Below are 93,022 nucleotides of genomic sequence, written 5' to 3'. Positions count from 1 at the left end.
GCCGCTGTCGAGCCAGCGACCGCCGCGCCAGCGCCGCCGGCCGACGTGGTGCAGCAGGCATTGAGAGCCGTCGGCGCCATCGACCGCCAGCTGCGCGCCGAGCACCGCCAGGCCCTGACCTCGGCGCCGCCGGCCGATTCGACCGGCGCGCGCCTGTCGAGGGGCATCGCGGCGGCGCATGAGGCGGTCGGCCCCAAATGGTTCGAGGCCGCGCGCATCGAGCTGTTCAGCGCTCCCAACGATCCCAAGCGCATCTACAAGGTCATCACGGCCTTCGGCGAGTACTGCCTGTTCTATCCCGACAAGGCCAGCATGTCGGGGAACAGCGCCGCCAAGGGCGGACGCGACAGCTTCGGCCAGCCCACCATGTCGAGCTGTCCACAGCGGTTCTAGCCAAGCTTACCTGGCGGTAACTTGACTAAAATGCAAAGGCTGCCAAGAATGCATGTTCCTGCCTCTTCCTGTGTTTGCCATGAAAATGAAATTGCTCGCCGCGTGGTGCGCTGCCATGCTGCTGTCCACGCCAGTCTTTGCCGCCGATGACGGCACCGACTCGTCGGCGACCACGCTGAAGGAAGTGCAGGCCTTCGTCGTCCAGCGCGACGGCAGCTTTGTCCTCGACCATGAAGTCCTGGTGCAGCTGAACGAACAGCGCGCCGTGGGCGCCCAGGCGCAGCGCCAGTTCCACTTCAACCGCACGCTCGAAGACATCGACGTCATCGACGCCTATACCGAAAAACCGGACGGCCGCCGCATCCAGGTGCAGCCGGACCAGATCAAGCTGCAGCAGGAACCGGCCTACAGCGGCGCGCCGATGTTCCAGGACATGCAGATCAAGTCGGTGATCTATCCCGACGTCGCGGTGGGCGACAAGCTGTATTCGAAGATCCGCCACGTGCGCCGCACCGCCATGTTCCCCGGCCAGTTCACCGACGCCACTTATCCGCTGTTCCGCCCGACCACGCAGCTGACGCTGATCTACGATCTGCCATCCGACATGCCGCTGCGCGCCGACGATCCCGGCTTCAAGGCCAGCGCGCCGCGGCAGCATGACGGCCGCACCGTCTACCGCTGGGATTATCAGCAGGCCGATAATCCGCGCATCGAGTACGACACCGTCGCCTACGCCGATTACGGCCGCCACCTGTTCGTCTCGACCTTCAACAACTTCGCCGAAGTCGGCCTGGCCTACGACCGCGCCGCCGCTGTCGCCGCCACGCCGACCGCGCGCATCACCGCCAAGGCGCGCGAGCTGACGCAGGGCCTGAGCGATCCGCGCGCACAGGCGCTGGCCATCGACAACTGGGTGCGCAAGAACATCCGCTACGTCGCCGTCTACATCGGCAACGGCGGCCTGGAGCCGCACAACGCCGAAGCGGTGCTCGACAACCGCTACGGCGACTGCAAGGACCATGCGACGCTGATGGAGGCGCTGCTGCGCGCGGTCGGCATCGACAGCACGCCGGTGCTGATCAACGCCGGCAACTCGTACCGGTTGGCGCCGGTCGCCAGCCTGGGCCAGTTCAATCACGCCATCAACTACATCCCGAGCCTGGATTTGTACCTGGACTCGACGGCGGAGAACATCAGCGCCGGCTACCTGCCGGTGTGGGATCTGGACAAGACGGTGATCCTGACCCGCAGCGGCAAGCTGGGCCACACGCCGGTGACGCAGCTGGGCAAGATCAAAAACCGCTACACCGTTCAGATTGCCGAGGACGGTTCGGCCAGGTTCGATTTCACGCGCGACCAGCTCGGCTGGTGGGAAGAGGAGGTGCGCTACGAGCATCGCAACTGGCGCAAGGAAGACCAGCAGCGCTTTGTCGAGTCGCTGCTGAAAGGTTCCGGCGTCAAGGGCAGCGGCGACGTGCTGCTGGGCGACCTGGACGACAAGGCGGCCGGCCACGGCTACAGCTACCGCCTGCGCGGGCAGGGCGAGAACTGGGTCTACCTGCCGGGCACGGTCGGCGTGCCGAGTTCGTCGAGCCTGTATGTCGGCCTGGCGCAGCAGGTGTTCGGCCTGACCAACGAGACGACGCGCACGCAGCCTTTCGTCTGTCCGGAAAACGATTACGAGGAAGAGGCGGTCTATGAATTTCCGCAGCGCGCCGCGCTGCTGGCGGTGCCGCCGGACGTGCATATCGCCAGTCCGTACTTCCAGTACCGCGCCGAGTTCAGGCAGGTGGACGGCAAGCTGCTGATCGGCCGCAGCTTCAAGAGCGGCAAGGCCGGCACCAAGGTCTGCACGCCGGAAGACTACGTGGCGATGCAGGCCGACATCAGGAAGATGGTGCGCGACCTGCGCAGCCAGTTCATCCTGCAGCTGCCGGAATCGGGCATGCCGGTGACAATCAGATAGTATTGCTGTTCAGGGAATGCACTAACATGTCGGCATCAACTATTCTGCGGATGGCGTCATGGGGAAACGGTCGGTTATTTCGGTGGTGGCGCTGGCTGCTGTGTGTCTCGGCGTCTATACCCAGATGACGATTTTCGTGGTGCCGCCGATGGCCGCCACCACCGATGGCATGATCCTGGTCTTTCCGCGCCTGAGCAAGACCGAGTTCCTCGACAGCCCGGACGGCATTTGCCAGCGCGAGGCCGGCATGGTCAACGGCCTGTGCCGCCGTGTGACGCTGGGCGTTGTCGCCAGCAAGGCGCGCATCGTCGCGCGCCTGCCTTACAGTGAAACGCTGTACCGGATGGCGGCGCCGGCGCGATGAAAAAATCACTGTGCATGGTGGCGTGGCTGTCGGCCATGGCGGCGCATGCCGCTCAAATCGACGATGCATGCAGGATCGATGCGGCGCCCGGTGTGGCGCTGGCGCATGTGCAGGTTCAATCCGTCGCCGCTGCCGCCGGGGACTTGCCGTACTACGAGGCGCGCTCCGATGTGACGGGCAGCAGCGTGCGGATATATCACGCGCCCGATCTGGCAAACGCCGCGGCGTCGAAGATTGCGTGTTTCATGGGACTGCTGGACCTGCTTCCGAAGCAGAAGATGACCTGGTCGCCGATGGTGCTCACGCATGACGAAAACTACATTCCGCCGAAACGTGATGGCGAACTGCGATGGGTGAACGTGTTCAAGTCGGATCGGTGGGATGAGAAGACCATGTACTTCCTGCTCTCCGTGATGCCGCATGAAGAGACACATCTCACGCAAAGCGATAAATTGCCGCGCTGGTTTTCGGAGGGCCATGCAGAATGGGCCGGCGTTGAGGTGACCGGGCAAGTCCGCCCCGACCTCGCGCAAGTTGTGCGTGCGCGCCATGCCGAGGAATATCGCAAGCTTGGCGCCGCGCATTTGGGCGCATGGGGCGGCATCCGAGTCAAGCCGGAGGCGATCGAACGCCAGTTGAGCGCGGAAGACCGGGAGCGCCGGAAGAAAGATCCCGCCTATACGCCGCCCGGTCCGTTCAGCTTTGGGCCGGATGATTTCGCGGAAGACAATGGTGACGAGGCAGGGCGCTATGGCGCTGCGCTTGCGCTGTTCAGCGGGCTGGAACAGCGGCACGGCCGGGTGAAAGTCCAGGCTTGGGTCAGCGCTGTTGCCGACAGCAGGGATGCCAGGCAAATCGTCCCGCTGGCGCAGCAGGTGTTTGGCGAGGACATCACGCCACTGCTGCGATAGCGGCACGGCGCCGATCATGTAGGTTTCGGTTGATTGAGTGAGGCGGTCACCCCAAAAGTTCGGGGTCGGACCCCATGCGGGGTCCGACCCCTGTGCGCCGCAGTGCGGGTTTTGTGGTTCCCGCGACCTCGGTAGAAAAACAAAACCTGAACCCGCTTTATTTGCGCAGGTCGCTGCGCACCGGGTCGGCGGGGTATTTGAGGGCGTTGAGGGCCATCTTGTCGACGGCGGCGGCGTGCAGGTCGACTTGCAGCTTGTCGGCCAGCTGGACCAGATAGAGCAGCACGTCGGCCAGTTCGTGGCGGATGGCGGTGCGCTTGGCGTCGTCCAGCTCGGCGGCGGCGCCGGTGGGCAGCCACTGGAAGTGTTCGGCCAGCTCGGCCACTTCCACCGACAGCGCCATGGCCAGGTTCTTGGGCGTGTGGAACTGCTCCCAGTCACGGGCTTGGGCGAATTGGCGCGTGCGGTCGCGCAGGTCTTGCAGGTCGGAGAGCGGGGCGGTAGTCATGGCCGCTATGGTAGCACCGCCGTTTGTGCGTTTCATCCCCCTTTTTCGACCGTTTGTCGCATCGCCCGGGCGAACGGGCAGGGCGCTGGCTATAGTGGCAACACTTTACCAACTCCAGGACACCCCATCATGCGCCGTACCATCATCGCTCTCGCCGCCCTTTCCATCCTCGCCGGCTGCGCCGTTATCGTGGTGCCGGACAGCGGCGATGGCAGTGTTCAGTACAAATCGTCGTTCAGTGGCACTGCGGTGCAGGGCGACGGCCATATCGTGGTCGAAAACCGCCAGGTCGCCCGCCTGGACGGCATCGACATCAATGGTCCGATGCAGGTGGAAGTGCGGGTCGGCGAAGCCGCCGGACTCCAGGTGGAAGGCGACAGCAACATCCTGCCGCTGGTGCGCACCGACGCCAGCGGCGGCACGCTGCGCATTTCGATCGACGGCAATATCCGCACCAGCAATCCGCTGAAGGTGGTGTTCACCACGCCAACGCTGCGCCACCTGTCGGCCAACGGTTCGGGCCAACTGACGGTCAGCGGCCTGAGCGGCGGTCCGCTGGACCTGTCGCTGAACGGTTCGCGCTCGGTGCGCGTCAGCGGCAACGTCGACCGCCTCGATGCACGCCTGAACGGCTCCGGCGGCCTCAACGCCTCCGGCCTGAACAGCGGCAACGCCATGGCCCAGCTGAACGGTTCCGGCCGGCTGGACCTGGGCCGCGTCAACGGCGAGACGCTGAACCTGGAACTGCGCGGTTCCGGCGGCGTCAACGCCAGCGGCAACGTGCGCAACATGACGGTGCGCCTGAACGGTTCCGGCAGCGCCGACCTGGCCGGCATGACCAGCGAACGCGCGGAACTGAACAGCAACGGCTCCGGCAGCATCGCCGCCGCCGTCACGCAGTCGGTGGTGGCCAACGCCAACGGCTCGGGCAGCGTCACGGTCTACGGCAATCCGATGCAGCGCAATGTGAACGGCAAGCGCGTCACCATCGTCCAGTAATCAGCGTACCTTGAAGAACGCCATCGAGCTTTGCAGCTGCTCGGCCTGACCGCTCATCTCTTCGGCGGTGGCGGCCAGCTGTTCGGAACTGGAGGCGTTCATCTGCGTGGTCTGGCTGAGCTGGCTCATGGCGGAGTTGATCTGCCCGGCGCCGGCCGACTGCTCTTCCGACGCCGCCGTAATTTCCTGCACCAGGTCCGAGGTGCGCTTGATATTCGGCAGCATGGTGTCGAGCAGCGCGCCGGCCTTCTCGGCCAGGTTGACGCTGCCCGAGGCCACCTGTTCGATCTCCTGCGCCGCCACCTGGCTGCGCTCCGCCAGCTTGCGTACTTCGGCCGCCACCACGGCAAAGCCCTTGCCGTGTTCGCCGGCGCGCGCCGCCTCGATCGCCGCGTTCAGCGCCAGCAGGTTGGTCTGGTAGGCGATATCGTCGATGATGCCGATCTTCTTGGCGATCTCGCGCATCGCCGTCACGGTGGAGCGCACCGCTTCGCCGCCTTCACCCGCTTCCTGCGCGGCCTTGCCGGCCATGCCGTCGGTGACCTTGGCGTTCTCGGTGTTCTGCGCTATCGAGGCCGACATCTGCTCGATGGCGGCGCTGGATTCCTCCGCTGCCGCCGCCTGTTCGCTGGCGCCCTGCGACAGCGACTGCGCCGTGGCGCTGACTTCCTCGGAGGCGCTGGCCAGGGCCTCGGCGCCGTCGTTGACTTCACCCACCACGCGCGACAGGTTGCCGACCATGCTGTGCATCGCCGCCAGCAGGCTGGTGGTGTCACCCTGTTTGATCTGCACCTTGACCGTCAGGTCGCCATGCGCGACGCGGTTGACGATGTCGGCCGCATAATCGGGCTCGCCGCCCAGCTGCCTGAGCAGCGCGCGCGTGATGACCGCGCTGATCAGGGCCACCACCACCAGCGTGCAGACGGCGATGATGACGGCGTTGCGCGCCGCCTTCTTCTTGGCGGCCACCGCGCGGTTGGCGCCTTGCTGGCCCAGTTCGACGTTGTAGTCGAAATGCTCGTCGAGCAGCCCCTGCATCACCTGGATTTCCGGCCGCGCCGCTTCCAGCGCGATGCGCGCCTTGTCGTTGTGGTTGCTGCGCGATTCGGCCAGCACCGCCTCGATCTGCGGCTGCACCTTGGCCCAGGAAGCCTTCTCCTTGTCGAGGATGGCCTTGTCCTTGTCGTCGGCCAGCAGCGGCTCGTATTTCTTCATGCTGTCGTCGACCAGCTTGCGCATGTCGGTGACGCTGTTGTCCAGCTCCGCGAACTTCTTCTCGTCGGTGTTGAGCACGTGCTGGTTGACGCGGATGCGCATGCGCAGGAAGCTGTCGCGCAGCTTGTCGATCACCACCAGGCTGGGCACCGTGTTGATGGTGGAGTAGTTGGCGGCATCGTAGACTTCTTCCATCTGGTACTGGCTCAGTCCCGCCAGCAGCACGATGCCCGCCAGGGCGGCGCCGGCCAGCAGCCCCATTTTTTGTGCGACGCTCAGTTTCATTGCACCTCCCGCTGTGTGTTGGTGGCTATGCGGCTGCCACTGCCGTGTTGCTGTGTAACCGTTCAATCAGTGCCGCCAGCGGCATCGGCCGCGCGTACAGGTAGCCCTGCATGCAGGCGCAGTCGTGGGCGATCAGGAAGTCGGCCTGCGCCTGCGTCTCCACGCCTTCGGCCACCACGCGCAGCCCGAGATGGCCGGCCATCGCCAGGATCGACTGCACCAGCGCCTTGCTGCTGAGGTCTTCCGGCGTGTCCATGATGAAGCTGCGGTCGATCTTCAATTCATACAGCGGCATCTTCTTAAGATACGCCATGCTGGAATAGCCGGTGCCGAAATCGTCGATGGAAAAGCGCAGGCCCATGGCGGTCAGCTGGTGCATGCGGGCGATGGTGTCGTCCATCTTGTCGATCAACAGGCCTTCGGTCACTTCCAGCACCAGCAGCGTGGCCGGCGCTCCAGTGTCGGCCAGCGCCTGCTGCACCTGCGCCACAAAGTCGGCCTGGCGGAACTGCGTCGGGCTGACGTTGACCGACAGCGGCATCGCCAGTCCGGCCGCCTGCAGTTGCAGTACGGCGTCACAGGCCTGGCGCAGCGCCCAGGCACCCAGTTCGACGATCAGGCCCGATTCCTCGGCCACCGGGATGAACACGCCCGGCGCGATCATGGAGCCGTCGGCCTGCGGCCAGCGCATCAGCAGTTCGCCGCCCACCGCGCGGCCGTTGCGGTCGACCTGCGCCTGCACGTGCATCTGCAATTCGTTGTTGGCCAGCGCGGCGGCCAGGTCGCGTTCCAGCGTCAGGCGGTGTTCGACTTCGGCCTGCATCGCCGCCTCGAAGAAGGCGATGCCGTTGCGGCCTTCCGACTTGGCGCGGTACATGGCGGTGTCGGCTTCGCGCAGCAAATCCTGCGCGGTCTGGCCGGGTTGGCCCGAGCGGGGCAGCATGGTGACGCCGATGCTGGCGGTGGAATTGTAGGTCTGGCCTTCGATCTCGAAATCCTGGCCGATGGCGCTGCGGATCTTTTCCGCCACCGTCAGCGCCGCGTGGGTGGCGCCTTGCAGCTCGTGCGACAGGTGGCCCAGCAGCACCACGAACTCGTCGCCGCCGATGCGCGCCACGGTGTCGGCCTTGCGCATCAATTTGCTCAGGCGGCCGGCGGCGTTGCACAGCAGGGCGTCGCCGATGGCGTGGCCGCGCGCGTCGTTGATGGTCTTGAAGCGATCGAGGTCGATGAACATCACCGCGCTGTAGGTGGCGCCGCGTTCGGAGCTGGCCAGCAGCTTGTCGATGCGGTCCATCAGCAGGCGGCGGTTGGGCAGGCCGGTCAGCACGTCGAAGAAGGCCAGGCGGTGGATGTCGTCCTGCGATTTGCGGCGCTCGGTGATGTCGCGTTCCACCGCCACCCAGTGGGTGTTGATGCCGCCTTCGTCGGTGAATGGCACCAGCTCCGTCTCCACCCAGTAGGGCTGGCCGGACTTGGTGTAGTTCAGCAGTTCGGCGCGCACGGTTTCGCTGTTCGCCATGGCGCGTTCGATGTCGTCCACCACGCCCGGATCGGTGTCCGGGCCGCGCAGCAGGCGCAGGTCGCGGCCCACCACCTCGTCGCGCCGGTAGCCGGTGTGGCGCTCGAAGGCTTCGTTGACGAAGATGATGTGCTGCGCGGCGTCCTGGTCCACCTGGGCGATCAGCACCATGTCGTTCAGGCGCGCGACGGCGGCGGAGGTCAGGCGCAGTTCGGCGTTGAGGTCGGACAGCTTGTCGAACGAGCGCTCCAGGTGTTGCAGCAGCACCGCGCACGACAGCGTCAGTACCGCCGTGATGAAACTGAAGTTGAGGGAGATGATGGCGGCCTTCAGGAAGCCGTAGTCGGGCAGGCCTTCCAGGTGCAGGTTGGCGTTGTCCTCGAAGCCCAGCACCATCACGCTCAGGCCGGCCACCAGCAACGTCCACAGCGCCGGACGAAGGCCCAGCAGCAGCGCCGCCAGCACCGGCACCGCCATCAGGTAGATCTGGCTGACCGGGCCCACCTTGAGCAGCAGCGCGATGCCGACCAGGAAGGCCACGCTGACGAAGTTGACCACGCGCACGGTGTAGGAGAGGCTGCGCCAGCGCCAGATGACGCCGATCCAGACCAGCGCCACGATATCGACCACGGCGATCGACCACATGCCCTCGCTGGCGGCCAGCAGGGCGCTGGGCACTGCGGTGAGTAGCCCGAGCAAGAACACCACCAGCAGCAGTTTCGCAAAGATCTGCGCGCGCCAGTGCGCAATGTCGTTGGCCACAGCCACAGGGGTGCCTCCAGGGGTGCGTTGCGGTTGTTTTGCTGCTGATGTTACCCGCATTCGCACCTTGTGTCACTGTGGCAATTAGTTAGGCAATTAGTCTCCGGCCTTGACGTTGCCGATACCGGACACCGACTTGTTCACCGTTTTCGGATGGCCGTAGTAGGTCAGCCCGCCGATGCCCTTGGCCACCGCGTTCAGCAGGTCGGTGGCGTAGACGCTGACGTTGCCGACGCCTTCGAAATTGACGTCCACGCGCTCGGCCTGCAGCTTCTGGGTGTCGACTTCGCCCACGCCCTTGGCGTTCAGGCGCAGGTACTTGACCTTGCCGTTGGCTTCCAGGTGGCCGGCGCCGAGGTAGCTGATGTCCAGGCGGTCGGTGTTGACCTTGTTGACGATGGTCTCGCCGGCGCCTTCCACCTTGACCCGGCTCAGCGACGGCATGGTGATGGTGATGCGCGGATCGCCCTTGTTCGACTTGAAGCTCTTGTCCGGCAGCGTGATCTGCAGTTCATTGTCGACCACTTCGGTCTTGAGGTTGGAGACGAACCTGTCCTCGCCGCTGATCACCACCGACTGCGTCTTGCCCACTTCCACCGTCATGGCGAAGGCTCCCTTGGCGTTGATGGCGATGAACGACGGCAGCGTGCGGGTGGACTCGGCCGCCTGTACATTCGGACTCCAGGCGCTCAGGGCAAACAGGGCGGGGATCAGGACGGCGGCAGCGGTACGGCGCATGATAATTCCTCGGTAACGTTAATAAATTCGACATCTTGATTTTACTGAACTTGCCTGCCGCTGCCGACAGTTTTGTGACGAACTGCAAAAAACGGGGGCTGTGTTGTTGAGTAGCGACTGTTTCCACTATAGTGAGCTTTTTGCACGCGAGGTAAATGTGGCCAGCCAATTCAGCACCGTGATCCGTGTCGTCAGCGGCAACTTCATGGAGATGTTCGATTTCTTCCTGTTCGGCTTTTACGCCAACGCCATCGCCGCCGCGTTTTTCCCGTCCGGCGACGAGCTGGCCTCGCTGATGCTGACCTTCATGACCTTCGGCGCCGGCTTCCTGATGCGGCCGCTGGGGGCGATCCTGCTGGGTGCCTATGTCGACCGCGTCGGCCGCCGCAAGGGCCTGATCGTGACGCTGGCGCTGATGGCCATGGGCACGCTGCTGATCGCCTGCGTGCCGGGCTACGCCACCATCGGCTACCTGGCGCCGGCGCTGGTGCTCACCGGCCGCCTGTTGCAGGGCTTCTCGGCCGGCGTGGAACTGGGCGGCGTGTCGGTCTACCTGTCGGAGATGGCGACGCCGGGCCACAAGGGCTTCTACGTCAGCTGGCAGTCGGCCAGCCAGCAGGTGGCGGTGGTGGTGGCCGCCGCGCTGGGCTTCGCGCTGAACCAGTGGCTGGCGCCGGCCGAGATCGCCGCCTGGGGCTGGCGCATTCCGTTCTTCGTCGGCTGCATGATCGTGCCGGTGCTGTTCGTGATCCGCCGTTCGCTGCAGGAGACCGCCGCATTCCAGGCGCGCAAGCACCGCCCGGAACTGCATGAAATCTTCCGCTCGATGCTGAACAACTGGGGCCTGGTCATCTGCGGCATGATGCTGGTGGCGATGACCACCGTGTCGTTCTACCTGATCACCGTCTACACGCCGACCTTCGGCAAGAGCGTGCTGCACCTGAGCAGCGCCGACGCGCTGATCGTGACGGCGCTGATCGGCATTTCCAACTTCATCTGGCTGCCGGTGATGGGCGCCGTGTCGGACCGCGTGGGCCGCCGCCCGCTGCTGCTGTGCTTTACCGTGCTGACCATCCTGACCGCGTATCCGGCGCTGCACTGGCTGGTGCAGTCGCCCAGCTTCGGCCGCATGCTGGAGGTGGAGTTATGGCTGTCCTTCCTGTACGCCAGCTACAACGGTGCGATGGTGGTGGCGCTGACCGAGGTGATGCCGGCCGATGTGCGCACGGTCGGTTTCTCGCTGGCCTACAGCCTGGCGACGGCGCTGTTCGGCGGCTTCACGCCGGCCATCGCCACGGGATTGATCGAGTACAGCGGCGACAAGAGCGCGCCGGGCTGGTGGATGACGCTGGCCGCCGTCTGCGGCCTGTTCGCCACGCTGATGCTGTACCGCCGCCAGGAGCGCCAGCAGCTGCACGCCGCCGACGCCGCCTGACGGAGGGTTATCCGCGCAGACGCGCGAACAGCCGCTCGATATCGATTTCCTCGATCAGCAGATTGCCCTGGTTGGCCTTGATCAGGCGCGGCGCCAGCGCCGATTCGCCCGTGCTCAGTGGCGAGTCGGTCATGTCGGCCGTGTCGAACTGCTGCACCGAATGCAGGTCGTCCACCAGCAGGCCGATCACGCTCTGGCCCAGGTGCACCAGCATCACCTGGCTGTTGTCGGTGACCGTGCCGGGCTTGCCGGTGGCCAGCAGCGCCAGGTCGAACACCCACACGAAATGCTTCTTGCCGCCGGCCAGCGGCACGTCCAGCATGCCCAGGCGCGCAGGATGGCCGCCGCTGGTGGTGCGCTGCACCTTGGCGAACGGCACCGCCTCCTGGATCTGCGCCGCGCGCAGCGCCATCAGCGTGCGGCCGGCGTAGAAGATGGCGAAGTCCGGGCCGGTGTCGCGCAGGCGCTCGATGCGCACGGCGGCGCGCGCCGGCAGCTCGTTGCGCACCGGGCCGAAGGCTTGCAGCAGCACGGCGATGACCGGCTGCTCGACGCCTTCCACCGCGCGGAATTCGCGGTAGCCGGCGCTGCGGGTGCAGGCCGCGATCACGTACTGGCCGTCGTGCTGCATGATGCGCGACACGCTGGCGCCGCTGCCGGCGTCGGCCGCATTGGCCAGCTCCAGCAGGCCGGTGTCCAGGTGCAGCACGTCGCCCGGCGCGCAGGCGGCGTCGGTGCTGGACAGCACCCGGCCTTCCGGCGTGACGAAGTAGGCGCGCATGCTGGCGCGGCCGGCGACGCCGCTGTTGAGCATGTTGAGCAGCTCCGGCTTGGAGTCGAACACGATGCCGATGCCGCCGACCACGCTGCCGGTCTGCTCCGGATGGCGGATGGCGGCGTGGTAGATGTAGGTGGCCTCGCCGCCGTAGAAGGCCGAGGGGCCGAAGCTTTCCGGATAGTGATCCAGCTCGCTGCGCAATGCGGCCACGCGGCTCAGCGTGTCGCCGCTGATGTACTGGCCGACGATCTCGTCGCCGCCGGTGCTGGCGATGATGCGGCCGCCGCGGTCGTAGACGAACAGCCGCGCATACACGGTGTACAGGCTGTTGATGTAGGCCAGCACGTCGGCGATGGCCTTGGTCTGGGCGTCGGACGGCTGCGCCAGGCCGCGCCGCAGCTGCGCCGACAAGGCCCACCAGCGGCAGTCGTTGGCGCGTTCGTACAGGTTACGGTCCAGCATGTCCACCAGCAGCTGCGAGGTCAGCTCGGCCTCGCTGATGCTGGAGGCCAGCACGGTCTGGTACAGGTCCTGGATCGAGTGCGAGAACAGCGCGTCGCTGCGCTCGCCCGTTTCGGTGATCTGGTCCAGCACCGTGTTGAGCTTGTTGATGCCGCCCGAGTGGCTGCCATCGGCGCCGACCTGATCGTTGGCGGCGCTGGTGACCTTGCCGTTCCAGACGATGCGCTCGATGGTGCGGGTGGTGCGCGTGACGGAGCTCATCAGCTCGTGCAGCGATGGGCTGAACGCCTGCGCATGCGACAGCAGGCCCTGCATCAGCGCCGGCTCGACGTCGGCCAGCGACTGGTCGCCGCTGGTGCGGAAGGCCAGGTCGACCGGGATCATTAGCTGCGCCTTCCAGCCGGCCGGGCCGGGATAGCCCTGGTAGCCGTCGGAGCTGAAGGTGCGCACCAGGTATTCGCGGCCGCCGAACATCAGCAACTGCGGCTCGCCGTCGGCGTTGGTCGGCACGCGCACGCCGGCCGGGATCCACAGCGGGTCGGCGCTGCTGATCACGTGGTTCTGGGCGTCGAGCAGCAGCATGTTGGCGCGGTGCGACGGATCGCGGTAGGCGGCGAAGATGGCGTCCATCTCCTGGTCGAAGTTGAAGCACAGGCATAGCACGCCGGCCGGTTCGCCGGTGTCCGGATGCAGCATGCGGTGCGAGTAGACCAGCGCCCGCGATTTACCGGGACGCAGGTCGGTGGCGCGGAAGGTTTCGACGTAGCCGGCGGCGTCCAGCGTCTGTTGCAGCAGCGGATCGCGGCTGTAGTTCACCGGCGTGGTCGGATCGGCCTGCACCAGCACGCGGCCGTCGAGGTCCAGCAGCAGGATTTCGTCGTAGACGGTGTACTTGTCGCGGTAGTCGGACAGGCGCTGGCGGGCGCTCTGTACCTCGTCCTCGTCATCGCCGCCGGCAGCGACAAAGCTGCACAGGTCGGCGTCGGTGGCGAGGAAGCCGACATCGGCGGTGCGCTCGAACAGGTTGCGCACCAGGATGTCGATCGCATAGCGCGCCTGGGTGCCCAGCTCGGCCAGCACATTGCGCACTTTTTCCTGCACCAGATTGGCCACCAGGGCCTGTTCCAGGTGCGCGAAACCGGTGCGGGTGGCCACCATGGCCGGCAGCAGCAGGCGTGCTTCGGCCGGGCAGTTCATCTTGGCGGACGACTCGATAAGCCGCCACATCTGGTTCAATTCCCGCAGCGATAGTTCGCATCGGGCAACGTCGGGCATGTGGGGTAGGAATATGCCAGCGTTGGCTACTTGGTAAGTGGTCATTACGCTCGTCAGTTAAAATTTAACGTTTAAGCAATTAATGTGCCAAGGCAATAATCAATGCCAATGAAAAACGCCATCTGCGGGAGATGGCGTGTCTGGCGGTTGCGTCGGCGGAGTCGACTTACTTGTTGCTGAGGCATTCCTTCATGAAGGTTTTGCGCTCGTCGCCTTTTTTGCCGGTGGCGTCGGCGTTACATTTTTTCATTTTTTCTTGCTGGGTCAGCTTGGGTTCCGGCGCGGCGGCCGGTTTGGCGCTCAGGCACTCCTTCATGAAAGCCTTGCGCTCGTCGCCCTTTTTGCCGGCGGCGTCCGCATTACAGGTTTTCATCTTGTTTTGCTGCGCGGTCGGTTCGGCCGCATACACTGCGTCGCTGAGCGACAGGATCAAGCCGGCTATCAACAATTTTTTCATCGGAGTCCTCGCAAGGTTGGCGGCGGAGTGCGCGCCTTGCAACGACTATAGCGGACAAGCGCGCTTTGGAAAAGGGGCTCTCTGCACAAAGCAGTGCGCACATTGATTGGGATTAGTGCAACAATGTATCACCATTCAAATTTATTTGGAGATCCATGATGCCTGTTCCTTCTGTTTTCCGTTTTGCCACCCTGGCGCTCGCGCTGGCCGCCGCCGGCCTGGCGCAAGCCGCTCCCACCACTGCCGAAGTGGAACTGAAACCGACCGTGGGCAGCACCACGACCGGTTCGGTACGCTTCAAGCAGCAGGATGGCCAGTTGCAGATCGACGCCGACCTCGCCGGCCTGACGCCGGGCGTGCACGGCTTCCACCTGCATGAGAAGGGCGATTGCAGCGCGCCGGACGGCACCAGCGCCGGCGGCCACTTCAATCCGGGCAGTCACCAGCACGGCGCGCCGGACTCGGCGGCGCATCACGGCGGCGACTTCGGCAACATCACCGCCGACGCCAGCGGCAAGGCCTCGTTGCACCTGAGCGTGCCGACCAGCCAGATTTCGCTGGATGCGGGCGCACCGGGCAACGTCATCGGCCGTGGCGTCATCGTGCACGCCGATGCGGATGATTTCGTCACCCAGCCAACCGGCAACTCCGGCAAGCGCCTCGCATGCGGCGTGGTGGTGGCCGGCAAATAAGCCGGTCTTGAACGGGCGCGTCGAACACCTGTATCTGCAGCCTGTACGAGGCCAACCCGGCGTCGCCCTGGCGCCGGACGCGGCCATGCGGTGCAAGGCCGGACTGGGCATTCATGGCGACGTGCACGCCCACCGCCTCAGTCCAAGGCAGGTGCTGGTCACCCTGGCCAGCGAGCTGCGCGACCTGCGGATCGCGCCCGGCGCGCTGCTGGAAAACATCGTGATTTCTTCCGACCGGCCGGAGCTGTTCCGGCCCGGTTCGGCATTGCTCACCGCCTCGGGCGTCGAGATCCGGCTGACCATGTTCTGCGAGCCGTGCAAGCGCATCGCGCCGGTGGCGGCGGACTTTTCCCGGCTGGTGCACCGACGCGGCGTGCTGGGCGTATTCGCAACCGGCGGCGAGATCCGGATCGGCGACGCGGTGCGCCTGATCGGCGAGCGGTACACGCCGTTGCCGGAATCCGCCTATCAAAAATTCCTGGCGTTTGTGCCGACGATTCCGCCAGGCCGCGTGGTCCGCTACGTCGATGTGACGGTGGCGATCGGCGTGGCGGGGGGCTTTGTGCGGGCGCTGCCCGGTTATATCCGGCGCAGCGCGGGATTGGGCTTGCCGCTGCATCGCATTGTCAATGCGCGCGGCGCGCTGCTGCCGTTCATTCCCGGCCAGGCCGGGAAGCTGCTGGCGGAAGGCGTGATCCAGCGCAGCGATGCCGCTACGGTGGATCTGGCCGCCTTCCTGTGGCAGGGCGCTGCTTAGAACTCCTGCACCGTCGGGCGCAGCACGATTTCGTTGATGTCGACGTCGGCCGGCTGCTCGATGGCGTAGGCGATCGCGCGGGCGACCGAGTCGGCCGGAATGGCCAGCTTGTAGAACTCGGTGACGAACTGCGCGCTTTGCTGGTGCGAGCTGCCGTGCTTCAGTTCAGTGTCGACCGCGCCTGGTTCGATGGTGGTGGTACGGATCGAACCGCCCACCTCATGACGCAGGCCTTCCGAAATCGCGCGCACCGCGAACTTGGTGCCGCTGTACACCGTACCGCCCGGGCTGAACACCTTGATGCCGGCCACCGATGCGACGTTGATGAAGTGGCCGCTGTTCTGCTTGCGGAACTGCGGCAGCGCGGCGGCGATACCGTACAGCACGCCCTTGACGTTGATGTCGATCATGCGGTCCCACTCGTCGACCTTGAGTTCGTCCATCGGCGCGATGGACATCAGGCCGGCGTTATTGATCAGCACGTCGACGCGGCCGTAGATGCGCACGGCGGTGTCGATCAGCGCCTGCACCTGCTCGCGGCTGGTGACGTCGGCGGCCTGCACTTCGGCCTTGCCGCCGGCGGCGCGGATGTCGCCGGCGATTTTTTCCAGCTGGTCGATGCGGCGTGCGCCGAGCACGACGATGGCGCCGCGTGCGGCCAGGTGGCGGGCGGTGGCTTCGCCCAGACCGCTGCTGGCGCCGGTGATGACAACGACTTTGTTTTCGATGTTGGTGCTCATGGCAGGACTCCTTGTGGTTGGTTAGTGAAGCAAGTATAGAAATCCCGGCTATGCAAATAAATGGAAATGATATGATTTGAGAATTCCATTTTCAGGAACTATCGACCATGCTGAACCGATTGGAAATGTTGCGCATCTTCGTGGCGGCGGCCGAAGCGCGCAGCTTCAAGGATGCGGCGGCCCGGCTGGGGATTTCGCCGCAGGCCGTCACGCGGGCGGTGCAGGATCTGGAGGCGGTGCAGGGCGAGCTGCTGTTTCACCGCAATACACGCGGCATCCAGATCACCACCTATGGCGAGCACCTGGCGGTGCAGGCGCGCGACAGCGTGCAGCGGGTGGACGTGCTGTTCCAGCCGGCGTCCGATGCCGAGCCGTCGCTGGTGGAAGGCGTGGTGCGTCTGACGGCGCCGGTGGCGCTGGGGCGCCTGCTGATCGTGCCGGTGCTGAAGGCCCTGGGGCGGCAGCATCCGCAGCTGCGCTTCGACGTGCAGTTCAGCGATACGCATGCCGATGTGGTGGACGACCGTATCGATATCGGCGTGCGCTTCGGTTCCATGCGCGACAGCCGCTACGTGGCGCGGCGGGTGGCGCCGCAGCCGTTCCGCACGGTGGGCACGCCCGAGCTGATCGCGCTGTATGGCAAGCCGAAGAGCATCGAGCAGCTGCACGAGCTGCCGACCACTTCCTTGCGCGATCACAGCACCGGCAAGGCGTGGCCCTGGTACTTCGCCAGCGGGCAGCATATCTCGCCGCTCAATCCGCGTTTTTTGAGCAGTGATTCGGAGGCGGAGTTCGATGCCATCCTGGCCGGTCTGGGCTTTGGCCAGTTGCCGGGATTTATGGCCGATGAGCACATCGCCGCCGGCCGGCTGGTGCCGGTGTTGCAGAAGCACCAGCCTGATCCGTGGGATATCTACATTTACCGGCCGCAGCGCGGGCCGGTGCCGGCGCGGATTCGGCTGGTGTTTGATGAGCTGGTGACTGCGCTCAGTCGCTGACCCGCACGGCCAGGTGGGGGCCCTCCCGCAGGGAGGGCGGGGCGTAGCCCCTATTCCGGACCCTGGGTCAGACCCCTAAGTGGTGACGCTTGCGTATCGCTAAACGCTTGCGGGCTTAAGCAGCTTTGGCGCCGGCGTCGGGACGGCCGCAATAGCGCTCGACATAGGCCTGGTGCGTCGGCAGTTGCACCACGGTGCGGTCGATGCGGCTCTTGATGCCGCCGAGGAAGGCTTTGAGTTCTTCGTCGCCCATCAGGTCGGCCGTTGCGTGGTGCGACTTGGGCATGATGCCCTGGCCCAGCATCACCTGGATCCACGAGTTTTCCGCGAACAGTTCGTTCGGCACGCGGAATACGCGGCCGGTTTCACGGAACAGGTCGATGCGGTGTTGCAGCGACGCCGGGATGCTCATCTCGCGCACGTCGATCCAGAACTGCGAGTCGGTGCGGTTGTTGGCGTGGTAGTGCAGGATGATGAAATCGCGGATGTGGTCGATCTCGCTGTTGCACTGGGCGTTGTATTCGTCGATGTCGGCCTGCTGGATGCCGTCCGACGGGAACATCTGCATCAGCCGGATCACGCTGCGCTGGATCAGGTGGATGCTGGTCGATTCGATCGGCTCCAGGAAGCCGCTGGCCAGGCCGATGCCGACCACATTGCCTTTCCACGTCTGGCGCCGCTGGCAGGGCTTGAACTTGATCACGCGCGGCTCGATCAGCGTCTTGCCTTCGACGTTGGCCAGCAACTGCCTGCGCGCGGTCTCTTCGTCCAGGTGGCGGCTCGAATAGACGATGCCGTTGCCGACGCGGTGCTGCAGCGGAATGCGCCACTGCCAGCCGGCCTGGTGCGCCATGGAGCGCGTCAGCGGCACGGCGTCGGCGATGGCGGTGGTCTGCACGGCGATGGCGCGGTCGCAGAACAGCCATTGCGACCAGTCTTCCACCGGCTCGTCCATCGCTTCACCGATCAGCAGCGCGCGGAAGCCGGTGCAGTCGATGAAGAAGTCGCCTTCGATTTCCTGGCCCGATTCCATCACCACCGAGCGCACGTCGCCGTTGTCATGCTTGTTGTAGCGGACGATCTTGCCTTCGATGCGCTGCACGCCGCGCGGCTCGCTCAGGCGGCGCAGGAACTTGGCGTAGCGGCTGGCGTCCAGGTGGTAGGCGTAGTTCATGCCGTTGTTCGGCAGGTGGGCGAAGCGGTTTTCCAGCGAGGCCTTCAACTCCAGGCAGTAGTCGCCGTAATCGCCGGCCAGGCCGCGCTGCACACCCTTGTGCCAGAAATGCTGGAAGCCGGCGGTCCAGTGGTCGATGCCGGTGGTGCCGAAGGAATGGATGTAGTCTTCCTTGACGTTGCGCCAGCTTTCGAAGCTGATGCCGAGCTTGAAGGTGGCCTGGGTCTCGGCCATGAATTCCTGCTCGTTAATCTCCAGCACGTTGTGGAAATTGGTCAACGTCGGAATGGTGGCTTCGCCCACGCCCACGGTACCGATTTCTTCCGACTCGATCAGCTTGATGTCGAGCTGCTTGCCCAGCACCTTGGAAATGCCGGCGGCGGCCATCCAGCCGGCGGTGCCGCCGCCGCAGATGACCACCCGGCGCACGGGTTGACGATTGTTTGGATCTCGCATGGTGTCTCCTCTAGCGATTCAGTTTTTTAAGCAAGTGCCCGCGCAGTGCGCGTGCCCCATCGGCTGTCAGTGGCGACAACACGCCGCGGGCGTGTGCCGGAATATGGGCGGCCGTTTCTGTGTCGGCTTCGAATATGTAATGACGGAAGATTTCCTGCCATGCCTTGCGCTGCGCTGGCGGCAGGTCACGCATGGTGAGGAAGGCGGCCATCAGCGCGTTGGTCGGCGTGTCCATGTAGTCGGGCGACTGCCGCCACCAGTAGTTGACCAGCACATTGAACGGCGACAGCGCCTCGATGTGATGCCACCACATGCTGGGGATGAAGATGGCGTCGCCCGGTCCCAGCTCGGCGCTTTGCGCGTGGTGGAGCGCTTCGGCGAATTTCGGGAATTTTTCAAAATCCGGCCGGTGGAAATCGACCATGCTGATGGCCTGGCCGGCCGGCGTGAAGTCGATCGGGCCGACGTACAGGTTCTGCAACTGGTCCGGCGGGAACAGCGTGAAGCGGCGGCGGCCGGCGGCCACCACCGCCACATTGTCCGGCAGGTCGTAGTGCGCGGCGATGCGGGTGCGGTTGCCGATCCAGATGCTGGCCAGCGCATCGCGTCCGCCGAGGTCGAGGTCGTTGTACTCGCGGAAGCCGGGCAGGCAGGTGTCGATGGTGGTCGAGCCGACATAGATGGTGGGCGCCGGATCGAGCGCCAGCTTGTTCTCGATCTCCTCCAGCACGCCGGTCAGCTTGGCGTGCACCGGCTGGAAGTTGAAGCCGTCCACGCTGTCGTTGTAGAAGAAGCGGCCGCCCGCGTCGGCGCCGCCCAGCATGGCGCCGACGGTGGCGTCCTGGTAGTGGCGGCGCAGGTAGTCGAGACCGGCGCGGTCGTTTTCCAGCGCCGCGCGCACCATCGGCCAGCTGCCGGCCAGGCCGCGCAGCACCAGCGGCTGGGTGGCGGTGAGGATGTCGTCCGTGAGATCGGCCGGCCCCAGGCCGGCGATCTCACGGATGGGTTCAGGCGAGGCGGGCATTCTTGCGGTCGATCAGCGTGCGGAAGTTGGACAGGGATGCGATCACCAGGTAAATCGCCTGCAGATAGCCGGCCTGGTGCAGTTTGACGATGGCCTCGCCGCTCAGTGCCTGCAGCCGGTCTTCGTTGATGGTGTAGAAGCCGATCAGGCGGTTCTGCGAACCGTCGTTCAGCTCGATGTCGAGGGCAAAGCTTTCCAGCAGTTCGTTTTCAAGCAGCGCGGCCAGGAAGCCTGGCATCGTTTGCAAGCCCTGGTGAATCGAGAACAGCAGCGAGTTCGCATGTTCCAGGAAATCGGTGTTGCCGCCGTGCGGCTTGAACACTTCCTCGCCTTCGGTGCGGCTGACGCGCGGGTGGTCGATGTCGACGTTGACCATCAGTTCGTTGCCGCTGAGGCCGATCAGGAAGGGCTGGCGCTCGACCATCATCGGCACATACATGGCTTCCCAGCGCTCGCCGTTCAGGAACAGGTTTTCGCCCTCCTGGAAGCCGAACAGCGCGACCGGCTCGAAGCCCAGGCCGTCGGTGGTCTTGCGGAACACGATGGGGTAGCAGGCCTGCACGTCGCGGAACTCGGCCGGGAAGGTGGCGGCGGACATGACCTGGTCGCCATAGGCGGCGCCACGGCGGGTGATGATGCGCAGATCTTGGTGGTCGATATTGTTCAGTAAAACCGGGTTAGGCATTTTTGTCTCTCGTTCTATATTTTTTGCAAGCCATGCAGCTTGATATGGTTGATGAGTGTACGGTTGTCTGGCAATCCGTTCATCATTTTTTTCGTTAATGTAGCAGCTTCCTGGAAATAAGCGTCGGCTCGGGCCGCTTCTTCCGGTTTCGGCGAGCGGCTGAAGTCGCTACGGAAGCCCATGCCGTACAGAATATATTGGTAGCTGGCGGCCGGAAAAACTTCCTCGATACGGTTGAAATCGCTGCGCGACGGCGCGCGGTGGCGCCACAATGTCAGCAGCTCGCCCAGGCGTTCCGGCACCTCGGCCGTGTTGTCGCGCCAGTAGGCGCTGTCGCGGCGCCGGCTCAGCACGTAGTGCAGCTTGAGGAAGTCGATTACCCGTTCCCAGCGGTAGCGGAAGGTGTCGTTGAAGCGTTTGGCGACGATGTCCATCGCTTCGCGCGTGGCCGGCAGGTCTTCGCTGACCATGGCGGCCGACATTTCGACGATGGCCAGCGCCGACGCTTCCAGCGGTTCGATGAAGCCGGCCGACAGGCCGATGGCCACGCAGTTGCGGTGCCAGAACTGTTCGCGGTAGCCGGGATTGAAGCTCAGCTTGCGCGGCTGCGGGATCTCTTCCGGGCCGCCGGTTTGCACGATGTAGGCGCGCAACTCGGCTTCGGCCTGGTCGTCGCTGATGTAGCCGCTGGCGTAGACGTGGCCGACGCCGCGCCGGGTCGGCAGGCCGATGTCCCAGATCCAGCCGGCGCTCTGCGCGGTGGAGGAGGTCTGCGAGGCGATCGGATAATTGTCGCTCGGGTAGGCAATCTGCACCGCCAGCGCCGAGTCGTTGTACAGCACGTGCTTCTGCTCGATCAGCGGCACGCCGTAGTGCTGGCCCAGCAGCAGCGATTGCATGCCGGTGCAGTCGATGAACAGGTCGCCTGCCACGGCGCCATGCTTGACCGTTTGCAGCGAGGCGATGTCGCCGTTCTCATGCGCGTTGACAGCGGTGACGTGGTCCGGCACGTAATGCACGCCGAGCTTTTCCAGGCAGTGCTTGCGCAGGAATACGCCGAACTTGCCGGCGTCCAGGTGGTAGCCGTAGTTGGCGACCGAAGCGAATTCCGGCGTCATCACCTGCTTGGGCGCGCGGCCGTTCACGCACAGGTGGGGCTGGAAGCTGACCAGGTCGGCAAACGGGATCTGCGGATGCTGGGCCTGCCACTGTTCGGGCAGGTTGACCTCGCCATAGCCCTGCGGCAGCGAAAACGGATGGAAGTAGGCGTCGTGGTCGCCGCCGTCGGTCCAGCGGTTGAAGCGCGAGCCTTGCTTGAACGAGGCGTCGCACTCGCGGAAGAAATCGGATTCGGACACGCCGATGCGGTGCAGCGTGTCGCGCATGCTGGGCCAGGTGCCTTCGCCGACGCCGATGGGCGGCACGTCCGGCGATTCGATCAGGGTGATGCGCAGGCCGTCCGGCGCGGCGCGGTGCTCCGCCGCGATCAGGCCGGCGGTCAGCCAGCCGGCGGAACCGCCGCCGACGATCACGATGCTTTTCAGCATAGCTTGCCTTTTTAATGAGTTGCCTAAAGTATAAATGAAAAGCCGCTGCCGGTTATCCGTCGGGCAGCGGCTTTTCGTGGTGCAGCTACAACAGTATTAGAACTTGTAGCGCGCGCCGACCATGTAGCGCGGACCGGCTTGCGTCACCGATTCCAGCTGGTTCTGGGTGCGGCTATGCACGCGCTGGATCGAATTGCCGACGTTGATGCCCTCGATCTGGAAGCTCAGCTTGTCGTTGTAGTTGTAGCCCAGGCTGATGTCGACCTGGCCGTAGGCTTCCACGTACTGCGGATTCGGACCGGAGCCGTCGAAGGTCGACGACAGGAACTCGCCGCGCCAGTTGTAGGCCACCCGCGCGGTGAACTTCTTGTCCTCGTAAATACCGACCACGTTCGACGAGTTCGACAAACCGACCAGTGCGAACTGCTCGCCCACCGCGTTGTTGTCGTAACGCAGGCCCGAGTGCACATAGGTGTAGTTGGTCGACACGCCGAAGCCGCTGTTGCCGAACATGTGTTGCAGGTTCAGCTCGACGCCGCTCAGGCTGGCCTTCTTCTGGTTGGAGAAGGAGGTGATGCGGAAGTTGGCGATCGGATCGCTCGGCTGGCCGACGATGGTGCCGTTGACGTTGCCGTTCACGCCAGGCGCCGTCACGCCAGGCGCGGTCGGGTGGTTGGTGAAGATGTAGTTACGAATACAGGTGGTGTCCGAAACCAAGCACTTGCCGTTGGCCAGCGCTTCGTTCCACAGCGCGCCGCCGACTGGCGTATGCAGGTTGAACGGGGTGGCGTCGATCTGCGACTGGCCGGCGTAGTTTTCCAGGTTCTTCTTGAAGTAGCCGATCGAGAAGAAGTTTTGCTGGCCATAGTACCACTCGTAGGACAGGTCCAGATTCTTGGACTTGACCGGTTTCAGCGCCGGATTGCCCTGCGAGCCGGTGCCGCCGTCGGTACGCACCAGCGAGTTCAGCGTCTGGCCGCCCTGGATCTGATCGTAGCGCGGACGGCCGATGGTTTCGCCGGCGCTGAAGCGCAGTTTCTGCGTTGGCGTCAGCTCGATGTCCGAGTCGAAGCTCGGCAGCAGGTTGTGGTAGGAACCGCCCAGCGTGGTGAAGGTCGGCGCGCCGAAGGTGATCGGGAACTCGTTCTGCGAGACCCAGCTGATGCCGGTGGCGGCCGGCACCAGCGCGGTCGAGACCACGTCGGTTTTCTCGTAACGCAGGCCGAGCGCGGTGCGGATCGGCAGCGCGGTATCCCAGTCGGTGTTGAACTGGACGTAGGCGGCCTTCGATTTCTCGCCGGTGCGGGCGTCGTTGTCGAAGGTCGACTTCGGCATGTACAGCGCCGGCTGGCCGGACGCGGTGGCGGCGATCTGGCGCACCTGGGCGAAGTTGAAGGTGTAGAACTGGTTGAACAGGTTCGGATTGGCGCTGCCGCTGATCTGGTCGAAGTACTGGCCGATCGAGTTCGGATGCCAGACGTTGCTTGGGTAGTCGGCCGGGCTGGTGGCGCCGCCCCAGGTATCGCGCTGCTGATTGGAGAAGGCCGAACGGTTGTCGACCTTGGCGTAGCTGGCGCCGAATTTCAGCTCGGACGCTTCCAGCACTTTCCAGGCACCCTTGACCTGGGTCTGGTTCACTTCACCCTTCATGTAGGAGTTGGTGAACACCGAGCCGGTGACCTGCTGGCCGGCCTTGACGAAGTCGGCGCCCTGGATGCTCAGCACCGGGAAGTCCTTGCTGAAGTCGACCGTGGTGTTGCCGCGGCTGAAGCTGGCGGTGCCCAGCGTGTTGCTGGAACCGAACGGGCTGTCGGCGCCGGATTCGGCGGTCGAGTGGTGCGTGTCCAGTTCGAAGCGCAAGGTCGGCGAGGCTTTCCACACGGCGTTGAAGCCCAGCGATTTGTTCTGCGTCTTGGTGGCGAAGTCGGCGCCGCCCATGGCGATGTCGCTGCCGCTGACGAACTCGGTCCAGCTCAACGGGCTGGTTGGCGAACCCTTGGTCCACGAGCTGGCCGACGGACCGAAGTTGAACCAGGCCGAGATGTCGTTGCGCTTGGTCTGGATCTTGTTTTCCGAGTAGGTGTAGTCCAGCGTGGTGACCAGCGAGTCGACCGGCTTGTACTGCAGGGTCAGCTGGGCGTTAGTACGCTGGCGTTTGACGCCGTTGAAGTTGTAGTTCAGATTCTGCGGCAGCGAGTACAGGTCGGTCGCGCCGGGGCCGTTGGTGACCTGGTTGCCGACGCCGGTCAGCGGGCCGGCGTTGCCGGCGTAAGGGCCTTTCCAGCCGTTGGAGACAGCGGCGGTGTTATAGCCCAGGTTGCGTTCCTGGTAGCTGCCGGTCAGCGCCACGCCGAAGGTGTTGTTGGCGAAGGTGTTCGAATAGATGCCCGACACTTCAGGCGTCAGCGAGCGGTTGGCCTGGACGTCGGCCGGCAGGTTGTCGTTCGAGGTGTCGTACACGGCCTTGGCGCCGATGCTGGCGTGCAGGCCCGGACGGTCGAACGGTTTGGCGGTCATCACGTTGACGGTGGCGCCAATGCCGCCGGTGGCGTTTTCCGCGCGGCTGGTCTTGTAGACCTGGATCTGCGAGATCGCTTCCGACGCCAGGTTGGCGAAGTCGAAGGCGCGGCCGTTCAGGTCGCCCAGGTTGGAGGTTGGCATCTGGCGGCCGTTCAGCAGCACCAGGTTGAAGTCGGGACCGACGCCGCGCACGGTGATCTTCGAGCCTTCGCCGATCGAGCGGTCGATCGACACGCCGGAGATACGCTGCAGCGACTCGGCCAGGTTGGTATCCGGGAATTTGCCGATGTCCTCGGCGACGATGCCGTCGACCACACCGTCGGAATTGCGTTTCAGATTCATCGAGGAAATCAGCGACTGGCGCAGGCCGGTCACGACCACGCTCTGGACTTCCGGTTGCGCTTCAGCGGCCTTGACCGGGGCTTCTTGCGCGTAGACCGGCGCGGCGGCTGCCGCGCAGGCGCTGGCTACTGCCAGGCTCATCAATGTTTGTCGTGCCTTTGGATAATGCATGTTATCTCCTATGTTTTTTTATAAACATCTGCTGCGTACCGTCCTGCCTTGTTTGGAAAGGTTTCCAATCAATGATGCGAATATAGCATTGAACGAATTTCAAAGTCAATTTGGCGTGCCATAAAATTGTGCACCTGTTTTCGTTGACATAGGTAATCAGGCAGTGCAACATGAGCTGGGAACGTTTCCAAAAAGAGACACTTTTGATGAAAATAACGACTTTGCAGGTGGTTTTTGCGGCGCTGGTGGCGTCAGGGCAGGGCGTCGCGGCGGCCGGCGATGGATTACCTTTCCACTGGCCGCACGGCGAACAGGCGGCGGTCAGCCTGGCCTACGACGACGCCCTCGATTCCCAGCTCGACCACGCGATTCCGACGCTGGACAAGTACGGGCTGAAGGGCAGTTTCTACCTGCAACTGTCGAATCCGGCGGTGGACAAGCGCATGGCGGACTGGCGCGCGGCGGCGCGCAACGGCCACGAGCTGGGCAACCACAGTCTGTTCCACCAGTGCTCGCTGAAGGCGCCCGGCCACGGCTGGGTGCAGCCGCACCGCGACCTCGACACCACCAGCGTGGCGCAGATGCTCGATCAGGTGACGGTCGCCAACACCATGCTGTACGCCATCGACGGCAAGCGCGAACGCACCTACACTGTGCCGTGCGGCGATACGCTGGCGGCCGGCGCCGACTACCTGGCGGCGATCGCGCCATCCTTCGTCGCCATCAAGGTGGGCGGCGAGGCGGTGACGCCGTCGATGCAGACGCTGAACCTGAAGGCGGTCGGCGTGTATGCGCCGGAAGGCCTGAGCGGGCAGCAGCTGATCGCGCTGGTGCGGCAGGCGGCGGCCCAGGGTACGATGGTCAACTTCACCTTCCACGGCGTCGGCGGCGACTACATCACCACCAGCGCCGCCGCGCACGAGGAACTGGTGCAGTACCTGGCCGCCAACAAGCAGCGCTACTGGACCGACACTTTCTTGAACATCATGACTTACGTGAAGACACAACGTGGCGACCATTAAAGACGTGGCCCGCCTGGCGGGCGTAGGGCTGGGCACGGCATCGCGCGTGGTCAGCGGCAAGGGATCGGTGTCGCCGGCCACGCTGGTCAAGGTGCGCGCGGCGATCGACCAGCTGGGCTTCCGGCCGTCGCATGCGGCGCGCTCGCTGCTGTCGGGGAACAGCCAGATGATCGGCGTCTACATCCCGGTGCTGAGCGGCACCTTCTACACGCCGATCCTGCAAATCATCGATACCGAACTGCGCGCGGCCGGGCTGCACATGGTGGTGGCGTTCGGCGCCGGCCTGGGCGGCGCGCGGCAGCAGGCGATCGAGGGCATGGCCTTCCTGGTCGAGCGCGGCTGCGACGGACTGATCCTGATGACCAATGTGCTGCTGGAGGAAGACATCGCCGCGCTGGGGCCGCGTCCCAAGCCGATGGTGGTGCTGAACCACTACTTCGACAGCATCGCCGCGCAATGCTTCACGGTCGATCACAAGCTGGGCGGCAAGATCGCCGCGCGCACCTTGCTCGATCACGGGCACCGTGACATCGCATTGGTGGCCGGTCCGGCCAGCCTGCCCGACAACGTGGTGCGGGTGGCGGCCTTCAAGGCCGAGCTGGAGGCGGCCGGTGTCGACACTTCGGCCATGTGGGCGGTGGAGAAGGACTTCTCGCCGGCCGGCGGCTGGTCGGCGGCCAAGGAACTGGTGGAATCGGGCCGGCGCTGCAGCGCCGTGTTCTGCGCCAATGACGAGATGGCGGCCGGCGCGCTGTCGTACTTCCAGGAAGCGGGTATCCGCGTGCCGCACGAGATTTCAGTGATCGGCTACGACGACACGCCGAGCGCCGAATTCTCCGCGCCGCGCCTGACCACGGTCCACATGCCGTGGCGCGAGATGACGCAAAGCGGCGTCAACGACCTGCTGAACCGCTGCTACGGCCTGCAGCGCCCCGTCACCCGCAGCCATCCCGTCACGATGACCCTGCGCGCCTCGCTGGCGCGCGCAGGGCAGGTGTGACTTCAGCCCTTACTTGATGGCGTCGGCCAGGCCCGGCGCGAACTCGGCGCCGTGCTTGACCTGGGCGGTGGAGGCTTTGAGGGCGCCGCCGATCGGCTCGGCGCGGCCGTTCAGGCATTGGGCCAGGAAGTTCTCGGTCACCGCGTTGAAGGCGATGTTGTTGACCGGCCGCGCGAAGCCGTGGCCTTCATCCGGGAACACCACGTAGGTGACCGGAATATTCTTGGCCGCCATCGCGTCGACGATCTGCTCCGACTCGCGCACGTTGACGCGCGGGTCGTTGGCGCCCTGGCCGATCAGCAGCGGCCGCTGGATGTCGCCGGCGAAGTTCAGCGGCGAGCGTTCCTTCAGCAGCGCCTTGCCTTCCTCGGTGGTCGGATCGCCCATGCGCTTGTAGAACTGCTGCTTGCCCGCTTCCCAGTACGGCGGAATGGTCTGCAACAGCGTGAACAGGTTGGACGGGCCGACGATGTCGACACCGCAGGCAAAGGTGGTCGGTGTGAAGGCCACGCCTGCCAGCGTCGCGTAGCCGCCATACGAGCCCCCCATGATGGCCACCTTGTCGGCGGTGGTGACGCCGTTCTTGACCGCCCACTGCACCGCGTCGAGCAGGTCGTCATGCATCTTGCGGCCCCACTGCAAGTCGCCGGCCGAGATGAAGTTCTTGCCGAAGCCGGTCGAGCCGCGATAGTTTACCGACAGCACCGCGTAGCCGCGATTGGCCAGCCACTGGTGATAGCTGTTGTAGCCGAAGCCGTCGCGCGCCCACGGGCCGCCGTGCACGAAGAGCACCATCGGCACCGGCTTGCTGGCCTTGCCGCTGCCGCTCGGGTCCACCGCCTTCGGCAGCGTCAGGTAGGACACCAGCGTCAGGCCGTCGCGCGCCTTGATTTCCTGCGGATGCATGGCCGCCAGCGGCGCGCCTTCCAGCTCCGGCCGGCTGACGTAGAGCTGGGTCAGCTTTTTGGCCTTGCGGTCGTACAGCCAGGTCGAGGCCGGCGCGGTGACGGGATCGACCGCCACCAGCCACTTGTCCTCGGCCTCGGTGCGCGAGGTGACGGTGAACTGGCCCTTGGTGTTTTGCTTCAGGAACGCCAGGTCGGCCTTGACGTCGTTCGACACCGGCACGTATTCCTGCTTCAGGTAATTGACGGTGTAGGCCTGCACGCGGCCGGTGCGCTCGTCGGTCAGGGTCTGGCCGATGTCGGCGCGGGCGTCCTCGGCGATGATGGTGGTCTTGCCGCTGGCGACATCCTGCGCCACCAGCGCCGCCGTGTTGCGGTTGCGCGAATCGGTCCAGTACAGCGTCTTGCCGTCGGCGGTAAAGGCCCACGGCGCGGTGGTCTGCGAATCGTCCAGGCCCACTTCCACCAGCGGCTTGCTGTCGATCTTGCCGTCGGTGATGCGGTAGTAGGTGGTGCCGCCGTCGTCGCGCGCCTTCTCGGCGATGCGCAGCTTGAGCTGGTCGTCGGCCAGGTAGCCGCCGTAGCCGTCGTTCTGCTGCACCAGCGTCAGCTTGCCGCTGGCCAGGTCGAGGCTGTAGACGTCATGCCAGCGCGGGTCGCGGTTGTTGATGCCGACCAGGATGCGGTCCTTGATCTTGCTGCTGATGTGCAGCACCTGGGCGCGGGTCTTTTCAAACGGCGTGTAGTTGGTCTGCTTGCCGCTGTCGACGTTGACGCCGTACAGCAGGAAGTTCTCGTCGCCGCCCTTGTCCTGGATAAACAGCACCGTCCTGGAATCCGGCGACCAGAAGCTGTTGCGGATCGGCCGGGTTTTCTCGTCCGTCAGCGGCTTGGCCCTAGCCAGGTCGCTGGCCGGCGCCACCCACACATTGAGCACGCCGTCGCGCGGCGCGATCCACGACAGCCACTTGCCGTCCGGGCTGATCTTGGCGGCGGTCTTGCTGGGATTGCCGAAGATCTTGGCGCGCTCGATCAGCGGCACATCGGCGGGAGACTGGGCGTGGACTGGCAGGACACTGGCCAGCAGCAGGGCAGGCAGGGCGTAGCGGATCATGGAGACCTCATCGTTGATGAATGGAAGACCAATCGTAGCAATTTAGCATGCCCGTGCGACATCATTGCGATAAACTGCAATGGGTGTCGATGAACTGCGGGATCGGCGCCACAGGCGGCCGGCAGCCTGCTACCGCCACGCGGCGCGTTCGATGCGCCTGATGTCGAGCTGCTCGCACAGTTCCGTAAATTGCGCCTCGTGCGCGGCGCTGTAGAAGACGGCGATCCAGTTGTCGCCTTCGTCGTCCAGCACGGCGGCGGCCGTGTAAAGCGCCGGCATGGTCTTGCGCTTGCCCAGCGTCTTGCGGGCGCTGTCCGGCAGACCATCGGCCGGGTCGATGACGCCGCTGCGCCAGGCGTCGCGCGTGTGGCGCATGTGCGCGCGCTAGTAGTCCACCAGGTCTTGCGGATGCCGCTCGGCGTTGTCGATGGTGATGCGCCCGGTTGTGCCGCTCAGGTTGCGTGGCTGGCCCAAGATGATGTTATTTAAAGATAACGTCGATGCTGGCAGTTTCGCGTCCGCGCAGCCGCACGCCAGTGGACTTGCCTGACGGCAATCTCATGCGGTATCTTGTGTGTTCTATTTTGATTGGAGCCTGTGATGACCGCACCGAAACTGGAGATTCCCGAAGCCATTGTTGCCGCGCTGGGCGACTGGGTGCAGCGAACGGCGGAGGAAGCGGTGGCCGGTCCGCGCGAAACGCTGGCGCGCACCGAAGAGGCGTTGCAGGCGGCGCAGACCGGGCTGGCCGAGCGCAACGAGGAAATCGAACAGCTGATGGCCGAGCTGCGCAATGCCCGCAGCATTGCCACCGACGCGCTGGTCGGCAAGGCCAAGGACCAGCTGGCGATCGAAGGCAAGGATGCGCAGCTGGCCGACCTGCGCGCACAGATCGAGCGCAATGTCGCCGCCGCCGCCGCCCTGTCCGACGCCCGGCTGGCGGCCGAGATGGAACTGGTCGGCGCCGTCACCGCGCGCGACAACTACGCCGCCGAAATCAAGGAGCTGCGCGCCAAGCTGGCCGCGCGCCATGCCTGAGCGGCGCCGCCGATTGTGCACGGGATTGCTTCTAAGTTAATATTGACCCATGGTCGACCGTAGACAATTCCTGCTGGGCGGTACGTTGGCGCTGGGGCTCACGCCGGCGCGCGCCGCCACGCTGGTGCGGTATCCGCAATCGGAGGCGGAAGGGCATGGCAACGGCGCCGAACACTACCCGGTGCGCCTGCTGCGCATGGCGCTGGCGCGCTCCGGCGGCGACCATGTGCTGGAACCGACCACCGTCATGATGCGGCAGAACCGCGCGCTGGCCGAACTGGCGGCGGGCCGCGTGGTCGATGTGCTGTGGACCATGACCTCGCAGGCGCGCGAGCGCGAACTGCTGCCGGTGCGCATTCCGCTCGACATGGGCCTGATCGGCTGGCGCCTGCTGATGATACGCCGGCGCGATGCGGCGCGCTTCGGCGCCATCCGCAAGGCCGCAGAACTGCAGGCGCTGGACGCGCTGCAAGGGCACGACTGGCCCGACACCGACATCCTGCGCGCCAACCACTACCGGGTGCAAACCGCGTCCGATTATGCCGGCATGTTCAAGATGCTGGAGTCCGGCCGGGTCGATTATTTTCCGCGCGCCGTGTTTGAGGTCTGGCACGAGGCGGCGGCCTTTGCCGAACAGGGGCTGACGGTGGCGCCGGGGCTGGCGCTGCATTACCCGAGCGCGTTCTATTTCTTCGTCAACAAATCGAATCCCGCGCTGGCCGCTGCCATCCAGCAGGGCCTGGAAGGCATGCTGGCCGACGGCAGCTATGTGCACCTGTTCCAGGAATATTTCGGCGACATGATCGCCCGTTCGAGCCTGGCCGCGCGCCGTGTGTTCGAGCTGCGTAACCCGCTGCTGTCGGCCGCCACGCCGCTGGCGCGGCGCGAACTCTGGTATCACCCGGCGGATCGCCGCCGCTAGCGTCTATCCCCTCTATCTGACGCTCTGGAGCGATCGTTCCATGATTGACGAACTGATCGTTTCAACATTACTGCGCCGTCCTTTTCCGCGCTGAGGAAGTGGTAGGCGCCGCGATGCACCTGCTGGTTCTTGGGTAATTTGCCGAGCTGGTTCCAGAACATGGCGAACTTTCCATCCATGTACCCGGTGCCTTGGGTGGCCTTCAGATAGGCGAACCGTACTTCTTTCTTCTGCAATCAATATCGGCGCGCAAATTCAAGTTTGCGCATTACGCCTCTTGATTGGCCTGCGTGTGGCCCAAGACCGTGGCAGGACTTGGGCCGCTGGATTCCAGACGGGCCTGAAATTAAACGTTAAAGTTTAACTTGCTCAGTTGCTGGGCCACCGGATCGTCTTGGTGTACGGCCACCAGATTAATTCCAAATGGGAATACCTGATAGTCAAATTTTTCCAGGAAGGCGCGAATTTCTCCCTCGTTCGACTTGATCTTTTCGATCATCAATTGCGGCCGGTATTTATCGATGGATTGTTCCGCGCCAACCAAGGCCTCCATCTCCATGCCTTCGATATCGATTTTGATGAAATCCAATCTTTTGAGATTTAACTGATCGATAGAAGTCATTTTTGTTCTTACACAATTCTCCTCGGTGTAATCGATCTCTTGGCCAATAAACTCCGTCGTACTTTTCTTTCTGATTTCCAAGCTGCCGAAGCTGGATGGTGAAAAATAATCTGGCAGAGGAACGAATATCTCTCCCTCCGACGCGCCCACTGCGGCGAAAATGGCCCGGGCGTTAAAGCAGTTATTCAGCGCGATATTTCCTGCCAAAGCGTAATAAATGCGCTCCTGCGCCTCAAAGGCGATCACTTCGCCCCAGCCGTGCATGGCTTGTGCCCATTCAATCGTATGCACCCCAAGATTTGCACCACAGTCGATCGCCACCACACCATTACCAAAGTTCTGCTTGCGGCTCATAAGCAACTGAACGGCAAAATCAATTTCCTGAGGATCAAATGCCGACGTATTCAATAATTGAAATCCAGCGCCGTAGCCACCCGCCGGCGTGAGTCGATAATCGTGCCTGTTAACCAGCATAGAACCGTGGTTTGTACTTGCCAATACAAAAGCTATGGGCCGCAAATTTTTCATATGGTGCACTCCATTCATATTTTGAGCTGATTGATCAACCGCTATTGTCGCGATGAGTTTTCTGCAGTGTCGGTCCATCATCACGGCACTCATTGCTTTGCAGTAATACTATAACGTATCACAACGCCCCCGCAAAATAAAAACACCAGGCGGCAAGGTTGGCGCGCGGTGGCAATCAGGCGCTGAATGTTGATGTCGGATACGTGATGCCGTGCCGCAGGCAGCAATGCGAGCGGCGGCATGGAAATGGATCGGGCGGCGGGTACGGGATGCCGGCGGGGCGGCGTAGATGGCAAAAACGCCACCCGAGGGTGGCGTTTTTATATTCTTGGTGGCCCGGGGCGGAATCGAACCACCGACACAAGGATTTTCAATCCTCTGCTCTACCAACTGAGCTACCAGGCCAAGGGCCGCAATTATAGCGACCACCTGCCGGGTTTGGCAAGAGCCTGCATCCATTTTGTTGACAGCCCCATGGCGGAGGGATTAATTTAGTCAATTAGACAATCTCATCAGACAAGGACGATATGAAGACGGCGGCTTGGTGGTTGGCGGGTTTGGCGGTGGCGGGCGCGGCGCAGGGCGCGGACCTGACGCCGGTGCAACAGCAGATGCGGTCGATCTACCAGGAGCTGGTGGAGACCAACACCACCAATTCGGTCGGCTCCTGCACGGTGGCGGCGCAGAAGATGGCCAGGCGCCTGAAAGCCGGCGGCTTCAAGGACAGCGAGCTGCAAATCCTGATTCCGCCCGGCGGTCCGGCCAAGGGCAACCTGATCGCGCGCCTGAAGGGCGACGGCAGCAAGAAGCCGCTGCTGCTGCTGGCCCACATCGACGTGGTCGAGGCCAGGCGCGAAGACTGGGAGCGCGATCCGTTCAAGCTGGTCGAGGAAAACGGCATGTTCTACGCGCGCGGCTCGTCCGACGACAAGGCCATGGCCGCGTCCTTTGTCAACAATATGCTGCTCTACAAAAAAGAGAAGCTGCCGCTGAAACGCGACATCATCCTGGCGCTGACCTGCGACGAGGAGCTGGTGCCGTCCCAGTTTGACGGCGCCGAATACCTGGTCAACCACCACCGCGCGCTGATCGACGCCGAGATCGCGCTGAACGAAGGCGGCGGCGGCCTGCTGGACAAGGACGGCAAGCCGGTCCGCCATGGCATCCAGGCCGGCGAAAAGATTTACCAGAGCTTCCAGCTGGAGGTGACCAATCCCGGCGGCCACAGTTCGGCGCCGTTCAAGGACAACGCGATCTATCATCTGGCCGACGGCCTGTCGCGCCTCGGACAGTTCTCGTTCCCTTTCAAGCTGTCGCCGGTGACGCGCGCCTACTACGAGCGCATGTCGGCGATTGAAAAGGGCCAGGTGGCCGCCGACATGAAGGCGATTCTGCAAGATCCGCCGGATCAGGCGGCGCTGGACCGGCTGTACGCGGTCAGCCCGGTGCACAACTCCACCGTGCGCACCACCTGCGTGGCGACCAAGGTCGATGCCGGCCATGCCGACAACGCGTTGCCGCAGCGCGCCCGCGCCACCGTCAACTGCCGCATCCTGCCGGGCGAGCCGATCGCCGAAGTGCAGGCGACCCTGCAGCGCGTGGTGGCCGACGACAAGATCAAGATCACCCGCATCGGCGATGGCGTCGATGGCCCGATGCCGCCCATGACGCCGGTGCTGATGAAGGCTGTGGAAGAGATCAGCAACGATATGTGGCCGGGCGTGCCGGTGGTGCCGACCATGTCGACGGGCGGCACCGACGGCCGCTTCCTGAACAACGCCGGTATCTGGACCTACGGCGTCAGCGGCATGTTCCATGGCCCGGAAGGCAGCGGCGCGCACGGCTTGAATGAGCACATCCGCGTCAAGTCGCTGTACGACGGCCAGGAATACCTGTACCGCCTCGGCAAGCGCCTGGCGACCGAATAGGGGCTAAGGGGTGGCTTTTGACTGTGCTGCAAGCGGCGCCTGCGCAACCCGCATACCGCTGCGGCCAGGGTCAGACCCCATGCGGGGTCTGACCCTTTCGTCCGGGGTTATTCCGGCACGATGATGCGCCAGCGCCATGGCTTCAGCACGGCCTGGCCTTCGCCGGCCAGCTTGTACTTCTGCACCTGGTTGGTCGGATTGACGATCACGCGCAGGTTGTTGGCGCCTTGCTGGCGCTTGAAGGCAAACAGCTTCTCGTTGCCGACTTCCAGCAGTTGCACCGCGCCGCCCGAGGCGCCGTTCCACAGCGCCGGGTTCTGCTTCTTCAGCGCATTCAGGCCGGTGAAGAAGCCTTCCAGTTCATAGTTCTTCCAGTCGATCGGATCTTTTTCGAAGAACTCCAGCTTCTTGTCCAGCCGCGATTCCTGGCCGTTGTAGATCAGCGGGATGCCGGGCAGGGTGTAGCTCAGCACCGTCATCGCGCCCCATGCCGGGCCATACAGATCCTTGTCCGCGCCGGCCCACGAATTGATGTCGTGGTTGTTGGTGAACTGCAGGCGGTAGGCGTCGCGCGGGAAGGTCTTCGGCGGATTGGTCACGTAGGCGCGCAGTTCGGCGGCGCCGGCTTCGCCCTTGCCGATCTTCTTCATGATGTCGTTCAGCGGCCAGTCGTAGCTGGCGTCGAAGGCCTTGTCGTGCAGCGCCGGCTCGTTCCACTCGGCCAGCATGAACACCGGCTTGATCTTGTCCAGCTGCGCGCGCGCCTGGTCCCAGAACGCGGTCGGCACCAGGCCCGCCGCGTCGCAGCGGAAGCCGTCGATGCCGGCTTCCTTGACCCAGTAGGCCATGGCTTCCGTCATGCCCTTCCACAGTTCCTTGTTGTCGTAGTCGAGGCCGACCACGTCGGTCCATTCCTCGGTGCCGCCGGCTTCGTTCTTGAAGGTGACGGAGTAGATCTCACCCTTGTCGTTCTTCTTGAACCAGTCGGGGTGCTGCGTCACCCACGGGTTGTCCCACGCCGTGTGGTTGCCCACCCAGTCGATGATGACGTGCATGCCCAGCGCGTGCGCCTGCCTGGTCAGCTTGCGCAGGTCATCGATGCTGCCGTAGTCCGGGTTGACGGCGGTGTAGTCCTGCACCGCGTAGTAGCTGCCCAGCGTGCCCTTGTGGTTCTTCTGGCCGATCGGATGAATCGGCATCAGCCAGACGATGTCCACGCCCATCTGCTTGAGGCGCGGCAGGCTGGCGGTGACCGCGTTCAGCGTGCCTTCCTGGCTGAACTGGCGCGGATTGACTTCATACACGTTGGAGCTGCGCGACCACGCCGGGTGTTTCGGCTCGGCGTGGGCGGCGGTGAATAACGTCGCCAGGATCAGCGAGGCGGCAAGCTTTTTCATAGAGTCCCTTATTTCAGCGTGCGTTCAAACAGTTGGTAGATGCGGCGGTATTCGTCGTACCACGATTCAGGATGCACGAAGCCGTGGCGTTCCAGCGGATACGGCGCCAGTTCCCAGTTGTCCTTTTTCAGTTCGATGAAGCGTTGCGCCATGCGCACCGAATCCTGGAAGAAGACGTTATCGTCGATCATGCCATGGGCGATCAGCAGATTGCCTTTCAGCTGGTCGGCGTATTCGATCGGCGACGACACCTTGTACGCTTCCGGGTCCAGCTCCGGCGTGTTCAGGATGTTGGCGGTGTACTCGTGGTTGTAGGTGGTCCAGTCGGTGACGGGACGCAGCGCCGCGCCGGACTTGAACTGGTCCGGTGCGCGCAGCAGCGCCATGAAGGTCATGAAGCCGCCGTAGCTGCCACCGTAGATGCCGACGTTCTTGACGTCCCCCTGTTGATTGGCGACCATCCAGTTCAGGCCATCGACGTAGTCTTCCAGTTCCGGGTGGCCCATCTGGCGGTAGATCGCGGTGCGCCAGTTGCGGCCATAGCCCAGCGAGGCGCGGTAGTCCATGTCCAGCACGATGTAGCCCTTCTGCACCAGCAGGTTGTGGAACATCTGCTCGCGGAAGTAGACCGGGTAGCGCTTGGTCACGTTCTGCAGGTAGCCGGCGCCGTGCACGAACATTACGACCGGATATTTTTTGCCCGCTTCCAGCGTGGCCGGACGATACAGCTTGGCCCAAACCGGATCGGCGCCGTGCGTCGACGGCACCGGCACGATCTGCGGTTCGATCCACTCGCGCGCCTTGTAGTCGGCGCTGCGGGTGTCGGTCAGCTGGGTGACCTTGCCGCCGCTGCTGGACACGGTGCCGATCTGCGCCGGCATGTAGGCGGTGGAGTAGCGCACCAGCAGCTTGTGGCCGTCCGGCGACAGCGAGAAGCTTTCAACGCCGCCCAGCGCGGTCAGTTCCTTCAGCGCGCCATCCCTGGTGCTGGTCGAGCAGACTTCATAAGTGCCCGGCAGTTTTGGATTGCACATGAAGTAGGCGGTCTGGCCGTCCGACGACCAGGTGACGTTGGATTCCTCCCATTTGCCGGAGGTCAGCGCGCGCGATTTGCCGTCGGCAGTGCGCAGGTACAGGTGGCCGTAGCCGCTTTCTTCCGACTCGTACCACAGCGTGCTGTTGTCCGGCTGCCAGCCGAAGTCGTTGCCGCGGTTGTTGACCCAGGCGGTGTCGCTCAGGCGGTGCAGCGGTTGCAGCTTGGCGGCGCTCAGATCGACCGACGCGATCCAGCGGTCCTTGTTGTCGATGGCCTGCGCCATGACGGCGACCCTGGCGCCGTTGGCGCTCCAGCGGATCGAGTCTTCGCGGCCTTCGAAGCGCACGGCGCGATTGCCTTTCAGCGCATCGAGCTTCTGCGCGGCGCGCATCGCGGCCAGCGGATCGTCCTTGATGCCCGGCAGGTCGTCGAGCGACAGGTCGGTCACTTTGCGCGTCGCCACTTCCACCAGTTTCAGATGGTGCGACAGCGGGCCGGCGTCGCTCACGCGTTTGCGCTCGTCGTCGGTTTCCTCGTAGCCGGACTCGGTCACGTATTTCGGCAGCTTGCCGACGCGGCGCTTGTCGCCGTCCTTGGCGGCGGTGACCACCAGCAGGTAGCGGCCGTCCGGCGACAGTGAACTGGTTTCGATGGTGACCTTGTCGCCCAGGTAGATCGGCTGCGGCGCGCGGGTGGCGTCGGCGGCGCGGTCGGCGTTGCGCTGGTCGCGGGTGTCGTCCTTGTCCTTCTTAAGCTGCGCCAGCGTGGAGATCAGGCGCAGTTGCATGTCGCGGCGGAAGTCGGCGTCCGGTGCGGCGTCCGGGTCTTTGGCGGTGCGCAGCAGCGCGACCGGCGACACCAGGCGCTCGCTGCGGCTCCAGCTGAACCAGTCGCTGCCGACGCGGAACTGCACGTGGTTGCCGTCGGCGGCGTATTGCGCGTCGGCGGCCGGCGTGGTGCCGCGCACGATCTGCGTCAGCGCGCCGGTTTTCAGGTCGCGCTCAAACAGGTCGCCGTTGCGGAGCAGGATGGCGCGCGTGCGTTCGCGGTTGTAGACCGGATCGGCGCTATCGAGGTTGGCCAGCTGTTTTTCTTCCACGACCTTGGCGGCGGCGCCATTGATCTGGTATGTGTCGCGCAGTGCGGAGCCATTGCGTTTCTGCTTGAAGTACACCTGGCGGCTGTCCCAGCCCCACCATGCCGATTCAACCGGATTGCCGATCCAGTCCGGATTGGCCATGGCTTGATCGAGGGTGATGGGCGTTGGTGCGGCGGTGGAGGTAGTGGCGGCAGTGGCATGGGCCGCGATGGCGGTCGCCAGGAGTGGCAGTACAAAACGCATTGATAGTTTCGCTTTGAGGTTGGGTGAACGGGAGCACCGGATTGCAGCGCGTCCCAGATTCTAGCCCATGGATTAGCTGCGGGCTATCTTGTCGGTTTCGCCATGGCCGGCATCGGGGCCGCCACGGCGCGGCGCCAGCCGCAACGCCAGCATCAGGATAGCGCCCGCCGCCAGATACAGCAGGATCAAGCCGGCCAGCATGGCGGCGCTGTCGCCCCAGGCCAGCATGCGCTCGCTGAGGGCCGGCCCCAGTGCACCGCCCATCACGCCGAGGCTGCCCACCAGCGCGATGCCGATGGCGGCGCGGCGCCGGTCCAGCAGGCCGGTGAGGATGGCCACCAGCAGCGGCGCGCCGGCCGCTACGCCCACCGTGGCCAGCGTCAGGCCGGCCAGCGACCAGCCGAGGCCATTGTCGGCGGCGATGGCCAGTCCCAGGCCGCCGGCCGCCAGCACCATGCAGGCGATGAAGTGGCCGCGCCGTTCACGCCGGCGGTCGGAGTCGTAGCCGATCAGGATCATGCCGATCACGCCGGCCAGGTTGGGGACAAAGGCCAGCAGGCCAGGCTGCGTGTTGCTGGCCATGCCCCAGCGCTGCATCAGCGTCGGCGACCAGAACATCAGCGCGTAACTGGCGGCCATCAACAGCAGGTTGGCCACGGCCAGCAAGGCGATCGACGGTTGGCGCAGCAAGGCCCAGGCGGTGGCGAAGGGCGAGGGCGGCGCGGTGTCGCCGTCCGCCTCTTCGCCGTCGCTGAGCGCCTGTTCGTCGCGCTCCAGATCCTGTTCCACCATCTGCTGTTCAAACGACGACAGCCAGGGCGCGTCCTGTGGCCCGTCGGCGAGGAAGTACCAGGCGGCGACGCCGATCAATGCCGCCGGCAGTCCTTGCGTTAGCAGCAGCCATTGCCAGCCTTGCAGGCCGCCCAGTTGATGCATGCCGCGCAGCGTGAGGTCGCACAGCGGACCGGCCGCCGCGCCGGCCAGCAGCGCGGCGGCGGCGAAGATGGCGAAGACGTGCGCGCGCCGCGCGGCCGGATACCACCATGTCAGGTAGAGAATCACGCCGGGGAAGAAGCCCGCTTCAAACACGCCAAGCAGGAAGCGGATCACATAGAATTCCGCCGGCTCGCGCACGAAGGCGCCGGCGGCGCTGGTCGCGCCCCAGCACAGCATCAGGCGCAGCAGCGTCTTGCGCGCGCCCAGCTGTTCGAGCAGCAGATTGCAGGGCGCCGCGCACAGGCAGTAAGCGAGGAAGAAGAGGGTGGTGCCCCAGGTGTAGGTCTGGCGGCTGAAATCGAGATCGGCGCCCATCTGCAGCGTGGCGTAGCCGACGTTGACGCGGTCCAGATACGCCACCGCATAGCACAGCATCAGCAGCGGCAATAGCCGCCAGTTGATCTTGCGGTAGATGGCATCCAGGCCGGCGGCGCCGCGCAGATGCAGTATCTTGGCGCCGGTGGCGCGATGGGTCTGCATACTGACGATATTATCCGCACGATATTGCTGAGGCAAGCGTTCGCGCGCGCAAAACAACAGTGGCTAAATCTGCACCAGTTTGGCGCGTAGATCAGGCCGTGGCAACGCCGCTGCGGCGCGGACGCAGTTCCGGCCGCGAGGCCGCATCGTCGTCATCCTGCGCCAGGAATTTGCTGCCGATTTCAAACCACTCTTCGCTGGAGATGACCTTCTGCGCCAGCGGCAGCAGTTCCTGTTCTTCCTTGTCGAGCCGCTTGAGCAGGTTCTGGCAATACAGGTCCACCGTGCGGCACAGGAACTTGCCCTGCGACGCGCTGCGGCGCATGGCGCGGCGCAGGCAGCGGTAGACGGCGTTGAGCATGGCGCTGCCGCGCTTGCTCAACGATTCCAGGTCGTTCATCAGCGGCGTGCAGTTGGGTTCGGCCGCGCGCACGGCCGGCATCAGGCAGGCCTCCACCTTGCGCTGGTGGCGCGACTCGGCAAAGCTGATCAGTTCTTTCAGTTGGGACTCGATGAACACAGGATCGATTTCCTGTGGCCGGCGCGCGATCGACTGCACGTACTGCAGCAGACGCGAGATGAAATGGCGTTCCTTTTTTTGCTCGATAGACAGTGTCAACAAGACATAGGTGGCAGTTAGCATAGCGTTTCCCGTATTCCATGTAACTTCGGCTGCGCGGAGGTCGTCGCAGAGGAGCCGACGCGCCCGAGGTGAAGCTGCCACCATAGCGCGTTAAACGGGCTCATACAACGCCGATTTACAATTGTTCACAACTGGTTGTGAGGCAATACAAAGCGAAGCATTACCGGCGGGGAAAACGAATTGCGCACACGTCAAGCCGGCCGCAACGCGCGCTTTTTCACCTGGCTGAGAAGATGATTATGCCCTTTTTCAGCGCCTGAAAATACGCCATTTATTGCGGCCGCCAAAAATAATTTCTATCGGTTGCGGCCGGTTGTGGCCGCAACCTCAATGCTGCACTGCGGCAGTTCAGGCGCGCGGTGCGCCCAGGTAGAAGGCGCGCGGCGCGGCAAAGCTGGCGCGCACTTGTTTCGACACTTCGTCGGTCAGCACTTCGTCCTGGTTCGCTTCCAGCGCGGTGACGATGGCCTGGGCGATGTCGGCTGGCTTGGATTTCGGCGCATCGACGTTGGCCGTCATGTCGGTGTCCATGTAGCCCATGTGGGCGCCCAGCACCTGGGTGTTTTGCGCTTGCAGTTCACCGCGCAGGCCGTTGGTCAGGGCCCAGGCGGCGGCCTTGGAGGCGCTGTAGGTGCCGGTGGTCGGGAAGCTGGCCCAGCTCAGCGCCGACAGGATGTTGATGATGGCGCCGCCGCCGTTGCGGCCCAGCACCGGGGCGAAGGCGTGGCTCAGGGCCAGCGGCGCGAAGAAATTGGTTTCGAACTCGGCGCGGGCGGCGCTCAATGCGTCCGGACCGGTGACGCCGCCCACCACGTGGATGCCGGCGTTGTTGATCAGGATGGTCAGGTCGGGAATCGCCTGCACCACGGCGGCGATGTCGGCGGCGTTGGTCACGTCCAGCTTGATCGGGGTGGCGCCGGGAATGTCGATGGTTTCCGGTTTGCGGGCGGCGGCGTAGACCTTGGCGGCGCCGGCCTTGATGGCGGCTTGCGCCAGGGCTTTGCCCAGACCACGGTTGGCGCCGGTAACCAGTACGATTGCATTGTTGAAGTTCATGATGATTCCTTTCGAGTTGAGTTGGAAAACTACAATATGACCGGTCATCTTAAAAATGGCCGAAAAAAAATTACGACAAAATCGTGCCCAGCGTCATGCGTGCAAAACGGTCCAGCGGCTCGCGGCTCTGTTCGGTCTTGGTGCGCAGCACCGCGCCTTGCCAGGCGTCGTTGACGAAGGCCGCCAGCTCGGCTGCCGGCACGCTGCTGCGGATACTGCCGTCGCGTTGGCCCGCCGCGATCACCGATGCCAGCAGTTCCGCCGAACCGGCAAACGCTTGCTGCATGGCGCTGCGCATGGCCGGAATCTGGTTGGACAATTCGGTACTGAAGTTGCCCAGCAGGCAGCCGCAGTGGAAATCATTGGCGGCGTTGCCGGCGATCATGCGTTCAAAATACTGCTGCAACCGTGCACGGGGCGCCAGCGTGCCATCGTGCAGCACGGCCGCCAGTTCGCCCACGGCGGCCAGGTAACGTTGCACGACTTCCAGCCCCAGCGCTTCCTTGCTGGTGAAGTGGTTGTAGAACGAGCCTTTCGGCACACCGGCGGCGTCGGTAATATCCTGGACGCTGGTCGCATTGAACCCTTTGCTGTGCAGCAGGTTCAAACTGGTGCTGACGATCTGCTCTTTAACGTTTGCTTTAGCCATGTGCATAATATGACCGGTCGTCTTAAAAAAGTCAAAGGCTTTTTTTCTATGACGGCGATAGCATGCGGCCGTTTTACGTAGCTTAAAGTAACAATTTCCCGCCAGACCCAGTGCTCTTGGTATGATCGCCGATGCCCGGCCACAAGCTGGTGTATTTTTCATAATATCGGAGAGAGCGAATGAAATTCCCTTTGCTGCTGCTGGGCACCGCCTTGGCGGCTTCCAGTGCGATGGCCGCGCCGCGCGGCTTTACCGTAGAAGACATGGTCAAGATGGAGCGGGTCGGCAGCCCGGTGCTGTCGCCGGATGCGACGCGCGTGGTGTACACCGTGCGTACCACCGATCTGGACAAGAACCGTGGCAATACCCAGTTGTGGCTGCTCGATCTGCGCCATCCGAACGCCGCGCCGGTACGCCTGACCCAGGCCGCCGCCAGCAGCTCCGATCCGGAATGGTCGCCGAACGGCGATGCGGTCTACTTCCTGTCGGGCCGCTCCGGCTCGTCGCAGGTATGGCGTCTGCCGCTGAGCGGCGGCGAGGCCAGCAAGGTCACCGACCTGCCGCTCGATGTCGATAACTTCCGCCTGTCGCCGCAGGGCGACCGCTTGCTGTTCAGCATGGCCGTATTCCGCGATTGCGCCGACCTGGCGTGCAGCAAGCAGCGCCTGGACGACAACGCCAAGGTCAAGGCCAGCGGCAAGGTGTACGACAAGCTGTTCGTGCGCCACTGGGATACCTGGGCCGACGGCCGCACCAATGTGCTGTACTCGGCGCCGATCGACGCCGGCGGCAAGGTCAGCGTGCAGCCGGTCAGCCTGAGCGGCAAGCTGGACGGCGACGTGCCGTCCAAGCCATTCGGCGATCACGATGAATATCACTTCAGCCCGGACGGCAAGACCGTGGCCTTCTCGGCCCGCATCGCCGGCAAGACCGAAGCCTGGTCGACCAACTTCGACGTCTACACCGTGCCGGCCACCGGCGGCGAAGCGAAGAACCTGACCGCAGACAACAAGGCCTGGGACACCAAGGCGATCTACTCGCCGGACGGCAAGACGCTGGCCTATGTGGCGATGGACAAGCCGACCTTCGAGGCCGACCGTTTCCACCTGGTGCTGATCGACGTCGCCAGCGGCAAGAAGCGCACCGTTGCCGACAGCTGGGACCGCTCGATCGCGGACTTCCGCTGGACGCCTGACAGCAAGGCCATCCTGGCCACCGCCGACGACGTCGGCCAGCACCGCCTGTTCTCGATCGACGCCGCCAGCGGCAAGGTCAGCGCGCTGACCAGCAAGGGTTATGTGAGCGGCTTCGACGTGGCCAAGGACACCATCGTCATGGCGCAGGCCAGCCTGTCGTCGGGCGCGCAGCTGTTCAAGTTCAAGCTGGGCGCATCGGGCGAGAAGGCCGACCAGCTGACTCACCTGAATGAAGCCGCGCTGGCCGACGTCAAGTTCGGCGAGTACGAACAGTTCTCCTTCACCGGCGCCAACGGCGACACCGTCTACGGCCACGTGATGAAGCCGTGGAACGCCAAGCCTGGCCAGAAATATCCGATCGCCTTCCTGGTGCACGGCGGCCCGCAGGGCAGCTTCGGCAACTCGTGGAGCTATCGCTGGAATCCGCAGGTGTACGCGGGCGCCGGCTACGCGACCGTGTTCATCGACTTCCACGGTTCGACCGGCTACGGCCAGAAGTTCACCGACTCGATCAGCGGCGACTGGGGCGGCAAGCCGCTGGAAGACCTGCAAAAAGGCCTGGCTGCGGCCGTGCAGAAATTCCCATGGCTGGACCGCGACAACAGCTGCGCGCTGGGCGCGTCGTATGGCGGCTTCATGATGAACTGGATCCAGGGTAACTGGTCGGACGGCTTCAAGTGCATCGTCAACCACGATGGCGTGTTCGATGCGCGCGGCATGGCTTACTCCACCGAAGAGATCTGGTTCACCGAGTGGGAAAACGGCGGCCCGTACTACGAGGTGCCAGAACTGCACGAGAAGTTCAATCCGGCGCTGAAGGTGAAAAACTGGAAGACGCCGATGCTGGTGGTGCAGGGCGACATGGACTTCCGCATCCCGACCGCCCAAGGCCTGGGCGCGTTCACCGCGCTGCAACGCCGCGGCATCCCGAGCAAGTTCCTGTTCTTCCCGGACGAGAACCACTGGGTGCTGAAACCGGCCAACTCGGTGCTGTGGCATCACACGGTGATCGACTGGCTCGATACCTACATCAAAAAATAAGCAAGGGACAGACATGAAAAAATATCTGATCGCCGGCGCGGTAGCGCTGGCTTTTGGCGGCGCGCATGCCGCTGACGTGGCGCCGCGCGCCGAAAACGCCTACCTGTCGCAAGCCGACGCCGCCGCCCGTTCGGCGCGCGTCAGCAATGTCGACTACACGCTGGAATTCGCGCTGACCGGCAAGGAAAGCTTCAGCGGCACCACCACCCTGAGCTTCGACCTGAAAGACGTGTCGCAGCCGCTGACCATCGACCTGGACAAGGCCACCATCGGCAGCATGACCGTCAACGGCAAGGCCGTGACGCCGCAGTACAACAAGTGGTTCATCACGCTGGCGCCGGCCGACCTGGTTGCCGGCCGCAACACCGTCACCATCGCCTACACCCGCCTGCACAGCACCAACGGCGAAGGCCTGCACCGCATGGTCGATCCGGTCGATGGCCGCGTCTACACCTACTCGCACTTCGAGCCGGCCGCCGCGCACCAGATGTTCCCGGTGTTCGACCAGCCCGACCTGAAAGGCACCTACCAGGTGACCGTGACCACGCCGGCCGACTGGGTGGTGTCGTCGACGATGCGCGAAACGGGCGTGCAGGACGTGGACGGCGGCAAGAAGTGGACCTTCCCGCGCTCGAAGAAACTGAGCCCGTACAACTTCGCCATGCACGCCGGCCCGTACAAGGTATGGGAAGACACCAGCGGCAAGTACCCGATGCGCCTGTTCGCGCGCCAGTCGGTGGCGTCGCAGGTGTCGCCGCAGGAATGGTTCAAGTACACCAAGCAGGGCCTGGCCTTCTTCGACCAGTACTTCGGCGTGCCTTACCAGTTCGAGAAGTATGACCAGCTGCTGGTGCCGGACTTCCTGTACGGCGCGATGGAAAACGCCGCCGCCATCACCTTCGGCGAAGGCAGCTTCCTGCACAAGGAAGAAATGACGGCGGCGCAGAAGCAGTCGCTGGCCGGCGTCATCCTGCACGAAATGGCGCACCAGTGGTTTGGCGATCTGGTCACCATGAAGTGGTGGAACGGCCTGTGGTTGAACGAAAGCTTCGCGTCCTTCATGGGCACGCTGGCCACCGCCGAGTCGACCGAATTCACCAATGCATGGCAGGGCTTCTACTCGGGCGGCAAGCAGGCCGCCTACGTGCAGGACCAGCGCGTGACCACCCACGCGATCGAAACGCCGGTGCCGTCGACAGCGAACGCGTTCGACAATATCGACGCCATCACCTACTCGAAAGGCGCGTCGACGCTGAAGCAGTTGCGTCACCTGCTGGGCGAGGAAGTGTTCCGCAAGGGCGTGCATAACTACCTGGTCAAGTACCAGTACCAGAACGCCACGCTGGACAACTTCATCGGCAGCCTCGGTGAAGCGGCCGGCCGCGACCTGAGCGGCTGGACCAAGGAATGGCTGTACGAAGCGGGCGTCAACACCATCGCGGCTGATTTCAGCTGCGCCGGCGGCAAGGTCAGCTCGTTCACACTGCGCCAGAGCGCGACCACAAAGGAACTGCCGACCCTGCGCGAGCAGCGTGTGCAGATCGGTCTGTTCAATCTGAACGCGAAAGGCCTGAGCCTGAGCAAGAACGTGGCCATCACCTACAAGGGCGAGGCTACCGCCGTGCCGGAATTACAGGGCGCCGCCTGCCCGGACCTGGTGTATCCAAACTACCAGGACTGGGGTTTCGCGCAGGTACAGCTGGACAAGAAGTCGTTCGCGACCGCGCAGTCCAGCCTGAGCAAGGTGGACGATCCGCTGCTGCGTTCGATGCTGTGGCAAAGTCTGTGGGATGGCGTGCGTGCGGCCAAGCTGCCGCTGAACGACTTCCTGAAAACCGCGCTGGCCAACGCGCCGGCCGAGAAGGACTACACGCTGCTGGGCGATATCGTTGACAAGCTGCGTGCTTCCAAAGTCTATCTGGAAGCGCAAGGCCCGTCGGCGTACAGCGCCAAGGTTGGCGTGCAACTGGAGCAGATGGCGTTTGCCGCCACCAAGGCGGCCACCGACAACAACTTCCAGCGCCGCTGGTTCTCGACCTACCTGGGTCTGGCGAGCAGCCCGACCGCGCTCAAGCAGCTGGCCGACATCCTGAATGGCAAGCTGGTGGTGCCGCGTTTGAACGTGTCGCAGGATGTACGGTGGGACATCATTCGCCGTCTGAACCGCTTTGCCTATCCAGGCAGCGAGGCCTTGCTGGCGGCCGAACAGGAACGCGACAAGTCGGATAGCGGCCAGCAGGCTGCGATTTCGGCGGCCGTGGTGCGTCCGGATGCGAAAGTGAAGGCCGAGTGGGCGGCGACGATTGCCGACCTGCAGACCAAGCTGCCGTTCTCCAAGGTGCGCACGGCGATGGGCAGCATGTATCCGACCGAGCAGAAGGCGCTGAACGAGCAGACGGCTGCGCAGCGTCTGGCGACGCTGGGTGCGGTGGACAAGGCTGCTGGTCCGGTCTACATGCGTGCGTATGGCGCGTCGATGATACCGGCGACGTGCACCCCAGCAAGCGTTGAGCGACTGGATGCGGCGATTGCCGGCTTGCCGGACTTGTCGGCTGGTACGCGTCGCGCGTTGCTGGTGACGCGTCAGGAAGATGAGCGTTGCGTGGCCATCAAAAAGGCGATGACCGTGCGTTAACGGGGTAACAGCCTGAAAAAAGCCAGCCCTAACCCGCTGGCTTTTTTTGTACCCCAAACGAAAGGGTCTGACCCCATGCGGGGTCAGACCCTGGCCGCAGCGGTGTGCGGGTTTCGCGGCTGCCGCACGCTTTTAAAGCGGCAAGCAAAGTCAACCCCGCCTTATTGCGCAGGTGGTTCGCTGACAGTCCTCTGGTTCAGCGCACACACGCCGGCCTGACAACTGGCGCCAGGATCACTCATCACCGAGCAGGTGGACATCATGCCCTGCTGCTTATCCTCGGCGCGGCGCGCAGCGGCATGCTGCTCGACCAGCGCCTTCAGTTTGGCGCCATCCCCGGCCTTGCTCGACCACGCAATATAGTTCTCCGGGCCACCGCAAGCCTTGGCGCCCACACCCAAACTGTGACACTGGCTGTCATTATCGCAACTGAGCCTGGTATTCGCCGCCTGCACCTGCTGCCACAGGGACACGCTGGCATTCTCCGGCGCCGGCGGTCGCGCACCGGCACAGGCGCTGAGCATCAGCAAACTGGCCATGGCCAGGCGAAGAGGGCGGGACAGTATATTCATGGCTTCATCATGATCCATTACAGGGATTCACGCAATCGCGCCTTGCGCGCCACGCCGTCAGGTCCGAACAACACCATGAACTCGGACGGCTCGCCGTCATTGCGCGCCGGCGGATAGCTGTAGCGCCACGCCTGATAGCCGCTGTCAAAACTGACCACCTGCGCCGGGCCAAGCCGCGCTCGCATCAGCGCGGTCGTGTTGTGGTCAGCAGCGACCGCACTGTCATCAGGACCAGCCGGACTGTCCATATCCTCAAAAGACAGCAACGTATCGTCCGACCAAGTGCGGTCCCAGACCGGCGCGTAATAGCTGCGATCCAGCAGCACCTGGCAATCGCAATAGGGCAGGGTGGAGCGGGTCTGTGTGCCGCCGGCGTACAAGGCCCGGAACGGCAGCACGGCGCTGCGGCCGCCGTCGCGCAGCGTGACGGCAAACACCGGGCGCTCGGCGAAGAACAGATAGTTGCCTTGCGCCGTGTTGCACACCCGTTCAGGGCTGGTGAACATCTCGCCCAGCCAGGCGAAGATCTGCGCGTTATTGGACAGCAGCCCGGCCTCCACGCCAACCAGACACTCAAGCCGCAGATCGCCCAGCCGGCGCATACCGTCCGGCACATTGGGACTGCGCACCTGCGCGCGCCAGGTCAGCGTGCTGGTCTTGCGGCTGGCGATCAGCGCGGCGTCCTCATTGACCGCCTGCGCGTTGCGCTCCAGCGTGAAGGTGTGGTCGGCGGCAACCGGCACCGGCAGCGAAACGCTGTCACCGGCCACGCGCAGGGTGATGCCGTCCAGCTGCGTGGACGGCAGGCGCGGCAGCAGTTGGAAGCGCAGCGTGGCTTGCGGCGCCAGCGCGTGCTGGCGTTCGAAGATGTCCATGCCGGCAAGCATCTTGCGGTAGGACTTGTCGACCGGATCGCGGGTGGCGGCCACGGTCACGCTGGGTGCGGTCTGGGCCACGGCGACGCCAGCCGCCAGCAACAATGCTGTGAGTAAAGTCGTCAGGATGCGCATGACGTGAAGCGTAAAGCATCGCGCCGCCCGGCGGCGCACCGCTGGCCGGTTCAGCCGGCGTGCTGGCCCTCGATCCAGCGCAACAGGTCGCGGCCGAAGACACGGGTGCGGGCGGTATCGACCTGGCGTCTTTTGTATTCTTCGTGGCTGGCTGGGCCGCTCAGGCTGCGCTGGTAGCTGGCCTCATCCATCAGCTGGATTTCGTACTCGAAGAAAAAGCCGACGTCGTAATCCTGCTCCGGCGCGGCATCCAGCTGTTGCACGTGGATCATCTTGCGCACCGTCACCTGCATGCTGTTGAAGCCGGAGCCGCTGTGCGGATTGTCGCAGCGCGTTTGCGGCTGCGCGATCTCGGCCAGTTCCGCATCCATCTGCCGCAGCAGGTCCAGCGGATAACCTTCCGCATGCTCCAGCTGCGCGCGGTATTTGCAGAAGACCTGCTTGGCCGCATCGAGGTCCAGCAGCGTGTTGCGGGTGCGCTCGGCGTCGACATTGGTCACCGACAGCAGATGCGCGCGCTGCAAGGTGCGCAGGGCCAGCAGGCATTCGCAGCGGGTGGCGAACACCAGCCGCACGCCCAGATGGTCGAAAATATCGGCCGCCAGATAAGCGGCTTTTTGCAGCAGCTTGAGCAGGATGCTGCCGCGGCCCTTGTTGTCCTTGCGGTCGTAGTGCAGCAGTGGCAGGCAGATGTCGCCATCGGTCAGATAGTGGCGTTCGCCGTCGTGGCGGATCACCTCGTCCAGCGTGCCGAACACCTGCGCGCGGATGGCGTGAAAGTGCCGCAGCTTGAGGTTGTTGTCGATATAGAAGATGCCGTGCATCACCTTCAGCACCGCGCAAGCCCACATGCGCCGCGCATCGACCTGCTGGCCGCGCAACGAGGCGTACACCAGCAGCTGCAAGACTTCTTCCGGCTCGCTAACCTCGGCCGGGATCAGGCCGGCCTGGTCCGGGTCGAGAAAGGTGCCGCGGATGAACTCGACCGCTTCGCAGTGCGCGCGCCGGATCAGCGCCGCCGCCGCCGGCTCGTCGAGGTCGAAACCATATTCGCGCACGAACTGACGCGCATCGTCCAGATTGCGCAAGGCCAGCGCGCCAAGATCGATCGCCGAGGTGCCGTTGGCGATCGCGTTCAAATAACCCCAGTTCAGCGACAATTTGCCCGCGCCCTTGAGCGAGGCTTGTAATTCAGTCATGGCGTTTCGTCTCCTGCCGAATTATTTTTATAGCAATAAATTGCTGGTTAGAACTATAATAGCGCCTTCGTCGTTCACCTTCGCATTATGACTTTACTTAGCACGGTACGCGCCGCCACCGCGGTGATTTGCGGATGAGTTTGACACGTTCGACTTACTTACCCGGCGTCGACGGCCTGCGCGCCCTGGCGGTATTGCTGGTGGTGCTGTGCCACGCCAAATTCAGCTGGATGGCCGGCGGTTATATCGGTGTCGATGTGTTCTTCGTCATCTCCGGCTATGTTGTGTGCCGGTCGATCCTGAACGATCAGGATGCGCAGCGTTTCCGGCTGCGTGATTTCTATACGCGCCGCCTGAAGCGGCTGGCGCCGTCGCTATATCTGGTCATGGCGGCCACGCTGGCGTTCGGCCTGCTGTTCAGCTTCCCGGACAACAATCTGGCGCTGATCAAGAACATCGGCTTCGTGGCGCTGTTCTATTCCAACGTCTACCTGGCCAAGCAGACCGGCTACTTCGACCTGCAGGCTGACAAGCAGCCGCTGTTGCATACCTGGTCGCTGTCGGTGGAGGAACAGTTCTATCTGATCGTGCCGCTACTGCTGATCGCCACGCGCAAATTGCGCGGCACGGCCAGGCTGGCGCTGTTTGGCGTGGTGTGGGTGATCGCGATGGCGTATTCGTGGTACAGCGTCACGCATGCGCTCAACGGCGCCTATTTCTATCTGCAAGGCCGGGTGTTCGAATTCCTGTGCGGGATTTTGCTGGCCTTGCTATTCCACCGCTTCCCGCTACGTGCGCGCGGCTATGCGTGGGATGGCTTGCTGCTGGCCGGCCTGGCCATCATCGTCTGGTGCGGCCTGCGCTACACGGCACAGACCGCGATGCCGGGACTGGCCGCGCTGTGGCCTTGCCTGGGCGCGATGCTGGTGATCGCCGGTGTGCAGGGCGCACACGTCAGCCAGCATCTGCTGGCCAATCGCGGCAGCGTGTTTCTCGGTCAGATTTCGTATGTGCTGTACCTGTGGCATTGGCCGGTGATCTATGCCTTTATCTGGCTGGGATTGAAGTCGGCGCCGTCGATGACGGTCGCCATCGGTATTTCGCTGGTGCTGTCCGTCATCACCCATTATGCGGTTGAAAATCCGCTGCGCCGCATCACCTGGTTGCCGAAGAAAACCTTGCTGCTGTTGTTTGTCGTCCCGGTACTGGCGTGCGTCGCGTTGCTGTTGACGGGCAAGCAGAGCAACGGTTTCATCGGTTTTTATCCCGATCGCTACCAGAAGGATTTCCGCGACACCGGCAATACCGTATTCCAGGAGCCGCGCGCCAAAACCTGCTGGAGCAAGGATGGCGTCACGCCGGCCGACCAGTGCACATTGGGCGACGCGGCCGCCAGCCGCAAGGCCGTCTATCTGGGCGACAGCCATGCCTACCACCTGATCGACTTCATGGACCGGTTGGGCAAGGACCATCACATTGCGATCCACGACATGGCCTTCACCATGTGCGCACCGATCGAAAACAGTCCGGAGCGCGCCGGCGATCCAGGCTTCCAGCGTCATGCGGAAGAATGCCGACGCCACAGCCAGCAGGTGATGGCCCACGTGCTGGCACAGCAGGACGTCAGCATCGTCTTCATGTCGGCGGTGTGGGATTTGTACGCCAATCCGGTCAACGACGGCAAGCCCAGCCTGCATGGCTTCCTGCCGCAACAGATTAATACCGAGCTGGCCGCCACCATCACCAAGCTCGAGGCGGCCGGCAAGCGCGTGATTTTCCTCGACGAGATTCCGGGGCTGCCGGCGGCGCTGGAGGATTGCGTGTCCAACCGCGTGTACCTGCCGGGCCATGGCAACGACCGTTGCAGCTATCCGCGCGCCGAGGCCGACGCGCGTTATCAGGGCATTGACGCCATCCTGTCCGATATGCGCACCCGCTTCCCGCGCACTGCGACCATTCGCACTTTCGACGCCGCTTGCGATGCAACGCAGTGTCACGCCGAACTCGACGGCACTGGCCTGTATGCCCACAACGACCGCGGCCATCTCGGCAAGGGCGGCGGCCTGGTCTATTACCAGGCCTATCAGCAACGCCATCCGGGAGAACTGGACGAAATTCTCCGGCAGGATTGATCTGATACTGCTCCAAATGTTGCAATAAGGACTAGAATAGCCGGGATATAACCACGTCCCGGAGTTCGCATGTCCTTTCTGATTGTCCTTGCCGCACTGGTGTTCCTGATGCTGGCCGCGTATCGCGGCTACAGCGTGATCCTGTTTGCGCCTGTGGCCGCACTGGGCGCGGTGCTGCTGACCGATCCCGGTGCGGTGGCGCCGGTGTTCAGCGGCATCTTCATGGACAAGATGGTGGGCTTCATCAAGCTGTACTTCCCGGTGTTCCTGCTGGGCGCGGTGTTCGGCAAGCTGATCGAGCTGTCGAGCTTTTCGGAAGCGATCGTGGTGGCGGCCATCAAGTACATCGGCCGCTCGCGCGCCAACGCCGTCATCGTGCTGGTGTGCGCGCTGCTGACGTATGGCGGCGTGTCGCTGTTCGTGGTGGTGTTTGCCGTGTATCCGTTCGCTGCCGAGTTGTACCGCCAGAGCAATATCCCCAAGCGGCTGATGCCGGGCGCGATTGCGCTGGGTGCGTTTTCGTTCACCATGGATACGCTGCCGGGCACGCCGCAGATCCAGAACATCATCCCGACCACCTTCTTCAAGACCACCGGCTGGGCCGCGCCGTCGCTGGGCGTGATCGGTTCCATCGTCACGCTGGCGGCGGGCCTGGCGTTCCTGGAGTGGCGCCGCCGTTCGGCGATGGCCACGGGCGAGGGCTATGGCGAGGACGCCGGCAAGTCCGGCGTCCAGGCGGCCGGCGCCGCGCGCGGCGCGCTGCCGCATCCGCTGCTGTCGGTGGCGCCGCTGGTGCTGGTGGGCGTGGCCAACTTCGCGCTGACCAAGCTGATACCCGGCTGGTACGGCGAGAATTACGCGCTGACCGCCGACGCCTTGCCCGGCCTGCACGCGCCGGTGAACCTGGCCATCAAGTCGGTCATCGGCATCTGGGCGGTGGAAGGTGCGCTGCTGCTGGGCATACTGCTGACGGTCGCCACCGCCTTCGGCCGCATCCGCGATTCGTTTGCCGAGGGCACCAAGGCCGCCGTGGGCGGCGCGTTGCTGGCGGCGATGAACACGGCGTCGGAATACGGTTTCGGCGGCGTCATCGCCGCCTTGCCGGGCTTCCTGTCGGTCAGCCAGGCGCTGCGCAGCGTGCCGGATCCGCTGGTGAACGCGGCGGTGTCGGTGACGTCGCTGGCCGGCATCACCGGCTCGGCCTCGGGCGGCATGAGCATCGCGCTGGCGGCGATGTCGGACCAGTTCATCAAGGCGGCCGAGGCCGCGCACATTCCGCTGGAAGTGATGCACCGCGTGGTGGCCATGGCCAGCGGCGGCATGGATACCCTGCCGCACAACGGCGCCGTGATCACGCTGCTGGCCGTCACCGGCCTGACGCACCGCCAGTCCTACCGCGATATCTTCGGCGTGACGGTGATCAAGACGCTGGCTGTGTTCGTGGTGATCGCGGTTTACTATCTGACCGGGCTGGTTTAAGCGCGGGCGGATACTGTTTCTGGCAGCTGGTGCAGAAGAAACTGCGGCGCCGGGTCTTGCCCAGGTGCGCCTTGTGGAACGGGATATGGCAGCGCGGGCAGATGGTCTTGGTGTGCGCCAGCCATTGCTGCTTCAGCACGAAGGCTTTCTTCCAGCGCAGGAAGTCGAAGGCGTAGGCCTGCATCTCCTTGACCAGCTCGCGCTGCTTGGCGGCCGGCAGCGCGCCGACGGTGGACAAGGGATGGACGCGGATGCGGAACAGCACCTCGTTCTTGAAGATGTTGCCGGCGCCGGAAAAGATATCCTGGTCGAGCGCGGCGTCGCACACCAGCATGTCGGGCTGCTCGCGCAGTTTTTTCAGCGCCAGTTTCGGGTCCCATTCATCGGACATGACGTCGCTGCGCCAGTCGTACTGCGCATCGAGATCCGGCGGCAGCTGCTTGACCGAGCAGGTGTAGAAATTGAACTCCTCGCCATCGTCGAAGCCGAGGCTGAGGCGCGGCTCGGCATCCTTGCGTTCGTTGATGCGGTAGCTGCCGAACATCAGCAGGTGAATGCGCAGCGCCAGGTCCGGCATCTGGATCAGGAAGTGCTTGCCCCAGCTGCGTAGCGCGACGATCTTCTGGCCGGGCAGCGCGTCGAAGTCCACCGTCTTGCTGTTGCCGCTGGCGTGCGTGATGGTGCGGCCGACAAAGCCTTCGGCCTGCTCGCGCAGGATAACAATTGATGGTCCTTCCGGCATGGCCAGCCTCCCGTGGATACTGGCCTCCAGTGTCGCCGCCCCGCGCCGGCTGAACTGTACGCTAGTTCACCGAGCCGTCCAGCATGTTGTGGATGCTGTAGCTCATCATCGCCAGGAAGGCCACCAGGCCGAGGTACATGACGCCGTAGTTGATGCGGGTGTCGCGCGGCACGTCGTAATAATTGGCGGCGGCTTTGTCGGGGTTGCCCCAGATCGCTTCCTTCAGCTGCGGGTAGGCCAGCACCGCCACCAGGATCAGCATCGGACTCGGATGGTAGAAGAACAGCGCCGCCAGCAGCGGCACGCCGGCCAGCCAGACCTTGGGCGAGATGATGGCGGTGATGCGGCCGCCGTCGAGCGGTGAAACCGGAATCAGGTTGAACAGGTTGATCATGCAGCCGGAATAGGCCAGGGCCAGCAGCAGGTTGCTGTCCTGGTCGCGCGCGATGAAGTAGCAGGCCACCGACGCCAGCGTGCCGGCCAGCGGTCCGGCAAAGCCGATATAGGCTTCGGTCTCCACATCGTGCGGCAGTTCCTTCAGCGCGATCCAGGCGCCGACGAAGGGGATGAAGGTTGGCGCCCCGACGTCCAGCCCGCGCTGGCGCGCCGCCACGTAATGGCCCATCTCGTGGACGAAGATCAGCGCCACGAAGCCAGCCGCGTAGCGCCATCCAAACACCCAGCTGTAGACCACGATGGAAATCAGCATGGTGCCGCAGGTCGTCAGCAGCTTGCCCATTTTGCCGGCCGCCAGCAGCCAGATGATCAACTTGCCCATGGTCTTACTCCGGCTTGCTCAAGTCGACGGTGGCGGCTTTCTCTTCCTTCTTGCGGCCCAGCAGCTTGTAGACCCAGCTGCCCGCTGCCGCCAGGCCGATCAGGATGATTTTCTTGAACGCCAGCAGGAGCGCGAAGATCTTGCCGAAGAAGCCCAGCTTGGCTGCGATGCCGCCGGCCACCAGCGCGGCGATGCCGTACTCCGCCACCTTGTCGGTGCCGGCGTTGAAGTCGGTGTAGCGGTTGCCCGGCGTGAATTCGGTGAAGGCGGTGACCTTCTTCATCTCCTGCTTGACCTGCGCGATCTGGTCCATGCCGGCCACCGCGTTCAGCACCAGCACGCCTTCTCGGCCCAGCACGCGGATGTTGTAGTTCAGGCCGTTTTCCTGGCTGCCGTCGGTATGCAGTTCCTTGGCCCAGTACAGCTTGTGCTGGCCCTTGTCGTAGCTCGGCTGTTCGGCCCAGCCCACCAGCGACATGGCGGCGTAGCCTTGCTCCTTGCGCGCCTTGTTGTTCTCGTCCATGCCTTCCTTCATGTCCTTCAAGAGGTCGGCGTAGTTGATCTTGTCGGCGTCGTCGTCCTTGACGTGGCCGTCCTTGTCGTAGGTGACCACCACGCCCCAGCCGGCCGCGCTCAGCGGATTGACGTCGGCCGGCACGATCATACCCAGCGTCTTGGCGCCGGGCGGATTGCCCCAGCCGTCGGTGATCAGTTTCTCGGCGTCGGCCGGGTCCAGGTAGCGGAAGCTGGACGGCAGGTCCAGCGTGGCGATGTCGCCGGGCAGCTTGATCTGGCCTTCGCGGAAGGTCAGCGCGGCGAGAAACTGCTGGGCGCTCTGCGGCGGTGCGGACGCGGCGGGATCGGCGGCCATGGCCGGCAATGCGGCGGCGGTCAGGCTCAGGCTCAGGCAGAACAGGGCGGTGAGGATGCGGCGCATGGATACTCCTTGTTATAAAGGCCATATCCTACAGGAAACATTTATGTATTTGGTAATTATTTATGACATTGTCGTCCGGTTTGATTCATGGCAGTATGACCGGTCCATGTATCGCCCTTACGGAGGCCCGATTGAAAAAAACCATGCTTGCACTATCCTTGCTCGCCGCCTTTGCCGCACATGTCGCACACGCGGCGACCGGCCCCGAGTTCGACGCCAAACGTCTGTCGCAAGACGTCAAGGTGCTGTCGTCCGACGAATTTGAAGGCCGTGGCCCGAACACCGCCGGCGAAACCAAGACCGTCGCCTACCTGATCGAACAATTCAAGGCCGCCGGCCTGAAACCGGGCGGCGACGTGGTCAAGGGCCAGCGCTCGTGGACCCAGGACGTGCCGCTGGGCCGTTTTGAAATCAAGGGCCCGGTCACGCTGAGCGTCAGCGACGGCAAGACCGTGCAGCAATTGAAGCAGGGCGACGACCTCGCCGTGCGCGCCGCCATGAACGGCTCCAGGCTGGTGGACTTCAAGAACGCGCCGCTGGTGTTCGTCGGCTACGGCGTCAACGCGCCGGAGCGCAAGTGGGACGACTTCAAGGGCCAGGACCTGAAGGGCAAGCTGGCGGTGGTGCTGATCAACGATCCGGACTTCGAAACCGGCGAGGGCGATTTCGGCGGCAAGGCCATGACCTACTACGGCCGCTGGACCTACAAGTATGAAGAGATGGCGCGCCGCGGCGCGCTGGGCACCATCATTGTGCACGAAACCGCGCCGGCCTCCTACGGCTGGAACACGGTCAAGAACTCCAACACCAACGTCATGTACGACATCGTGCGCAAGAAGCCGGCCGAGGCGCACGCGCCGATGGAAGCATGGATCCAGCGCGACCTGGCGGTCGACCTGTTCAAGCGCGGCGGCCTCGATTTCGAAGCGCTGAAGAAGCAGGCGCAAACCCGCGACTTCAAGCCGGTGGAACTGAAGAACGTCACGCTGTCGGCCAACTACGCGGTGAGCGCGCAGGTGATCGTGTCGAAGAACGTCGCCGCGCGCATCGTCGGCACGTCTGCGCCGAAGGAAACCGTGATCTACAGCGGCCACTGGGACCACCTGGGCGTCGGCCTGCCGGACGCCAGGGGCGACAAGATCTACAACGGCGCGGTCGACAACGGCACCGGCATCGCCGCGCTGCTGGAACTGGCGCGCGCCTACGGCAAAGCGCCGGCGCCGGCACGCAGCGTGGTGTTCCTGGCGGTGACCGCCGAAGAAAAAGGCCTGCTGGGTTCCGAGTACTACTCGGCCAATCCGCTGTACCCGCTGGCCACCACGGTCGGCGTGATCAATATGGACGCCCTGAGTCCACATGGCCTGACGCGCAACTTCACCATCTCCGGCAGCGCCAAGCTGGATCTGCTGGATGAGCTGATCGCCAAGGCCAAGCAGTGGAACCTGGTGTACAAGCCGGACCCGAAACCGGAGGCGGGCCACTTCTTCCGTTCGGACCACTTCCCGTTCGCCAAGCGTGGCGTGCCGGCCATATCTTATGGTTCGGGCGACGACCTGGTGGAAGGCGGCGTGGCGGCAGGCCACAAGCTGGAAGAGGACTACAACACCAACAACTACCACCAGCCGTCCGACGAGTGGAGCGCCAGCTGGACCTTCGCCAGCATGACGCACGACCTGGGCATGCTGTATTCGCTGGGCCGCGACCTGGCCGACTCCAAGGTCTGGCCGAACTGGGCGCAGGACGCAGAGTTCCGCGCCGCGCGCGACGCCACGGCGGCGCAGCGAAAATAAAACTAGCCAAACTTGCCTAAAACTTAATAGAATGGTCGGGCGCCTGCTGCGATGCAGGCGCCCTTTTTGCAGGTTCACTTCTTTGGGAGATACCGCATGACCATGTCCTTCCGCCGCACCATCCTCGCGGCATCGATCGCGCTGCTGTCGGCCGGTGCGTTGCACGCAGCAGAAACCACCAAGCCCGCCGTCAAGAACGATATCGCCATTCCCGATATCCCGTACACCCGGTTCGTGCTGAAGAACGGCCTGACGCTGCTGGTGCACGAGGACCACAAGACGCCGGTGGTGGCGATCAACACCTGGTATCACGTCGGCTCCAAAAATGAAAAACCGGGCAAGACCGGCTTTGCCCACCTGTTCGAACACCTGATGTTCAGCGGCAGCGAGAACTTCAACCAGACCTATATCAACGCGCTGGAGCGCATCGGCGCCACCGACCTGAACGGCACCACCAACGGCGACCGCACCAACTACTTCGAGAACGTGCCGACCTCGATGGTCGATTACGTGCTGTTCGCCGAGAGCGACCGCATGGGCCACCTGCTCGGCGTGCTCGATCAGAAGAAGCTGGACCTGCAGCGCGGCGTGGTGCAGAACGAGAAACGCCAGGGCGAGAATCGTCCCTACGGCGTGACGCGCCAGCTGCTGTCCGAGAACACCTGGCCGGTCGGCCATCCCTATTCGTGGACCACGATCGGTTCGATGGCCGACCTGGATGCGGCGTCGATGACCGACGTGCAGGAATGGTTCAAGACCAACTACGGCCCGAACAACGTGACGCTGGTGCTGGCCGGCGACATCACGCCGGAGCAGGCGCGTGAAAAGGTCGAGAAGTATTACGGCGATATCCCGGCCGGCCCGCCGCTGGCCAAGCAGCAGGAATGGATCGCCAAGCGCACCGGCACCCATCGCGGCACGGTGCAGGACCGTGTGCCGCAGGCGCGCATCTACCGCGTGTGGAACGTGCCGGGCGTGGGCACCGGCGCCGAGCCGCTGCTGGACCTGGCGGCGCAAGTGCTCGGCGGCGGCAAGACGTCGCGTTTCTACAAGCGGCTGGTGTACAAGGACCAGCTGGCGACCGACGCCTCGGCCTTTAACAGCACCAGCGAAATCGCCGGCCAGTTCTACGTGATGCTGACCGCCCGTCCCGGCGTCGACAGCGCGAAGATGGAGCGCGCCGGCGACGAGGAAGTGCAGGCGCTGATCAAGTCCGGCCCGACCAGCGCCGAACTGGAACTGGCCAAGACCACCATCCTGGCGCAGTACACCCGCATCGTCGAACGCATCGGCGGCTTCGGCGGCAAGAGCGACCTGCTGGCCAGCTGCATCACCTTCACCGGCAACGCCGAGTGCTACAAGGACTACCTGAAGGCGATCAAGGCCGCCACGCCGGCGCAGGTCAAACAGGCCATGCAGGCCTGGCTGTCCGACGGCGATTATGTGCTGGACGTGCAGCCTTACCCGACCAACCTGGTCACCACCGCGAAGCTGGACCGCAGCAAGCCGCCGGCGCTGGGCAAGGCCGAAGCCTTGAAGCTGCCGCCGATGCAGAAGGCCACGCTGTCGAACGGCTTGAAAGTGGTGCTGGCTGAACGCCACGCCGCAGCGCTGGTCGACTTTTCGCTGATCGTCGATGCCGGCTACGCCTCCGACACGCAGAAGACCGAGGGGCTGGCCAGCCTGACCGGGCGCATGCTGGAGGAGGGCACGGCCAGCCGCAGCTCGGCCGCCATCAGCGAAGCGTTCGAGTCGCTCGGTTCGCAGTTCTCGGTCTACACCGGCCTGGACAGCGTCACCGTCAACCTCAACGCCCTGAAGGCGACGCTGCCGAAGGCGCTGGACGTGTATGCCGACGTGGTGCAGCATCCGGCCTTCGCTTCGAACGAACTGGAACGCCTGAAGAAGGATCAGCTGGCGGCCATCGCCCGCGAGAAGGCCAATCCGCAGGCGATGGGCCTGCGCGTGCTGCCGCAACTGGTGTACGGCGCCGGCCACGCGTATGCGGTGCCGGTCAGCGGCAGCGGCACCGAGGCCGCCGTGGGCGGCTTGAAGCGCGAGGACCTGGTGCAGTATCACCAGTCCTGGTTCAAGCCGAACAACGCCACGCTGCTGGTGGTGGGCGACACCACGCTGGCCGAGATCACGCCGCTGCTTGAAAAAGCGTTCGGCGGCTGGAAGCCTGGCGCCGCGCCGAAGAAGGATATCGCCACCGTCGCGCCGCCGGCCAAGCCGCTGGTCTACCTGATGGACAAGCCTGGCGCGCCGCAGAGCGTGATCTATGGCGTGCAACTGGCGGCGCCGCGCAATGCGCCGGACGATGTGGAGCTGGGCGTGGTCAACGACGTCTTCGGCGGCACCTTCAGCTCGCGCATCAACATGAATCTGCGCGAGGACAAGCACTGGTCCTATGGCGTCAACGCGCGCCTGTGGCCGGCGGTGGGCCAGCGCATGTACCTGAGCTCCTCGCCGGTGCAGACCGACAAGACCAAGGAGGCATTGCAGGAGCTGGTGAAGGAATACGGCGCCATCGCCGGCGCCCGGCCGATCACCGCAACCGAACTGTCCGACGCCCAGACCAACGCGACACTGAGCCTGGCCGGATCGTTTGAAACCGCCGGCCAGCTGGCTGGCCGGTATGGCAATATCATCCGCTACCAGCTGCCGGAGGATTACTACAACACCTTCACCGCCAAGGTGACGGCGCTGACCCCGGAAAGCGCCAACGCCCTGGCCGCACGCACCATCACGCCGGACCGCCTGGTGTGGCTGGTGGTGGGCGATTTGAGCAAGGTGGAAGCCGGGGTGCGTTCACTGAACATCGGCGAAGTGCGCAAGATCGACGTCGACGGCAAGCCGCTGCCGTAAGCCTTGTCGCTGCATCATCCACGCCGGCCGGTGCGCGCACCGCGCCGGTTTTTTTTTATTTGCCGATATGCCTGGCGAGGAAAGTCTCGATGTGGCGCCACAGGTCGATGCGGTTGGCCTGCGTCTTCCAGTCCTCCGTGCTGGGCGTGTACTCCAGCCATTCGGCTCCGGGATTCGTGGCGGCCAGCGCCTCGTAGAACTTGCGGCCCTCACTGAATGGAACGCGCTGGTCGTGCTTGCCGTAGGCGAGCAGCACCGGCTGCGTGATGCGCTTGGCATTCTGCAGCGGCGAGGTCTCCTTGAACTGTGCGGCGTCGTACAGGGGATCACCGATGTTCGCGCGCAGATAGGGCAAGGAGCCGGCATCGGCGGTGTCTTTCCACTGATGCACGAACATGGCGCGCAGGTCGGTGATGCCGGACCAGCTGATGCCGCACTTGAACACGGCTGGGTCGCGTATCAATCCCATCATCGCGGCATAACCGCCGTAGCCGCCGCCGGCGATGCAGACGCGCTCCGGATCGGTGTAGCCTTGCGCTACCGCCCATTTGACGGCATCGGCGATATCGTCCTGGATGGCGAGTCCCCATTGTTTTTTGCCAGCCTTTTCATGGGCGCTGCCGAACCCGTGGACGCCGCGCGGCTCCGGTTGCAGCACCACATAACCGCGCGAAGCGAGGAACTGCACGGAAGCGTTCCACGCCCAGTCGGCGCCGCGCAACCATTGCTTGTCGCCGATCAGCACCACGGTGGGCAGCGGTTTTCTCGGTTCAGTATTTGGCAGCGTGACGTAGGCCGGGATCTGCATGCCATCGCGCGCCGGGTAGCGCACCATGCTCATTGGCGCCATGCGCGCAACGTCCAGGTCCGCATGGGCGGCGCCGAGGCGCAGCAACTGCCTGGTGTCGCGGTTGTACAGCACGTAGATATGGTCCTCGGTGTCGCGATACGTATCGACCAGCACATAAGGCGTTTCGCTGTGCGCGCCGTAGGACGTGGTGTTGATGGTGTTCGGCAGCAGGGCGTCGATTTCGTCCTGGATGGCTTTGCGCGCCGGATCAATCCAGATGGTGTTTTCCGAATCGGTATTCAGACGGTAACCGAGCACCCGGTGATCGTCCAGCACAAAGTAGCCGCGTGTGTCGTAGCCCGGCACCGCGATCACCGGCTTGGGCAGGATGGCTTTATGTTCCAGGTCGTAGCGGTAGACCGATGATTCGTCATGGCCATTGCGCGCCTGGACGTACAGCGTGCCGTCAACATACAGCACCGGCGTGAAATCGTCTGCCGGGCCGATTTCGCGCCATGCGCCGGCCTCCTTGTAGTGCAGGGTATCCTTGCCGTCGCGGCTGGTGACGACGATGCGGACATCGCCATTCGGCTCCAATAGCCAATTGGTGGCGTTGGATGGCGCATCCACCGGCGTGCGCTTGCCGGTGCGCGTGTCGATCAGCCCCAGGCTCCGGTGTTTTCTGGATACCTCGATGACGTACATGGACTCGGTTTTGCGATAGGGGAAGCCGTTCACCGAGTAGCGTCCCAGATAGCCGCTACCGTCGGCATTGGTATCGGCAAAGGATCGTCCCTGGTTCAGCAAGACCGTCAGGCTGGCGAAGTCCTTGCCATCGTGGTCCACCGCGTACAGCCCAGGCACGCCGATATCGCCGCCTTGCTCGACGTTGACGAGGACGTAGGCCAGGCGCCTGTCACTGATCCAGTAGAAATTTTCCACGTCGGCGTTGCTGTAATTGGCGACGGTTTTCTGTGCGTGCGTCTCCACATCGATCACCGTCAGCATGCTGCGGCCGGCCGTGGACAGCATGCGCAGCAGGGCATGGCGGCCGTCGGGCGAGATGCTGGCGCCGGTAATGGCCGGATTCTGGAAAAACTGCTGCACCGGGATGGGCGATATTTCCGCTGCGCCGACGGGAAAAGCGCAGGCAAGCAGCAATGCGACGCGGGCAAGGACGGAGTTCATGGTATTTAAGTCAATGTAAAAAATATAACATAACCCAAGTCCGGCGGCCTGCCAAGCAAAGATTTTCGTTTGATGCTAATATTTAGCATCCTAAGTATATCTGAGCGAGTCCACGATGAGCGGCTACGACAAAACCCTGATGACCCTGACCCACACGCTGATCCACTCGGCGCGCGCCTACAAGGCGGCGGCCGACGCGGTGGCCTCGACGTTCGAGCTGTCGCACGCCAGCGCCTGGCCGGTGCTGATGATTTCGCGCCTGGGCGACGGCGCCCGTCCCGGCCAGGTGGCCGACGCCGCCGGCATCGAGGCGCCGTCGCTGGTGCGCATCGTCGACCAGCTGGTGGCGGCGGGACTGGTGCTGCGCCAGGACGACCCGAGCGACCGCCGCGCCAAGACCCTGTGGCTGACGACGGAAGGCCGGCGCATCGCCGACCGCCTGGAGAAGACGCTGGCGCCGTTCCGCCGCGATCTGTTCAAGGACATACCGCAGGCCGACGTGGAAGCCTGCGTGCGCGTGCTGATCAAGCTTGACCAGGTGCTGGCCGAGCGTCACGCGGGCTAAGCGAGGCGCCGCCATGACAATGCCGACCATGCCGAAGGGAAGCGAGATGCTGTTCTCGGCCAAGTGCTTTGGCGCCTCCATGCTGGCGCTGTATATCTCGCTGGCCGCCGGTCTGCCGCGTCCGTTCTGGGCCATGATGACCGCCTACATCATCGCCAGTCCGTTTTCCGGCGCGGTGCGCTCCAAGGCGCTGTTCCGCGTCTGCGGCACACTGATCGGCAGCACCATGACCATCTTCCTGGTGCCGCGCCTGGCCAATGCGCCGGAGCTGCTGTCGCTGGCGCTGGCGTGCTGGGTGGGCGTGTGCCTGTATGTGTCGCTGCTGGACCGCACGCCGCGCTCCTACATCTTCATGCTGGCCGGGTACACGGCGGGCCTGATCGGCTTCCCCGCCGTGACCGATCCGTCGGCCATCTTCGACACCGGCCTGGCGCGGGTCGAAGAGATCACCATCGGCATCCTGTCCGCCACGGTGGTGCATTCGCTGGTGTTCCCGCAGGGCGTGGGACCGGTGCTGCTGGGCCGCCTGGACCGCGCCATCGCCGATGCGCAGCGCTGGATGCGCGACGTGCTGCAACCGGGCGCCGACAAGGCGCAGGCCGTGCACACGCGCCTGGCGCTGGCCGGCGAAATCAGCGAAATGCGCGTGATGTCGACCCACCTGCCGTTCGACACCTCGCACCTGCGCTGGACCGCCGGCATGGTGCACGGCCTGCACGACCGCCTGAGCGTGATGGTGCCGCTGCTGCTGGCGGTGGAAGACCGTCTGAACACGCTGCGCGAAGTCGATCCCGCCAGCCTGGCGCCATGGGCCAGGCTGCTGGACGACACCGCCGCCTGGGTGCAGGCCGGCCGCGACGCCGATCCCGCGCGCGCCGCCCAGCTGCGCGCCGAGCTGGCGCAGCTCAAGCCGGCGCTGGCCGTCAACGCCAGCTGGAGCGAGATCCTGCGCCTGAACCTCGCGCAGCGGCTGGACGCCCTGATCGAAGCCTGCGAAGACGGCCTGGAACTGCGCAGCAATGTCGACGCCGTGACGCGCGGCGGCGCCTCGGCCTACGCGCCGCACCTGAAACCATCGGTGCTGCACCGCGACCACGGCATGGCCCTGCGCTCGGCGCTGGCGGCGGTGATCACCATCCTGCTGTGCTGCGCGTTCTGGATCCTGACCGCCTGGCCGGCCGGCGCCGCCGCGCCGATGATGGCCGGTGTGCTGTGCTGCTTCTTCGCCACCCAGGACGATCCCGCGCCGGCCATCCTGGCGTTCCTGAAGTGGACGCTGATCTCGATGCCGGTCGGCGCGTTCTACATCCTGTGCGTGCTGCCGGCGGTGCACAGCTACGAAATGCTGGTGCTGTCGATCGCGCCGGTGTTCCTGATCGGCGGCGCCTTCATGCCTCGTCCCGCCACGGCGGGCAGCGCGCTGGCCTTCCTGATCGGCATGGCCGGCACCCTGTCCTTGCAGGATACCGGCACGCTGGACATCCCGACCTTCCTGAACAGCATGGTGGCGCAGGTATTCGGCTACATCGCCGCCGCCGTCATCACCACGCTGATCCGCACCGTGGGCGGCGACTGGATGGCGCAACGCATGCTGCGCACCGCGCGCCGCGAAGTGGCGCAGATGGCGCAGGCCACGGCGCGCGAGCCGCTGCTGAAGATTTCGGCGCGCATGGTGGACCGCATCGGCCTGCTGATGCCGCGCCTGGCCATCGCCCATCCGACGCCGGAAGCGCGCGCGGTGGCGGTGGACGGCCTGCGCGAACTGCGTGTCGGCCTGCACGTGGCGCAGCTGTGCGGCTTGCAGCAATCGCTGGAGCAGGCCGGCGTGACGCTGCAACCGCTGATGCAGAAACTGGGCCGCTATTTCGGCAGCGGCGGCCACGCCCACGGCCAGGCGCCGGCGGCGCTGCTGGAACGGCTGGACGGCACGCTGCGTGCCGTGTGCGCGGCCAGCACCGACGCCGCTGCCGAGGCGCGTCCGCAAGCCGCCGCCGCGCTGGCCAGCATGCGCCGCGACCTGTTCCCGCGCGCCGCCGCCTATCAACCGGAGATTGCATCGTGATCGCTGAACTGAGTCTGTACGGACTATACGTACCCACCTTGCTGCTGCTGTCCATCCTCGCGCTGATCTGCACGCGCGTGCTGGGCAAGCTGCTGATGCGCGTCGGCTTTTACCGCCTGGTATGGCATCCCGCGCTGTTCGAATTTGCGCTGTTCTTTATTTTCCTGGGCAGCTTCTCCACACTATTAATGAACCGGGGCTAAACATGAACCTCAAAAATATCGCGCTGGCCCTGGGCCGGTTTATCGTCACCATGATCGCGGTGGCCATCGCCTGCGTGCTGGGATGGCGCCTGTGGCAGCACTACGAAGTGGAACCCTGGACCCGCGACGGCCGCGTCAAGGCGGACGTGGTGCAGGTGGCGCCGGACGTCACCGGCCAGGTCACCAATGTGCTGGTGCGCGACAACCAGCAGGTGAAAGTCGGTGATGTGCTGTTTGAAGTGGACCGCGCGCGTTTCGAACTGGCCCTGCGCCAGGCCGAGGCGGCCGAGCAGGCGCAGCGCGCCACGCTGGACCAGGCGCTGAAGGAATCGCGCCGCAACAACGACCTGCGCGACCTGGTGTCGGCCGAAACCCGCGAGCAGGGTTCGTCGCGCGTCGACCAGCTGCGCGCCGCGCTGGCGCAGGCGGTGGTGGCCCGTGACGTGGCCAAGCTGAATCTGGAACGCACCCGCGTACTGTCGCCGGTGAACGGCACCATTTCCAACCTGGATCTGCGCAGCGGTTCCTACGTCAGTGCCGGCCGCGCCGTGCTGGCGGTGATCGACAGCGATTCCTACTACGTCGAAGGCTATTTCGAGGAAACCAAGCTGCCGGCGATCCAGGTCGGCGACGCGGTGGTGGTGCTGCCGATGGGCGAATCGCTGCGGCTCAAGGGCCACGTGGAAAGCCTGTCCGGTGGCGTGGCGGACCGCGACCGCAGCACTTCGGCCAATCTGCTCTCCAGCGTCAACCCGACCTTCAACTGGGTGCGCCTGGCCCAGCGCATCCCGGTGCGCATCAAGCTGGACGCCTTGCCTGCCGGCGCACGCCTGGTCGCCGGCCAGACCGTGACGGTCGACGTCACCAAGAAATCGTGATGCGGAGGATATGATGAACTCCCTGAAAATCCTGAGCGGCGTGGCCCTGGCGGCCGCGCTGGCCGACTGCGGCACCGTCGGCCCCAATTACAAAGTGCCGGAGCAGGCCGTGGTCAAGCGTCCGGAAGCGGCCGCGCCTTTCCTCGGCGCCGAGGAAGCCGTGTATAAATCGGCGCCGCTGCCGGCGCACTGGTGGCGTCTGTACGACGACCCGGTGCTGGACAAGTTGATCCAGCAGGCGTTTGCCGCCAACACCGACCTGCGCGTGGCCGCCGCCAACCTGGCGCGCACCCGCGCCGTGCTGGATCAGGCGGAGGAAGAGCGCAAGCCGGAAGTGAGCATCAGCGCGGCGCCGGGCGTGGGCCGTTCGTCGGGCGTGCCGATTGGTTCGCCGAAGGCGCTGCCGGACAAATTCAATTACGACGTGGGCGTGCGGGTCTCCTACCAGACCGACATGTTCGGCAAAATCGCGCGCGCCGTGGAGGCGGCCAATGCCGACACCCAGGCCGCGCAGGCCGGGCTGGACCTGGTGCGCGTGACGGTGGCCGCCGACACCGCGCGCGCTTATGCCGACGCCTGCTCGGCGGTGCGGCAGATCGCCGTCGCCCAGCAGGCGGTGGCATTGCAGCAGAAATTCGTCGCGCTGACGGATGAACGCATCCGCGCCGGCCGCGGCACCAGCATCGACGGCGCGCGCGCCCGCAGCCAGCTGGCGCAGATGCAGGCCGCCTTGCCGCCGTTGCAGGCGCAGCACCGCACCGCGCACTATCGCCTGGCCGCGCTGACCGGCCTGACGCCGAAAGAGATGAATATGAATCTGCTGCAGTGCCAGGCCGCGCCGCGCATCACGCAGCAGATTCCGGTGGGCGACGGCGCCGCGCTGCTGCGCCGCCGTCCGGACATCCGCCAGGCCGAGCGCACGCTGGCCGGCGCCACCGCGCGCATCGGCGTGGCGACGGCGGACCTGTACCCGAGCATCAGCCTGGGCGCATCGGTCGGCAGCACCGGCCTGCTGGACCACTTCGGCGCCGCCAACGCCTCGCGCTGGAGCCTTGGCCCGCTGATCTCGTGGACGCTGCCGGACACCGGTTCCGCCCGCAGCCGCATCGCGCAGGCGGAAGCCGGCACCGACGGCGCGCTGGCCAGGTTCGACGGCACGGTGCTGAACGCGCTCAAGGAAGTGGAAACCGCGATGACGGTCTACGCCCGTGAACTCGATCGCAACGCCGCGCTGAAGACCGCGCGCGACGAGAGCGCGCTGGCGTCCGAGCAGTCGCACCGCCTGTACCAGTACGGCCGCACCGATTTCCTGTCGGTGCTGGACGCCGACCGCACGCTGGCCGCCACCGACGCCGCCTGGGCCGCCTCCGACGCCACGCTGTCGACCGACCAGATCGCGCTGTTCCTGGCGCTGGGCGGCGGCTGGGAACAGCAGTAAGAATGGTATGCTATCGCCTTCGTTCATAAGGAGTTAGCATCATGGGACTGGCGGATCAGTTATTAAAAGCCGGCTTGGTCGACAAGAATAAAGTCAAAGTCACCAATCAGAACAAGAGCAAGCAGCAGAAAGAGAATCGCCGCAGCGGCACCGAGACCGTGGACGAGGCGCGTCTGGCGGCGCAGGAGCTGCAGCGCCAGAACGCCGAGAAGGCGCGCCTGGCCAACGCCCAGCGCGACGCCGCCGCGCAACAGAAAGCCATCGCCGCGCAGATTACGCAGATGGTGCAGCAGAATAAGCAGAGCAAGGGCCACAACGGCGACATCGCCTACAACTTCACCTTTGGCACCAAGATCGAGCGCATCTACGTGACACCCGCTGTGCGCGAGCACCTGGTGGCGGGCCGGCTGGTGATCGTGGGCGAGGGCGGCAGCTACGAGCTGGTGCCGCGCGTGATCGCCGACAAGATCGCCGAGCGCAATCCGGACATCGTGGTGCGCGTCAAGCAGGCCACCACCGAGGTGGAAGAGGACGATCCATACGCCGCCTTCAAGATCCCCGATGATCTGATGTGGTAAGCGCCTAGCGGCGCGGTTTGCCGAAGACCTGCGTCCAGTACACCACGCCGTCCTGCTGTTCGGGCGTGACGGCATAGGCTGCGCCCATCTCGGTGAAATTGGGATCCATGATGTTGGCGCAGTGTCCCGGGCTGGCGAGCCAGCCGGCCATGGTTTCGTTTGGCGTGTAGGAACCGAAGGCGATGTTCTCGCCGATGCGGGTCCAGTTGTAGCCGCTGCGGCGCGAGCGGTCGCCGACGTTGCCGCCATCCTTGCCGATATGGTTGAAGTAGCGCTGGCGCGCCATGTCGCCGCTGTGGCTCAGCGCCGCGGCCCCCAGTTGCGGATTCCAGCTGACCGGCGGCGCCGGCGGGAACGACTGATTGCCACAGGTGCGCGCGCTGGCGCGTGCCGCATTCACGCTTTCCAATATCATCATGCCGGCGTCGCGCCAGTCCGGATAAGTGGCGGACGGCAGGGCCGGCGCCGCGCTGGCCAGCACCACGGTCCAGTCGTTGCCAGTGCGCGAGACACCGATGTCGGTGTAACTGGCGTCGAGCAGCGCGCCGCAGTAGGGCTGGCGGATCGCCGCCATGGCGTCCTGCGGCGAGCCGGCGCCGCCGACGGAGATGGCGTCCGCCTTGCTGCTGGCAAAGCCGGCACGCGCCAGTGTCGCCGACACGATGGCGCCGGTGCCGAGACGCGCGGCAGCCAGCACCGGCTGCGGCGTCAACGGCGATGCGGGCGGCGGCGTGCCGCCATGGCACAGCCCCGGCGCGGCGCGGTAGGCGTTGATCATCGCCGTCAATTGGTCGGCGTCGGACTGCGGCGAGGCCGCCGCCGCAGCGCCGAGCAGGCAGACGATCAACAATGGCAGTTTGGACAAGACGGCTCCCGGTCAATAGGCGTGACCGTCCATGATGTCACAGCCGCGCGCGGGCGACAATGGCTGGTGTCGGCGGCGAACTACAGGTAGCGCGCCAGCAGGGCGCGGTCCAGCGACGCGTCCAGCGCGATGCGGACGATATGGCCGCTGCCCGGGGCCACGCTGATGTCGGCGCCGTCGTCGGACAGCATGCGCGTCAGCGCGACGTCACGGTTGCCGCCCGGATGAATCACCTCCAGCCTGTCGCCGACGGCGAAGCGGTTCTTCACGTCCACCCGCGCCCAGCCATCCTCCACGCTCAAGACATCGCCGACGTACTGGCTGCGGTTCGCTTCCGACGCGCCGCGCATGTAGTTCTGGTGGCTCTGCGTGTGGTGGCGCTGGTAGAAGCCATCGGTGTAGCCGCGGTTGGCCAGGCCTTGCAGCTGGCCGAGCAGGTCGACGTTGAACGGGCGACCGGCCACCGCGTCGTCGATCGCCTGGCGGTACACCTGCGCCGTGCGCGCCGCGTAGTACAGCGATTTGGTGCGGCCTTCCACTTTCAGCGAGTCGACGCCGATCCTGACCAGGCGCTCGATGTGCTCCACCGCGCGCAAATCCTTGGAGTTCATGATGTAGGTGCCGTGTTCATCTTCCATGATCGGCATCAGCTGGCCCGGACGTTCGGCTTCCTCGATCAGGTACGCCTGGTCGGCCAGCGGATGGCGCGGCTGCTGGTGCAGCGACGAGAACGGGCGCTGCTCGGCTTCCTGCAGGGCCTTGTTGAACCGCAGCGGAATCACCTGGGCGAAGTCGCCGGTGGCGTCTTCCTGCGCGTGCCGCACCTTGTAGTCCCAGCGGCAGGAGTTGGTGCAGGTGCCCTGGTTGGGATCGCGGTGATTGAAGTAGCCGGACAGCAGGCAGCGGCCCGAGTAGGCGATGCACAGCGCGCCGTGCACGAACACCTCCAGTTCCATTTCCGGGCACTGCTGGCGGATCTCCTCGATTTCATCGAGCGACAATTCGCGCGACAGGATCACGCGCGTCAGGCCCATGCGGTGCCAGAACTTGACGTCGGCCCAGTTGACGGCGTTGGCCTGCACCGACAGGTGCACCGGCACTTCCGGCCATTTGTCGCGCACCATCATGATCAGGCCGGGATCGGCCATGATCAGCGCGTCGGGCTTCATGGCGATCACCGGTTCCATGTCGCGCAGATAGGTCTTGAGCTTGGCGTTGTGCGCGAAGATATTGCTGGCGACGAAGAACTGCTTGCCGCGCGCATGGGCGCCGTCGATGCCTTCCTGCAGCGCCTGCAGCGTGGAGAAGTCGTTGTTGCGCACGCGCAGGCTGTAGCGCGGCTGGCCGGCGTAGACGGCGTCGGCGCCAAAGTCGAAGGCGGCGTGCATCTTGTCGAGGGAGCCGGCGGGCAGGAGGAGTTCGGGAGCTTTGAGCATGGAAGGCGGGCAAAGTGGTGGATTCTAGTGAGCCAGTCCAGCCCGAGCTTTGCGCCAGATCAAAAAATGCTGAGGAAGCTGCACGCGTCACGAGGCGGCCATTGGCTTGAATACAACATTTGTTTCTGGTTTGTTTCAGAAGTATCACATCAAACGTTACATAATTTGACATTTTAATAGCGCTTTGCAATCCGCTCCGGCGTGTCGATTTCCCTCTGGCGAGTTCATCTGGATGAATTTCTTTCAGGTAAATTCAGTTTATTTTCAGTAATTTAGACAATTTTTCGTCTATCGATGCGCAGGAAAATATGTATAAATTTCAACAATGCGGTGCTAGACTGGAATTTCAAAAAAACACCACATTAATTAACATTTGCGTCAGCCGGAAGGGATCAAATGAAGACCAAGCTTTTGCTGTTATGCGTTGCATTGGGGGCAATTACAAGTGGCGTGCAGGCGATTACGCTGCCGGGCGCCGCGCCGTTGGCCAAACCGCGCGTCTCCGCCGATCCGCGGATTGTCGATCTGGGCCTGGCCGCGTCGAGTGATGTGAAGACCATCTCGCTGTCGCTGGCCTTGCGCAACGCCGACCAACTGGATACCTTCATCGCGGGTCTGGCCGAGCCGGCGAATCCGAACTTCCGCAAGTTCATCACGCCGCAGCAGTTCGCCGCGGCATACGGCCAGACCCCGGAATCGGTGGCGGCGGTGGTCAGCTACCTGAAGTCCAAGGGCTTCACCGTCAACAAGGTGTTTGCGAACAACCTGCAGATCAGCGCATCCGGCACCAACGCGCAAATTGCCGCCGCCTTCGGCGTCAGCGTGCATAACTACTCCTTGCTCGGCAAGCGCTTCCAGGCGCCGGTGGCCGCGCCGGCGATACCCGCCGCGCTGGCATCGGTCGTGAAGTCGGTCAACGGCATCAGCACCCGCTCGGTGTTCAACAAGCGCTCGACGACGATTCCGCGCACCGGCGCGCTGGCCGGCGATGTCGGCGCCAAGGTGGCGGGAGCGATCGGCGGCACGCCTGGCCAGTACACCACCGTGGACCTGGCGGCCAAGTACAACATCAATCCGCTGTACGCGCGTGGCGTCACCGGCGCCGGCAGGACGATCGGCATCGCCACGCTGGCCGGCTATGCGCAATCGGACGCCTACACCTACTGGCAGCAGCTGGCGCTGCCGATCAAGGCCAACCGCATCGTCGACGTGGTGGTGGACGGCGGACCGCTGCCGGATGATGGCCCAGGCTCCGACGGCGCCGGCGAGACGACGCTGGACGTGCAGCAGTCCGGTGGCGTGGCGCCTGGCGCGAAACTGCGCGTGTACCTGGCACCGAACACCGACGCCGGCTTCATCGACGTGTTTGCGCAGGCGGTCGACGAGAATCTGGTCGATGTGCTGTCGGTCAGCTGGGGCAGTCCGGAAGTCTATTCCGACGACGCCACCCTGGTCGCCTTCCACAACGTGTTCCTGCAGGCGGCGGCCCAGGGCATTCCGGTGATCGCTGCTGCCGGCGACGCCGGGGCGTTCGACATCAACCGCGGCCTGCCTTACCCGCACTGCAGCACGCTGCTCGGCGTCGATTTCCCGGCCGCCGATCCGCTGGTGCTGGCCGCCGGCGGCACCACGCTGCCCAATACGTCGCCGCACAAATTCGGCAACGTGACGGTGCCGACCGAGCGCGCGTGGGGCTGGGACTATCTGAAGAACTACATCGTCACCAACTACGGCACCGACCTGTATTACTCGGACTATCTGGCCGTGGGCGGCGGTGGCGGCGTCAGCGCGCTGTATGGCGTGCCGTCGTTCCAGAAAAACCTGACGGGCGTGCAGAAGACCGCCGCCGCGCAATCGCTGATCTGCGAAAACGCCGTGTTCGACAACGGCAGCGGCTATGGCGATTACCTGGATGTGCCGGCCAATCTCGCCGGCCGCAATCTGCCCGACGTGTCGCTGAACGCCGATCCCTACAGCGGCTACGCAGTCTATTTCGGCGGCGCGTGGTCGACCGGTTCGGGCGGCACCAGCTTTGTGGCGCCGCAGCTGAACGGCATCCTGACCCTGATCAGCGCCGGCCTGAACGGCCGCGTCGGTCCGATCAATCCGCAGCTGTACGCCGCCTTCAAAACCTACGGCTATGGCGCCGGCTCGCCGTTCAAGCCGATCAGCGCCGGCACCAACCAGTATTACCAGTCCACCGCCACCTACAACCCGGCCACCGGCCTCGGTTCGCTGGACGTCAACGCACTGGCCAAGGCGCTGGGCGTGAAGTAAGCCGCACCTCCCCTGAACTTCTTGATACGGATCGCAAAAATGAATTTATTTAAGCAATTGATCGTCACCATCGCCCTGGCCATGTTTGGCGCCGCCGCCCACGCCGATATCTATGTGCCCAAGGACCTCGGTTCGCCCAACGTCTTTACCAATACCTGGACGTTTCTTGGCGTGGCCGATACGCCGCACGTCGCCGGCAACACGTTCGGGGATTACTACCTGTTCAACGTGCCGGATGCGCAAAATATCTCGGTGTCGCTGACTGGTTTGCTGCAGGGTAGTTCCTCCGGCGTCAGTTTTCTCAAAGGCGGCTTTATCGTATTTTCCTACAGCGATGGCGCGTCGCTGTATGAGTTCGATGCCACCAGCTCTGCTTCCGCCACCGGCGCCCCGTTCCGGCTCGATAGCGGTGTGTACGGGCTGTTCGTCGCCGGGACGTATCTGGTGAACGGTGGCGCTTACGGCGGCCAGATCTTCGGTTCGCCGCTGGCGGCGGTGCCGGAGCCGGCGACCGTGCTGATGCTGTTGGCCGGCTTGGCGCTGGTGGCCGGAGCTGCCCGTCGTCGCCGCGCCTGAGTCTTTCACGCATGGCACAAAGGCCGCGACGCCCTCGCGGCCTTTTTTATTTCAGCGCGGCGACAGGCCGCGCGAATTGGCGCAGGGATCGTTCTCGTCAGGGATGTGCCGCAGCTTGCTGGTGACGACCGGCGCCGGAGCCGATGAGGCACAGGCGCCGCCGGTTGCGGGCGTGGCGGGAGGTGAGGGCGGCGTCGGCGCCTGCACCTTCGGCGCACAGGCGCTCAGGCAGAGCAGGACCAGCAACCGTGGTGCGACAGTGGAAAACATATCAGTCTCCATACGCCACAAACAAAAAAGCCAATCGCAAGGATTGGCTTTTTTATGGGATCTTGGTGGCCCGGGGCGGAATCGAACCACCGACACAAGGATTTTCAATCCTCTGCTCTACCAACTGAGCTACCAGGCCAAGGAGCAGAATTATAGCATCCCGCCGGAAAAGCGCAAGGGCCAATTTCCATTTCCGACAAACGTTATAATGGCCGGATGAATAAGCCCACCTCTCCCGCAGCGCTGCGCGTGATCGACAGCGAGATTTGCATTGTTGGCAATGGCGCGATTGCCAAGACCGCCGCGCTGGGCCTGGCCCAGGCCGGCCTGAGTGTCACGCTGCTGGGGCCGCCGATGCCGGCGCCGATGCCGGCCTCGGCAGACCAGGGGTGGGACGCGCGCGTCTACGCGCTCAACCACACCGCCCATCACCTGCTGTCGTCGCTGAAGGTGTGGGACGCGCTGGACCACGCCCGCGTGGCGCCGGTCGACGCCATGATCATCCACGGCGACGGCCCGCACGCCGGCGGCCTGGCCTTCGACGCCTACGGCGCCCACACCAATACGCTGACCTGGATACTGGAAGACCGCAATCTGAACCAGGCGCTCGACGCCGCGTTGCGCTTCGCCCAGAACGTCAAGCTGGTCACCGGCCGCGCCACCGGCCTGCTGCGCGACGACAGCCACGCCACCGTGCATCTGGACGACGGCAACAGCATCCGCGCCGCGCTGGTGGTGGGCGCCGACGGCGCCCAGTCCTGGGTGCGTGGCCAGTGCGACATCGGCCTCGATTATCGCAGCTACAACCAGCGCGCCGTGGTCTCCAACTTCGCCTGCGCGCTGCCGCACCACGGCGCCGCCTACCAATGGTTCACCGGCGCCGAGGGCATTGTCGCCTTGCTGCCGCTGCCGGGCAATCAGGTATCGCTGGTGTGGTCGGCGCCGGAGCAGCTGGCCGACACGCTGCGCGCCGAATCGGCGCAGCAGATCGCCGAACGCCTGGCCGTCTTCGCGCAGGACAAGCTGGGCGCCCTGACGCCGCTGCAACCGGAGCTGGTGCGCGACTTCCCGCTGCGCCTGATCCGTCCGCACGCGATGACGTCGGCGCGCGTGGCGCTGATCGGCGATGCCGCCCACGTGGTGCATCCGCTGGCCGGCCATGGCATGAACCTCGGCTTTGGCGATGTGGCGCAGCTGATCAAGACGCTGTCCGGGCGCGAGCCGCAGCGCGGCATCGGCGACCAGCGCGTGCTGGCCCGCTACGAGCGCGCGCGCAAGGAAGACGTGCTGTTAATGCAAGTAACCACCGACGGCCTGGCGCGCTTATTTGAAACCGACATCGAGCCCTTGCGCGTGGTTCGCAATTTCGGATTAAACTTGTTGGATAAATTACCTGTGCTCAAGCGCCGGCTGATCTCACACGCCATGGGCAAGTGAGCAGCGCGCCAGCACTTACCGGAGAAGTCATGAGAAAGAGTAAGTCCGTTTTGCTGTCGTTGTCGGTCCTGATGGCATCCTGCGTGGGCGCGGAAACGCCGCCGACCACCGAGGCGATCAAGAAGCTGATCGAGCCGCGCCTGGGCGTCAACGTCAAGGTCGATTCGGTGACGCAGACGCCGTACAGCGGCCTGTATGAAGTCCGCATCGGCAACGACATCCTGTATACCGACAAAACGGCGACTTATCTGGTGAATGGTCACATCTTCAACCTGACCACCGGCGCCGACCTGACGCGCGACCGCATCGACGACATCACCAAGATCAAGTTCTCCGATCTGCCGCTGGACAAGGCCATCAAGACCGTCAAGGGCGACGGCTCGCGCGTGATCGCGGTGTTCGAAGATCCGAACTGCGGCTACTGCAAGCGCCTGCGCCAGACCACGCTGAAGGAAACCGACAACGTCACCATCTACACCTTCCTGTACAACATCCTGTCGGATGACTCGTTCGTCAAATCGAAGAACGTGTGGTGCGCGCCGGACCGCAGCAAGGCATGGGATGACTGGATGGTAAGCGGCAAGGCCGCGCCGGCCGCGCCGGAAGCGTGCGCCACGCCGAACGACGAAATCGTCGCGCTGGGCCACAAGCTGGGCGTGCAGGGCACGCCGGCGATTTTCTTTGCCGACGGTTCGCGCATCCCTGGCGCGATCGACAAGAAGGTGCTGGAAGAAAAACTCAGCAAGATTAAGCAGTAAGTACGTAGTCCAAACCAGGGAGACTTGAATGATCACTTTGAACATCAACGGCAAGGATGTGCAGGTCGACGCCGATCCGTCGACGCCCATCCTGTGGGCCTTGCGCGATAACCTCAACATGACCGGCACCAAGTTCGGTTGCGGCATGGCGCTGTGCGGCGCCTGCACCGTGCACCTGGGCGGTCAGGCGATCCGCTCGTGCGTGACGCCGATTTCGGCGGCCGAGGGCCAGAAGATCACCACCATCGAAGCGATGGAAGCCGACAAGGTCGGCAAGGCCGTGCAGGACGCTTGGGTCAAGATCGACGTGCCGCAATGCGGCTACTGTCAGAGCGGCCAGATCATGAGCGCCACCGCGCTGCTGCGCACCAACAAGAATCCGTCCGACGCCGAGATCGACAACGCCATGGCCGGCAACATCTGCCGATGTGGCACCTATCAGCGCATCCGCGTTGCCATCAAAGACGCTGCCAAAGCGATTGCCTGAGGAGACCAGCATGCGTATCGAATGGTTAAATCAGGGAACGATGGTCAGCGGCTCGGCGACGTCTGAAGGCGTGTCGCGTCGCGGCTTCATGAAAGCCGGCGCGGTTGCCGGCGGCGGCCTGGTGCTGGGCTTTTTCATGCCGGGCGCGGGCCGCTGGGCCAACGCGCAGCGGGCGCCGGCCAAGGTCTACGAACCGAACGCCTTCCTGCACATCGCGCCGGACAACAGCGTGACGGTGCAGGTCAACCGCCTGGAGTTCGGCCAGGGCGTGCAGACGTCGCTGCCGATGCTGATCGCGGAAGAGCTGGACGCCGACTGGTCGCAGGTGCATGGCGCGCTGGCGCCGGCCGGCGATCAATATAAAGATCCGGCGTTCGGCATCCAGATCACCGGCGGCTCGGGCAGCATCGCCCACTCGTACACCCAGTACCGCGAAATCGGCGCCAAGGCGCGCGCCATGCTGATCGCGGCGGCGGCCGAGCAGTGGAAGGTGTCGGCGGACCAGATCAAGACCGTCAAGGGCACGCTGATCGGCCCTGCCGGCCAGAAGGCCACCTACGGTTCGCTGGCCGATGCGGCCATGAAGCAGCCGGTGCCCGCCACTGTCACGCTGAAGGATCCGAAGGACTTCAAGTTGATCGGCAAGCCGACCAGGCGTCTGGACGCCAAGGCCAAATCGACCGGCAAGCAGCAGTTCGGCATGGACTTCAAGGCGCCGGAAAGCAAGGTCGCCGTGGTGGCGCGTCCGCCGGTGTTCGGCGCCAAGGTCGCCAAGTTCGACGCCAGCAAGGCCAAGGCCATCAAGGGCGTGATCGATGTGCTGGAAGTGAAGACCGACCGTGGCGGCAGCGGCGTGGTCGTCATCGCCGACGGCTACTGGCCGGCGAAGTCCGGCCGCGAAGCGCTGGTCATCGAATGGGACACCAGCGGCGTCGAGAAAGTCAGCAGCGACAAGCAGCTGGCCGAGTACAAGGCGCTGGCGCAGAAAGCCGGCACGCCGGTGCGTACCGCCGACACTTCCAAACTGGCCGGCGCGGCGAAGAAAATCTCCGCCGTCTACGAGTTCCCGTACCTGGCGCACGCGCCGATGGAGCCGCTGAATTGCGTGGTCGATCTGCGCAAGGACGGCTGCACCGTGTGGGCAGGTTCGCAGTTCCAGACCGTCGACCAGGGCGCGATCGCCGCCACCGCCGGCCTGAAACCGGAGCAGGTGGTGCTGAACACGATGATGGCCGGTGGCGGCTTCGGCCGCCGCGCCGTGCCGACGTCGGACTATCTGGTGGAAGCGGTCAACATCGCCAAGGTGTGGCAGGCCGCAGGCCACAAGCAGCCGATCAAGGTCATCTGGAGCCGGGAAGACGACATCAAGGGCGGTTACTACCGTCCGTCGCACGTGCACCGCGCCGACATCGGCGTTGATGCCAAGGGCGAGATCGTGGCGTGGGATCACGTCATCGTCGGCCAGTCGATCACCAGCGGCACGCCGTTCGAGCCGATGATGGTCAAGAACGGCGTCGATTCCACCATGGTGGAAGGCATGGGCGAGCCATACGAAGTGCCGCTGAACCTGAGCGCGCACACCGTCAAGACCAATGTGCCGGTGCTGTGGTGGCGTTCCGTCGGTTCGACCCACACTGCCTTTGTGATGGAAACCCTGATCGACGAAGCCGCGCACGCGGCCAAGATGGACCCGGTGGCCTACCGCAAGAAGCTGATGGGCGAGAAAGGCAAGCGTCATGCCGCCGCGCTGGACCTGGCGGTTGCCAAGTCGGGCTACGGCAAGAAGGCTTTGCCGAAAGGCCAGGCCTACGGTGTGGCGGTGCATGAATCGTTCAACACCGTGATCGCCTATGTGGTGGTGGCGTCCGTGAAGAACGGCACGCCGAAGCTGCACAAGGTCACGGCGGGCGTCCACTGCAACACGGCGGTCAATCCATTGACCATCGAAGCGCAGATCCAGGGCGCGGCGCTGATGGGCCTCGGCATGACCTTGCCGGGCGCCGCCATCACGCTGAAGGACGGCGTGGTCGAGCAGCAGAACTTCAGCGACTACACCGTGGCGCGCATGACGGACATGCCGGTGATCGACGTGCACATCGTGCCGTCGAACGATCCGCCAACCGGCATGGGCGAACCTGGCCTGCCGCCGTTGGCGCCGGCCTTCGCCAACGCTTTGTTCACATTGACCGGCAAGCGCCTGCGCAAACTGCCGTTCGATCTGGCGAGCGCCTGAGCCGGATGGCTTTAGTCGGCATTCTGCTGGCAGCCGGACGCGGTCGACGCTTCGACCCGTCCGGCGTGGAAAACAAACTGCTGCAAACGCTGGCCGACGGACAGATCGTCGTCGCCGCCAGCGCCCAAAACATGCTGGCCGCGCTCCCGCGCGTGCTGGCCGTGGTACGCGAGGGCGACGACAAGGTCGCCGCGCTGCTGGGCAGCCTGGGTTGCGAGGTGCGCGTCTGCGCTGACGCCGACCTGGGCATGGCCGAATCACTGATCACCGCTATCGAATTCACCAAGGGCGCCGAAGGATGGCTCATCGGTCTGGGGGACATGCCCCTCGTTAGGCCGGAGACCATGCGCGCATTGGCCGCTACAATAGAGCGTGGCGCACACATTGCGGCGCCGGTATATGAAGGACGGCGCGGCAATCCGGTCGCCTTCAGCGCTTATCACCTGCCGTTGCTGCTGGCGCTGGAGGGCGACCAGGGCGCGCGCGCGATTCTGAAAAGCCACGCGGTCAGCGAAGTCGTGGTCGATGACGAAGGCGTGGTGCGTGACATCGATACAAAACAGGATTTAAGATGAAAAAACCGAGCAAAACTCAACCGGCTATCGCCTATACCATCGTCGGCCATGATCTGGCGGCGCACTTGTTCCACGTTTCGGTGACGGTGGCCGCACCGGCCGAAGGCGGCCAGATTTTCGCGCTGCCGGCGTGGATTCCCGGCAGCTACATGATCCGTGAGTTTTCTCGCAATATTATCCGCATCCGCGCCGAGTCCAAGGGCGAGGCGGTGGAGCTGACCAAGCTGGATAAGCATTCGTGGCAGGCGGCCCCGCTGGCCGACCGCGGCGCCGCGCTGACCGTGCACTATGAAGTCTACGCCTGGGATCTGTCGGTGCGCGCCGCGCATCTGGACCAGAACCACGGCTTCTTCAACGGCACCAGCACCTTCCTGCGCGTGCTGGGCCAGGAAGAGCTGCCGCACGTGGTGGACATCCAGCGTCCGCAGCACGAAGCGGCGCAAAGCTGGCGCGTGGCGACCTCGCTGCCGGAGCTGAAGGCGAAACGTTATGGTTATGGCACCTACATCGCCGCCAATTACGATGAACTGATCGACCATCCTGTGGAGCAGGGCGACTTTGCGCTGGCCACCTTCAAGGCGCACGGCGTCCCGCACGACATCGTCATCACCGGCCGCGTGCCGAACCTGGACCTGGCGCGCCTGAGCGCCGACCTGAAAAAGATCTGCGAAACGCAAATCGCCTTCTTCGAGCCCAAGACCAAAAAGGCGCCGATGGACCGCTATGTGTTCATGACCATGGCGGTGGGCGACGGCTACGGCGGCCTGGAACACCGCGCCTCGACCGCGCTGATCTGCAACCGTGGCGACCTGCCGACCATCGCGTCGGGCAGCAAGGAGATCGGCGACGGCTACCTGCAATACCTGGGCCTGTGCAGCCACGAGTACTTCCACACCTGGAACGTCAAGCGCATCAAGCCGGCGGCGTTTGCGCCGTACAACCTGCAAGTCGAGAATTATTCGCCGCTGCTGTGGCTGTTTGAAGGCTTCACCAGTTATTACGACGATTTGATGCTGGTACGCGCCGGCCTGATCGCCGAGCCGGCGTATTTCAAATTGCTGGGTAAAACCGTGGGCAGCGTATTGCGCGGCGCCGGCCGTACCAAGCAAAGCGTGGCAGATTCAAGTTTCGACGCCTGGGGTAAATATTATCGCCAGGATGAAAATGCGCCGAACGCCATCGTCAGTTATTACACCAAGGGTTCATTGATTGGCCTGGCGCTGGATTTGAGTATTCGCGCCAAAACCGGCGGCAAGAAATCCCTCGATGACGTCATGCGCGCATTATGGCAGCGTTATGGTCGCGATTTTTATACTGGCGGCGGCCGCGGTGTTACGCCGGCGGAAGCGGAAGCCTTATTCGATGAAGTCAGCGGCGGCCGCTTTAAACCATTCTTCGATAAATATATTCGCGGCACGGAAGATTTACCGCTGGCTAAACTGCTGGCGCCATTCGGCGTTAAATATAACGACGAGCGTAAATCCCCCAAGCCGAGTTTCGACGCGAATCTGGGCAAGGATGGCAATGACTGCAAACTGTCCGCCGTCCATAACAACGGCGCCGCGCATCAGGCAGGGTTATCGGCTGGCGATATTCTGATCGCCGTCGACGGCCTGCGCGTCAGCGCGAATAATCTGGACGGCCTGCTGTCGCGTTACGCCGTAGGCGATACGGTGGAAGTCCACGCCTTCCGCCGCGACGAGTTAATGACCTTCGATTTAACCCTGCAAGGCGACCGTGTTCCAGGCATTACCCTGACCCTGGATGCCGCAGCGAAAAAGTCGACCGGTCCGCTGCGTCCGAGCGCAAGCCGCTAAAACTCTTGTCAAAAAGGCCGCGCCGGGTGAGCGCGGTTTTTTTTTTGCGTAATCCATGCCAGTTATTGGCATGTTCTAGCCAATTTTCGGCGCGTACCGGGGATAAATTTCGCGTCGCCGGGGATGTGGTTTAGAATCGCCGCACATGATATTGCTCGATCCCACCACCATACTTCTGATGGCCACATTGATGGCCGGCGCCATGAGCGTCGTGCTGTATTCCGCCCATCTGAACTTCCCCAAGGAGATCCAGGGCTTGCGCGACTGGGCGCAGGCGCTGCTGCTCATGGTGGTTGGCGTCGTCATTTTCGCCGTGCATGGCAATTCCAATATCCTGCTCCTGTGCTCCAATGTGTTTATCGTCTGGGGATTGGGGTTGATGGTGATTGGCACGGAGCGGTTTTATCAACTGCGTCCGTCATGGCGGTTATTTCATTCGGTCTGGATATTAACGATACTCGGACTTGGTTATTGGATGTGGATAAAGCCAAGTTTTACCACGCGCGTGGCTGTCGCTTCGCTGCTGGTGTTTATATTGCATGCGCGTGGTTTATTCGTTATCTGGAAGAACGGCGATAATCATTCATCCACCTGGTTTTTCGGTAGCCTGATTTTCGTTGAATCCATTATGGTCATGATGCGCGGAATATTGGCGCTGGCCAGCAGCACAGATGTGAATCTGATGGGTACGGGAGTATTTGCCAGCCTGTATCTGGCGATTTCCCATTTGATGACTTTGTTGATGACGGTCGGTTTTATGACGGTGTGCACGCGCCGCCTGCAAATCACGCTGGAGCGCCGTTCGACCATGGACCCGTTGACACAGGTATTAAATCGTCGCGGCTTCGCCGATATTTACGCCAAAGAGCATGCCTTGATGCGCCGCGAAAGCACATTCATGACGATGCTGAATATCGACATCGATTATTTTAAAAGAATCAACGACGCCCACGGCCATGCCGTTGGTGACTGCGTATTGGTGGATGTGGCGCAAATGATCGGCAAAGCCTTGCGCGTATCGGACCATGTGGCCCGTTTCGGCGGCGAGGAATTCGTCGTGCTGCTGCCGTCCACCGAGTTGGACCGGGCGCTGCATATCGCCGAGCGCATCCAGGCGGCGCTGCGCGCGCCGCGCGTTGGCGTGCCGCCGTACACGGTCAGCATCGGCGTGGCGTGCCAGGCCAGCGCGGAGGAGAGCCTGGATGGCATTCTGGTCCGCGCCGATAAAGCTTTGTATTCTGCTAAGGAAAGAGGGCGCGACCGTATCGAAGTCGCGCCGGATACGGTCACCCAGATGCGGGTGCGGGCTTAGTCGAACAGGCGGGCCAGTTCGGCGCCCGGGTCGGGCGCGCGCATGAAGGCTTCGCCGACCAGGAAGGCGTGGACGTTGGCGTCGCGCATGCGCTTCACGTCCGCCGGCACCATGATGCCGGATTCGGTGATCACCAGCTTCTCCGGCGGCATGCGGTCCAGCAGGCCGAGCGTGTTTTCCAGCGATACCTCAAACGTCCGCAGATTGCGGTTGTTGACGCCCACCAGGCGGGTTTTCAGCTTCAGCGCGGCGGTCAGTTCGTCGCCGTCGTGGGTTTCCACCAGCACGTCCATGCCCAGTTCTTGGGCGACGGCTTCCATTTCCGCCATCAGGCCGTGGTCCAGCGCGGAGACGATCAGCAGGATCGCATCGGCGCCCATCGCGCGCGCTTCATAGATCTGGTAGATGTCGATCATGAAGTCCTTGCGCAGCACCGGCAGCGCACAGGCGGCGCGGGCCTGCTGCAGATAGGCCACGGAACCCTGGAAGAACTGCTCGTCGGTCAGCACCGACAGGCACGCGGAGCCATTGGCTTCGTAGCTGGCGGCGATGTCGGCCGGGCGGAAGTCGGCGCGGATCACGCCCTTCGATGGCGAGGCCTTTTTGATTTCGGTGATGACGCCAGGCTTGCCGGCGGCGATTTTCGCGCGCAGGCTGGCCTCGAAGCCGCGCAGACCGGCGCGCAGTTCGGTGTTGGATTCGACGTCGTCGCGCAGGCTGGCGAAGCTGCGGTGTTTTTTTGCGGCCGCCACTTCATCGGCTTTGACCGCGAGGATTTTGTTCAGAATGTCAGACATGATTAGTGTTGCTCCGAGAGGGCAAGGCGCGCGCCGAGGGCCAGGAACAGGCCGCCCATGGTGCGGTTCAGCCACAGCGATACCAGCGGCTTGATCTTCAAGCGCGTGCTGGCGAAGGCCGTGAACAGCGCCAGGCCGTGGCAATACAGCATGCCGTTAAAATTAAAAATGGTGCCCAGGACGATGAAGGCCAGTGGCTTGCTGCTGGAATCGGCCGAGATAAACTGCGGCACGAACGCCAGGAAGAACAAGGCCACCTTGGGATTCAGCACATTCGTCAGAAAGCCCTGGAAGAATATTTTACGCCAGGCCAGCGGTTGCACGACTGGCAGCTGCTGCGGCGCTTCGTCGCGCAGTTTCGCGCGCAGCATGCCGATGCCCATGTAGACGATGTAGGCCGCGCCGATCCATTTCACCACCGTGAAGGCGGCGGCGGACGTCGACAGCACGGCCGACAGGCCCAGCGCCGCCGCCAGGATGTGCACCATGGTGCCGGCGCAGATGCCCAGTGTGGCGGCCGAACCGGCGCGCCAGCCCTGGGTGGCGCTGCGCGTCATGATCAGCAGCGAATCGGGACCGGGCATGATGTTCAGCAGCAGGCCCGAGATGATGAACAGCGTCAGGTCGTGGATGCCGAACATGATCAGTTATTCCGGCCGAGGACTTGGGTGACTTCGACGAACTGGTCGATCTTGCGCAGCGCAGCGCCGCAGGTGATGGCTTCCCGCGCGCGCTTCAGGCCATCCTCGATCGACCCGGCCACGCCGGCCGCATACAGCGCGGTGCCGGCATTGAGCGAGACGATATCGAACGCCGCGCCAGGCTCGCCGCGCAGCGCTTCCATCATGCGCGCCTTCGACTCGGCTGCATTGTCCACCTTCAGGTTGCGGCTGGCGATCATCGGCAGGCCGAAGTCTTCCGGATGAATCTCGTACTCGCGGATCTCGCCGTTGACCAGTTCACCGACCATGGTGGCTGCGCCCAGCGACACCTCGTCCATATTGTCGCGGCCATAGACCACGATGGCGTGCTGCGCGCCGAGGCGCTGCAACACGCGCACCTGGATGCCCACCAGGTCCGCATGGAACACGCCCATCAGGATATTCGGCGCGCCGGCCGGGTTGGTCAGCGGTCCCAGGATGTTGAAGATGGAACGCACGCCCAGCTCCTTGCGCACCGGCGCCACGTGCTTCATGGCGGCGTGGTGGTTGGGCGCGAACATGAAGCCGATGCCGGTCTGCGCGATCGATTGTGCGATCTGCTCCGGCTTCAGGTTGATGTTGGCGCCCAGCGATTCGATCACGTCGGCGCTGCCGGACGACGACGATACGCTGCGGCCACCGTGCTTGGCGACGCGGGCGCCGGCCGCCGCCGCGACAAACATCGCGGTGGTGGAGATATTGAAGGTGTGCGCGCCGTCGCCGCCGGTGCCGACGATGTCGAGCAGGCCGGTGGTGTCGGCCATCGGCACCTTGGTGGAGAATTCGCGCATCACTTGCGCGGCGGCGGCGATTTCGCCGATGGTTTCTTTTTTCACGCGCAGGCCCATGGTCAGGGCGGCAACCATGGTCGGCGACATTTCGCCCGACATGATCTGGCGGAACAGGTGCAGCATCTCGTCGTGGAAAATCTCGCGGTGTTCGATGCAGCGCACCAGCGCTTCTTGGTGGGTGATAGGCATGGCGATTCCTTCTTTAATCAGCGGACGAGGAAGTTCTTCAACAGTTGGTGGCCGTGCTCGGACAGGATGGACTCGGGGTGGAACTGCACACCCTCGATGTCGTATTCCTTGTGCCGCACGCCCATGATTTCACCGTCGTCGGTCCATGCCGTCACTTCCAGGCAGGACGGCAGCGAGCTGCGCTCGATGGCCAACGAGTGATACCGGATCACTGTGAAGGGAGAAGGGAGGTCCTTGAAGACGCCCACACCCGTATGCGCGATTAAAGAAGTTTTGCCATGCATGACCTGCTTGGCGCGAATGACCTTGCCGCCGAACGCTTCGCCGATGGCCTGGTGGCCAAGGCACACGCCCAGGATCGGCTTCTTGCCGGCGAAGTGCTTGAGCACCTCGATCGAAATGCCTGCCTGCGACGGATCTTTCGGACCCGGCGAAATGCAGATGTGGTCCGGATTCAGCGCCTCGATCTCCGCAATCGTGATTTCATCGTTGCGGTAGACGCGCACGTCTTCACCCAGTTCGCCGAAGTACTGCACGATGTTGTAGGTGAAGGAGTCGTAGTTGTCGATCATCAGCAGCATATTAGAACTCCCCATCCAGGCCATCTTGCACTTGCTCGGCGGCGCGCAGCACGGCGCGCGCCTTGTTTTCAGTTTCCTGCCACTCCATCTCGGCGATCGAGTCGGCGACGATGCCGGCCGCGGCCTGCACGTACAGGTTGCCGTCCTTGATCACGCCGGTGCGGATCGCGATTGCCACGTCCATCTCGCCGCCGAACGACAGGTAGCCGCAGGCGCCGCCGTAGATGCCGCGCTTGGAGATTTCCAGCTCGTCGATGATTTCCATCGCCCGCACCTTCGGCGCGCCGGTCAGCGTGCCGGCCGGGAAGGTGGCGCGCAGCACGTCCAGGTTGGACAGGCCGTCTTTCAGCTTGCCCTCGACGTTGGAGACGATGTGCTGCACGTGCGAGTATTTCTCGATGACCAGGCGGTCGGTGACCTTGACGCTGCCGATTTCCGAAATGCGGCCCAGGTCATTGCGCGCCAGGTCGATCAGCATCACGTGTTCGGCGATCTCTTTTGGATCGGCCAGCAGTTCCTTGGCCAGTTCGGTGTCGCGCTCCGGCGTCGAACCGCGCGGGCGGGTGCCGGCGATCGGGCGCAGCGTGACTTTTTTCTCGCCGTCCGGCGCGGTCTCGTTGCGGACCAGGATCTCCGGCGACGCGCCGACGATCTGCATGTCGCCGAAGTTATAGAAGTACATATACGGCGACGGGTTCAGCGAACGCAGCGCGCGGTACAGGCTCAGAGGCGAATCGACATACGGCTTGCGGATGCGCTGGCCGATCTGCACCTGCATCAAGTCGCCGGCCAGCACGTATTCGTGGGCCTTGGCGACGGCCTTCAGGTACTCCTCTTTCGGGAATTCGCGGACCGCTTCGGTGCGCACGGAAGCCGTGGTGACCGGCGCCTCGACGCCACGGCGCAGCATCATGCGCAGGTCTTTCAGGCGCTGGCGCGCTTTCGAATACGATTCCGGCTGCGTGGTGTCGGCGTAGACGATCAGATACAGCTTGCCGCTCAGGTTATCGATGACGGCCAGTTCCTCGGTCACCATCAGCTGGATGTCGGGCAGGCCCAGGTCATCCTTCTGCTGGCTGTGGGCCAGCGTCTTCTCGATGTGGCGCACGGTGTCGTAGCCGAAGTAGCCGGCCAGGCCGCCGCAGAAGCGCGGCATGCCGGGACGGATGGCGACCTTGAAACGCTTCTGGTAGGCCTCGATGAATTCCAGCGGATTGCCTTCGTGGGTCTCGATCACCGCGCCGTTCCTGACGATCTCGGTGCGGTTGCCGAAGGTGCGCAGCAGCGTGGTGGCCGGCAGGCCGATGAAGGAGAAGCGGCCGAAACGCTCGCCGCCCACCACCGACTCCAGCAGGAAGGTGTTCTTGCCGGCGTTCTGCGTTTGCGCCAGTTTCAGGTACAGGGTCAGCGGGGTTTCGAGATCGGCGAAGGCTTCCGCGATCAAGGGGATGCGGTTGTAGCCGTCGGTGGCCAACGATTTGAATTCGAGTTCGGTCATGTCTTCTCTCCATTCCGCCGGAATGAGGGGGATGCGGCGGTGGTGTGTTTCAAAAAACCTGTCGCGCAAGAAAATGCGGACGACAGCAATCAGTTCGGCTTAGTTTTGCCAGGATTGCCAGCGTCGCCAAAGCCAGGCCTCAATCGAGCCTGTTTGGTTGACGGTGTGTTTTTTGGTGAGAGACATTTCGGTCAGGTTTAGTTCAGCTAACGGTTAATTATGCGAACGGATCAGGCTTGCCGCTTCTAGCAGCGTGCTTACTATACCATCGGAATCGATGTCGTGTACAGATTCTCCGTGGTTGTAACCGTATGGCACCGTCAGCACCGGGCAACCCGCTGCCCGCGCGGCTTGCGCGTCGTTCGAGGAGTCGCCGATGGCCACCACCTGCGCCGCTTGCAGGCCGAAATCGGCGCACACGGTTTGCAGCGGCAGCGGATCCGGCTTCTTGCGCGGCAGCGAGTCGCCGCCGTAGACCACCTCGAAGAAGCCGTCCAGCCCTTTCAGTTTCAGCAGGGGCGTGGTGAAGGCGATCGGCTTGTTGGTCACGCAGGCCAGGCGCAGGCCCTGCGCCTTGAGCGCTGCCAGACCTTCGAGCACATCCGGATACAGCGCGCTGTAGCTGCCGTTGATGCTCAGGTAGTGGCGCTGGTAGGCGTCCATCGCGGAGGCAAACGCGGCCTCGATGCGCGCCGCGTCCCAGTCGAGCGCCAGCACCGAGCGGATCAGGTTTTCCGAGCCCTTGCCGACCATCAGGGCGATCCGCTCCTGGGTGATCGGGCCCAAGCCCAGTTCCGCCCGCATGCCATTGATCGCGACGTGGAAGTCGGGAATCGTGTCCAGCATGGTGCCGTCAAGGTCGATGATTGCGGCGCGCACGCCTGCCAGGACGCTCATCGTGTCAGATCTTTGCCAGGTTGGCGCGCATGGCGTCGATCACGGCCTTGTAGTCCGGCTGGCCGAAGATGGCGGAACCGGCCACGAAGGTGTCGGCGCCGGCCGCCGCGGCAGCGGCGATGTTGTCGATCTTGATGCCGCCGTCCACTTCCAGCAGGATGTCGCGGCCGGAGTCGTCGATCAGGCGGCGCGCCTCGGCGATCTTCTTCAGCGCGTGCGGAATGAAGGACTGGCCGCCAAAGCCCGGATTGACCGACATGATCAGGATCATGTCGATCTTGTCCATCACGTGTTCCAGGTAGCTCAGCGGCGTGGCCGGGTTGAACACCAGGCCGGCCTTGCAGCCGTGGTCGCGGATCAGCTGCAGCGAACGGTCGATGTGCTCGGACGCTTCCGGGTGGAAGGTGATCAGGTTGGCGCCGGCCTTGGCGAAGTCGGGAATGATGCGGTCCACCGGCTTGACCATCAAGTGCACATCGATCGGCACATCCACGTGCGGACGGATCGCCTGGCACACCAGCGGGCCGATGGTCAGGTTCGGCACATAATGGTTGTCCATTACGTCAAAGTGGATCATGTCGGCGCCGGCGGCGACGACGTTGCGGACTTCTTCACCCAGGCGGGCGAAATCGGCGGACAGGATGCTGGGAGCGATGCGGAAAGTGGTCATGGCTTTGGGCTGGCCCTTGGGCTTGCATTAGAAAAGATGCGTTATTTTACGCTGGTCCAGCCGGTTGCGCCCGTTTTCAGCCGCGTCCTCCTTGCATACGGGGCGGATTTGCGGTGCAATGGATGCTTGGCGATATATGATCGTCAAGCTTGCTTTTTAGAGGAATGTTGATGTCGACTTATGAATTTACGGTATCGGTCAGAACCCAGTACCTGCCGGATCAATCCGACCCGGAGCGCACGAACTTCGTGTTTACGTACTCGATCACGATCAAGAATACCGGCACGGTGGCGGCGCAGCTGATCTCGCGCCATTGGGTCATCACGGACGCCAACAACCATGTGGAAGAAGTGCGCGGCCTGGGCGTGGTCGGCCACCAGCCGCTGCTGCAGCCGGGCGAGGTGTTCGAATACACCAGCGGCGCCGCGCTGCAAACCCAGCAAGGCTCCATGGTCGGCGAATACTTCTGCGTGGCCGAGGACGGCCACCAGTTCGAAGCCAAGATCCCCGAGTTCGTGCTGTCCCTGCCGCGCACCTTGCACTGATTACTTCTTGCCCTTCATGGTCCACCAGACAATGAAGACCAGCAGGAAGAAGGCCACGCCTGCTTCTAATCCCAATACCCACATAGTTATCCTTTATGTCATCTCCACGCCGTAGTCTACTCGTTTCGCTGGGCGCAGTCGCGATTGCGCTTGCCGCCTGTACTTCCACACCGCTGCCGCCCGAGAAGCCGGCCACGCCGCCGCCGGTGGTGACGCCGCCGGCGCCGGTGCCGCCGGTCCAGCCAACGCCGCCGGCGCAGCCGCCGAAGCCGACCGCGCTGCAAATGGTGCCCGCCACCTATGCCCAACTGCCGGGCTGGGACAAGGACGACCTGCGCGCGGCCTGGCCGGCGTTCACCTCGTCGTGCTCGGTGCTGGTCAAGCAGCCGATCTGGAAGGAGGCGTGCAGCGTCGCCCGCACCGTCAACGCCAACGACGAGAAGGCCATCCGCACCTTTTTCGAGGCTTTCCTGGAGCCGAACCAGGTCATCGCCCCGGACGGCGCCACCGACGGCCTGATCACCGGCTATTACGAGCCGCTGCTGCACGGCGCCCGCAAAAAGGGCGGCCCGTACCAGACGCCTTTATATAAGGTGCCGGACGATATGGTCACCATCGACCTGGCCAGCGTCTATCCCGAGCTGAAAGGCATGCGCCTGCGCGGCAAGGTAGTGGGCAAGAAAGTGGTGCCGTATTCGACCCGCGCCGATATCGAATCGGCCAGCTTCAGCGGCAAGGAACTGTTGTGGGTGGACGATCCGGTGGAATCGTTCTTCCTGCAGGTGCAGGGCTCCGGCCGCGTGCAACTGAGCGACACCGGCGAAACCGTGCGCGTGGCGTATGCGGACCAGAACGGCCATCCGTACAAATCGATTGGCAAATACCTGGTGGAGAAAAACGAATTGACGCTGGAGCAGGCGTCGGCGCAGGGCATCAAGGCCTGGATCGCCGGCCATCCCACCCGCATGCAGGAGCTGTTCAATGTGAATCCGAGCTATGTGTTCTTCAAGGAGGAACGCCTGCCGGACCCGAAGGTGGGGCCGAAAGGTTCGCTCGGTGTGCCGCTGACGCCTCAGCGTTCGGTCGCCATTGACGCCACCCAGCTGCCGCAGGGCGCGCCGATGTTCCTGTCCACCACCCAGCCTAACAGCGACATTCCGCTGCAGCGGCTGGTGATGGCGCAGGATACCGGCGGCGCGATTCGCGGCGCCATCCGCGTCGACTATTTCTTCGGCTTCGGCGCCGAGGCGGCGGAAAACGCCGGCCGCATGAAGCAGCGCGGCGCCATCTGGGTGCTGTTGCCTAAAAAGTTTTAACGCAGGACCAGCACGGGCAGCGAGGTGTGCGACAGCACGCTTTGCGTTTCGCTGCCCAGCAGCAGTTTGCTCAAGCCGGTGCGGCCGTGCGACGCCATCATGATCAGGTCGCAGCCGTGCTTCTTGGCCGCCTCGACGATTTCATCGGAGGCGCTGGCCGACATCGCAATGAATCCCTCGAATGGAATGCCGGCCGCGCTGGCGGCCGCCGCCACCTTGTTGATGTGGTCGCGCGCGGCGTCCTGCATCTGCGTTTCGTACTGGCCGGCTTCGAGCACGGCGCCGCCGTCGCCCATGGCCGGCAGCAGCATCGGCTGGATCACCGTCAGTGCGATGATGCGCGACTGGTGCAGGCGGGCGAATTCCATCGCGGTGGCGGTGGCTTTGTCCGACAGGTCGGAACCGTCGGTAGGCAGCAAAATCGTTTTGAACATGACGCACTCCGTTGGATGAACACTGGAGTCAGCCTAATGTCTTGGCGGCTTTTTCGTCGCACGTTATGACGCCGCCGGCGCCGTCACGTCCGCATGACGCATGGCCGGCGACAGCGACAGGAACAGCGCCAGCGCGATGCCGCCCGCCGCCACGCACGCCAGTCCGGTACGCACGCTGAAATGCTCGGCCAGGTAGCCGGCCGCCAGCGCGCCCAGCGGCGCCGCCGCCACCGTCAGGAAGCGCATGGTGGAGACGATGCGGCCCAGGTAGGCATCCGGCGTCACCTTCTGGCGCATGGTGGTGTAAGGCATCAGGAACAGCATCACGCCGCAATCGAGGAACAAGGACATGGTGGCGCAGGCCAGCGCGCTGGCCATCGGCCGGCCGAACAGATTGGCCGGAATCAGCGGCGTGACGGTGTACGCAAACGCGCACAGGCCCATGCCGATCAACATCGCGCCTGTCGGACCGAAGCGCCGCGACAAGGGCTTGAGCAGCAGGGAGCTGGCCAGCACGCCGACGCCGCCGATCATCTGCGCCACGCCCAGCATGCCGGCGCTCATGCCCAGTTCGCGGGTGGCGAAAATCACGTGTAGCGCGGCAAAGCCGTAAAACAGCATGTGCCAGCAGCCGGAGGCCCAGGCCAGTGTCCGCAGCAGCGGCTGGTTCCAGATGAACAGCAGGCCGTCATGGATATCGCGCAAGGGGTGCTTGTGGGACGGCGGCGGCTTGGGATCGTTGGCGTCCAGCTTGCGCAGCAGGGCGATCGAGACCAGAAAGCCGATGGCGTTCAGCAGCACCGCATACGGTGCGCTCAGCCACTGGATCAGCACGCCGGCGAAGCCCGGCGCCAGCAGCCGCGCGGCGGAATCGGTGGCGGTGAACTTGGATTGGGCGTCGGTCAGCTTGTCGCGGCCGATCAGGTTGGTCAGGAACACCTGCTCGGCGCCGCCGCCCACCACGCCGCAGACGCCGGAAATGAAGGACACCACATACATCCAGTGCACCGTCAGCACGCCCAGCCACCACGCCAGCGGAATGCTGGCCAGCGACGCCGCCTGGATGGCCTTGCTGGCCAACAGGATCGGCAGCTTGCGGTTGCGGTCGAGGAACACGCCGGCCGGCAGGGCCAGCAGCGCATAGGGCAGGCCCGAGGCTGCGGTCATCATGCCCATCTGCACCGGCGAGGCCTTGAGCAGCAGCACCGCGCACAGCGGCAAGGCCAGGGCGCTGATGTAGCTGCCGAAGCCGTTCAGGATGGCGCTGGACCAGTAGCGGCGGAAGGCGACGTTGCGCAGCAGCTCGTCGTTGCGAAAGGCGTTAAAAATAGGAAGCTCTTTAGTGCGGGTTGCCAATTTTCAATAATACCAGCGGCGAGGATAGGCGCTACAATCAGCTGGTAAATATTCCACTTGGAGGAACACATGCCGTATGAAGACCTGATCGTAGAAGTGCACGACAAAGTAGCCCTGATCCGTCTGAATCGTCCGAAGGCGCTGAATGCGCTGAACGACAACATGATGAACGAACTGGGCGAGGCCTTATATAAGTTCGACGCTGACCCGGCCATCGGCTGCATCGTGCTGACCGGCAGCGAGAAAGCCTTTGCCGCCGGCGCCGATATCGCCGCCATGGTGGACTACACCTTCCCCGATACCTACCGCGACAACTATATCGGCCGCAATTGGGAGCACATCCTGCGCATCCGCAAGCCGGTGGTGGGCGCCGTGGCCGGCTACGCGCTGGGCGGCGGCTGCGAGCTGGCCATGATGTGCGACTTCCTGATCGCGGCCGACAACGCCAAGTTCGGCCAGCCGGAAATCAAGGTCGGCGTCACGCCGGGCGCCGGCGGCACCCAGCGCCTGCCACGCGCCATCGGCAAGGCCAAGGCCATGGACATGCTGCTGACCGCGCGCACCATCGATGCGGCGGAAGCCGAGCGCATCGGCCTGGTGTCGCGCGTGATCCAGGCGGACAAGCTGATCGAGGAAGTGCTGACCGTTGCCAGGCAGATCGCCGCCATGCCGCTCTCGGTGTCGATGCAGATCAAGGATGCGGTCAACCGCGCCTTCGAAACCACCTTGTCGGAAGGCGTTACTTATGAGCGCCGTTTGTTCCAGGCCTCGTTCGGTACGCCTGCCCAAAAAGAAGGCATGAAAGCTTTCCTGGAAAAGCGCTTGCCAAACTTCGAGGGTCTTTGATATGATTCTGTCCCTCGCAGAACAACGCATGCAAATGCAGAGTGAAGCGGGGAAAAGAAGAGCTTGACGAGATGGTTGAAACGCTTCATAATCTTGCCTCTTCGCTGATGAACAAAACGCTTCTTCAGCTAGCAATACCGAACAAGATCTTTAAAAATTTACAGTCGATAAATGTGGGCGTTTGATGCAAGTGCACGCGGTACTTCGGTGCCGCGAAACTAAAAGCATTAAATGCTCCACAAGAAGTACTAAGAGTAATACTGTTAGTGTTTTGAGTGAGCGAACCAATGGCCTGCAGAGGTCATTAAACAGAGATTAAACTAAAGAGTTTGATCCTGGCTCAGATTGAACGCTGGCGGCATGCCTTACACATGCAAGTCGAACGGCAGCACGGAGCTTGCTCTGGTGGCGAGTGGCGAACGG

General features: G+C 64.0%; 78 protein-coding genes, 2 tRNA genes, 1 rRNA gene and 1 pseudogene. 39 read left to right on the top strand and 43 right to left on the bottom strand.

The features are described 5' to 3' along the window. The 4 genes from GJ695_RS29700 to GJ695_RS22250 form a co-directional block, all read left to right on the top strand. On the top strand, positions 1–393 hold a 393-nt coding region (locus tag GJ695_RS29700), incomplete at its 5' end, for a hypothetical protein (protein WP_166455405.1). Between the two features lie 79 nt (positions 394–472). Continuing rightward, positions 473–2,359 carry a DUF3857 domain-containing transglutaminase family protein gene (locus GJ695_RS22260; RefSeq protein WP_166455301.1) on the top strand — a complete coding sequence of 629 codons (1,887 nt, stop codon included), beginning with the start codon at positions 473–475 and terminating at the stop codon, positions 2,357–2,359. A 58-nt stretch (positions 2,360–2,417) separates the two neighbouring features. Beyond that, the gene (locus tag GJ695_RS22255; RefSeq protein WP_154368622.1) at positions 2,418–2,723 is read left to right on the top strand and encodes a hypothetical protein; all 306 of its coding nucleotides are present in this window, start codon (positions 2,418–2,420) and stop codon (positions 2,721–2,723) included. Then, on the top strand, positions 2,720–3,634 hold the full coding sequence (locus tag GJ695_RS22250; protein ID WP_154368620.1) for a hypothetical protein: 915 nt from the start codon (positions 2,720–2,722) through the stop codon (positions 3,632–3,634). Before GJ695_RS22255 ends, GJ695_RS22250 begins: the two co-directional genes overlap by 4 nt. Positions 3,635–3,791: 157 nt before the next feature. On the opposite strand, the gene GJ695_RS22245 is transcribed toward GJ695_RS22250, so the two are convergent. Then, positions 3,792–4,142 carry a nucleotide pyrophosphohydrolase gene (locus tag GJ695_RS22245; RefSeq protein ID WP_154368618.1) on the bottom strand — a complete coding sequence of 117 codons (351 nt, stop codon included), beginning with the start codon at positions 4,140–4,142 and terminating at the stop codon, positions 3,792–3,794. Between the two features lie 129 nt (positions 4,143–4,271). Here GJ695_RS22245 and GJ695_RS22240 point away from each other — a divergent pair, with 129 nt between their 5' ends. Further along, entirely contained in the window at positions 4,272–5,141 is an 870-nt protein-coding gene (locus tag GJ695_RS22240) for a head GIN domain-containing protein (RefSeq protein ID WP_154368616.1), read from the top strand. Here the strand turns inward: GJ695_RS22240 and GJ695_RS22235 are convergent, their stop codons facing one another. From GJ695_RS22235 to GJ695_RS22225, 3 genes are all read right to left on the bottom strand, one after another. Beyond that, a complete protein-coding gene (locus tag GJ695_RS22235; RefSeq protein WP_154368614.1) occupies positions 5,142–6,641 on the bottom strand; it encodes a methyl-accepting chemotaxis protein in 1,500 nt (499 codons plus the stop codon). A gap of 25 nt (positions 6,642–6,666) precedes the next feature. Continuing rightward, positions 6,667–8,931, bottom strand: a complete 2,265-nt coding sequence (locus GJ695_RS22230; protein WP_166455300.1) for a putative bifunctional diguanylate cyclase/phosphodiesterase — start codon at positions 8,929–8,931, stop codon at positions 6,667–6,669. 90 nt (positions 8,932–9,021) lie between these two features. Beyond that, positions 9,022–9,663 carry a head GIN domain-containing protein gene (locus GJ695_RS22225; RefSeq protein ID WP_154368610.1) on the bottom strand — a complete coding sequence of 214 codons (642 nt, stop codon included), beginning with the start codon at positions 9,661–9,663 and terminating at the stop codon, positions 9,022–9,024. 205 nt (positions 9,664–9,868) lie between these two features. On the opposite strand from GJ695_RS22225, the gene GJ695_RS22220 reads away from it, so the two are divergent. Then, positions 9,869–11,098 (top strand): MFS transporter, encoded by a 1,230-nt coding sequence (locus tag GJ695_RS22220; RefSeq protein WP_371866588.1) that lies wholly within the window; start codon positions 9,869–9,871, stop codon positions 11,096–11,098. A gap of 7 nt (positions 11,099–11,105) precedes the next feature. Here the strand turns inward: GJ695_RS22220 and GJ695_RS22215 are convergent, their stop codons facing one another. Then, entirely contained in the window at positions 11,106–13,565 is a 2,460-nt protein-coding gene (locus GJ695_RS22215) for a chemotaxis protein CheW (protein ID WP_229260607.1), read from the bottom strand. 214 nt (positions 13,566–13,779) lie between these two features. Further along, on the bottom strand, positions 13,780–14,070 hold the full coding sequence (locus GJ695_RS22210; RefSeq protein WP_154368604.1) for a PsiF family protein: 291 nt from the start codon (positions 14,068–14,070) through the stop codon (positions 13,780–13,782). 155 nt (positions 14,071–14,225) lie between these two features. Here GJ695_RS22210 and GJ695_RS22205 point away from each other — a divergent pair, with 155 nt between their 5' ends. Beyond that, positions 14,226–14,762 (top strand): superoxide dismutase family protein, encoded by a 537-nt coding sequence (locus tag GJ695_RS22205; RefSeq protein ID WP_154368602.1) that lies wholly within the window; start codon positions 14,226–14,228, stop codon positions 14,760–14,762. A gap of 7 nt (positions 14,763–14,769) precedes the next feature. Next, positions 14,770–15,519: an MOSC domain-containing protein gene (locus GJ695_RS22200; RefSeq protein ID WP_166455298.1), complete on the top strand. Its 750-nt coding sequence runs from the start codon at positions 14,770–14,772 to the stop codon at positions 15,517–15,519. On the opposite strand, the gene GJ695_RS22195 is transcribed toward GJ695_RS22200, so the two are convergent. Next, positions 15,516–16,259, bottom strand: coding sequence for an SDR family oxidoreductase (locus tag GJ695_RS22195; RefSeq protein WP_154368598.1), 744 nt, complete (start codon positions 16,257–16,259; stop codon positions 15,516–15,518). The genes GJ695_RS22200 and GJ695_RS22195 overlap by 4 nt on opposite strands. Before the next feature lie 107 nt (positions 16,260–16,366). On the opposite strand from GJ695_RS22195, the gene GJ695_RS22190 reads away from it, so the two are divergent. After that, on the top strand, positions 16,367–17,257 hold the full coding sequence (locus GJ695_RS22190; RefSeq protein ID WP_154368596.1) for a LysR family transcriptional regulator: 891 nt from the start codon (positions 16,367–16,369) through the stop codon (positions 17,255–17,257). 115 nt (positions 17,258–17,372) lie between these two features. Here GJ695_RS22190 and GJ695_RS22185 read toward each other — a convergent pair whose 3' ends face one another. The 5 genes from GJ695_RS22185 to GJ695_RS22165 form a co-directional block, all read right to left on the bottom strand. After that, positions 17,373–18,887 carry a tryptophan halogenase family protein gene (locus tag GJ695_RS22185; protein WP_154368594.1) on the bottom strand — a complete coding sequence of 505 codons (1,515 nt, stop codon included), beginning with the start codon at positions 18,885–18,887 and terminating at the stop codon, positions 17,373–17,375. Between the two features lie 10 nt (positions 18,888–18,897). Further along, on the bottom strand, positions 18,898–19,911 hold the full coding sequence (locus GJ695_RS22180; protein ID WP_154368592.1) for a cupin-like domain-containing protein: 1,014 nt from the start codon (positions 19,909–19,911) through the stop codon (positions 18,898–18,900). Further along, positions 19,895–20,596: a SapC family protein gene (locus GJ695_RS22175; RefSeq protein WP_154368590.1), complete on the bottom strand. Its 702-nt coding sequence runs from the start codon at positions 20,594–20,596 to the stop codon at positions 19,895–19,897. Before GJ695_RS22175 ends, GJ695_RS22180 begins: the two co-directional genes overlap by 17 nt. A 14-nt stretch (positions 20,597–20,610) precedes the next feature. Beyond that, on the bottom strand, positions 20,611–22,143 hold the full coding sequence (locus tag GJ695_RS22170) for a tryptophan halogenase family protein (RefSeq protein ID WP_154368589.1): 1,533 nt from the start codon (positions 22,141–22,143) through the stop codon (positions 20,611–20,613). Between the two features lie 96 nt (positions 22,144–22,239). Next, complete coding sequence (locus tag GJ695_RS22165; RefSeq protein WP_229260606.1) at positions 22,240–25,146, bottom strand: TonB-dependent receptor; 2,907 nt, start codon at positions 25,144–25,146, stop codon at positions 22,240–22,242. Positions 25,147–25,382: 236 nt separating this feature from the next. Between GJ695_RS22165 and GJ695_RS22160 the strand changes: the two genes are divergently transcribed. After that, positions 25,383–26,198, top strand: coding sequence for a polysaccharide deacetylase family protein (locus GJ695_RS22160; RefSeq protein WP_154368585.1), 816 nt, complete (start codon positions 25,383–25,385; stop codon positions 26,196–26,198). Further along, positions 26,185–27,198: a LacI family DNA-binding transcriptional regulator gene (locus tag GJ695_RS22155; RefSeq protein ID WP_166455297.1), complete on the top strand. Its 1,014-nt coding sequence runs from the start codon at positions 26,185–26,187 to the stop codon at positions 27,196–27,198. Before GJ695_RS22160 ends, GJ695_RS22155 begins: the two co-directional genes overlap by 14 nt. A gap of 9 nt (positions 27,199–27,207) precedes the next feature. On the opposite strand, the gene GJ695_RS22150 is transcribed toward GJ695_RS22155, so the two are convergent. Together GJ695_RS22150 and GJ695_RS22145 are read right to left on the bottom strand one after the other, a co-directional pair. Continuing rightward, positions 27,208–29,217: a S9 family peptidase gene (locus tag GJ695_RS22150; RefSeq protein ID WP_154368583.1), complete on the bottom strand. Its 2,010-nt coding sequence runs from the start codon at positions 29,215–29,217 to the stop codon at positions 27,208–27,210. A gap of 129 nt (positions 29,218–29,346) precedes the next feature. Further along, positions 29,347–29,592, bottom strand: a complete 246-nt coding sequence (locus GJ695_RS22145) for a hypothetical protein (protein WP_154368581.1) — start codon at positions 29,590–29,592, stop codon at positions 29,347–29,349. A 225-nt stretch (positions 29,593–29,817) separates the two neighbouring features. Between GJ695_RS22145 and GJ695_RS22140 the strand changes: the two genes are divergently transcribed. After that, positions 29,818–30,255, top strand: a complete 438-nt coding sequence (locus GJ695_RS22140) for a hypothetical protein (RefSeq protein ID WP_154368579.1) — start codon at positions 29,818–29,820, stop codon at positions 30,253–30,255. A 49-nt stretch (positions 30,256–30,304) separates the two neighbouring features. Next, positions 30,305–31,177, top strand: a complete 873-nt coding sequence (locus tag GJ695_RS22135; protein WP_154368577.1) for a substrate-binding periplasmic protein — start codon at positions 30,305–30,307, stop codon at positions 31,175–31,177. Here the strand turns inward: GJ695_RS22135 and GJ695_RS22130 are convergent. The 3 genes from GJ695_RS22130 to GJ695_RS22120 form a co-directional block, all read right to left on the bottom strand. Then, positions 31,174–31,413 carry a GH25 family lysozyme gene (locus GJ695_RS22130; protein ID WP_154368575.1) on the bottom strand — a complete coding sequence of 80 codons (240 nt, stop codon included), beginning with the start codon at positions 31,411–31,413 and terminating at the stop codon, positions 31,174–31,176. The two genes, GJ695_RS22135 and GJ695_RS22130, sit on opposite strands and share 4 nt — an antisense overlap. Positions 31,414–31,523: 110 nt before the next feature. Then, positions 31,524–32,408 carry an FkbM family methyltransferase gene (locus GJ695_RS22125; RefSeq protein ID WP_308493213.1) on the bottom strand — a complete coding sequence of 295 codons (885 nt, stop codon included), beginning with the start codon at positions 32,406–32,408 and terminating at the stop codon, positions 31,524–31,526. Positions 32,409–32,656: 248 nt separating this feature from the next. Continuing rightward, positions 32,657–32,732, bottom strand: a tRNA-Phe gene (locus GJ695_RS22120). A 122-nt stretch (positions 32,733–32,854) separates the two neighbouring features. Between GJ695_RS22120 and GJ695_RS22115 the strand changes: the two genes are divergently transcribed. Continuing rightward, positions 32,855–34,255, top strand: a complete 1,401-nt coding sequence (locus GJ695_RS22115; protein WP_154368573.1) for a M20/M25/M40 family metallo-hydrolase — start codon at positions 32,855–32,857, stop codon at positions 34,253–34,255. A 107-nt stretch (positions 34,256–34,362) separates the two neighbouring features. Here GJ695_RS22115 and GJ695_RS22110 read toward each other — a convergent pair whose 3' ends face one another. From GJ695_RS22110 to GJ695_RS22085, 6 genes are all read right to left on the bottom strand, one after another. Further along, a complete protein-coding gene (locus tag GJ695_RS22110; RefSeq protein WP_154368571.1) occupies positions 34,363–35,652 on the bottom strand; it encodes an alpha-amylase family glycosyl hydrolase in 1,290 nt (429 codons plus the stop codon). 8 nt (positions 35,653–35,660) lie between these two features. Beyond that, the gene (locus tag GJ695_RS22105; protein WP_154368568.1) at positions 35,661–38,030 is read right to left on the bottom strand and encodes a S9 family peptidase; all 2,370 of its coding nucleotides are present in this window, start codon (positions 38,028–38,030) and stop codon (positions 35,661–35,663) included. 72 nt (positions 38,031–38,102) lie between these two features. After that, positions 38,103–39,506 carry an MFS transporter gene (locus tag GJ695_RS22100; RefSeq protein ID WP_154368566.1) on the bottom strand — a complete coding sequence of 468 codons (1,404 nt, stop codon included), beginning with the start codon at positions 39,504–39,506 and terminating at the stop codon, positions 38,103–38,105. A 91-nt stretch (positions 39,507–39,597) separates the two neighbouring features. Continuing rightward, positions 39,598–40,149 (bottom strand): hypothetical protein, encoded by a 552-nt coding sequence (locus GJ695_RS22095; protein ID WP_154368564.1) that lies wholly within the window; start codon positions 40,147–40,149, stop codon positions 39,598–39,600. Positions 40,150–40,497: 348 nt separating this feature from the next. Then, positions 40,498–41,205 carry an SDR family oxidoreductase gene (locus GJ695_RS22090; RefSeq protein WP_154368562.1) on the bottom strand — a complete coding sequence of 236 codons (708 nt, stop codon included), beginning with the start codon at positions 41,203–41,205 and terminating at the stop codon, positions 40,498–40,500. A 70-nt stretch (positions 41,206–41,275) separates the two neighbouring features. Beyond that, positions 41,276–41,854 carry a TetR/AcrR family transcriptional regulator gene (locus tag GJ695_RS22085; RefSeq protein WP_154368560.1) on the bottom strand — a complete coding sequence of 193 codons (579 nt, stop codon included), beginning with the start codon at positions 41,852–41,854 and terminating at the stop codon, positions 41,276–41,278. Between the two features lie 179 nt (positions 41,855–42,033). Here GJ695_RS22085 and GJ695_RS22080 point away from each other — a divergent pair, with 179 nt between their 5' ends. Further along, complete coding sequence (locus tag GJ695_RS22080; RefSeq protein ID WP_154368558.1) at positions 42,034–44,091, top strand: S9 family peptidase; 2,058 nt, start codon at positions 42,034–42,036, stop codon at positions 44,089–44,091. Between the two features lie 13 nt (positions 44,092–44,104). Then, entirely contained in the window at positions 44,105–46,726 is a 2,622-nt protein-coding gene (gene pepN, locus GJ695_RS22075; protein ID WP_154368556.1) for an aminopeptidase N, read from the top strand. Between the two features lie 161 nt (positions 46,727–46,887). On the opposite strand, the gene GJ695_RS22070 is transcribed toward pepN, so the two are convergent. From GJ695_RS22070 to GJ695_RS22060, 3 genes are read right to left on the bottom strand one after another with little or no spacing between them, the layout of a single operon-like run. Next, the gene (locus GJ695_RS22070; protein WP_154368554.1) at positions 46,888–47,298 is read right to left on the bottom strand and encodes a hypothetical protein; all 411 of its coding nucleotides are present in this window, start codon (positions 47,296–47,298) and stop codon (positions 46,888–46,890) included. A gap of 17 nt (positions 47,299–47,315) precedes the next feature. Continuing rightward, positions 47,316–48,308, bottom strand: coding sequence for a hypothetical protein (locus GJ695_RS22065; protein WP_229260605.1), 993 nt, complete (start codon positions 48,306–48,308; stop codon positions 47,316–47,318). A 50-nt stretch (positions 48,309–48,358) separates the two neighbouring features. Next, a complete protein-coding gene (locus GJ695_RS22060; protein ID WP_154368552.1) occupies positions 48,359–49,507 on the bottom strand; it encodes a TIGR04552 family protein in 1,149 nt (382 codons plus the stop codon). A 134-nt stretch (positions 49,508–49,641) separates the two neighbouring features. On the opposite strand from GJ695_RS22060, the gene GJ695_RS22055 reads away from it, so the two are divergent. Both GJ695_RS22055 and GJ695_RS22050 read left to right on the top strand, forming a co-directional pair. Continuing rightward, positions 49,642–51,639 (top strand): acyltransferase family protein, encoded by a 1,998-nt coding sequence (locus GJ695_RS22055; RefSeq protein WP_154368550.1) that lies wholly within the window; start codon positions 49,642–49,644, stop codon positions 51,637–51,639. A 69-nt stretch (positions 51,640–51,708) separates the two neighbouring features. Further along, positions 51,709–53,118 (top strand): GntP family permease, encoded by a 1,410-nt coding sequence (locus GJ695_RS22050; protein WP_154368548.1) that lies wholly within the window; start codon positions 51,709–51,711, stop codon positions 53,116–53,118. Here GJ695_RS22050 and GJ695_RS22045 read toward each other — a convergent pair. The 3 genes from GJ695_RS22045 to GJ695_RS22035 form a co-directional block, all read right to left on the bottom strand. After that, positions 53,060–53,860, bottom strand: a complete 801-nt coding sequence (locus GJ695_RS22045) for a DNA-formamidopyrimidine glycosylase family protein (RefSeq protein WP_154368546.1) — start codon at positions 53,858–53,860, stop codon at positions 53,060–53,062. The genes GJ695_RS22050 and GJ695_RS22045 overlap by 59 nt on opposite strands. 61 nt (positions 53,861–53,921) lie before the next feature. Beyond that, a complete protein-coding gene (locus tag GJ695_RS22040) occupies positions 53,922–54,638 on the bottom strand; it encodes a site-2 protease family protein (RefSeq protein WP_154368544.1) in 717 nt (238 codons plus the stop codon). A 4-nt stretch (positions 54,639–54,642) separates the two neighbouring features. Beyond that, complete coding sequence (locus GJ695_RS22035; RefSeq protein ID WP_154368541.1) at positions 54,643–55,575, bottom strand: DUF2167 domain-containing protein; 933 nt, start codon at positions 55,573–55,575, stop codon at positions 54,643–54,645. Positions 55,576–55,718: 143 nt separating this feature from the next. Between GJ695_RS22035 and GJ695_RS22030 the strand changes: the two genes are divergently transcribed. Continuing rightward, a complete protein-coding gene (locus tag GJ695_RS22030) occupies positions 55,719–57,365 on the top strand; it encodes a M28 family metallopeptidase (RefSeq protein WP_208023444.1) in 1,647 nt (548 codons plus the stop codon). Positions 57,366–57,461: 96 nt separating this feature from the next. Then, positions 57,462–60,233 (top strand): M16 family metallopeptidase, encoded by a 2,772-nt coding sequence (locus tag GJ695_RS22025; protein WP_154368537.1) that lies wholly within the window; start codon positions 57,462–57,464, stop codon positions 60,231–60,233. Between the two features lie 55 nt (positions 60,234–60,288). Here GJ695_RS22025 and GJ695_RS22020 read toward each other — a convergent pair whose 3' ends face one another. Beyond that, positions 60,289–62,211 carry an alpha/beta hydrolase family protein gene (locus GJ695_RS22020; RefSeq protein WP_154368536.1) on the bottom strand — a complete coding sequence of 641 codons (1,923 nt, stop codon included), beginning with the start codon at positions 62,209–62,211 and terminating at the stop codon, positions 60,289–60,291. Positions 62,212–62,326: 115 nt separating this feature from the next. Between GJ695_RS22020 and GJ695_RS22015 the strand changes: the two genes are divergently transcribed. Genes GJ695_RS22015 through GJ695_RS21990 form a run of 6 tightly spaced genes read left to right on the top strand, consistent with a single transcriptional unit; the run spans position 62,327 to position 67,935 of the window. Beyond that, the gene (locus tag GJ695_RS22015; protein WP_166455296.1) at positions 62,327–62,776 is read left to right on the top strand and encodes a MarR family winged helix-turn-helix transcriptional regulator; all 450 of its coding nucleotides are present in this window, start codon (positions 62,327–62,329) and stop codon (positions 62,774–62,776) included. Positions 62,777–62,789: 13 nt separating this feature from the next. Then, complete coding sequence (locus GJ695_RS22010; protein WP_154368534.1) at positions 62,790–64,838, top strand: FUSC family protein; 2,049 nt, start codon at positions 62,790–62,792, stop codon at positions 64,836–64,838. Continuing rightward, positions 64,835–65,041: a DUF1656 domain-containing protein gene (locus GJ695_RS22005; protein ID WP_166455295.1), complete on the top strand. Its 207-nt coding sequence runs from the start codon at positions 64,835–64,837 to the stop codon at positions 65,039–65,041. Before GJ695_RS22010 ends, GJ695_RS22005 begins: the two co-directional genes overlap by 4 nt. A gap of 2 nt (positions 65,042–65,043) precedes the next feature. Then, positions 65,044–65,919 carry an efflux RND transporter periplasmic adaptor subunit gene (locus GJ695_RS22000; RefSeq protein WP_154368531.1) on the top strand — a complete coding sequence of 292 codons (876 nt, stop codon included), beginning with the start codon at positions 65,044–65,046 and terminating at the stop codon, positions 65,917–65,919. 13 nt (positions 65,920–65,932) lie between these two features. Further along, positions 65,933–67,357 carry an efflux transporter outer membrane subunit gene (locus GJ695_RS21995; protein ID WP_154368628.1) on the top strand — a complete coding sequence of 475 codons (1,425 nt, stop codon included), beginning with the start codon at positions 65,933–65,935 and terminating at the stop codon, positions 67,355–67,357. A 41-nt stretch (positions 67,358–67,398) separates the two neighbouring features. Next, positions 67,399–67,935, top strand: coding sequence for a DUF2058 domain-containing protein (locus tag GJ695_RS21990; RefSeq protein WP_154368529.1), 537 nt, complete (start codon positions 67,399–67,401; stop codon positions 67,933–67,935). A 4-nt stretch (positions 67,936–67,939) separates the two neighbouring features. Here GJ695_RS21990 and GJ695_RS21985 read toward each other — a convergent pair whose 3' ends face one another. Both GJ695_RS21985 and trhP read right to left on the bottom strand, forming a co-directional pair. Next, entirely contained in the window at positions 67,940–68,800 is an 861-nt protein-coding gene (locus tag GJ695_RS21985; RefSeq protein WP_154368527.1) for a CAP domain-containing protein, read from the bottom strand. 80 nt (positions 68,801–68,880) lie between these two features. After that, the gene (gene trhP / locus GJ695_RS21980) at positions 68,881–70,236 is read right to left on the bottom strand and encodes a prephenate-dependent tRNA uridine(34) hydroxylase TrhP (RefSeq protein WP_154368525.1); all 1,356 of its coding nucleotides are present in this window, start codon (positions 70,234–70,236) and stop codon (positions 68,881–68,883) included. A 396-nt stretch (positions 70,237–70,632) separates the two neighbouring features. Here trhP and GJ695_RS21975 point away from each other — a divergent pair, with 396 nt between their 5' ends. Both GJ695_RS21975 and GJ695_RS21970 read left to right on the top strand, forming a co-directional pair. Next, complete coding sequence (locus GJ695_RS21975; RefSeq protein ID WP_154368523.1) at positions 70,633–72,513, top strand: S53 family peptidase; 1,881 nt, start codon at positions 70,633–70,635, stop codon at positions 72,511–72,513. Between the two features lie 75 nt (positions 72,514–72,588). After that, positions 72,589–73,089, top strand: a pseudogene (locus tag GJ695_RS21970) (FxDxF family PEP-CTERM protein); the annotation flags it as partial. Positions 73,090–73,140: 51 nt separating this feature from the next. Here GJ695_RS21970 and GJ695_RS21965 read toward each other — a convergent pair. Further along, positions 73,141–73,359 (bottom strand): hypothetical protein, encoded by a 219-nt coding sequence (locus tag GJ695_RS21965; protein WP_154368519.1) that lies wholly within the window; start codon positions 73,357–73,359, stop codon positions 73,141–73,143. 63 nt (positions 73,360–73,422) lie between these two features. Further along, positions 73,423–73,498, bottom strand: a tRNA-Phe gene (locus GJ695_RS21960). A gap of 77 nt (positions 73,499–73,575) precedes the next feature. Here GJ695_RS21960 and GJ695_RS21955 point away from each other — a divergent pair. The 7 genes from GJ695_RS21955 (at position 73,576) to GJ695_RS21925 (ending at position 81,978) form a co-directional block, all read left to right on the top strand. Then, positions 73,576–74,796 carry an FAD-dependent monooxygenase gene (locus tag GJ695_RS21955; RefSeq protein ID WP_154368517.1) on the top strand — a complete coding sequence of 407 codons (1,221 nt, stop codon included), beginning with the start codon at positions 73,576–73,578 and terminating at the stop codon, positions 74,794–74,796. Positions 74,797–74,825: 29 nt separating this feature from the next. After that, the gene (locus GJ695_RS21950; protein WP_154368515.1) at positions 74,826–75,554 is read left to right on the top strand and encodes a DsbC family protein; all 729 of its coding nucleotides are present in this window, start codon (positions 74,826–74,828) and stop codon (positions 75,552–75,554) included. A gap of 28 nt (positions 75,555–75,582) precedes the next feature. Further along, positions 75,583–76,041: a (2Fe-2S)-binding protein gene (locus tag GJ695_RS21945; protein ID WP_110846622.1), complete on the top strand. Its 459-nt coding sequence runs from the start codon at positions 75,583–75,585 to the stop codon at positions 76,039–76,041. A gap of 10 nt (positions 76,042–76,051) precedes the next feature. Beyond that, complete coding sequence (locus GJ695_RS21940; RefSeq protein ID WP_154368513.1) at positions 76,052–78,274, top strand: xanthine dehydrogenase family protein molybdopterin-binding subunit; 2,223 nt, start codon at positions 76,052–76,054, stop codon at positions 78,272–78,274. 5 nt (positions 78,275–78,279) lie between these two features. Next, entirely contained in the window at positions 78,280–78,849 is a 570-nt protein-coding gene (locus GJ695_RS21935; protein ID WP_154368511.1) for a nucleotidyltransferase family protein, read from the top strand. Further along, positions 78,846–80,666, top strand: coding sequence for a M61 family metallopeptidase (locus GJ695_RS21930; protein ID WP_154368509.1), 1,821 nt, complete (start codon positions 78,846–78,848; stop codon positions 80,664–80,666). The genes GJ695_RS21935 and GJ695_RS21930 overlap by 4 nt, the downstream gene beginning before the upstream one ends. A 145-nt stretch (positions 80,667–80,811) precedes the next feature. Then, the gene (locus GJ695_RS21925; RefSeq protein WP_229260604.1) at positions 80,812–81,978 is read left to right on the top strand and encodes a GGDEF domain-containing protein; all 1,167 of its coding nucleotides are present in this window, start codon (positions 80,812–80,814) and stop codon (positions 81,976–81,978) included. On the opposite strand, the gene trpC is transcribed toward GJ695_RS21925, so the two are convergent. From trpC to rpe, 7 genes are all read right to left on the bottom strand, one after another. Then, positions 81,975–82,775, bottom strand: a complete 801-nt coding sequence (gene trpC / locus GJ695_RS21920) for an indole-3-glycerol phosphate synthase TrpC (protein ID WP_154368507.1) — start codon at positions 82,773–82,775, stop codon at positions 81,975–81,977. The two genes, GJ695_RS21925 and trpC, sit on opposite strands and share 4 nt — an antisense overlap. 2 nt (positions 82,776–82,777) lie before the next feature. Continuing rightward, positions 82,778–83,416 carry a LysE family translocator gene (locus GJ695_RS21915; RefSeq protein ID WP_154368505.1) on the bottom strand — a complete coding sequence of 213 codons (639 nt, stop codon included), beginning with the start codon at positions 83,414–83,416 and terminating at the stop codon, positions 82,778–82,780. A 2-nt stretch (positions 83,417–83,418) separates the two neighbouring features. Continuing rightward, positions 83,419–84,456, bottom strand: a complete 1,038-nt coding sequence (gene trpD / locus GJ695_RS21910; RefSeq protein ID WP_154368503.1) for an anthranilate phosphoribosyltransferase — start codon at positions 84,454–84,456, stop codon at positions 83,419–83,421. 17 nt (positions 84,457–84,473) lie between these two features. After that, positions 84,474–85,037, bottom strand: coding sequence for an anthranilate synthase component II (locus GJ695_RS21905; RefSeq protein ID WP_110846629.1), 564 nt, complete (start codon positions 85,035–85,037; stop codon positions 84,474–84,476). A 1-nt stretch (position 85,038) separates the two neighbouring features. After that, complete coding sequence (gene trpE / locus GJ695_RS21900; protein WP_154368501.1) at positions 85,039–86,535, bottom strand: anthranilate synthase component I; 1,497 nt, start codon at positions 86,533–86,535, stop codon at positions 85,039–85,041. 213 nt (positions 86,536–86,748) lie between these two features. Next, positions 86,749–87,432 (bottom strand): phosphoglycolate phosphatase, encoded by a 684-nt coding sequence (locus GJ695_RS21895; protein WP_154368499.1) that lies wholly within the window; start codon positions 87,430–87,432, stop codon positions 86,749–86,751. A gap of 4 nt (positions 87,433–87,436) precedes the next feature. Further along, a complete protein-coding gene (gene rpe / locus GJ695_RS21890; protein WP_154360153.1) occupies positions 87,437–88,102 on the bottom strand; it encodes a ribulose-phosphate 3-epimerase in 666 nt (221 codons plus the stop codon). Positions 88,103–88,272: 170 nt separating this feature from the next. On the opposite strand from rpe, the gene apaG reads away from it, so the two are divergent. Both apaG and mltA read left to right on the top strand, forming a co-directional pair. Further along, positions 88,273–88,647, top strand: a complete 375-nt coding sequence (gene apaG / locus GJ695_RS21885; protein WP_154368497.1) for a Co2+/Mg2+ efflux facilitator ApaG/CorD — start codon at positions 88,273–88,275, stop codon at positions 88,645–88,647. A gap of 95 nt (positions 88,648–88,742) precedes the next feature. After that, positions 88,743–89,963, top strand: a complete 1,221-nt coding sequence (gene mltA / locus GJ695_RS21880) for a murein transglycosylase A (RefSeq protein WP_154368495.1) — start codon at positions 88,743–88,745, stop codon at positions 89,961–89,963. Here the strand turns inward: mltA and GJ695_RS21875 are convergent. After that, complete coding sequence (locus GJ695_RS21875) at positions 89,960–90,397, bottom strand: universal stress protein (RefSeq protein ID WP_154368493.1); 438 nt, start codon at positions 90,395–90,397, stop codon at positions 89,960–89,962. The two genes, mltA and GJ695_RS21875, sit on opposite strands and share 4 nt — an antisense overlap. Positions 90,398–90,460: 63 nt before the next feature. Next, entirely contained in the window at positions 90,461–91,753 is a 1,293-nt protein-coding gene (locus tag GJ695_RS21870) for an MFS transporter (RefSeq protein WP_154368491.1), read from the bottom strand. 69 nt (positions 91,754–91,822) lie between these two features. Between GJ695_RS21870 and GJ695_RS21865 the strand changes: the two genes are divergently transcribed. Further along, complete coding sequence (locus GJ695_RS21865; protein ID WP_154368489.1) at positions 91,823–92,599, top strand: enoyl-CoA hydratase; 777 nt, start codon at positions 91,823–91,825, stop codon at positions 92,597–92,599. Positions 92,600–92,916: 317 nt separating this feature from the next. Next, positions 92,917–93,022: ribosomal RNA gene (locus GJ695_RS21860) — 16S ribosomal RNA — on the top strand; the annotation flags it as partial.

Source organism: Duganella alba (assembly GCF_009674495.1).
In the GTDB taxonomy this organism is placed as follows: Bacteria; Pseudomonadota; Gammaproteobacteria; order Burkholderiales; family Burkholderiaceae_D; genus Rugamonas; species Rugamonas alba.
Note: the sequence above shows the minus strand (reverse complement) of the source record. Positions and strands in the feature narration are given on the sequence as shown.

Bases quoted from the DNA above. Each gene is read 5' to 3' on its own strand.
- GJ695_RS21925 (WP_229260604.1), top strand. From the start codon at position 80,812: ATGATATTGCTCGATCCCACCACCATACTTCTGATGGCCACATTGATG.
- GJ695_RS22090 (WP_154368562.1), bottom strand. From the start codon at position 41,205: ATGAACTTCAACAATGCAATCGTACTGGTTACCGGCGCCAACCGTGGT.
- GJ695_RS22110 (WP_154368571.1), bottom strand. From the start codon at position 35,652: ATGAAAAAGCTTGCCGCCTCGCTGATCCTGGCGACGTTATTCACCGCC.
- GJ695_RS22010 (WP_154368534.1), top strand. From the start codon at position 62,790: ATGACAATGCCGACCATGCCGAAGGGAAGCGAGATGCTGTTCTCGGCC.
- GJ695_RS22170 (WP_154368589.1), bottom strand. From the start codon at position 22,143: ATGCTGAAAAGCATCGTGATCGTCGGCGGCGGTTCCGCCGGCTGGCTG.
- GJ695_RS21930 (WP_154368509.1), top strand. From the start codon at position 78,846: ATGAAAAAACCGAGCAAAACTCAACCGGCTATCGCCTATACCATCGTC.
- GJ695_RS22185 (WP_154368594.1), bottom strand. From the start codon at position 18,887: ATGCGAGATCCAAACAATCGTCAACCCGTGCGCCGGGTGGTCATCTGC.
- GJ695_RS22055 (WP_154368550.1), top strand. From the start codon at position 49,642: ATGAGTTTGACACGTTCGACTTACTTACCCGGCGTCGACGGCCTGCGC.
- GJ695_RS22140 (WP_154368579.1), top strand. From the start codon at position 29,818: ATGACCGCACCGAAACTGGAGATTCCCGAAGCCATTGTTGCCGCGCTG.
- GJ695_RS21940 (WP_154368513.1), top strand. From the start codon at position 76,052: ATGCGTATCGAATGGTTAAATCAGGGAACGATGGTCAGCGGCTCGGCG.
- GJ695_RS22025 (WP_154368537.1), top strand. From the start codon at position 57,462: ATGACCATGTCCTTCCGCCGCACCATCCTCGCGGCATCGATCGCGCTG.
- GJ695_RS22020 (WP_154368536.1), bottom strand. From the start codon at position 62,211: ATGAACTCCGTCCTTGCCCGCGTCGCATTGCTGCTTGCCTGCGCTTTT.
- GJ695_RS22240 (WP_154368616.1), top strand. From the start codon at position 4,272: ATGCGCCGTACCATCATCGCTCTCGCCGCCCTTTCCATCCTCGCCGGC.
- GJ695_RS22190 (WP_154368596.1), top strand. From the start codon at position 16,367: ATGCTGAACCGATTGGAAATGTTGCGCATCTTCGTGGCGGCGGCCGAA.
- GJ695_RS22175 (WP_154368590.1), bottom strand. From the start codon at position 20,596: ATGCCTAACCCGGTTTTACTGAACAATATCGACCACCAAGATCTGCGC.
- GJ695_RS22145 (WP_154368581.1), bottom strand. From the start codon at position 29,592: ATGCGCCACACGCGCGACGCCTGGCGCAGCGGCGTCATCGACCCGGCC.
- GJ695_RS21965 (WP_154368519.1), bottom strand. From the start codon at position 73,359: ATGTTTTCCACTGTCGCACCACGGTTGCTGGTCCTGCTCTGCCTGAGC.
- GJ695_RS22085 (WP_154368560.1), bottom strand. From the start codon at position 41,854: ATGGCTAAAGCAAACGTTAAAGAGCAGATCGTCAGCACCAGTTTGAAC.
- GJ695_RS22180 (WP_154368592.1), bottom strand. From the start codon at position 19,911: ATGCCCGCCTCGCCTGAACCCATCCGTGAGATCGCCGGCCTGGGGCCG.
- GJ695_RS22060 (WP_154368552.1), bottom strand. From the start codon at position 49,507: ATGACTGAATTACAAGCCTCGCTCAAGGGCGCGGGCAAATTGTCGCTG.
- GJ695_RS21905 (WP_110846629.1), bottom strand. From the start codon at position 85,037: ATGCTGCTGATGATCGACAACTACGACTCCTTCACCTACAACATCGTG.
- trpE (WP_154368501.1), bottom strand. From the start codon at position 86,535: ATGACCGAACTCGAATTCAAATCGTTGGCCACCGACGGCTACAACCGC.
- GJ695_RS21895 (WP_154368499.1), bottom strand. From the start codon at position 87,432: ATGAGCGTCCTGGCAGGCGTGCGCGCCGCAATCATCGACCTTGACGGC.
- pepN (WP_154368556.1), top strand. From the start codon at position 44,105: ATGAAAAAATATCTGATCGCCGGCGCGGTAGCGCTGGCTTTTGGCGGC.
- GJ695_RS22220 (WP_371866588.1), top strand. From the start codon at position 9,869: ATGGAGATGTTCGATTTCTTCCTGTTCGGCTTTTACGCCAACGCCATC.
- GJ695_RS22205 (WP_154368602.1), top strand. From the start codon at position 14,226: ATGATGCCTGTTCCTTCTGTTTTCCGTTTTGCCACCCTGGCGCTCGCG.
- trpD (WP_154368503.1), bottom strand. From the start codon at position 84,456: ATGCCTATCACCCACCAAGAAGCGCTGGTGCGCTGCATCGAACACCGC.
- GJ695_RS22135 (WP_154368577.1), top strand. From the start codon at position 30,305: ATGGTCGACCGTAGACAATTCCTGCTGGGCGGTACGTTGGCGCTGGGG.
- GJ695_RS22095 (WP_154368564.1), bottom strand. From the start codon at position 40,149: ATGCTAACTGCCACCTATGTCTTGTTGACACTGTCTATCGAGCAAAAA.
- GJ695_RS22000 (WP_154368531.1), top strand. From the start codon at position 65,044: ATGAACCTCAAAAATATCGCGCTGGCCCTGGGCCGGTTTATCGTCACC.
- rpe (WP_154360153.1), bottom strand. From the start codon at position 88,102: ATGACCACTTTCCGCATCGCTCCCAGCATCCTGTCCGCCGATTTCGCC.
- GJ695_RS22035 (WP_154368541.1), bottom strand. From the start codon at position 55,575: ATGCGCCGCATCCTCACCGCCCTGTTCTGCCTGAGCCTGAGCCTGACC.
- GJ695_RS22160 (WP_154368585.1), top strand. From the start codon at position 25,383: ATGAAAATAACGACTTTGCAGGTGGTTTTTGCGGCGCTGGTGGCGTCA.
- GJ695_RS22195 (WP_154368598.1), bottom strand. From the start codon at position 16,259: ATGAGCACCAACATCGAAAACAAAGTCGTTGTCATCACCGGCGCCAGC.
- GJ695_RS21975 (WP_154368523.1), top strand. From the start codon at position 70,633: ATGAAGACCAAGCTTTTGCTGTTATGCGTTGCATTGGGGGCAATTACA.
- GJ695_RS21990 (WP_154368529.1), top strand. From the start codon at position 67,399: ATGGGACTGGCGGATCAGTTATTAAAAGCCGGCTTGGTCGACAAGAAT.
- GJ695_RS22100 (WP_154368566.1), bottom strand. From the start codon at position 39,506: ATGCAGACCCATCGCGCCACCGGCGCCAAGATACTGCATCTGCGCGGC.
- trpC (WP_154368507.1), bottom strand. From the start codon at position 82,775: ATGTCTGACATTCTGAACAAAATCCTCGCGGTCAAAGCCGATGAAGTG.
- GJ695_RS22040 (WP_154368544.1), bottom strand. From the start codon at position 54,638: ATGGGCAAGTTGATCATCTGGCTGCTGGCGGCCGGCAAAATGGGCAAG.
- GJ695_RS22235 (WP_154368614.1), bottom strand. From the start codon at position 6,641: ATGAAACTGAGCGTCGCACAAAAAATGGGGCTGCTGGCCGGCGCCGCC.
- GJ695_RS22255 (WP_154368622.1), top strand. From the start codon at position 2,418: ATGGGGAAACGGTCGGTTATTTCGGTGGTGGCGCTGGCTGCTGTGTGT.
- trhP (WP_154368525.1), bottom strand. From the start codon at position 70,236: ATGCTCAAAGCTCCCGAACTCCTCCTGCCCGCCGGCTCCCTCGACAAG.
- GJ695_RS22225 (WP_154368610.1), bottom strand. From the start codon at position 9,663: ATGCGCCGTACCGCTGCCGCCGTCCTGATCCCCGCCCTGTTTGCCCTG.
- GJ695_RS22165 (WP_229260606.1), bottom strand. From the start codon at position 25,146: ATGAGCCTGGCAGTAGCCAGCGCCTGCGCGGCAGCCGCCGCGCCGGTC.
- GJ695_RS22115 (WP_154368573.1), top strand. From the start codon at position 32,855: ATGAAGACGGCGGCTTGGTGGTTGGCGGGTTTGGCGGTGGCGGGCGCG.
- GJ695_RS22260 (WP_166455301.1), top strand. From the start codon at position 473: ATGAAAATGAAATTGCTCGCCGCGTGGTGCGCTGCCATGCTGCTGTCC.
- GJ695_RS22015 (WP_166455296.1), top strand. From the start codon at position 62,327: ATGAGCGGCTACGACAAAACCCTGATGACCCTGACCCACACGCTGATC.
- GJ695_RS21875 (WP_154368493.1), bottom strand. From the start codon at position 90,397: ATGTTCAAAACGATTTTGCTGCCTACCGACGGTTCCGACCTGTCGGAC.
- GJ695_RS21865 (WP_154368489.1), top strand. From the start codon at position 91,823: ATGCCGTATGAAGACCTGATCGTAGAAGTGCACGACAAAGTAGCCCTG.
- GJ695_RS22245 (WP_154368618.1), bottom strand. From the start codon at position 4,142: ATGACTACCGCCCCGCTCTCCGACCTGCAAGACCTGCGCGACCGCACG.
- GJ695_RS22150 (WP_154368583.1), bottom strand. From the start codon at position 29,217: ATGATCCGCTACGCCCTGCCTGCCCTGCTGCTGGCCAGTGTCCTGCCA.
- GJ695_RS22215 (WP_229260607.1), bottom strand. From the start codon at position 13,565: ATGTGGCGGCTTATCGAGTCGTCCGCCAAGATGAACTGCCCGGCCGAA.
- mltA (WP_154368495.1), top strand. From the start codon at position 88,743: ATGTCATCTCCACGCCGTAGTCTACTCGTTTCGCTGGGCGCAGTCGCG.
- GJ695_RS22065 (WP_229260605.1), bottom strand. From the start codon at position 48,308: ATGCGCATCCTGACGACTTTACTCACAGCATTGTTGCTGGCGGCTGGC.
- GJ695_RS22045 (WP_154368546.1), bottom strand. From the start codon at position 53,860: ATGCCGGAAGGACCATCAATTGTTATCCTGCGCGAGCAGGCCGAAGGC.
- GJ695_RS22070 (WP_154368554.1), bottom strand. From the start codon at position 47,298: ATGAATATACTGTCCCGCCCTCTTCGCCTGGCCATGGCCAGTTTGCTG.
- GJ695_RS22105 (WP_154368568.1), bottom strand. From the start codon at position 38,030: ATGCGTTTTGTACTGCCACTCCTGGCGACCGCCATCGCGGCCCATGCC.
- GJ695_RS21945 (WP_110846622.1), top strand. From the start codon at position 75,583: ATGATCACTTTGAACATCAACGGCAAGGATGTGCAGGTCGACGCCGAT.
- GJ695_RS21935 (WP_154368511.1), top strand. From the start codon at position 78,280: ATGGCTTTAGTCGGCATTCTGCTGGCAGCCGGACGCGGTCGACGCTTC.
- GJ695_RS21950 (WP_154368515.1), top strand. From the start codon at position 74,826: ATGAGAAAGAGTAAGTCCGTTTTGCTGTCGTTGTCGGTCCTGATGGCA.
- GJ695_RS22030 (WP_208023444.1), top strand. From the start codon at position 55,719: ATGCTTGCACTATCCTTGCTCGCCGCCTTTGCCGCACATGTCGCACAC.
- GJ695_RS21915 (WP_154368505.1), bottom strand. From the start codon at position 83,416: ATGTTCGGCATCCACGACCTGACGCTGTTCATCATCTCGGGCCTGCTG.
- GJ695_RS21995 (WP_154368628.1), top strand. From the start codon at position 65,933: ATGAACTCCCTGAAAATCCTGAGCGGCGTGGCCCTGGCGGCCGCGCTG.
- GJ695_RS22050 (WP_154368548.1), top strand. From the start codon at position 51,709: ATGTCCTTTCTGATTGTCCTTGCCGCACTGGTGTTCCTGATGCTGGCC.
- apaG (WP_154368497.1), top strand. From the start codon at position 88,273: ATGTCGACTTATGAATTTACGGTATCGGTCAGAACCCAGTACCTGCCG.
- GJ695_RS22125 (WP_308493213.1), bottom strand. From the start codon at position 32,408: ATGATGGACCGACACTGCAGAAAACTCATCGCGACAATAGCGGTTGAT.
- GJ695_RS22080 (WP_154368558.1), top strand. From the start codon at position 42,034: ATGAAATTCCCTTTGCTGCTGCTGGGCACCGCCTTGGCGGCTTCCAGT.
- GJ695_RS22210 (WP_154368604.1), bottom strand. From the start codon at position 14,070: ATGAAAAAATTGTTGATAGCCGGCTTGATCCTGTCGCTCAGCGACGCA.
- GJ695_RS22250 (WP_154368620.1), top strand. From the start codon at position 2,720: ATGAAAAAATCACTGTGCATGGTGGCGTGGCTGTCGGCCATGGCGGCG.
- GJ695_RS21955 (WP_154368517.1), top strand. From the start codon at position 73,576: ATGAATAAGCCCACCTCTCCCGCAGCGCTGCGCGTGATCGACAGCGAG.